Source organism: Serratia sp. BFP-2025 (genome assembly GCF_050880365.1).
Lineage (GTDB): Bacteria > Pseudomonadota > Gammaproteobacteria > Enterobacterales > Enterobacteriaceae > Serratia > Serratia surfactantfaciens.
The window spans coordinates 2,732,146-2,843,236 of record NZ_JBPAFV010000001.1 but is presented as its reverse complement, the minus strand read 5'-3'; the positions used below and the strand labels follow the sequence as shown (position 1 = coordinate 2,843,236).

Annotated in this window: 112 protein-coding genes and 1 riboswitch (1 of these 113 cut by a window edge); of the genes, 60 read left to right on the top strand and 52 right to left on the bottom strand. The window is 61.1% G+C overall.

Annotated features, from left to right (window positions below):
• Positions 1–72: 72 nt before the first annotated feature.
• The 3 genes from aroG to ACRAWE_RS13605 all read left to right on the top strand — a co-directional run bounded on the left by aroG (position 73) and on the right by ACRAWE_RS13605 (position 3,629).
• Positions 73–1,125 (top strand): 3-deoxy-7-phosphoheptulonate synthase AroG, encoded by a 1,053-nt coding sequence (aroG, locus tag ACRAWE_RS13615; protein ID WP_019454023.1) that lies wholly within the window; start codon positions 73–75, stop codon positions 1,123–1,125.
• 265 nt (positions 1,126–1,390) lie between these two features.
• Positions 1,391–2,581, top strand: a complete 1,191-nt coding sequence (locus ACRAWE_RS13610; protein ID WP_432525482.1) for a YjgN family protein — start codon at positions 1,391–1,393, stop codon at positions 2,579–2,581.
• 7 nt (positions 2,582–2,588) lie between these two features.
• Positions 2,589–3,629: a M48 family metallopeptidase gene (locus ACRAWE_RS13605; RefSeq protein WP_432525481.1), complete on the top strand. Its 1,041-nt coding sequence runs from the start codon at positions 2,589–2,591 to the stop codon at positions 3,627–3,629.
• A gap of 52 nt (positions 3,630–3,681) precedes the next feature.
• Here ACRAWE_RS13605 and gpmA read toward each other — a convergent pair whose 3' ends face one another.
• The 9 genes from gpmA to modE form a co-directional block, all read right to left on the bottom strand.
• Positions 3,682–4,434: a 2,3-diphosphoglycerate-dependent phosphoglycerate mutase gene (gpmA, locus tag ACRAWE_RS13600; RefSeq protein WP_019454020.1), complete on the bottom strand. Its 753-nt coding sequence runs from the start codon at positions 4,432–4,434 to the stop codon at positions 3,682–3,684.
• Positions 4,435–4,649: 215 nt separating this feature from the next.
• On the bottom strand, positions 4,650–4,997 hold the full coding sequence (locus ACRAWE_RS13595) for a PsiF family protein (protein ID WP_025160028.1): 348 nt from the start codon (positions 4,995–4,997) through the stop codon (positions 4,650–4,652).
• A gap of 197 nt (positions 4,998–5,194) precedes the next feature.
• Positions 5,195–6,238 carry a galactose-1-epimerase gene (gene galM / locus ACRAWE_RS13590; protein WP_432525480.1) on the bottom strand — a complete coding sequence of 348 codons (1,044 nt, stop codon included), beginning with the start codon at positions 6,236–6,238 and terminating at the stop codon, positions 5,195–5,197.
• Positions 6,232–7,383, bottom strand: a complete 1,152-nt coding sequence (gene galK / locus ACRAWE_RS13585; protein ID WP_432525479.1) for a galactokinase — start codon at positions 7,381–7,383, stop codon at positions 6,232–6,234. Before galK ends, galM begins: the two co-directional genes overlap by 7 nt.
• The gene (gene galT / locus ACRAWE_RS13580) at positions 7,380–8,432 is read right to left on the bottom strand and encodes a galactose-1-phosphate uridylyltransferase (protein WP_432525478.1); all 1,053 of its coding nucleotides are present in this window, start codon (positions 8,430–8,432) and stop codon (positions 7,380–7,382) included. Before galT ends, galK begins: the two co-directional genes overlap by 4 nt.
• Before the next feature lie 285 nt (positions 8,433–8,717).
• Positions 8,718–9,539 (bottom strand): CPBP family intramembrane glutamic endopeptidase, encoded by an 822-nt coding sequence (locus tag ACRAWE_RS13575; RefSeq protein WP_063918920.1) that lies wholly within the window; start codon positions 9,537–9,539, stop codon positions 8,718–8,720.
• 167 nt (positions 9,540–9,706) lie between these two features.
• Entirely contained in the window at positions 9,707–10,279 is a 573-nt protein-coding gene (locus ACRAWE_RS13570) for a cysteine hydrolase family protein (protein WP_019454014.1), read from the bottom strand.
• Between the two features lie 95 nt (positions 10,280–10,374).
• Complete coding sequence (gene modF, locus ACRAWE_RS13565) at positions 10,375–11,862, bottom strand: molybdate ABC transporter ATP-binding protein ModF (protein WP_432525477.1); 1,488 nt, start codon at positions 11,860–11,862, stop codon at positions 10,375–10,377.
• A gap of 90 nt (positions 11,863–11,952) precedes the next feature.
• The gene (modE, locus tag ACRAWE_RS13560) at positions 11,953–12,744 is read right to left on the bottom strand and encodes a molybdenum-dependent transcriptional regulator (protein ID WP_198636094.1); all 792 of its coding nucleotides are present in this window, start codon (positions 12,742–12,744) and stop codon (positions 11,953–11,955) included.
• Between the two features lie 188 nt (positions 12,745–12,932).
• Between modE and ACRAWE_RS13555 the strand changes: the two genes are divergently transcribed.
• The 9 genes from ACRAWE_RS13555 to modC all read left to right on the top strand — a co-directional run bounded on the left by ACRAWE_RS13555 (position 12,933) and on the right by modC (position 21,632).
• Positions 12,933–15,095 carry a TonB-dependent receptor gene (locus ACRAWE_RS13555; protein WP_432525476.1) on the top strand — a complete coding sequence of 721 codons (2,163 nt, stop codon included), beginning with the start codon at positions 12,933–12,935 and terminating at the stop codon, positions 15,093–15,095.
• 4 nt (positions 15,096–15,099) lie between these two features.
• The gene (locus ACRAWE_RS13550; RefSeq protein ID WP_432525475.1) at positions 15,100–16,095 is read left to right on the top strand and encodes an ABC transporter substrate-binding protein; all 996 of its coding nucleotides are present in this window, start codon (positions 15,100–15,102) and stop codon (positions 16,093–16,095) included.
• 1 nt (position 16,096) lies between these two features.
• Positions 16,097–16,852 (top strand): class I SAM-dependent methyltransferase, encoded by a 756-nt coding sequence (locus ACRAWE_RS13545; protein ID WP_432525474.1) that lies wholly within the window; start codon positions 16,097–16,099, stop codon positions 16,850–16,852.
• A 1-nt stretch (position 16,853) separates the two neighbouring features.
• The gene (locus ACRAWE_RS13540) at positions 16,854–17,867 is read left to right on the top strand and encodes a FecCD family ABC transporter permease (RefSeq protein WP_211129925.1); all 1,014 of its coding nucleotides are present in this window, start codon (positions 16,854–16,856) and stop codon (positions 17,865–17,867) included.
• Positions 17,864–18,652 (top strand): ABC transporter ATP-binding protein, encoded by a 789-nt coding sequence (locus tag ACRAWE_RS13535; protein WP_063918923.1) that lies wholly within the window; start codon positions 17,864–17,866, stop codon positions 18,650–18,652. The genes ACRAWE_RS13540 and ACRAWE_RS13535 overlap by 4 nt, the downstream gene beginning before the upstream one ends.
• Positions 18,653–18,796: 144 nt before the next feature.
• Positions 18,797–18,946 carry an AcrZ family multidrug efflux pump-associated protein gene (locus tag ACRAWE_RS13530; protein WP_004939813.1) on the top strand — a complete coding sequence of 50 codons (150 nt, stop codon included), beginning with the start codon at positions 18,797–18,799 and terminating at the stop codon, positions 18,944–18,946.
• Between the two features lie 158 nt (positions 18,947–19,104).
• Complete coding sequence (modA, locus tag ACRAWE_RS13525) at positions 19,105–19,878, top strand: molybdate ABC transporter substrate-binding protein (protein WP_063918924.1); 774 nt, start codon at positions 19,105–19,107, stop codon at positions 19,876–19,878.
• Positions 19,875–20,564, top strand: a complete 690-nt coding sequence (gene modB / locus ACRAWE_RS13520) for a molybdate ABC transporter permease subunit (RefSeq protein ID WP_019454005.1) — start codon at positions 19,875–19,877, stop codon at positions 20,562–20,564. The genes modA and modB overlap by 4 nt, the downstream gene beginning before the upstream one ends.
• Complete coding sequence (gene modC, locus ACRAWE_RS13515) at positions 20,565–21,632, top strand: molybdenum ABC transporter ATP-binding protein ModC (protein ID WP_063918925.1); 1,068 nt, start codon at positions 20,565–20,567, stop codon at positions 21,630–21,632.
• 31 nt (positions 21,633–21,663) lie between these two features.
• Here the strand turns inward: modC and ACRAWE_RS13510 are convergent, their stop codons facing one another.
• Positions 21,664–22,482 carry a pyridoxal phosphatase gene (locus ACRAWE_RS13510; RefSeq protein ID WP_025160025.1) on the bottom strand — a complete coding sequence of 273 codons (819 nt, stop codon included), beginning with the start codon at positions 22,480–22,482 and terminating at the stop codon, positions 21,664–21,666.
• 178 nt (positions 22,483–22,660) lie between these two features.
• Here ACRAWE_RS13510 and pgl point away from each other — a divergent pair, with 178 nt between their 5' ends.
• A complete protein-coding gene (gene pgl, locus ACRAWE_RS13505; protein ID WP_154746701.1) occupies positions 22,661–23,656 on the top strand; it encodes a 6-phosphogluconolactonase in 996 nt (331 codons plus the stop codon).
• A gap of 63 nt (positions 23,657–23,719) precedes the next feature.
• Here the strand turns inward: pgl and ACRAWE_RS13500 are convergent, their stop codons facing one another.
• The gene (locus ACRAWE_RS13500) at positions 23,720–24,202 is read right to left on the bottom strand and encodes a kinase inhibitor (RefSeq protein ID WP_019454001.1); all 483 of its coding nucleotides are present in this window, start codon (positions 24,200–24,202) and stop codon (positions 23,720–23,722) included.
• Between the two features lie 32 nt (positions 24,203–24,234).
• Positions 24,235–25,206 carry a CDF family Co(II)/Ni(II) efflux transporter DmeF gene (dmeF, locus tag ACRAWE_RS13495; RefSeq protein WP_197667284.1) on the bottom strand — a complete coding sequence of 324 codons (972 nt, stop codon included), beginning with the start codon at positions 25,204–25,206 and terminating at the stop codon, positions 24,235–24,237.
• A gap of 78 nt (positions 25,207–25,284) precedes the next feature.
• Between dmeF and ACRAWE_RS13490 the strand changes: the two genes are divergently transcribed.
• The gene (locus tag ACRAWE_RS13490) at positions 25,285–25,560 is read left to right on the top strand and encodes a metal/formaldehyde-sensitive transcriptional repressor (RefSeq protein WP_019453999.1); all 276 of its coding nucleotides are present in this window, start codon (positions 25,285–25,287) and stop codon (positions 25,558–25,560) included.
• A 2-nt stretch (positions 25,561–25,562) separates the two neighbouring features.
• Positions 25,563–25,964 carry a YkvA family protein gene (locus ACRAWE_RS13485; protein WP_019453998.1) on the top strand — a complete coding sequence of 134 codons (402 nt, stop codon included), beginning with the start codon at positions 25,563–25,565 and terminating at the stop codon, positions 25,962–25,964.
• A 3-nt stretch (positions 25,965–25,967) separates the two neighbouring features.
• Here the strand turns inward: ACRAWE_RS13485 and bioA are convergent, their stop codons facing one another.
• Positions 25,968–27,242, bottom strand: coding sequence for an adenosylmethionine--8-amino-7-oxononanoate transaminase (gene bioA, locus ACRAWE_RS13480; protein ID WP_019453997.1), 1,275 nt, complete (start codon positions 27,240–27,242; stop codon positions 25,968–25,970).
• Between the two features lie 88 nt (positions 27,243–27,330).
• Here bioA and bioB point away from each other — a divergent pair, with 88 nt between their 5' ends.
• Genes bioB through bioD form a run of 4 tightly spaced genes read left to right on the top strand, consistent with a single transcriptional unit; the run spans position 27,331 to position 30,937 of the window.
• Positions 27,331–28,368: a biotin synthase BioB gene (gene bioB, locus ACRAWE_RS13475; protein ID WP_025160023.1), complete on the top strand. Its 1,038-nt coding sequence runs from the start codon at positions 27,331–27,333 to the stop codon at positions 28,366–28,368.
• On the top strand, positions 28,368–29,519 hold the full coding sequence (gene bioF / locus ACRAWE_RS13470; RefSeq protein ID WP_019453995.1) for an 8-amino-7-oxononanoate synthase: 1,152 nt from the start codon (positions 28,368–28,370) through the stop codon (positions 29,517–29,519). The genes bioB and bioF overlap by 1 nt, the downstream gene beginning before the upstream one ends.
• Positions 29,503–30,270, top strand: coding sequence for a malonyl-ACP O-methyltransferase BioC (gene bioC, locus ACRAWE_RS13465; protein ID WP_063918930.1), 768 nt, complete (start codon positions 29,503–29,505; stop codon positions 30,268–30,270). Before bioF ends, bioC begins: the two co-directional genes overlap by 17 nt.
• Positions 30,263–30,937 (top strand): dethiobiotin synthase, encoded by a 675-nt coding sequence (gene bioD / locus ACRAWE_RS13460; RefSeq protein ID WP_019453993.1) that lies wholly within the window; start codon positions 30,263–30,265, stop codon positions 30,935–30,937. The genes bioC and bioD overlap by 8 nt, the downstream gene beginning before the upstream one ends.
• Before the next feature lie 31 nt (positions 30,938–30,968).
• On the opposite strand, the gene ACRAWE_RS13455 is transcribed toward bioD, so the two are convergent.
• Entirely contained in the window at positions 30,969–31,691 is a 723-nt protein-coding gene (locus tag ACRAWE_RS13455; RefSeq protein WP_019453992.1) for an ATP-binding cassette domain-containing protein, read from the bottom strand.
• Between the two features lie 1,103 nt (positions 31,692–32,794).
• Here ACRAWE_RS13455 and uvrB point away from each other — a divergent pair.
• Both uvrB and ACRAWE_RS13445 read left to right on the top strand, forming a co-directional pair.
• The gene (gene uvrB / locus ACRAWE_RS13450) at positions 32,795–34,807 is read left to right on the top strand and encodes an excinuclease ABC subunit UvrB (RefSeq protein ID WP_432525473.1); all 2,013 of its coding nucleotides are present in this window, start codon (positions 32,795–32,797) and stop codon (positions 34,805–34,807) included.
• Positions 34,808–34,906: 99 nt separating this feature from the next.
• A complete protein-coding gene (locus ACRAWE_RS13445) occupies positions 34,907–35,173 on the top strand; it encodes a VF530 family DNA-binding protein (RefSeq protein ID WP_019453990.1) in 267 nt (88 codons plus the stop codon).
• A 6-nt stretch (positions 35,174–35,179) separates the two neighbouring features.
• Here the strand turns inward: ACRAWE_RS13445 and yvcK are convergent, their stop codons facing one another.
• Positions 35,180–36,097: a uridine diphosphate-N-acetylglucosamine-binding protein YvcK gene (gene yvcK / locus ACRAWE_RS13440; protein ID WP_019453989.1), complete on the bottom strand. Its 918-nt coding sequence runs from the start codon at positions 36,095–36,097 to the stop codon at positions 35,180–35,182.
• A 259-nt stretch (positions 36,098–36,356) separates the two neighbouring features.
• Positions 36,357–36,501: riboswitch (molybdenum cofactor riboswitch) on the top strand.
• Between yvcK and moaA the strand changes: the two genes are divergently transcribed.
• The 6 genes from moaA (at position 36,488) to ACRAWE_RS13410 (ending at position 40,050) form a co-directional block, all read left to right on the top strand.
• Entirely contained in the window at positions 36,488–37,474 is a 987-nt protein-coding gene (gene moaA, locus ACRAWE_RS13435) for a GTP 3',8-cyclase MoaA (protein ID WP_063918937.1), read from the top strand. Its footprint overlaps the riboswitch before it by 14 nt.
• A 24-nt stretch (positions 37,475–37,498) precedes the next feature.
• The gene (gene moaB, locus ACRAWE_RS13430) at positions 37,499–38,014 is read left to right on the top strand and encodes a molybdenum cofactor biosynthesis protein B (protein ID WP_432525472.1); all 516 of its coding nucleotides are present in this window, start codon (positions 37,499–37,501) and stop codon (positions 38,012–38,014) included.
• 3 nt (positions 38,015–38,017) lie between these two features.
• The gene (moaC, locus tag ACRAWE_RS13425) at positions 38,018–38,497 is read left to right on the top strand and encodes a cyclic pyranopterin monophosphate synthase MoaC (protein WP_432525471.1); all 480 of its coding nucleotides are present in this window, start codon (positions 38,018–38,020) and stop codon (positions 38,495–38,497) included.
• Positions 38,494–38,739 (top strand): molybdopterin synthase sulfur carrier subunit, encoded by a 246-nt coding sequence (gene moaD, locus ACRAWE_RS13420; protein WP_019453985.1) that lies wholly within the window; start codon positions 38,494–38,496, stop codon positions 38,737–38,739. Before moaC ends, moaD begins: the two co-directional genes overlap by 4 nt.
• A gap of 2 nt (positions 38,740–38,741) precedes the next feature.
• On the top strand, positions 38,742–39,209 hold the full coding sequence (gene moaE, locus ACRAWE_RS13415; protein WP_019453984.1) for a molybdopterin synthase catalytic subunit MoaE: 468 nt from the start codon (positions 38,742–38,744) through the stop codon (positions 39,207–39,209).
• A gap of 130 nt (positions 39,210–39,339) precedes the next feature.
• A complete protein-coding gene (locus ACRAWE_RS13410; protein WP_198636080.1) occupies positions 39,340–40,050 on the top strand; it encodes a Bax inhibitor-1/YccA family protein in 711 nt (236 codons plus the stop codon).
• Between the two features lie 70 nt (positions 40,051–40,120).
• On the opposite strand, the gene ACRAWE_RS13405 is transcribed toward ACRAWE_RS13410, so the two are convergent.
• Genes ACRAWE_RS13405 through cecR form a run of 5 tightly spaced genes read right to left on the bottom strand, consistent with a single transcriptional unit; the run spans position 40,121 to position 45,839 of the window.
• A complete protein-coding gene (locus tag ACRAWE_RS13405; RefSeq protein ID WP_154746708.1) occupies positions 40,121–41,227 on the bottom strand; it encodes an ABC transporter permease in 1,107 nt (368 codons plus the stop codon).
• Between the two features lie 12 nt (positions 41,228–41,239).
• A complete protein-coding gene (locus tag ACRAWE_RS13400) occupies positions 41,240–42,394 on the bottom strand; it encodes an ABC transporter permease (RefSeq protein WP_432525470.1) in 1,155 nt (384 codons plus the stop codon).
• Complete coding sequence (locus ACRAWE_RS13395) at positions 42,391–44,127, bottom strand: ATP-binding cassette domain-containing protein (RefSeq protein WP_432525469.1); 1,737 nt, start codon at positions 44,125–44,127, stop codon at positions 42,391–42,393. The genes ACRAWE_RS13400 and ACRAWE_RS13395 overlap by 4 nt, the downstream gene beginning before the upstream one ends.
• Before the next feature lie 8 nt (positions 44,128–44,135).
• Positions 44,136–45,122, bottom strand: a complete 987-nt coding sequence (gene hlyD, locus ACRAWE_RS13390) for a secretion protein HlyD (RefSeq protein WP_432525468.1) — start codon at positions 45,120–45,122, stop codon at positions 44,136–44,138.
• An 18-nt stretch (positions 45,123–45,140) separates the two neighbouring features.
• Positions 45,141–45,839, bottom strand: coding sequence for a transcriptional regulator CecR (gene cecR, locus ACRAWE_RS13385; protein WP_432525467.1), 699 nt, complete (start codon positions 45,837–45,839; stop codon positions 45,141–45,143).
• A 297-nt stretch (positions 45,840–46,136) separates the two neighbouring features.
• Here cecR and rhlE point away from each other — a divergent pair, with 297 nt between their 5' ends.
• The 3 genes from rhlE (at position 46,137) to dusC (ending at position 49,606) form a co-directional block, all read left to right on the top strand.
• A complete protein-coding gene (gene rhlE / locus ACRAWE_RS13380; RefSeq protein WP_154746712.1) occupies positions 46,137–47,516 on the top strand; it encodes an ATP-dependent RNA helicase RhlE in 1,380 nt (459 codons plus the stop codon).
• 113 nt (positions 47,517–47,629) lie between these two features.
• Positions 47,630–48,589, top strand: coding sequence for a D-2-hydroxyacid dehydrogenase family protein (locus ACRAWE_RS13375; protein ID WP_154746713.1), 960 nt, complete (start codon positions 47,630–47,632; stop codon positions 48,587–48,589).
• An 84-nt stretch (positions 48,590–48,673) separates the two neighbouring features.
• Entirely contained in the window at positions 48,674–49,606 is a 933-nt protein-coding gene (gene dusC, locus ACRAWE_RS13370) for a tRNA dihydrouridine(16) synthase DusC (RefSeq protein ID WP_025160021.1), read from the top strand.
• Between the two features lie 42 nt (positions 49,607–49,648).
• On the opposite strand, the gene ACRAWE_RS13365 is transcribed toward dusC, so the two are convergent.
• The 7 genes from ACRAWE_RS13365 to ACRAWE_RS13335 form a co-directional block, all read right to left on the bottom strand.
• Positions 49,649–49,915: a hypothetical protein gene (locus ACRAWE_RS13365; RefSeq protein WP_049201133.1), complete on the bottom strand. Its 267-nt coding sequence runs from the start codon at positions 49,913–49,915 to the stop codon at positions 49,649–49,651.
• A gap of 246 nt (positions 49,916–50,161) precedes the next feature.
• Entirely contained in the window at positions 50,162–51,208 is a 1,047-nt protein-coding gene (fbpC, locus tag ACRAWE_RS13360) for a ferric ABC transporter ATP-binding protein (RefSeq protein ID WP_432525466.1), read from the bottom strand.
• A gap of 11 nt (positions 51,209–51,219) precedes the next feature.
• Complete coding sequence (locus ACRAWE_RS13355; protein ID WP_197667302.1) at positions 51,220–53,298, bottom strand: ABC transporter permease; 2,079 nt, start codon at positions 53,296–53,298, stop codon at positions 51,220–51,222.
• Between the two features lie 67 nt (positions 53,299–53,365).
• Positions 53,366–54,397, bottom strand: a complete 1,032-nt coding sequence (locus tag ACRAWE_RS13350) for an ABC transporter substrate-binding protein (protein ID WP_016928667.1) — start codon at positions 54,395–54,397, stop codon at positions 53,366–53,368.
• The gene (gene uhpC / locus ACRAWE_RS13345) at positions 54,394–55,722 is read right to left on the bottom strand and encodes an MFS transporter family glucose-6-phosphate receptor UhpC (protein ID WP_345790192.1); all 1,329 of its coding nucleotides are present in this window, start codon (positions 55,720–55,722) and stop codon (positions 54,394–54,396) included. The genes ACRAWE_RS13350 and uhpC overlap by 4 nt, the downstream gene beginning before the upstream one ends.
• 60 nt (positions 55,723–55,782) lie before the next feature.
• Positions 55,783–57,324, bottom strand: coding sequence for an MASE1 domain-containing sensor histidine kinase (locus tag ACRAWE_RS13340; protein WP_211129936.1), 1,542 nt, complete (start codon positions 57,322–57,324; stop codon positions 55,783–55,785).
• The gene (locus ACRAWE_RS13335) at positions 57,324–57,953 is read right to left on the bottom strand and encodes a response regulator transcription factor (protein ID WP_063918945.1); all 630 of its coding nucleotides are present in this window, start codon (positions 57,951–57,953) and stop codon (positions 57,324–57,326) included. Before ACRAWE_RS13335 ends, ACRAWE_RS13340 begins: the two co-directional genes overlap by 1 nt.
• A gap of 426 nt (positions 57,954–58,379) precedes the next feature.
• Between ACRAWE_RS13335 and ACRAWE_RS13330 the strand changes: the two genes are divergently transcribed.
• Positions 58,380–59,186 (top strand): toll/interleukin-1 receptor domain-containing protein, encoded by an 807-nt coding sequence (locus tag ACRAWE_RS13330; RefSeq protein ID WP_432525465.1) that lies wholly within the window; start codon positions 58,380–58,382, stop codon positions 59,184–59,186.
• Positions 59,187–59,309: 123 nt separating this feature from the next.
• Here the strand turns inward: ACRAWE_RS13330 and ACRAWE_RS13325 are convergent, their stop codons facing one another.
• The gene (locus ACRAWE_RS13325) at positions 59,310–60,074 is read right to left on the bottom strand and encodes an arylamine N-acetyltransferase family protein (protein WP_432525464.1); all 765 of its coding nucleotides are present in this window, start codon (positions 60,072–60,074) and stop codon (positions 59,310–59,312) included.
• A 151-nt stretch (positions 60,075–60,225) separates the two neighbouring features.
• On the opposite strand from ACRAWE_RS13325, the gene ACRAWE_RS13320 reads away from it, so the two are divergent.
• Positions 60,226–60,978 carry an SDR family NAD(P)-dependent oxidoreductase gene (locus tag ACRAWE_RS13320; protein WP_432525463.1) on the top strand — a complete coding sequence of 251 codons (753 nt, stop codon included), beginning with the start codon at positions 60,226–60,228 and terminating at the stop codon, positions 60,976–60,978.
• Here ACRAWE_RS13320 and ACRAWE_RS13315 read toward each other — a convergent pair.
• Entirely contained in the window at positions 60,963–61,859 is an 897-nt protein-coding gene (locus tag ACRAWE_RS13315; protein ID WP_432525462.1) for a LysR substrate-binding domain-containing protein, read from the bottom strand. The genes ACRAWE_RS13320 and ACRAWE_RS13315 overlap by 16 nt on opposite strands.
• 116 nt (positions 61,860–61,975) lie before the next feature.
• Between ACRAWE_RS13315 and ACRAWE_RS13310 the strand changes: the two genes are divergently transcribed.
• Positions 61,976–62,755: a HalD/BesD family halogenase gene (locus ACRAWE_RS13310; protein WP_432525461.1), complete on the top strand. Its 780-nt coding sequence runs from the start codon at positions 61,976–61,978 to the stop codon at positions 62,753–62,755.
• Between the two features lie 37 nt (positions 62,756–62,792).
• On the opposite strand, the gene ansP is transcribed toward ACRAWE_RS13310, so the two are convergent.
• The gene (ansP, locus tag ACRAWE_RS13305) at positions 62,793–64,259 is read right to left on the bottom strand and encodes an L-asparagine permease (RefSeq protein ID WP_432525460.1); all 1,467 of its coding nucleotides are present in this window, start codon (positions 64,257–64,259) and stop codon (positions 62,793–62,795) included.
• Between the two features lie 435 nt (positions 64,260–64,694).
• The gene (locus tag ACRAWE_RS13300) at positions 64,695–65,132 is read right to left on the bottom strand and encodes a PACE efflux transporter (protein ID WP_019453963.1); all 438 of its coding nucleotides are present in this window, start codon (positions 65,130–65,132) and stop codon (positions 64,695–64,697) included.
• 112 nt (positions 65,133–65,244) lie between these two features.
• Here ACRAWE_RS13300 and ACRAWE_RS13295 point away from each other — a divergent pair, with 112 nt between their 5' ends.
• Positions 65,245–66,138, top strand: coding sequence for a LysR family transcriptional regulator (locus tag ACRAWE_RS13295; protein WP_019453962.1), 894 nt, complete (start codon positions 65,245–65,247; stop codon positions 66,136–66,138).
• A gap of 16 nt (positions 66,139–66,154) precedes the next feature.
• Here ACRAWE_RS13295 and ACRAWE_RS13290 read toward each other — a convergent pair whose 3' ends face one another.
• Positions 66,155–66,718: a DedA family protein gene (locus ACRAWE_RS13290; RefSeq protein WP_063918947.1), complete on the bottom strand. Its 564-nt coding sequence runs from the start codon at positions 66,716–66,718 to the stop codon at positions 66,155–66,157.
• 50 nt (positions 66,719–66,768) lie between these two features.
• A complete protein-coding gene (locus ACRAWE_RS13285) occupies positions 66,769–67,446 on the bottom strand; it encodes a DJ-1/PfpI family protein (protein WP_019453960.1) in 678 nt (225 codons plus the stop codon).
• 91 nt (positions 67,447–67,537) lie between these two features.
• On the opposite strand from ACRAWE_RS13285, the gene ACRAWE_RS13280 reads away from it, so the two are divergent.
• The 3 genes from ACRAWE_RS13280 to pbpG all read left to right on the top strand — a co-directional run bounded on the left by ACRAWE_RS13280 (position 67,538) and on the right by pbpG (position 70,712).
• The gene (locus ACRAWE_RS13280; protein ID WP_432525459.1) at positions 67,538–68,482 is read left to right on the top strand and encodes a GlxA family transcriptional regulator; all 945 of its coding nucleotides are present in this window, start codon (positions 67,538–67,540) and stop codon (positions 68,480–68,482) included.
• A 45-nt stretch (positions 68,483–68,527) separates the two neighbouring features.
• Positions 68,528–69,631 carry an adenosylhomocysteinase gene (locus ACRAWE_RS13275; RefSeq protein WP_154746725.1) on the top strand — a complete coding sequence of 368 codons (1,104 nt, stop codon included), beginning with the start codon at positions 68,528–68,530 and terminating at the stop codon, positions 69,629–69,631.
• Between the two features lie 151 nt (positions 69,632–69,782).
• Positions 69,783–70,712, top strand: coding sequence for a D-alanyl-D-alanine endopeptidase (gene pbpG, locus ACRAWE_RS13270; RefSeq protein ID WP_025160019.1), 930 nt, complete (start codon positions 69,783–69,785; stop codon positions 70,710–70,712).
• Between the two features lie 34 nt (positions 70,713–70,746).
• Here pbpG and ACRAWE_RS13265 read toward each other — a convergent pair whose 3' ends face one another.
• Positions 70,747–71,202 carry a GNAT family N-acetyltransferase gene (locus tag ACRAWE_RS13265; protein WP_019453956.1) on the bottom strand — a complete coding sequence of 152 codons (456 nt, stop codon included), beginning with the start codon at positions 71,200–71,202 and terminating at the stop codon, positions 70,747–70,749.
• Positions 71,203–71,278: 76 nt separating this feature from the next.
• On the opposite strand from ACRAWE_RS13265, the gene ACRAWE_RS13260 reads away from it, so the two are divergent.
• The 5 genes from ACRAWE_RS13260 (at position 71,279) to ACRAWE_RS13240 (ending at position 75,859) form a co-directional block, all read left to right on the top strand.
• Positions 71,279–71,683, top strand: coding sequence for a VOC family protein (locus tag ACRAWE_RS13260; RefSeq protein ID WP_019453955.1), 405 nt, complete (start codon positions 71,279–71,281; stop codon positions 71,681–71,683).
• Between the two features lie 116 nt (positions 71,684–71,799).
• Complete coding sequence (locus tag ACRAWE_RS13255; RefSeq protein ID WP_432525458.1) at positions 71,800–72,720, top strand: alpha/beta fold hydrolase; 921 nt, start codon at positions 71,800–71,802, stop codon at positions 72,718–72,720.
• Between the two features lie 388 nt (positions 72,721–73,108).
• Positions 73,109–73,894, top strand: coding sequence for a TauD/TfdA family dioxygenase (locus tag ACRAWE_RS13250; protein ID WP_235049932.1), 786 nt, complete (start codon positions 73,109–73,111; stop codon positions 73,892–73,894).
• Positions 73,895–73,905: 11 nt separating this feature from the next.
• The gene (locus ACRAWE_RS13245) at positions 73,906–74,823 is read left to right on the top strand and encodes an AEC family transporter (protein ID WP_198635659.1); all 918 of its coding nucleotides are present in this window, start codon (positions 73,906–73,908) and stop codon (positions 74,821–74,823) included.
• A 115-nt stretch (positions 74,824–74,938) separates the two neighbouring features.
• Positions 74,939–75,859, top strand: coding sequence for a DUF808 domain-containing protein (locus tag ACRAWE_RS13240; RefSeq protein ID WP_025160017.1), 921 nt, complete (start codon positions 74,939–74,941; stop codon positions 75,857–75,859).
• A 220-nt stretch (positions 75,860–76,079) separates the two neighbouring features.
• On the opposite strand, the gene ACRAWE_RS13235 is transcribed toward ACRAWE_RS13240, so the two are convergent.
• The 6 genes from ACRAWE_RS13235 to ACRAWE_RS13210 all read right to left on the bottom strand — a co-directional run bounded on the left by ACRAWE_RS13235 (position 76,080) and on the right by ACRAWE_RS13210 (position 80,436).
• Entirely contained in the window at positions 76,080–76,619 is a 540-nt protein-coding gene (locus ACRAWE_RS13235) for a GNAT family N-acetyltransferase (protein WP_025160016.1), read from the bottom strand.
• Between the two features lie 314 nt (positions 76,620–76,933).
• On the bottom strand, positions 76,934–77,383 hold the full coding sequence (locus ACRAWE_RS13230; protein ID WP_019453949.1) for a type II toxin-antitoxin system PemK/MazF family toxin: 450 nt from the start codon (positions 77,381–77,383) through the stop codon (positions 76,934–76,936).
• Positions 77,384–77,535: 152 nt separating this feature from the next.
• Positions 77,536–78,348, bottom strand: a complete 813-nt coding sequence (locus ACRAWE_RS13225; RefSeq protein ID WP_019453948.1) for a MetQ/NlpA family lipoprotein — start codon at positions 78,346–78,348, stop codon at positions 77,536–77,538.
• 131 nt (positions 78,349–78,479) lie between these two features.
• Entirely contained in the window at positions 78,480–79,322 is an 843-nt protein-coding gene (locus ACRAWE_RS13220; protein ID WP_063918953.1) for a DUF1460 domain-containing protein, read from the bottom strand.
• Positions 79,323–79,426: 104 nt separating this feature from the next.
• Positions 79,427–79,969, bottom strand: a complete 543-nt coding sequence (locus ACRAWE_RS13215; protein WP_019453946.1) for a GNAT family N-acetyltransferase — start codon at positions 79,967–79,969, stop codon at positions 79,427–79,429.
• A complete protein-coding gene (locus tag ACRAWE_RS13210) occupies positions 79,966–80,436 on the bottom strand; it encodes an acyltransferase (protein ID WP_019453945.1) in 471 nt (156 codons plus the stop codon). Before ACRAWE_RS13210 ends, ACRAWE_RS13215 begins: the two co-directional genes overlap by 4 nt.
• A gap of 205 nt (positions 80,437–80,641) precedes the next feature.
• Here ACRAWE_RS13210 and ACRAWE_RS13205 point away from each other — a divergent pair, with 205 nt between their 5' ends.
• Positions 80,642–81,232, top strand: coding sequence for a Yip1 family protein (locus ACRAWE_RS13205; RefSeq protein ID WP_019453944.1), 591 nt, complete (start codon positions 80,642–80,644; stop codon positions 81,230–81,232).
• 57 nt (positions 81,233–81,289) lie between these two features.
• Here ACRAWE_RS13205 and ACRAWE_RS13200 read toward each other — a convergent pair whose 3' ends face one another.
• Positions 81,290–82,141 carry a DMT family transporter gene (locus ACRAWE_RS13200; RefSeq protein WP_019453943.1) on the bottom strand — a complete coding sequence of 284 codons (852 nt, stop codon included), beginning with the start codon at positions 82,139–82,141 and terminating at the stop codon, positions 81,290–81,292.
• Between the two features lie 615 nt (positions 82,142–82,756).
• On the opposite strand from ACRAWE_RS13200, the gene ACRAWE_RS13195 reads away from it, so the two are divergent.
• From ACRAWE_RS13195 to ACRAWE_RS13185, 3 genes are read left to right on the top strand one after another with little or no spacing between them, the layout of a single operon-like run.
• Positions 82,757–83,473, top strand: coding sequence for an ABC transporter ATP-binding protein (locus tag ACRAWE_RS13195; protein WP_432525590.1), 717 nt, complete (start codon positions 82,757–82,759; stop codon positions 83,471–83,473).
• Between the two features lie 16 nt (positions 83,474–83,489).
• The gene (locus tag ACRAWE_RS13190; RefSeq protein ID WP_197667314.1) at positions 83,490–84,446 is read left to right on the top strand and encodes an ABC transporter substrate-binding protein; all 957 of its coding nucleotides are present in this window, start codon (positions 83,490–83,492) and stop codon (positions 84,444–84,446) included.
• Positions 84,443–85,450, top strand: coding sequence for a FecCD family ABC transporter permease (locus tag ACRAWE_RS13185; protein ID WP_309531000.1), 1,008 nt, complete (start codon positions 84,443–84,445; stop codon positions 85,448–85,450). The genes ACRAWE_RS13190 and ACRAWE_RS13185 overlap by 4 nt, the downstream gene beginning before the upstream one ends.
• Before the next feature lie 3 nt (positions 85,451–85,453).
• Here ACRAWE_RS13185 and ACRAWE_RS13180 read toward each other — a convergent pair whose 3' ends face one another.
• The 5 genes from ACRAWE_RS13180 to ACRAWE_RS13160 all read right to left on the bottom strand — a co-directional run bounded on the left by ACRAWE_RS13180 (position 85,454) and on the right by ACRAWE_RS13160 (position 90,459).
• Entirely contained in the window at positions 85,454–86,977 is a 1,524-nt protein-coding gene (locus ACRAWE_RS13180) for a flavodoxin domain-containing protein (protein WP_432525457.1), read from the bottom strand.
• A gap of 5 nt (positions 86,978–86,982) precedes the next feature.
• Positions 86,983–87,408 carry a PAS domain-containing protein gene (locus tag ACRAWE_RS13175; RefSeq protein ID WP_019453938.1) on the bottom strand — a complete coding sequence of 142 codons (426 nt, stop codon included), beginning with the start codon at positions 87,406–87,408 and terminating at the stop codon, positions 86,983–86,985.
• A 224-nt stretch (positions 87,409–87,632) separates the two neighbouring features.
• A complete protein-coding gene (dld, locus tag ACRAWE_RS13170) occupies positions 87,633–89,339 on the bottom strand; it encodes a D-lactate dehydrogenase (RefSeq protein WP_211130083.1) in 1,707 nt (568 codons plus the stop codon).
• Positions 89,340–89,464: 125 nt separating this feature from the next.
• A complete protein-coding gene (map, locus tag ACRAWE_RS13165; RefSeq protein WP_019453936.1) occupies positions 89,465–90,259 on the bottom strand; it encodes a type I methionyl aminopeptidase in 795 nt (264 codons plus the stop codon).
• Positions 90,256–90,459, bottom strand: a complete 204-nt coding sequence (locus ACRAWE_RS13160) for a ParD-like family protein (protein WP_006324220.1) — start codon at positions 90,457–90,459, stop codon at positions 90,256–90,258. The genes map and ACRAWE_RS13160 overlap by 4 nt, the downstream gene beginning before the upstream one ends.
• 168 nt (positions 90,460–90,627) lie before the next feature.
• Here ACRAWE_RS13160 and ddlA point away from each other — a divergent pair, with 168 nt between their 5' ends.
• Positions 90,628–91,731 carry a D-alanine--D-alanine ligase gene (gene ddlA, locus ACRAWE_RS13155; RefSeq protein ID WP_432525455.1) on the top strand — a complete coding sequence of 368 codons (1,104 nt, stop codon included), beginning with the start codon at positions 90,628–90,630 and terminating at the stop codon, positions 91,729–91,731.
• 34 nt (positions 91,732–91,765) lie between these two features.
• On the opposite strand, the gene ACRAWE_RS13150 is transcribed toward ddlA, so the two are convergent.
• Together ACRAWE_RS13150 and ACRAWE_RS13145 are read right to left on the bottom strand one after the other, a co-directional pair.
• Positions 91,766–92,545, bottom strand: coding sequence for an ABC transporter substrate-binding protein (locus ACRAWE_RS13150; RefSeq protein ID WP_019453935.1), 780 nt, complete (start codon positions 92,543–92,545; stop codon positions 91,766–91,768).
• 34 nt (positions 92,546–92,579) lie between these two features.
• Positions 92,580–93,734, bottom strand: a complete 1,155-nt coding sequence (locus ACRAWE_RS13145) for a pyridoxal phosphate-dependent aminotransferase (RefSeq protein ID WP_019453934.1) — start codon at positions 93,732–93,734, stop codon at positions 92,580–92,582.
• A gap of 118 nt (positions 93,735–93,852) precedes the next feature.
• On the opposite strand from ACRAWE_RS13145, the gene ACRAWE_RS13140 reads away from it, so the two are divergent.
• The 3 genes from ACRAWE_RS13140 (at position 93,853) to ACRAWE_RS13130 (ending at position 98,179) form a co-directional block, all read left to right on the top strand.
• A complete protein-coding gene (locus ACRAWE_RS13140; protein WP_074054796.1) occupies positions 93,853–94,773 on the top strand; it encodes a LysR substrate-binding domain-containing protein in 921 nt (306 codons plus the stop codon).
• A 112-nt stretch (positions 94,774–94,885) separates the two neighbouring features.
• Positions 94,886–97,183 (top strand): beta-glucosidase BglX, encoded by a 2,298-nt coding sequence (gene bglX / locus ACRAWE_RS13135; RefSeq protein ID WP_154746737.1) that lies wholly within the window; start codon positions 94,886–94,888, stop codon positions 97,181–97,183.
• Positions 97,184–97,255: 72 nt separating this feature from the next.
• A complete protein-coding gene (locus tag ACRAWE_RS13130) occupies positions 97,256–98,179 on the top strand; it encodes a PEP phosphonomutase (RefSeq protein WP_019453931.1) in 924 nt (307 codons plus the stop codon).
• Here the strand turns inward: ACRAWE_RS13130 and ACRAWE_RS13125 are convergent.
• The gene (locus ACRAWE_RS13125; protein WP_019453930.1) at positions 98,176–99,204 is read right to left on the bottom strand and encodes a methyltransferase; all 1,029 of its coding nucleotides are present in this window, start codon (positions 99,202–99,204) and stop codon (positions 98,176–98,178) included. The genes ACRAWE_RS13130 and ACRAWE_RS13125 overlap by 4 nt on opposite strands.
• Before the next feature lie 345 nt (positions 99,205–99,549).
• Between ACRAWE_RS13125 and ACRAWE_RS13120 the strand changes: the two genes are divergently transcribed.
• The 5 genes from ACRAWE_RS13120 (at position 99,550) to ACRAWE_RS13100 (ending at position 103,664) form a co-directional block, all read left to right on the top strand.
• Positions 99,550–99,942, top strand: a complete 393-nt coding sequence (locus tag ACRAWE_RS13120; protein WP_019453929.1) for a hypothetical protein — start codon at positions 99,550–99,552, stop codon at positions 99,940–99,942.
• A gap of 184 nt (positions 99,943–100,126) precedes the next feature.
• Positions 100,127–101,176: an ABC transporter substrate-binding protein gene (locus ACRAWE_RS13115; RefSeq protein WP_432525454.1), complete on the top strand. Its 1,050-nt coding sequence runs from the start codon at positions 100,127–100,129 to the stop codon at positions 101,174–101,176.
• The gene (locus tag ACRAWE_RS13110) at positions 101,173–102,174 is read left to right on the top strand and encodes a FecCD family ABC transporter permease (protein WP_019453927.1); all 1,002 of its coding nucleotides are present in this window, start codon (positions 101,173–101,175) and stop codon (positions 102,172–102,174) included. Before ACRAWE_RS13115 ends, ACRAWE_RS13110 begins: the two co-directional genes overlap by 4 nt.
• Positions 102,167–102,946 carry an ABC transporter ATP-binding protein gene (locus ACRAWE_RS13105; protein WP_432525453.1) on the top strand — a complete coding sequence of 260 codons (780 nt, stop codon included), beginning with the start codon at positions 102,167–102,169 and terminating at the stop codon, positions 102,944–102,946. The genes ACRAWE_RS13110 and ACRAWE_RS13105 overlap by 8 nt, the downstream gene beginning before the upstream one ends.
• Positions 102,939–103,664, top strand: coding sequence for a substrate-binding domain-containing protein (locus tag ACRAWE_RS13100; protein ID WP_080356215.1), 726 nt, complete (start codon positions 102,939–102,941; stop codon positions 103,662–103,664). Before ACRAWE_RS13105 ends, ACRAWE_RS13100 begins: the two co-directional genes overlap by 8 nt.
• Before the next feature lie 28 nt (positions 103,665–103,692).
• Here ACRAWE_RS13100 and ACRAWE_RS13095 read toward each other — a convergent pair whose 3' ends face one another.
• A complete protein-coding gene (locus ACRAWE_RS13095) occupies positions 103,693–104,493 on the bottom strand; it encodes an alpha/beta fold hydrolase (RefSeq protein WP_432525589.1) in 801 nt (266 codons plus the stop codon).
• Between the two features lie 236 nt (positions 104,494–104,729).
• On the opposite strand from ACRAWE_RS13095, the gene ACRAWE_RS13090 reads away from it, so the two are divergent.
• From ACRAWE_RS13090 to ACRAWE_RS13070, 5 genes are all read left to right on the top strand, one after another.
• Positions 104,730–105,485: a CDP-diacylglycerol diphosphatase gene (locus ACRAWE_RS13090; protein ID WP_025160012.1), complete on the top strand. Its 756-nt coding sequence runs from the start codon at positions 104,730–104,732 to the stop codon at positions 105,483–105,485.
• 167 nt (positions 105,486–105,652) lie between these two features.
• Positions 105,653–106,177 carry a MarR family winged helix-turn-helix transcriptional regulator gene (locus ACRAWE_RS13085; RefSeq protein WP_025160011.1) on the top strand — a complete coding sequence of 175 codons (525 nt, stop codon included), beginning with the start codon at positions 105,653–105,655 and terminating at the stop codon, positions 106,175–106,177.
• Entirely contained in the window at positions 106,174–107,505 is a 1,332-nt protein-coding gene (locus ACRAWE_RS13080; RefSeq protein WP_432525451.1) for a c-type cytochrome, read from the top strand. The genes ACRAWE_RS13085 and ACRAWE_RS13080 overlap by 4 nt, the downstream gene beginning before the upstream one ends.
• 16 nt (positions 107,506–107,521) lie before the next feature.
• Positions 107,522–107,974 carry a (2Fe-2S)-binding protein gene (locus tag ACRAWE_RS13075; protein WP_309531005.1) on the top strand — a complete coding sequence of 151 codons (453 nt, stop codon included), beginning with the start codon at positions 107,522–107,524 and terminating at the stop codon, positions 107,972–107,974.
• Between the two features lie 2 nt (positions 107,975–107,976).
• On the top strand, positions 107,977–110,220 hold the full coding sequence (locus ACRAWE_RS13070; RefSeq protein WP_432525450.1) for a molybdopterin cofactor-binding domain-containing protein: 2,244 nt from the start codon (positions 107,977–107,979) through the stop codon (positions 110,218–110,220).
• A gap of 38 nt (positions 110,221–110,258) precedes the next feature.
• On the opposite strand, the gene ACRAWE_RS13065 is transcribed toward ACRAWE_RS13070, so the two are convergent.
• Both ACRAWE_RS13065 and ACRAWE_RS13060 read right to left on the bottom strand, forming a co-directional pair.
• A complete protein-coding gene (locus ACRAWE_RS13065) occupies positions 110,259–110,561 on the bottom strand; it encodes a hypothetical protein (protein ID WP_042783920.1) in 303 nt (100 codons plus the stop codon).
• Positions 110,558–111,091: the 3' portion of an AAA family ATPase gene (locus tag ACRAWE_RS13060; RefSeq protein ID WP_019453916.1), read on the bottom strand. It continues 102 nt past the right edge of the window; only the last 534 of its 636 coding nucleotides appear in the window; its start codon lies beyond the right edge, outside the window — the gene reads right to left on this strand; its stop codon occupies positions 110,558–110,560. The genes ACRAWE_RS13065 and ACRAWE_RS13060 overlap by 4 nt, the downstream gene beginning before the upstream one ends.

Genomic DNA, 111,091 nt, shown 5'->3' with positions numbered 1-111,091 from the left:
TCACAGGCTAGATTGTTGGGATCTACACCGTTACGCACTGCGAAAGACCTCACGATACCGAATGGAAAAGCTATGAATTACCAAAACGACGATTTACGCATTAATGATATTAAGGAACTCCTGCCGCCGGTGGCTTTGCTGGAGAAATTCCCGGCCACTGAACGCGCGGCAAAGACGGTGTCCCAGGCCCGCAGCGCAATTCACAACATCCTACGTGGCAGCGACGATCGCCTGCTGGTGGTGATTGGCCCTTGCTCTATCCATGATACCCAAGCCGCCAAAGAGTACGCGGGGCGTCTGCTGGCGCTGCGTGAAGAGCTGAAGGGCGAGCTGGAAGTGGTGATGCGCGTGTACTTCGAAAAACCGCGCACCACCGTGGGTTGGAAAGGCTTGATCAACGATCCGCAGATGGACAACAGCTTCAACATCAACGACGGCCTGCGCCTGGCGCGCAAACTGCTGGTGGAAATCAATGACAGCGGCCTGCCGGCCGCCGGCGAATTCCTCGACATGATCACGCCGCAGTATCTGGCGGATCTGATGAGCTGGGGCGCCATCGGCGCGCGCACCACGGAGTCGCAGGTGCACCGCGAACTGGCCTCCGGCCTCTCTTGCCCGGTCGGCTTCAAGAACGGTACCGACGGCACCATCAAGGTGGCGATCGACGCCATCAACGCCGCCGGCGCGCCGCACTGCTTCCTGTCAGTAACCAAGTGGGGCCACTCGGCGATCGTTAACACCAGCGGCAACGGCGACTGCCACATTATCCTGCGCGGCGGCAAAGAGCCGAACTACAGCGCGGCGCATGTGAAAGACGTCAAAGCCGGCCTGAGCAAGGCCGGGCTGCCGGCGCAGGTGATGATCGACTTCAGCCACGCCAACAGCAGCAAACAGTTCAAAAAGCAAATGGACGTGAGCGCGGACGTTTGCGGGCAGATTGGCGGCGGTGAAAAAGCGATTATCGGCGTGATGATCGAAAGCCACCTGGTGGAAGGCAACCAGAACCTCGAAAGCGGCGAACCGCTGGTTTACGGCAAGAGTGTGACCGACGGCTGCATCGGCTGGCAGGACACCGAAACCGTGCTGCGCGATCTGGCGGCGGCGGTGAAAACGCGCCGCGGTTAATCGTCAATATGAGAAGGGCCCGGCCGCGGGCCCTTGTTTTTTCCAGCCACTGTGTTTCTCCCTGCCGCCGGCTAATTTAAGGCTTACAGTTAACAGGCCAATTAAATCATTAAGCAGCCGCCTTCGCATTATTCCTATTTAATAAAAGAGTCATTGTCACTGCTCGCGGCATTGTGCTTATATAAGACGCTTTTTTATTCCGCAAACCCCACATGACTAATAAGTGGGGAGCGGCATGACCTATTCCTTTCAGGACGAAAGAATTATGACAAGCAATACCTCGCAGCCGCTGGGGCTGCACAGAATTAAATTCCATGGGAAAGGTGGCGAGTACTTCGCTATTTGGTTGGTCAACGCATTATTGACCATCGTGACCCTGGGCATCTATTCCGCCTGGGCGACGGTGCGTCGCCGTCGTTATTTCTACGGCAACACGGAATTGGACGGCGATCGTTTCGATTACCATGCGCAACCGCTGCAAATTCTGAAAGGGCGGCTGTTGGTGATCGGCGGCATCATCGTGTTTTATATCCTGCTGGCGGTGACGCCACTGCTGGGGCTGCTGGCTTTGCTGGTGTTGCTTGCCCTGCTGCCGTGGATCGTTATCCGCAGCTGGCGCTACAATGCGATTATGTCGAGCTATCGCGGCGTGCGTTTTAATTATGTCTGTCGCACCGGGCGCGCTTATTGGGCGTTGCTGTTCTGCCCGCTATTGCTGATTATCGGGCTTTATGTCGGCTTAATCATTTTACTCAGCATTGGCAGCGGTTTTGACAGCATCAACGCCATCAGTCTGATGCTGGTGTTGACGCTGCTGTTGGCCGTGCCGGCATTCGCCGCCGTCAACGGTATTATTAGCGCGCTGCAGCACGATCTGTACGTCAATAATCTATTCTTCGGCCGCACGCCGTTTATTGCCGAGCTGAAAAAGTCGGCCTTTATCAAATTTGCCTTGATCGGCCTGCTCATTTTCCTGCCATTCATGTTGGCAGCGCTGGTGTGCATGGGGTCGTTCATGCTGTCCCTGTACCAAATGGTATTGATGGGTATATTGACGAATGAAACTGCCGATTTGCTGGTGCTGGAGAATATTGGCAGCCTGCTGCTGATGATGGTGGTGCTGCTGATTGGTGCCTTGATCGCCGGCAGCTATCAGGTTGTCGCCCAACGCAACTATCTGTTTAACCAGACGGCGCTGAACGGCAACATCAAACTGCGTTCTTCCATGCAAACGCTGCCGTATATGGGGCTGCTGATCACCAATACCCTGATCACCCTGTTCTCGCTCGGTTTCGCGGTGCCGGTGGCGGAAGTGCGCCACGCCCGTTATCTGGCGGAATGCACGGCGGTTGAAGGCGATCTGGCGTTGCTGGACATCACGGCGCATCAGGAAACCGCCAACAGCGCGGTGGCCGAAGAGGCGGTGCAGGCGCTGGATCTGGGCGGCAGTTTCTGAGGCGCCGATGATCCTCGAGGGCGCCTACCAGTTGCCGGGGCGGGCCGCGCGCGAAGCGGCCCGCCTGCTGGTGAACGAAAGCGGCGAGGGCGTAACGCTGCAGCGGCAGGATGAGCAGCGCTACATTCCCTTGGCGGATATCGCCGTTTCTGACGCGCTGGGCACGATTCCCTTGACGCTGACCTTCAAGGGCGGCGGGCGGTTTGTGCCGGACGACGACGCGGCCTTCCGCCGCTGGTTTTATCAGCGCCGTTCGCCGGGTTGGGTGCATCGCCTGGAGCGCCACAAACGCGGCGTCGCGCTGGCGCTGCTGATGACGCTGCTGGCGGTCGTGGCTTACGTTTACGTGGTGCTGCCGTGGGCGAGCAGTGAGATCGCCATGCGTATCCCCACCTCGGTGGAACAGACGCTGGGCGAACACACGCAGACGTTTTTGAGCCAGAGCGGCTTCAAGCCCTCTGCACTTCCGGCCGAGCGGCAACGGGCGTTGCAGCAACTGTTCCGGCAGGTGATGCCGGCCGAAATGCGCCAGGAGCGCACGCCGCTGTCGCTGAAACTGATGGCGGCGCCCGGTGCGCCAAACGCCTTTATGTTGCCGGACGGCACGCTGGTGATCAGCGATGGGCTGGTTGCGTTGTCGAAAAACGACGATGGGCTGGCGGCGGTGATGCTGCACGAAATGGGGCATCATGCCCATCGCCACTCGATGCGCATGCTGGTGCGCTCGTCACTGGTGGCGTTGACGCTGATGTGGATGACCGGCGACGTCAGTGGCATTGGCGACACGCTGCTGCAGTCCGCGTCCTTCGTGAATGAGATGCAGTTTTCCCGCGGGATGGAGCGCGAGGCGGATAGCTTCGCCATCGCGCAAATGCAGCGGCAGGGGCGCTCGCTGGCGGAAATGGCGGCAATCTACCGCGCATTGGCGCAGGCGCCTGAACGAGAAACGAACGATGGCTGGGCGCTGCCGGCCTGGCTCAGCACCCATCCGGCGATGCAGGAGCGGCTGGAGGCGGTGAACGAGGCGATGGCGCAACAGCAGAAATAAAAAAGCCCCCGGTGAAAACCAGGGGCTTTTTCGTTACCGGGAACGGGCGAAATTACTTCGCTTTGCCCTGGTTCGCCACGGCCGCCGCTTTTGCAGCGATCTCGTCGGCGTTGCCCAGGTAGTAACGTTTGATGGGTTTGAAGTTCTCGTCGAACTCATACACCAACGGCACGCCGGTTGGGATGTTCAGCTCGAGGATTTCGTCTTCGCTCAGGTTATCCAGGTATTTCACCAGCGCGCGCAGCGAGTTGCCGTGCGCCGCAACGATCACGCGCTCGCCGCTCTTGATGCGTGGCAGGATCTCTTCGTCCCAGTAAGGAATAACGCGATCGATGGTCAGCGCCAGGCTTTCGGTCAGCGGCAGCTCTTGCTCGGTCAGCGAAGCGTAGCGCGGATCGTGGCCAGGGTAACGTTCGTCTTCTTTGGTCAGCTCCGGCGGGGTCACCGCGAAGCCGCGACGCCATTGTTTCACTTGCTCGTCGCCGTATTTCTCAGCGGTTTCCGCTTTGTTCAGACCCTGCAGCGCACCGTAGTGACGTTCGTTCAGCTTCCAGGATTTTTCGGTCGGCAACCAGGCCTGATCCAGCTCGTCGAGGATGTTCCACAGAGTGTGGATCGCGCGCTTCAGTACGGAGGTGTAAGCGAAGTCAAAAGTGAAGCCTTCATCTTTCAACAGCTTGCCTGCTGCTTTCGCTTCGGTACGGCCCTTGTCGGACAGATCAACATCATACCAACCGGTGAAGCGGTTTTCTTGGTTCCACTGGCTTTCGCCGTGACGCACCAGAACCAGCTTAGTTACAGCCATAGCTTAACTCCTTAATAATCTGACATTTCAATGATAACGAAAATCATTATATTGCCGCGGGCCGGGGCTCGGCAATCGATAGTGTCTAACCATAGCCAATTTCTTGCCGCAAAGTAAGGGCTGGCGAAAGGAAAAAGCTGAATCGTTCAGGCTGGCGCTGCGAGGGAGAAACGGCGCGCCGAAATCGCTTCGTGCGCGCCGTGGCGTGGGGTAAATCAGGCCGATTTTTTCAGGCAGTTGCTCATGAAGGTTTTACGCGCGTCGCCCTTCAGATTCTTGGTCTTGGCGTCGGCGTTGCAGGTTTTCATTTTCTGCTGCTGCGGCGTCAGGGTTTTGCCCGTCGCGGCGGTGCCTTCAGATTTCAGGCAGGTGCTCATAAAGGTAGAGCGATCCGCGCCTTTCAGCGACTTGGTGGATGCTTGCTGGTTGCAATCGGTCATGCGTTTCTGCTGGGCCGCCTGCGCCGGCGAAGGCGTTTTCGTCGCCGTCGTCGCGTCGGCCGCCATCAGATTGGTGCTCAACATTAAGCCCGCCAGCAATGGAAGTGCAGTAATCAGACGCATAGGTGTTCCTTCAGCTATTGATTGGCCGCCATCGGCCGAAAATTGTGACGTTGCACAAGGCGTTGTGCTTATCACGGTAGCCTGAGTGTAGTGCGCACTTTGGAATAAGGAAAGGTGGGTGCCGGCGGGGGATGAGCGCTAAAAGGTAAGCATTTATAACAAATCGCCCCCGGCCGCACGGCGAGGGGCGTAGCGGGTCAGATAGGATAAAACTGATAATGCGTGGCGCTGCGGTAGCGGTTCCCCGGTTGCAGCCAGCAGTCCGGCTGCGGCCATTCAGGATGGTGCGGGCTGTCCGGCAAAAATTCGCTTTCCAGCGCCACGCCGGCGTGGTTGGCGTAGCTGCCGCCGTCGCGCGCCGGCGTGCCCGCCAGATAATTGCCGCTGTAGAGTTGCAGCGCGGGCGCGTCGGTAAACACGCTCATCTGCACTTGCCCGTCGGCGGACCATAAATGGGCCGCCGGGCACTCCAGCGCGCCGCAGGTACGGTGCAGCAGAAAAGCATGATCGTAACCTTTGACCCGCTGCTGGTCGCGATCGCGCAGAAAATCCTGCAGCAGCGTTTTCGGCTGGCGAAAGTCCATGCCGCTGCCGTCCACCGCCGTCAGCCCGGCGCAGGGAATGCCCTCGGCGTCGACGGGCAGATAGCGATCGGCGAACAGCTGCAGCCGCTGGGCGCGGGCGTCGGCGTCGGCGCCGTCCAGGTTGAAATAGGCGTGGTTGGTCAGGTTGACTGGGCAGGGGCGATCGACCTGCGCCAGATAGCTGATTTCTACGCGATTGTCGTGAGTCAGGCGGTAGCAAACCTGCACGTCGAGGTTGCCGGGGAAGCCCTGATCGCCATCCGCTGAATGCAGCGCATAGCAGACCTGCTGCGCATCATGCTGCACCCGGCGCCAACGGCGGGCATGAAAACCGTCGGGGCCGCCGTGCAGCTGGTGGGCGCCCTGATTGGCGGCCAGCGCATGGGGTTTCCCGCCGATGGACAGACTGGCGTTGGCGATGCGGTTGGCGTAACGGCCGACGGTGGCGCCCAGATAGGCGCCCTGTCGTTGGTAGTCCGCCGGGCTGCGGCAACCCAGCAACAGCTCGCGCTTTTCACCGGATTTGAGCGGCAAGACGGCGGACAACCAGGTGGCGCCCCAGTCCATCAGCGTCACCGTCATGCCGCCGGCGTTTTGCAACCGCGTCAGTTGGTAAGGCTGCCCATCGGGGGCGGCTGCCGCCGTTGCCGTCAGCATGGGCCAGCGCCTTGCGAAGCCTGGCAAACATAGAACGTTTCCCGCAGCCCGCTGGTTTGCCGCGGATACTCGTGCGCCACGGCGGCACGCACCGTCTCCACGAGATCCTGCGGCATCAGCGCGACGATGCAACCGCCAAAGCCGCCGCCGGTCATGCGTACGCCGCCGCGCGGGCCGATCGTCGCTTTGACGATCTCGACCAGCTTATCGATAGGTGGCACGGTGATTTCAAAGTCGTCGCGCATTGAGGCGTGAGACTCCGCCATCAGCCGCCCCATGCGTTGCAGATCGCCGGCCGCCAGCGCGTCGGCCGCCGCCAGCGTGCGGGCATTCTCGCTGATGACATGGCGCGCGCGTTTGGCCACCAGCGGATCCAGCTGATGTTGACGCGCTTCGAACTGTTCGGGGCTGACGTCGCGCAGCGCCTTGACGCCAAAGAAACGCGCTGCTTCTTCACACTGTTTGCGGCGGGTATTGTACTCGCTGTCCACCAGCCCGCGTTGCACATTGGAGTTGATGATCACCACCGCGACGTTGTCCGGCATCGGCACCGCACGGGTTTCCAGCGAGCGGCAGTCGATCAGCAGGGCGCTGCCGCGCCGGCCGAGCGCGGAGATCAGCTGGTCCATGATGCCGCAGTTGCAGCCGACGAACTGGTTCTCCGCTTCCTGACCGTTCAACGCCAACGCTACGCCGTCCAACGGCAGCTGATAAAGCGCCTGCAGCGCCTGACCCACCGCGACTTCCAGCGCGGCGGAGGAGCTGAGCCCCGCGCCCTGCGGCACATTGCCGGCGATCACCAGATCCGCGCCGCCGAAGTCGGCGCTGCGGCGCTGAAGATGCTTCACCACGCCGCGCACATAGTCAGACCAGCGCTGATCGGGATGGCTGACGATCGGATCGTCGAGCGAGAATTGATCCTGCTGATTCTGGTAATCGGCGGCCAGCACCCGGATCTGGCGGTCGTCGCGCTTGGCGCAGGCGATGACGGTTTGGTAATCGATGGCGCAAGGCAGCACGAAGCCGTCGTTGTAATCGGTATGCTCGCCGATCAGGTTCACCCGCCCCGGCGCCTGGATGGTCAACGCCGGCGCGTAGCCGAAGTGTTCGGTAAACAGGGAATGGGTAAGCGGTTTCAGGCTCATGCTTGGGCTCCGGCTTCACGGTAATGAATATCGCTGACGGCGCGCAGACGCGCTGCGGCCTGTTCGGCGGTCAGGTCGCGCTGGGTTTCCGCCAGCATCTCGTAACCGACCATAAATTTGCGCACGCTGGCTGAACGCAGCAGCGGCGGGTAGAAATGGGCGTGCAGCTGCCAGTACCGGTTGTCGGCGCCGTTGAACGGCGCACCGTGCCATCCCATCGAATAGGGGAAGGAGCACTGGAACAGGTTGTCGTAACGGCTGGTCAGCTTCTTGAGCGCTAGCGCCAGATCTTGGCTTTGCGCCGCGCTGAGATCGGTGATGCGCTGCACCGCCGCCTTCGGCAGCAGCAGCGTTTCAAACGGCCAGGCGGCCCAGTAGGGCACTACCGCCAACCAGTGTTCGGTGTTCACCACGATGCGTTCGCCTGCGGCCAGCTCGCGCTGCGCATAGTCCAACAGCAGTGGGGACGCGTATTGTTGGAAATAGTCGTGCTGCAGGCGATCTTCGCGCTCGGCCTCGTTCGGCAGGAAACTGTTGGCCCAGACCTGCCCGTGCGGGTGCGGGTTGGAGCAGCCCATCGCCGCGCCTTTGTTTTCAAACAGCTGCACCCAGGGATACTGTTTGCCCAGCTCAGCGGTTTGCGCCTGCCAGGCGGCGACCACCTGCTCCAGCGCCGGCAGCGTCAATTCGGGCAGAGTCTTGCTGTGATCGGGAGAGAAGCAGATCACCCGGCTGACGCCGCGCGCGCTCTGGCTGCGCATCAGCGGATCCTGGCTGTCGGGCGCTGGCGGCGTATCGCTCATCAGCGCGGCGAAATCGTTGGTGAAGACGTAGGTGCCGCGGTAATTTGGATTGCGATCGCCGGTGACGCGTGCGTTGCCCGGGCACAGGAAGCAGTCTGGATCGTGCGCCGGCAGCGTTTCCGTGGGGACTGCCTCCTGCTGGCCCTGCCAGGGGCGTTTGGCGCGGTGCGGTGAGACCAGCACCCACTGGCCGCTCAGCGGGTTGTAGCGGCGGTGTGGATGATCGATAGGGTTGAATTCCGTCATACGGTTCCTTTCTTGGCGTCGACGAGGGTGTAATCGCTTCCAACTGCCGTCTTGACACGCCCGTTGCTGAACAGGGAGAGGACAATGCGCAAAAAGATAGCATGGCTACTGCGATAAAAAGGTGATCTAACGCGAAAAATGGAATCGTTTACACTTCAATGGAAAGCACCCGACTTGCGGACAGAGGCTGATTGTTGAGTGGCTCGAGACGTTGTGGTGCGATATTGATGATAGCGTTTTCACCCGCTTGGCCGGCAGAGAGGAGATCTCTGCCGGCGTCGGGCGTTAAGGGTGCTGATACAGCGGGTAGGTGAAGAACAGCAGGTGAGTCAGGTTAAGCCCGAAGTGGAACAGAATCGGCACCCACAGGCGGCCGCTCCACATCCACGCCAGGCCGTAGATCAACCCGGCCAGGGTGGCGAAGATCACCATCAGCATGCCGCCGGCCAGATGCGCGGCGCCGAACACCAGGGCGGCGACGATCAGCGCTGGCCAGGCGCCCAGCCATTGGCTGAGACGTTGCTGCAGGTAGCCGCGAAACAGCGCTTCTTCGGCCATGCAGACGAAGAACAGGTTCGCCATCACGAACGGCAGGATCCAGGCGGGCGCATGCAGTTCGATTTTTAAACCGCCCAGCGCTACGGCCAACAGCAACAGCGCCGGTACGCTGACGATCAATGCAATCCAGGAACCCGAGGCGGCGTTTTTTTCCGCTTTATCGGTTCTGAACAGCGTTGGCAAGCAGGCGAACAGCAGGAAAGGCACCATTGCCTTATCGAAGTTGTAATACATGGTGAACGGCGCGCTGAGCGGGCCGGCTTTTTCGCCGTCGATCATCAGCTGGTTGTGGATGCCCGGTACCAGATGCAAGAACAGCGCCACGCAGCCGGCGACCACCAACCCTTCCAGCGCGATTGCCAGATTGCGTTGCGCGCGAAAATGGTGACGCAACCCCGCCAGCGCCACGATCGCCAGCAGATAACTCAGGCTGAGCGGCGTCAGCACCCCATGATAAAGCCCCATGCCCGCCGAGGCGGCCAGGATCACCCAGGCTATCAGCCGGTTATACGGCAAGAAAAATAACGAAGCAGCCAGAACGCCCCACATAATATGTCCCTTTAAAATATGTACACGGCGCTCAGCGCCTTTGCGGCGTGCGATGATGGCGAAATTGAGCGCTAAAGCGGATAGTAGCACACCAGAATGACGCTAAAGGTCGGGGCAGTGATGGATTTGTGCATGTTGCCGGCCCACACGACCGGCGACAACGCGGGTTAGCCTTTCATCCAGGCCTGCGAACGGGTGATTTCGGCCAGGTTTTGCAAGGTATCGAGGCTTTGCTGGTGGATCTCCTGCGTGGGGGCCGCGCACAGGTCTTGCAGCACGGTCACCTGGAAACCGGCGTCGTGCGCCTGACGCGCAGTGCTCTCGATGGCGAGCGGCGTGCTGACGCCCGCCAGCAGCAGATGATGGCACCGATGCTGGCGCAGCCAGGCTAACAAATTGTTACCGGAGAAAGCGCTCACCGCCGTTTTTTCAAACTGCAGATCGCTCTCTTCCTGATGCAGTTCGGGCGACCAGCGGCAGCCCGGGCTGTTTAACCGCAGCGCGCCGATCTGTTTGAGATGGTTGAACAGCGGCGAGTGGGGCGGAATGTCGTGATAATCGTCGGCGAATCCCACCCGCACCCAAATCACCGGGATTTTTCGCACCCGGGCATAGGCCGCGGCGGCATTGACGTTGGCGAGCAGGTGGGTCGCCGCCACCTGTTCGCGGCAGTGGTTGGCGCGCCCTTTGGGCCCGATCAGATCCTCGATCAGGTCGATGATAATCAACGCAGCGGACATGGCGTCTCCAGAAAATGGCCTTCTTTCTTTCTATGATAAAAGGCCAAATGTGATGTGCTGCGGTGAAGTGTTGCCGGATATGTTTCCGCCACGTCCTAGATGGAGGCTGCCGCCAGCCGCTGATGTTGGTAGCCGTAGCCGCCCTCGCCATCGGGCACGAAGCTGAGGCGATGAGTGATGCACTGCGGCGCGTCTTCGGCATGGTGCGAGACGAACAGCAGCTGGGTGGCGCCCTGGCCGATCAGCACATCGATGAAGCGGCGCACCAGTTGGCGATTGAGCGGATCCAAGCCTTGCAGCGGCTCGTCGAGGATCAGCAGCGCCGGATGCTTCACCAGCGCGCGGGCGATCAGCGCCAACCGCTGTTGGCCCCAGGAAAGGCTGTGGAACGGGGCGTCACCGTGGGCGCCGTCGAGCCCGAGCAGCGCCAGCCATTGTTCGGTCAGTTGCCGCTGACGATCCGAAACCGCCTGATAAATGCCGATCGAATCGAAGAACCCTGACAGCACCACGTTGCGCACGCTGGTGTTGACGCGATAATCCAGGTGCAGGCTGCTGCTGACGTAGCCGATATGGCGTTTGATTTCCCAGATGGTTTCCCCGCTGCCGCGCCGGCGGCCGAACAGCGTCAGATCGTTGCTGTAACCCTGCGGATGATCGCCGGTGATCAAACTGAGCAGGGTGGATTTGCCGGCACCGTTCGGGCCGACGATCTGCCAGTGTTCGCCGGGATTAACCTGCCAATTGAGGTGGTTGAGGATCGGCCGATCGTCATAACTGACCACGCCGTCGCGCAGGACGATCAGCGGACGATCCGTCGGCAGGGCGATCTTCTGTGTCGGATCCTCGGTCTCCGGCAGGGCCAGCCCGCTGAGATTTTCGCTGTGCGCCAGCTGCGCCACCAGCGCATCCGCCATCACCTGCCGGCGTGGCCCGCGGCTGGTCAGGGTGCAGTCAGCCAGCACGCCTACCTGCTTGACAAAGTCCGGTATCTCGTCAAAACGGTTGAGCACCAGCACCAGGGTTTGGCCCTGGGCGGAAAGCTCGCTCAGCAGCGCGGCGAGCTGCGTGCGTGAGTGCACGTCCAGTCCGTCGAAGGGTTCGTCGAGGATCAGCAGGTCGGGCTCGGGCATCAGCGCCCGGCACAGCAGGGTCTTGCGCGTTTCGCCGGTAGACAGGTATTTGAAGCGGCGCGTCAGCAGGCCGGTGATGCCGAACTGCGCGGCCAGCCGCTCACAGCGAGCGGCGTCTTTCACCTCTTCCTGAATGATCTCCGCCGCTGTGCGGCCGGTGTCGTCTTCGTCCGCGCTGAGCAGGTCGGTGTTGTTACGTTGCCATTCGTCGCTGACCATTTTCTGCAGCTGCTCGAAGGAAAGGCGCACCGCATGTTGAAAATCGCTGCGGCGCTCGCCGCTCAGCAGAACCAGTTCGTCAGCCAGCGCGCGCGCCAGGGCGGATTTGCCGCTGCCGTTGGCGCCGACGAAGGCCCAGCTGTCGCCGGCCTGGATCGCCAGCGCGTCCAGCGTCAGGATGCGGGTATCGCTTAAGCGGAATGAACCTTGCGAAATGTGCAACGACGACATCACCTGTTCCTTTTTTTGCAATTATTTGCCTTAGAAATAGGCGCATTGCAGGGGGATGTCAATCAACAAAAACGCAACGTCACGTTGCGCTTAACACAACGTGGCGACAATCACGCGATCGGCGTTGAACAGGGCGTGTACGGCGTCGCCGACGCTCAGCCGCAGACGCTGCAGCTCCGTCGTCGTCAACGTGGCGCACAGGGTTTCGCCGCCCGCCAGCGTCACCAGCACCTCGCTGTGTTCGGCGCCCGGCTGAATGGCGGCTACCACGCCCGCCAGCGCGTTATCCGCGTCGGCGTTATCGCCCGCATCGACGCTTAATCGCACCCAGGGCGCCTTGATCAGCGCCAGCACCTCTTTGCCGGGCGCCAGCTGCAGCCGGTCGGCGCTTTGCTGGGTAATGGCCGCCGTCAGACGGGTGCTGCCGTCGTTCAACAAAATCGCCAGATGCTGCTGCACCTGCTGATGATCGCGTTCGATCACGGTGCCGAAAAACTGATTGCGCGCGCTGGTTTGCAGCGAAAAGCGCGAGATGGCCGCCAGCAGGCTGTCGAGCGGCAGATCGTCCTGCTGCAACACGTCGAAGGCTTTTTGCTGCACCTGGCCCAGCAGGTCATACAGTTGGATCAGCCGCTGGCCATAGTGCGTCAGCTGCGCGCCGCCACCGCCTTTCCCGCCGGTGGCGCGCTCCACCACCGTTTGTTCCGCCAGCTGATTCATCTCATTGATGGCGTCCCAGGCGCTTTTGTAGCTGATGCCCGCCAGCTTGGCGCCCTGGCTGATGGAGCCGGTGTGCTGCACCTGTTTCAGCAGCGCGATGCGGCGCGGATCGGCGAACAGCTTTTGCTGGAGTTTGAGAGTCAGAAGAATTTCGGCCTGCATAGCGCATCCTGTCGGCGGCAAAAATCTTATTGTCGCCGATTTGGCGGCAAAGCGCCAAATGCAGTGCGCTGGAGAGCGAGGTAATAAAGACTGGTATTGTTTTGTTGTTATAATATAACATAACAAAAAAACGATAAGGCTTTACGCCGGCTGCGGCCGGTTTTTATTTCACCACAGGGATGCTCCACATGAGTACGACACGCCGGCGTCTTAGCGCGCCCAGAAAATCTTTATGCCTTGCCGCCGCATGGGTCGGCAGCGCCTTGGCGGCGCCGTCGGCTTTCGCCGCCGACTGTGATAAAGCCCGCAATGCCACGGGATGCGAAGAACATCTCACCGTGGAGGCGGCGTCCCCCGCCGGGCGCTACGATGCGTTGAACGCCGTGAGCCGCAGCGCGTCGCAGCTCGGGCTGACCGCTCAGGAGACGCCGCGCAGCGTCGACATCATCAGCGCGCGGGCGATCCAACAGCGGGGCGACCGCTCGTTGGCCGCCGCCGTCGAGCACGCCACTGGCCTGTCCGGCGTGGCCTCGCCGACGTTATCCAATAACTTTTCCGCCCGTGGTTTCCGGCCGATCGCCTGGCTGTATAACGGCGTAGAAATGCCCGGCAGCACGCTGCAGCTGGGCGATCCGGCGCATTACGACAGCATTGAGGTGCTGCGCGGGCCGGGATCGGCGCTGAACGGCCTGAGCGCAGCGGGCGGCAGCGTCAACCTGATCTCGCGGCGGCCAACCTTCAGCCGCCAGCCGTTCGAGCTCGATTATGGCCTCGGCAGCTACCGCAGCCAGCGCTTGCATCTGGGAGCCGGCGGTGCGCTGGTGGACGATGCGGTGGCGTACCGGCTGGACGTCAGCGGCAACGACAGCGGCAGCAACGTGCAGGACGAACGCGATCGGCAGAAACGGGTTTCCGGCTCGTTGCTGTTTAAGCTGACGGACGATGCGCTGTTGACGCTGAGCCTGGACCGCATGCTCAATCGTACCAACAACCCTTATTACGGCACGCCGCTGCTGGACGGGCGCATCGCCGGCGAGCTGCGCGACATCAATTACAATAACCTGACCGACAGCCGCATCCAGAGCAACGCCACCGCATTTCAGGCCGGTCTGGACTGGTTTATGACGCCCGAAGTGGAATGGCATAACCAATTCTATTACTACAGCGGCTTCCGCGAATGGCGCAACGTCGAGCGTTTTCGCGTCGCGGCGGCGGCCCGGCCCGGCGACGTCAACCGCGACTCCTTCGGCGCCCTGGCGCATGACGACGATCTGATCGGCAACCGCAGTTCGCTGGTGTTCGACCGCGCCATCGTCGGTTTCGATAACCGGTTGCTGGTCGGCTTCGACCTGAGCAAGCGGCATTTCCAGTACTACTCCAACGGCTTCCCCGGCTCGGAAGATGTGCCGCTCCGCGCGCCGCCCAGAGAGCCGTTCGCTCAGGGTACTGACCGCCAACGCGCGCCGGTGCGCCACGTCACCCAGAACCAGTACGCCGCCTTTCTCGAGGATCGCTTCAGCCTGACCGAGCGTTTAGCGTTGCTGGGCCAGCTGCGCTACAACCATATGAACATGGACTGGCGCTTCCAGGGACCGCAGGAAGAGAGCCGCGCGCATACCTACGTGTTCAGCACCTGGAGCCTGGGCCCCAGCTATGCATTGACCGATAACCTCACGCTCTACGCCAACTACACCACCGGCCAGGAGCCGGGCAACGATCTGTTCTTCCTCAGCCCAACGCAGACCGACCTGCCGTTGACGCGGGCGCGCCAGTGGGAGGCCGGCGCCAAAGGGCAGTTCTGGGGTAACAAGGGCGAGGCGACGCTGGCGCTGTACGAACTGCGCAAGGACAACCTGTTTGTGCCTGACGCGCAGCGGCCGGATGCGTTGAACGCGGTAGGCAGGCAGACGTCGCGCGGCCTAGAGCTTGGCGTGGTGCTGCGCCCCGACGATCGCTGGGAGTTGGCCGGCAACGCCGCCTACACGCACGCCCGCTACGACGACTATCGCGGCGGCAGCCCGCTGCGCAGCTACAACGGCAATCGCCCGGCCTATATCCCGGACTGGACCGCCAATCTCAGCGTGCATTATCAGGCGACGGCGCGCCTGGGGTTGGCTTCTTCGCTGCGCTACGTCGGCAGCAGTTACAACGACGACGCCAATCAGCGCAAGATGCGCGCGTACACCACGCTCGATCTGGCGGCGGACTATCAGCTTACGCCGATCGTCGATGTCGGTTTTCGCATTCGCAATGCCACCAACCAGCTGTACGCCTATCAGCGCACCTACCCGGATCAGGCGCTGATCGCGCCGCCGCGCAGCTATGAAACCTTCGTGTCGGTCAGGTTCTGACGGCGTGAAACATTCGTTTTACTCGCTGCTGTATGCCCTGGGCTTGATGTGGGGCGTTTCGCTGCCCGCCAATGCCGTCAGCCTGCACAATTGCGGAGCCATGCGCGATTACCCACAGCCGCCGCAGCGGGTGCTGGTCTACGCCAATCCGGCGCTGGAAAACCTGCTGGCGTTGGGGCTGGTTGACCGGGCGATTGGCGTGGTCGGGTATGACCGCGCGCGCGATCCCGCGCCGACGGTGTCGGCCGATGCGTTGCGGGCGCCCATCAGCCCGGCGCCGCCCACGGCGGAAGCGTTGCTGCTGATGCGGCCGGATTTTGTCTATTCGGCCAGCTATTACTGGCTGCACAGCCCGGAAACGCCCGATCGGACGCGGCTGGCGGAATGGGGCATCGGCACCTACCTCTCTCCCGGCGCCTGCAGCGGCCAGCAAAGCGCGATCGCCGCCGCGTTGACGTTCGAAGACATTTTCACCGAGCTGCGGGAGCTGGCGCGCATTTTCAACGTCAGCCGCGCCGGTGAAGCGCTGATCGCGCGGCTGCGCGGGCAGTTGAGGGCGCTTGAGATGCAGCGCGCACAGCTGCCGCATTTGCGGCTGCTGTGGTGGTATGCCGGCGCGCAGACGCCCTATGTGGCCGGCTGCTGCGGTGCGCCAGGCTTGCTGAGCCGCGGCGTCGGCAGCGAGAACCTGTTCGGCGATCTGCCCGAGCTGTGGCCGACGGTGTCCTGGGAGGTCATCGCCGCGCTCGATCCGGATGCGATCGTGCTTGGCGATCTGCCGCGCGGCGGTCTCGGCGACAGCGCGGCCGACAAGATCGCCTTTCTGGAACATCACCCGCTGACCGCAAGGCTGCGCGCCGTGCGTCAGCGGCGCTACGTGATCCTTCCCGGTTACGACATGGACCCTTCCGCCCGCACCGTGGCGGCGCTGGGCCGTTTGATTCAGGGCCTGGCGGCGTTGCCGCCGCAGGTGCCGACTTTTTCCAACAAGGAACCTTGATATGACTGCTGTTTCATTCTCTTCGCTGCTGGACTCCTGGGATCGCCAGCAGGCGGCCTACATCGCTGAACGCGAAGCGCGTTTTAACGCCCAGCTGGAGGTGCTGGCGCTGGCCGCCGGCCAGGATTTTCACGTGGTGGATCTGGCCTGCGGCCCGGGGTCGCTAAGCCTGCGCATTTTGCAGCGCTTTCCGCAGGCCAGGGTCACCGCCATCGATCTCGATCCGCTGCTGTTGGCGGTGGCGCGCGGCGCGTTGGCGGCGTACGGCGATCGGATCCGCATTCTGCAGGCCGATCTGGCGGATCCTGCCTGTTTTTCCGCGTTGTCCGGCCCCGCGCCGCAGGCGGCGGTGTCCAGCACAGCGCTGCACTGGCTGATGCCGGAACAGCAGCTGGCGCTGTTCCGCAACGTCGCCGGGCTGCTGGCCGACGGCGGTGTGTTCCTCAATGCCGATCATCAGCGCTATGACCATCGCCATCCGCAGCTGAAAGCGTTGGCGGAGCGGCATGATGAGCAGACCCAACAGCGCGCCTGGGACAACGGCGTCGAGGATTGGGATCGTTGGTTCGCCGGTGCGCTGCAATCGCCGGCCTTGGCCGCTTATCAGGCCGAGCGCGAAGCGCTGTTCGCCGGTCGTCCGGTGCCGCCGCCGACGCCGGTGGGCTTCCAGCTTGCGGCCCTCAGACAGGCCGGTTTCAGCGAGGTGGGGACGGTATGGCAGCTGTTGGACGACTATGTGATTGCAGGCTGGAAATAGCATGAGCCTGCGGTTACTGCCCGGTCGTGAGGCGGCGTGGCTGTTGCTGCTGGCGGCGGCGTTGCCGCTGGCCCTGCTGGGGGCCACCTTGTCGGGGCCTGCGCCGATCGCGTGGCGCGACGTATTCGGCATCAGCGGCGGCGCGGCGACCGATGCCGAAGTGTATCAGCGCATCATCTGGTCGCTGCGCATACCGCGCGCGCTGCTGGCGGCGCTGGCCGGCGCCGGGCTGGCGTTGGCGGGCACCGTGCTGCAGTCGCTGACCCGCAACCCGCTGGCCGATCCCTGGGTGCTGGGGATCTCCTCCGGCGCCGGTGTGGGGGCGGTAACGGTGTTGGTATTGGGGCTGGGGGGCGGCCTGCTGTCGGTGTCCGGCGGCGCGTTTATCGGCGCGCTGGGAGCGTTTGCGTTGGTGATGCTGCTGGCCGGGCGTTCGCTGCAGGGGGAGTCCACGCTGTTTATTCTGGCCGGGGTGGCGGTGACGCAGCTGCTCTCCGCGCTGACTTCGCTGATCACCCTCTGGCAGGCGGACGCCAACGCCACGCGCGGCGTGATGTTCTGGCTGCTGGGATCGTTCAGCGACGCGCGCTGGCCGCAGGTCGGGCTGTGCGGGCTGGCGCTGGCGGCGGTGCTGCTGCTTTGTTGGCTGCGGGCCGGTGAGCTGGACGCGCTGGCTTTCGGCGGCGTGACCGCCGCTTCGCTGGGTGTGGCGGTAGCTCCGTTGAAGCTGCTGCTGTATGTGGCGACCACCGCGCTGACGGCGGCGATCGTCGCGTTCAGCGGCGCGGTGGGATTTATCGGGCTGACGGTGCCGCACGTCGCCCGGCGGCTGGTCGGTTCGCGGCATCGGCTGTTGTTGCCAGCCAGTGCGCTGTGCGGCGCGCTGTTCGCCGTGGCGGCGGACACGCTGGCCAGAACGTTGTTTGCTCCGCGCGAGCTGCCGGTCGGGGTGCTGACCGCACTGCTGGGGGTGCCGGTATTCCTGCTGTTGCTGTATCGGAAGGTCAATGCATGACGATTGAAAAAACGTGCTCTGGCCTGTGCGCCGAGGCGGTGAGCTGGCGAACGGGCGCCCGCACGGTGCTGGAAAATCTCAGTTTCTGCGCCTTGCCCGGTGAGGTCACCGGCGTGCTCGGCGTCAACGGCAGCGGTAAATCCACGCTGCTCAAGCTGCTGGCCGGGCTGCAGCCCGCCGCCGGGGGCCGCGTTTGGCTGGAAGGGCGCGAAATTACCGCGTTTTCCGGGCGGGAGCGCGCCAGGCGCATCGCCTTTCTCGAGCAATCCGCCCCCGGCGGCTTCGCGCTGCCGGTGAAGGAGGCGGTGCTGCTGGGGCGCCTGGCCCATACCGGCCGCTGGCGCGGTTTCGGCGCCGAGGATCGCCGCCTCGCCGAACAGGCGATGGAGCAAGTGGGCATCAGCCACCTGGCCGATCGCGATTGGCAGCGGCTGTCCGGCGGCGAACGGCAGCGGGTGCATCTGGCGCGCGCACTGGCGCAGCAAACGCCGTGGCTGCTGCTGGACGAGCCCGCCAATCATCTGGATATCGCCCATCAGCAGCAGTTTATGGCCTTGCTGCGGCGGCTGAAACTCAGCGTGGTGGTGACGCTGCACGATCTTAATCTGGCGGCCTGTTATTGCGATCGGGTCGCGCTGCTGCAGCGGGGCGGGGTCTGTGCGGCGGGCGCGCCGCGGCAGGCGCTGACGCCGGAGAACATTCGCGCGGTATACGGTGTGGAGGCCAGGCTGGCGGCGCCCGCCGGCTATGCGCCGCCGTTGATCTATTACCCCGCGCCGGGATGAGGGAGGCTGAAAGGGCACGTTTGGCCGATCACAATTTCACCCCGTTGGCTAAAATAACTCCGGTTTTATCGATTTTTTGGGTTAGAATAACCCTTATGCGGTGAAAGGCATTTGCCGCTCAATGGGCAGTTAAGCGAGGCTATCATGTTGGAATTATTGAAAAGTCTGTTGTTTGCCGTGGTGATGGTGCCGGTGGTGATGGCGCTGATTCTCGGCCTGATCTACGGTTTTGGCGAAGTGTTCAACGTCTTCTCCAAAGTGGGGCGTTCGAAAGAAAACCGCACCCAGCACTAACCGTTCCCCATCCCGATACCCGCCGGCATCCCCTGGCGGGCATTCCTCAAGTTATCTCACGCTTTGCCGATAAACCGCATGACAAGCTTTCGCGCAACGTTATATTATTTTTTATATAACGAAGAGTGATAATGCACGTTAACTTGCGGAGAAAAACAATGAAACAGCAATGGACTAAATGGGTTGGCGGGATCGTTCTGGCATCGGGTCTGGTGGCTCAAGCTTCGGCGGCGGAAAAGATCACCGTGTTCGCCGCCGCGTCGCTGACCAATGCGCTGCAAGACATCGCCACCCAGTATCAAAAAGGCAAGGACGTGCAGGTGGTTTCCTCCTTCGCTTCGTCCTCGACGCTGGCGCGCCAAATTGAGCAGGGCGCCCCGGCCGATTTGTTCATCTCCGCCGACCAACAGTGGATGGATTACGCCATCGACAAGCAGCAGATGGTGAAAGACACGCGTTACACGCTGCTGGGCAACGAACTGGTGCTGATCGCCGCCAAGAGCGATAAGCAAGATAAGATCGCCATCGACAAGCAGACCGACTGGGCCAAGTTGCTCAACGGCGGCCGCCTGGCGGTGGGCGATCCGGATCATGTGCCGGCCGGCATCTACGCTAAGGAAGCGCTGGAACACCTGGGCGCCTGGAGCGCATTGGAGCCGAAACTGGCGCGCGCCAACAACGTGCGCAGCGCCATGGCGCTGGTGGAGCGCGGTGAAGCGCCGCTCGGCATCGTCTACGGCTCCGACGCGGTCGCCAGCGACAAGGTGAAAGTGGTGGGCGTCTTCCCGGAAGACAGCCACAAACCGGTTGAATATCCGATGGCGATTGTGAAAGATCGTCAAAATCCGACGGTCAGCGCTTTCTATACCTATCTGAAGAGCCCGGAAGCGGCCGCTATTTTCGAACATTATGGATTCACCCCGCGTAAATGATTTTGAGTGAGTACGAGTGGCAGGCGGTTGAGCTGAGCCTGAAAGTATCCGGTTTGGCGGTGGTCTGCAGCCTGCCGTTCGGCATTCTGATGGCCTGGGTGCTGGTGCGTTGCCGCTTCCCCGGCAAGGCGCTGCTGGACGGCGTCATTCACCTGCCGCTGGTGCTGCCGCCGGTGGTGGTCGGCTATTTGCTGTTGATCGCCATGGGGCGGCGCGGCGTTATCGGCGAGTGGCTGTACGACTGGTTCGGTTTCAGCTTCAGTTTCAGCTGGCGCGGCGCCGCGCTGGCGTCGGCGGTGGTGGCGTTTCCGCTGATGGTGCGCGCCATCCGGCTGGCGCTGGAGGCGGTGGATACCCGGCTGGAGCAGGCGGCGCGCACGCTGGGCGCCAACCCGTGGCGGGTGTTTTTCACCATCACGCTGCCGCTGTCGCTGCCCGGCGTCATTGTCGGCGTGGTGCTGGCCTTCGCCCGCTCGCTGGGGGAGTTCGGCGCCACCATCACTTTCGTCTCCAACATTCCCGGGGAAACCCGCACCATTCCGCTGGCGATGTATACGCTGATCGAAACGCCGGGGGCGGAGGCCGCCGCCGCGCGCCTGTGTGCGATCGCCATCGTGCTGTCGCTGGCTTCGCTGATGGTGTCCGAATGGCTGGCCCGCTGGGGCCGCAAACGGATGGGGGTGTAAATGCTGGAGCTGGATTTCTCGCAGCAGCTGGGCGATCTTAATCTCAACGTCCGCGCCGATTTACCGGCGCAGGGCATCACCGCGATTTTCGGCCTGTCCGGCGCGGGCAAAACTTCCCTGATCAACGCCATCGGCGGCCTGACTCGCCTGCAGCAGGGGCGCATCGTGCTCAACGGCCGCACGTTGGCGGATACCGCCACCGGCCAGTGCCTGCCGCCGGAAAAGCGCCGTATCGGCTACGTGTTTCAGGATGCGCGGCTGTTTCCGCATTATCGGGTGCGCGGCAACCTGCAGTACGGCATGGCGGCCGGCATGCGCGCGCAGTTCAACACCATTGTCGAGCTGCTGGGCATCGGGCCGTTGTTGAACCGGCTGCCGCTGACGCTCTCCGGCGGTGAAAAGCAGCGGGTGGCGATCGGCCGAGCGCTGCTGACCGCGCCGGAACTGCTGCTGATGGACGAACCGCTGGCCTCGCTCGATCTGCCGCGCAAGCGCGAGCTATTGCCGTATCTGGAGCGGTTGGCGCAGGACGTCAACATCCCCATCCTTTACGTCAGCCACAGCCTGGACGAGATCCTGCGCCTGGCCGAGCAGGTGATGGTGCTGGATCGCGGCGAAGTGCGCGCATTCGGCGGGCTGGAAGAAGTCTGGGCCAGCAGTGCGCTGCGGCCGTGGCTGCAGCGTGAAGATCAGAGCAGCGTGCTGCGCGTCAGCGTGATCGAGCATCATCAACGTTATGCCATGACGGCGTTGGCGCTTGGCGATCAGCGGCTGTGGGTCAGCGGCATCGACGCCGAATTGGGCACCCAACTGCGCATCCGCATCAACGCCGCCGACGTTTCGCTGGTGCTGCAACCGCCGGTCAACAGCAGCATTCGCAATGTGTTGCCGGCCAAGGTGAGCGAGTGTCTGGACGTGGACGGGCAGGTGGAAGTGAAACTGGCGGTCGGCGAACACGTGCTGTGGGCGCGAATTACGCCGTGGGCGCGCGATGAACTGGCGATCCGCCCTGGGCAGTGGTTGTATGCGCAGGTGAAGAGCGTGTCCATCAGCCGCGAGAGCCGCTAAGGCAGGCCCTCCCGACGGGAGGGCGAAAAGATTACAGCACGCGGGTGCGGATCACCTCGGCAATGCCCGGCTGCAGGTTATCGGCGATCACCAGATCGGCGCGTTCCTTGATGGCGTCATCGGCGTTGCCCATCGCCACCCCCAACCCAACCGCTTCCAGCATGCTGATGTCGTTGTAGTTGTCGCCGAACGCCACCACCTGATCCATGCTCAATCCCTGTGACTCTACCCATTGGCGCAGGCGCTTGCCTTTGCTGTTGCCGCCTTTGGCGATATCCACCTGATCGTGCCAGGACCATTCGCACGCCAACCCCAGCTCTTTCTCCACCGTGTCGGCAAACTCGCGCAGCGCGGGGATATCGGCATGCGAGGTGGCGAATTTCCAGATCGCCTGCGCGTCGTCGGCCGCCTGCGCCAGACTGCCGACCTGCAACAGCGTCGGGCGCTGTGCCGCCGGCAGTGTCTCGGCCCAGGCCAGCGATCGGGTCACGTGGCCGCTCGGTTCCTGATACAGCATGGCGTCGTCGACGTACATCAGCCCGTGAATGTCGGTCTGCTTGAGCATCTGCAGCACCTGCTTGGCCTGATCTTTCGCCAGCGGATCGGCAGCCAGCACCTTTTTCTGCTGAAAATCATACAGGTAGGTGCCGTTGCAGCAGATGGCCGGGGTATCTATCTGCAGCGCCTGGTAAAACGGATGGATGGCGACGTGGTGGCGGCCGGTGACTACCACCACCTGGACGCCGGCGGCGCGCGCCTGCGCCAGCGCTTCCAGCGACTGCGGTAAGATGCGTTTTTGGTTGTCCAACAGGGTGCCGTCAAGATCGAGGGCGATGACGCGGTAGCTCATAGGGTTCTCGTTATCGTTAGCCATAAAATTAATCCGATGGTACACCGGATAGCCAACGGAGAAAACCGCGTGAGCTTCCGGTGCTAAGCAGGGTTGCCATGCGACGGATGTGCGGTAAGCTAGGGGCAATCGAACGGCCTGAAACCGGTTCCTCTTTTACCCTTTGCAAGGAGAACACATGAAGCAAATCGTTTATGTCGCCAGCCCGGAGAGCCAGCAGATCCACGTCTGGCAGTTGGACGACGCCGGCGCGCTGACGCTGCTGCAAACCGTTGACGTGCCGGGCCAGGTGCAGCCGATGACCCTTCATCCGGACAAGACCCACCTGTACGTCGGCGTGCGTCCGGCGTTCGGCATCGTCAGCTACCGCATCGAGGCGGACGGCACGCTGCAGCAGGCTGGCATGGCGCCGCTGCCGGGCAGCCCGACCCATATCTCCACCGATTTGCAGGGGCGTTACCTGTTCTCCGCCTCCTACAGCGGCAACTGCGCCAGCATCAGCCCGATCGGCCACGACGGCGTGGTAACGGCGCCGATCCAGCAGATCGACGGCCTGAACGCGCCGCACTCGGCGAACATCGATCCGACCAACCAGCTGGTGCTGGTGCCGTGCCTGAAAGAAGACCGCATCCGCCTGTTCAATCTGAGCCTGGCCGGGCAGCTGACGCCGCATGCGCAGGACGCGGTGGATATCGCCGCCGGCGCCGGTCCGCGCCATATGGCGTTCCACCACAACGACAAGTTCGCCTACTGCGTCAATGAGCTGAATGGCACGGTAGACGTGCTGGCCATTTCGGAAAACGGCGGCAAGTACAGCGTGACGCAGACGCTGGACATCATGCCGAGCGATTTCGACGGCACCCGCTGGGCGGCGGACATTCATATCACGCCGAACGGCCGCTTCCTGTACACCAGCGATCGCACCGCCAGCATTCTGACCATCTTCAGCGTTTCCGAAGACGGCGGCACGCTGAGCCTGGTCGGCTATCATCCGACTGAAACGCAGCCGCGTGGTTTCAATATCGATCACAGTGGTCGCTTCGTGATTTCGTCCGGCCAGAAATCCGATCACATCGCGGTGCATGAGATTGACCAGAGCAGCGGCGAGCTGACCACGCTGGCGCGTTATCCGGTGGGCAAAGGCCCGATGTGGGTGAGCGTGCTGGCGAAGTAATTTGTCGGCCAGACTCGAGTGGAAAGCGCGGTGCGGTTGACCGCGCTTTTTTATTGGGGGGGATCAGTTGAACATCACCGTCAGCGTGGCGCTGCCGAGACTGTGGAAATGGACGTTGAAGCCCACCAGCGCGCCGCTGGAACCCTCATCCACGTCAATGTGCTCCACGTCCAACGCATGCACGGTGAACTGGTAGCGGTGGCTCTCGCCCGCTGGCGGCGCCGCGCCGCCGTAACCGGCCGAACCGAAGTCGGTGCGGGTCTGCAACGCGCCGGCGGGCAGCGGCGCTTTGCCTGAGCCCGCGCCCTGTGGCAGCTCGCGCACGTCGGCGGGAATGTTGGCCACCACCCAGTGCCACCAGCCGGAGCCGGTCGGGGCATCGGGATCGTAAACGGCGATCACGAAGCTCTTGGTGCCGGCCGGCACGCCGTCCCAGGCCAGGTGGGGCGACAGGTTATCGCCGTGGTAGCCCATGCCGTTGAAAACCTGCTGCTGCGGCAGCTTGCCGCCGTCCTGCAGATCGTTGCTGTACAAACGAAAAGCCATAGTGACTCCCAGTTGCGATAAAAGCAGAGCCCTTAAGCTAGATCTTTTTGATGGAACAATACAACCCCTTGCGCCAGCGGCGGGCGGTTGATCTCGACGGTGACATGCACCAGTTCGGGATGAACGGCCAACAGTCGACGTATCCTGTCGGCGGTGAGGGCGCGATCGGCGCTGCTCAGGGCGATGACGCAATGATATTTTCCTTTGCCGATACGGCCTAAATGCAAATCGGTCAGCGTGAGCGAGTGGCCGGAGGTGGCCAGCGTTTGACGAATCTCTTGTGCAACGGGAGCGTCCATTTCGGCATCCAGCAAAATCTTCCCGCTATCGCGCATCAGGCTATAGGCCCAGGCGGCAACCATCATCGCGCCGACGATGCCCATCAGAGGATCGAGCCAAACGGCGCCCCAAAGCTTGCCGCCGAACAGTGCGACGATCGCCAGTACCGAAGTGGCCGCGTCGGCGATGACGTGGATATAAGCGGAACGCAGGTTGAGGTCATGATGATGGTCATCGTGATCATCCCCGTGATGATGATGGTGGTGGCCGCCGCCGCGCAACAGCCAAGCGCAAAGCAGATTGACGGCCAGCCCGATCGTACCGATGGCGATGGCTTCGTTGTAATGAATCGGGCTGGGATTCATCAGCCTCTGCGCAGACTGGAACAGCATCAGCGCTGCCACCAGCACCAACAACACCGCGCTGGTGTAGCCGGCCAGCACTTCTATCTTCCAGGTGCCGAGGCTGAAGCGGCGATCTTTAGCCAGCCGTCGTGCGGCGCCGTAAGCCAGCACCGACAGGCCCAGAGCCAGCGCGTGCGAGCTCATGTGCCAACCGTCGGCCAGCAATGCCATCGAGTTAAACAGCCAGCCCGCGGCTATCTCGATGACCATCATACTGGCGGTGAGTATCACCGCCCATCTGGTGTTTCTTTCAGCCAATGGGTTACCATCGTCAAAAACGTGGCTGTGCTCGCGGCGCAAAGCGGGCGCGTGAGAAGTCATGGTGAAGTTCCTCAGCAAAAGGTAGTGTGCTGAAATATACTATACCCCAGTATAGTAAATAACAATCAGGCGGAAATGATGAGTCATACCATCAGAGATCAAAAGAAGCTGTTGGCGCGGGTGCGCCGCATTAAAGGGCAGGCCGAAGCGCTGGAGCGCGCGCTGGAAAGCGGCGGTGAGTGTTCTGCTATTCTGCAGCAGATTGCGGCGGTGCGCGGCGCGGTCAACGGTTTGATGGCGCAGGTGCTGGAAGGGCACGTGCGCGAACACTTGGCTGCTGCGGACGCCACGCCGCAGCAGCGTGAGCAAGACATCGAGCAATTGATGACCGTCTTACGTTCCTATATGAAATAACCATGATTTCACTGAAAAAACGCACGCCGTGGTTTGGCTGGCTGCGCCGTTGGGCCAAAAGCATCAAGCGCGATATCTATGCGCTGTGGCTGGCGGCCCGCGATCGCCGCACCCCGTGGTACGCCAAGCTGATCGCGCTGCTGGTGGCCGGCTATGCGATCTCGCCGATCGATCTGATCCCGGACTTCATTCCGGTATTGGGCTATCTGGATGATGTGATCATCGTGCCGTTGGGCATCATGCTGGCGGTGCGCCTGATCCCCAAGCCGCTGATGGCCGAGCTGCGCGAGAAGGCGCAACAGCGCGTCGATAATCCCACCGGCCGCATGGCGGCGGCGATGATCATTTTACTGTGGCTGCTGTGCCTGGGGCTGCTGGCCCGCTATCTGGACCAGCATTGGTAGGGTTCAGCGCGCGGCGGCGGCCACGGCGGCGGTCAGGCGGCTGAGCTGTTCCGCTTCGATGATGTAAGGCGGCATCAGGTAAATCAGTTTGCCGAACGGCCGGATCCACACCCCGCGCTCGACGAAACCGCGCTGAAGTTCGGCGACATCCACCGGTTCGCGCATCTCCACCACCCCAATCGCCCCCAGCACCCGCACGTCCGCCACCTTCGGCAGCGCCGCTAACGGCAGCAGTTCCTGCTTCAGCTGGGCTTCGATGGCGCTCACCTGTGCCTGCCAGCGATTTTCCGCCAGCAGCGCCATGCTGGCGTCCGCCACCGCGCAGGCCAGCGGGTTGCCCATAAAGGTCGGCCCGTGCATGAAGCAACCGGCTGCGCCGTTGCTGATGGTCTCCGCCACGTGGCGGGTGGTCAGAGTGGCGGAGAGGGTCATGTAACCGCCGGTCAGCGCCTTGCCCAGGCAGAGAATGTCCGGCACCACCTGCGCGTGTTCGCAGGCGAATAGCTTGCCGGTGCGGCCGAAGCCGGTAGCGATCTCGTCGGCGATCAGCAGCACCTGATGGCGATCGCACAGCTCGCGTACCCTCTTGAGGTAGGTTGGGTGGTAGATGCGCATGCCGCCGGCGCCTTGCACCACCGGCTCCAGGATCACCGCCGCCACCTCACCGGCGTGCTGCTCCAGCAGCGCGGCGAACGGGGCGATGTCCTCTTCACGCCATTCTTCGTCGAAGCGGCACTGCGGCGCGGTGGCGAACAGATGCGGTGCCAGATAGCCCTGATAGAGGCTATGCATCGAGTTGTCCGGATCGCAGACCGACATTGCGCCGAAGGTATCGCCGTGATAGCCGTGGCGCAGCGTCAGGATGCGCTGCCGCCGCTCACCGCGCGCCTGCCAGTACTGCAGCGCCATCTTCAGCGACACTTCCACCGCCACCGAACCGGAATCCGCCAGGAACACGCACTGCAACGCTTCCGGCGTCATATCCACTAACCGGCGGCACAGCGAGATGGCGGCCGGATGGGTAATACCGCCGAACATCACGTGCGACATCTTTTCCAGCTGCTGGCTGGCGGCCTGATTCAGGTGCGGATGGTTGTAACCGTGGATCGCCGCCCACCAGGAGGACATGCCGTCCACCAGACGCCGGCCGTCGGCCAGCTGCAGCTCGACGCCGCTGGCCGACTCGATCGGATAACAGGGCAGCGGGCGGCTCATGGAGGTGTAGGGGTGCCAGATATGACGTTGGTCGAACGCCAGGTCGGAAGCGGTCACGGACATACTTGTAAACCAAATTGAATTAAGATTGGTTGACAGTATATCCACAATATTTAAACTGGCGACACTTTTTCGTTTTGGAGACGCCATGATGGCCGACCGCATTCACTGGACAGTAGGGCAAGCCCAGGCCCTGTTTGATAAACCTCTGCTTGAACTGCTGTTCGAAGCGCAAACCGTACACCGCCAGCACTTCGACCCGCGTCAGGTGCAGGTCAGCACGCTGTTGTCGATCAAGACCGGCGCCTGCCCGGAAGACTGCAAATACTGCCCGCAGAGCTCGCGCTACAAAACCGGCCTGGAGTCGGAGCGGTTGATGCAGGTTGAGCAGGTGCTGGAATCGGCGCGCAAGGCCAAGGCGAACGGCTCGACCCGTTTTTGCATGGGCGCGGCGTGGAAGAACCCGCACGAGCGCGACATGCCTTATCTGCAGCAGATGGTGCAGGGCGTGAAAGCGATGGGCATGGAAACCTGCATGACGCTGGGTACGCTGGATGGCACCCAGGCCGAGCGGTTGGCGGAGGCCGGGCTGGATTACTACAACCATAACCTCGACACCTCGCCGGAGTTCTACGGCAGCATCATCACCACCCGCAGCTACCAGGAACGTTTGGATACGCTCGACAAGGTGCGCGACGCCGGCATCAAAGTCTGTTCCGGCGGCATCGTCGGGCTGGGAGAAACGGTGCGCGATCGCGCCGGGCTGCTGGTGCAGCTGGCCAACCTGCCGAAGCCGCCGGAGAGCGTGCCGATCAACATGCTGGTGAAGGTGAAAGGTACGCCGCTGGCGGATAACGACGATGTCGATCCATTCGATTTCATCCGTACCATCGCAGTCGCGCGCATCATGATGCCGGCCTCTTATGTCCGTCTCTCCGCCGGTCGTGAACAGATGAATGAACAGACGCAGGCGATGTGCTTCATGGCCGGCGCCAACTCGATCTTCTACGGCTGCAAGCTGCTGACCACGCCGAACCCGGAAGAAGACAAAGACCTGCAGCTGTTCCGCAAGCTGGGGTTGAACCCGCAGCAGACCGCCACCGAACACGGCGACAACCAGCAACAGCAGGTGCTGGCTAAGCAGCTGCTGAATGCCGATACCGCCGAGTTTTACAACGCGGCGCCGTGATGAGCTGGTCACAACGTATCGAGCAGGCGCTGGCGGAGCGGCGTTTGAACGCTGCCTACCGTCGCCGACAGGCCACCGAGGGCGGCAATGGTCGCCAGATCCGGCTTGGCGATCGTCTCTACCTGAATTTCTCCGGCAATGACTATCTGGGGCTGAGCCAGGATGCGCGGGTGATCGCCGCCTGGCAGCAGGGCGCGCAGCGTTACGGCGTCGGCAGCGGCGGTTCGGGCCACGTTACCGGCTTTTGCGCGGCGCATCAGGCGCTGGAAGAGCAGCTAGCGGAGTGGCTCGGTTATCCGCGCGCGCTGCTGTTCATTTCCGGCTATGCCGCCAATCAGGCGGTGTTGGCGGCGCTGATGCAGAAAGGCGATCGCATTTTGGCCGATCGTCTCAGCCACGCCTCGCTGCTGGAGGCGGCGGCGCAGTCGCCGGCCGAGCTGCGCCGATTCCAGCACAATCAGCCGCAGGCATTGGCGGATCTGTTGGCCAAACCCTGCGACGGGCAGCGGCTGGCGGTGACCGAAGGGGTGTTCAGCATGGACGGCGACGGGGCACCGTTGGCGGAACTGCATCGTTTAACCCGTGCGGCGGGCGTCTGGCTGATGGTGGACGATGCCCACGGCGTCGGCGTGCGCGGCGAGCAAGGCCGCGGCAGCTGCTGGCAGCAGGGCGTGCGCCCTGAACTGCTGGTGGCGACCTTTGGCAAGGCGTTCGGTGTCAGCGGCGCGGCGGTGCTGTGCGATGAGGCGACCGCCGAGTACCTGCTGCAGTTCGCCCGCCATCTGATTTACAGCACCGCGATGCCGCCGGCGCAGGCCTGCGCGCTGCAGGCGGCGCTGGCCTGCATTCGAGAGGGCGATGAACTGCGCGCCCGACTGCAGGACAACATTCGGCGCTTCCGCCAGGGGGCGGCGCCGCTGGCGCTGACCCTGACGGACTCCGACACCGCCATCCAGCCGCTGCTGATAGGGGACAATCAGCGCACGCTCGATTTGGCGACAAGGCTGCGCGAGCGCGGATTGTGGGTGAGCGCCATTCGTCCGCCGACGGTGCCGCCGGGCGGCGCGCGGCTGCGCATTACCCTGACGGCGGCGCATCAGCCGCAGGATATCGATCGTCTGCTGGAGGTATTGCATGACGTCAGCCAATGACAGGGTGAACAAACAGGCGGTCGCCTCGGCTTTCAGCCGCGCGGCAGGCAGCTACGACGCCGCCGCCGCGCTGCAGCGTGACGTTGGCGAGCGCTTACTGAGGATGGGGAACGCTCATCCGGGCGAACGCCTGTTGGACGCCGGCTGCGGCACCGGCTATTTCAGCCGCCGGTGGCGCGAGCGCGGCAAGCAGGTGACGGCGCTTGATCTGGCGCCGGGGATGTTGGCATTCGCCCGCCAGCAACAGGCGGCGCACCATTATCTGCTGGGCGATATCGAGCAGGTGCCGTTGCCCGACGCGGCGATGGACATCTGTTTCAGCAGCCTGGTGGTGCAGTGGTGCAGCGATCTGCCCGCAGCGTTGGCGGAGCTGTATCGCGTCACCCGGCCCGGCGGCGTGATCCTGTTCTCCACGCTGGCGGCGGGATCGCTGCAGGAGTTGGGGGACGCCTGGCAACAGGTGGATGGCGAGCGCCACGTGAACGCCTTCCTGCCGCTGGCGCAGATCCGTGCCGCCTGTGCCGACTATCGACACGAGCTGGTGACGGAGCTGCGCACCCTGAATTATCCGGACGTGATGACGCTGATGCGTTCGCTTAAGGGCATCGGGGCGACGCATCTGCACCAGGGACGCGAGGGCGGCCTGATGTCGCGCGGCCGTCTCGCCGCTTTGCAGGCGGCTTACCCGTGCCGGCAGGGGCAGTTCCCGCTCAGCTATCATCTGGCTTATGGAGTGATTTATCGTGATTAAACGTTGGTTCGTGACCGGCACCGACACCGAGGTTGGGAAAACTGTCGCCAGCAGCGCCTTGCTGCAGGCCGCCAATCTGGCGGGCTACCGCAGCGCCGGCTATAAGCCGGTGGCCTCGGGCAGCGAGATGACCACCGAGGGGCTGCGCAACGGCGACGCGCTGGCGCTGCAGGCCAACAGCGGCGTGGCGCTGGAGTACGACGAAGTGAACCCTTACGTTTTTGCCGAACCGACTTCGCCGCATATCGTTAGCGCCGATGAAGGCCGGCCGATCGACGCGGCGCGGCTGTCCGACGGCCTGCGCCGGCTGGAACAGCGCGCCGACTGGGTATTGGTCGAGGGCGCCGGCGGGTGGTTTACTCCGTTGTCGGCGCAGTACACCTTCGCCGACTGGGTGCAGCAGGAGCAGCTGCCGGTGATCCTGGTGGTGGGTATCAAACTGGGCTGCATCAACCATGCGGTGTTGACGGCGCAGGCGGTGCAACAGGCGGGGCTGACGCTGGCCGGTTGGATCGCCAACGACGTGGCACCGCCGGGGCGACGGCATCAGGAATACCTGGCCACGCTGCGCCGCATGCTGCCGGCGCCGCTGCTGGGCGAAATCCCGCACCTGCCGCAGGCCGAACGGGCGCCGCTGGGGCAATATCTGGATATTAGCCTGTTATAAACTCTCATCTCAATGAGGGAGCCTCGCTCCCTCATCCTCCGTCCTGTCCCGCCAGACCGACGCCGATCAGCGCCTCATCCAGCTGCGCCAGCGCGCCGTGCGCCACTGTGCGCCCGCTATCCAGCAGGCAAAAGCGATCCGCCACCCGGCGCACGAACGGCAGCTGATGTTCTACCAACAAAATGGTCATGCCCAACTCATAGTTGAGCCTGCGGATCACGTTGCCGATGTCGGCGGCGATCGAAGGCGGCACGCCCGCCGTCGGTTCGTCGAGGATCAGCAGCGCCGGTTCCTGGGCCAACGCACGGCCGATGGCCAGCTGGCGTTGGGCGCCTGCGCACAGATCGCCGGCGCGGCGGGCGCGCATCTGGCGCAAGTTGGGGAACAGGCTGTAGATCAGCGGCGGAATGCGGCGAGGAGCGCCGCGCACGGCCATCTGCGCCACCTGCAGATTCTCTTCCACGCTCAGCTGCGAGAAGAGTTGCCGCCCCTGGGGCACGTGGCTGATGCCCAGCGCGGCCCGGCGCTCCATCGGCTGCAACAGCAGGTTTTGCGGCGGCTCATCCGCCGGCTGCCAGGTCATGCTGCCGCTCACCACCGGCAAGTGCCCCACGATACAGTTGACCAGCGTGGTTTTGCCCACGCCGTTGCGCCCGAGCAGCACGGTGCACTGGCCGCGCGGCAGCTCCAGATTGATGTCCCACAGGATGTGGTTCTGCCCGTAAAATTGATTGACCGATCTCAGGCTCAGCATTTGGCATTCTCCTCATCGACGCCCATTCCACCCGTTGGCGGGTTGCTGCAAAGGCCGCTTTGGCGGCTGATTTCCCGAGTGTGGCAATGCCTGGAACAAAATGCCGTCCGTCCGATGCCCGAACACGGTTAGCGGTGGACGGAATGACAGTCAATATGTCGTGAAAAGCGACGCTTATGACGACTTGGTGTCGTTCTCGCGCTTTTACGAAGGATAGTGCGACGCCGGGATGGGGCACTGGGCAGCGCATTATGCTGCCGCGCCCGGTATGCACGCAGAAAGATAAAGCAACTCCCAGGCCAGTTTTGTCGTCGGATGAAAATGGCAGGTTGTTATCGTCTTGTTAACCGCCGGTCGGGCCTGACGGGCGGCGCCGCGGCGGCTCGAAAATACGCGGGGAAGTTAACCCGAACGTTTTTTGCACTCTTGTGGTGCTCCCCGAGGTGGGCGTGGTGCAAGGCGTTGCGCCGCCGTCAAGAACGATCGGGGCGAAAGGGGACAATGCGATTTTGGCAATGGGGATTTTTAGTATTAATCGGCATAAACAAAGCGATATTTTTATGAAAAAATAACTAAAAAAGGCATTTTGGCGAGTGTAAAGGGCGAAAAGCTTTCTTTCTGTAACTCCCGCCACGGGCGGGGCGGTGAGAGTTATCCACTATTCCTGTGGATAACCTTGTGTATTAGATTTAGAAAAACGCTGTAAAGCGAGAGCGGACGCGGGTTCTGTTCGCTTTGTCCGCATTCTCGTCTTTTTATTAAATTAATTAAATATCAATAGGTTAATTAAAATCAAGACGCAAGGGTATTGTTCGCGCTTCTATGTATGATTTTTCGCCGCGGTGCTATCAATAAGTTAATTTGCGGCAAGTTCTGGGGATAAATCTGTTATTGACAATAAAAATGTCACCCGACTGTAACGCCACGGTGCAATGACGCGCTCGCCACGCCGGGCGCAGCGACGAATCCGCTTGAAGCTGGTTTTATATCCAGTATCATGGGCACTGGCGCAAATCGCCGACACTTTCCATAATTAGGGGCCATGCCCGGCGCAGAGCCGGCTGGCCGCCTGAGCGCGCGCATCTCCACAGGGTAGCCGAGCCATGAGTAAACTGTTCAAACTGCATTCTGAATTCAAACCGGCCGGCGATCAGCCGGAAGCCATCCGCAAGCTGGAAGAGGGGCTGGAAGACGGCCTGGCGCACCAGACGCTGCTGGGGGTCACCGGTTCGGGCAAGACCTTCACCATCGCCAACGTGATAGCCGATTTAAATCGGCCGACCATGGTGCTGGCGCCGAACAAGACGTTGGCGGCGCAGCTGTACGGCGAGATGAAAGAGTTTTTCCCGGAGAATGCGGTGGAGTACTTCGTCTCCTACTACGACTACTACCAGCCGGAAGCCTACGTGCCGAGCTCCGACACCTTCATTGAAAAAGACGCGTCGGTGAACGAGCACATCGAGCAGATGCGTCTTTCCGCCACCAAGGCGCTGCTCGAACGGCGCGACGTGGTGGTGGTGGCGTCGGTGTCGGCGATCTACGGCCTGGGGGATCCGGATCTTTACCTGAAGATGATGCTGCATCTGACCCAGGGCATGATCATCGATCAACGCTCCATTTTGCGCCGGCTGGCGGAGCTGCAGTATTCCCGCAACGATCAGGCCTTCCAGCGCGCCACCTTCCGCGTGCGCGGCGAGGTGATCGACATTTACCCGGCGGAATCGGACGAGCTGGCGCTGCGCGTCGAGCTGTTCGACGAAGAAGTGGAACGGCTGTCGCTGTTCGATCCGCTGACCGGGCAGATCGAGCAGGTGGTGCCGCGTTTTACCATTTACCCTAAGTCGCACTACGTCACGCCGCGCGAGCGGATCATACAGGCGATGGAAGAGATCAAGGTCGATCTGGCGGAGCGCCGCAAGGTGTTGCTGGCCAACAACAAGCTGCTGGAAGAGCAGCGCCTGACGCAGCGCACCCAGTTCGATCTGGAGATGATGAACGAACTGGGTTACTGCTCGGGCATCGAAAACTATTCGCGCTACCTGTCCGGCCGCGCCGAGGGTGAACCGCCGCCGACGCTGTTCGATTACCTGCCGGCGGACGGCCTGCTGGTGGTCGACGAATCCCACGTCACCATTCCGCAGATCGGCGCGATGTTCAAGGGCGACCGCGCGCGTAAGGAAACGCTGGTGGAATACGGTTTCCGCCTGCCGTCGGCGCTGGATAACCGCCCGCTGCGCTTCGAGGAGTTCGAGGCGCTGGCACCGCAGACCATCTATGTCTCCGCGACGCCGGGCAAATATGAGCTGGAGAAATCCGGCGGCGATCTGATCGATCAGGTGGTGCGTCCGACCGGGTTGCTGGATCCGATCGTCGAGGTGCGGCCGGTCGCCACCCAGGTGGACGATCTGCTCTCCGAGATCCGCAAGCGCGCGGCGATCAACGAGCGCGTGCTGGTGACCACCCTGACCAAACGCATGGCGGAAGATCTGACCGAATACCTGGAAGAGCATGGCGAGCGCGTGCGCTATCTGCACTCGGACATCGATACCGTGGAACGGGTCGAAATCATCCGCGATCTGCGTCTGGGCGAGTTTGACGTGCTGGTGGGCATCAACCTGTTGCGTGAGGGGCTCGACATGCCTGAGGTGTCGCTGGTGGCGATTCTGGACGCCGACAAGGAAGGCTTCCTGCGCTCCGAGCGTTCGCTGATCCAGACCATCGGCCGCGCGGCGCGTAACCTGAACGGCAAGGCGATCCTGTATGGCGATCGCATCACCGATTCAATGGCCAAGGCGATCGGCGAAACCGAGCGGCGCCGCGCCAAGCAGCAGGCGTACAACGAAGCCAACGGCATCGTGCCGCAAGGGCTGAACAAGAAGATCGGCGATATCCTGCAGATCGGCCAACCGGTCAACCGCGCCAAGGGCAAAGGCAAGGGCAAGGCAGCGGAAAGCGGCACTCAGCTTCAGAACCTTACGCCGAAAGCGTTGGATCAGAAGATCCGCGATCTGGAGGCGCAGATGTACACTCACGCGCAGAACCTGGAGTTCGAACAGGCGGCGGCGCTGCGCGACGAAATCCATCAGCTGCGCGAGCAGTTCATCGCGATTTCCTGATCGTTTGGCGGCGCCTGCGCTGCGGGCGTCAAAATTCCTTGTCGGCCGCGTCAAAGCTGTTATGGTGTGCGGCCCGATCTGACCGCGAGAGTACCGAACATGAACCAACACCAGTCTAAAGACCCGCTGCACGGCGTAACGCTGGAGCAACTGCTGAATAAACTGGTGGATCACTACGGTTGGTCCGAGCTGGGCGAGCGCATTCGCATCAACTGTTTCCGCAGCGATCCGAGCATCAAGTCCAGCCTGAAGTTTTTGCGCCGAACGCCCTGGGCGCGCAAAGAGGTGGAAGATTTGTATATCGATATGGTCAGCCATCCCGCCCCGGCCAGCGATAACCCCTGGCTGCGCGGGCGCGACGGCTAAATTCGGTCAGCGGCGGGCGGCCAGCTCCACCAGCGCCTGATCCAGCGCCTGACGCAGCAGCTGGCGATCGTGGCGGTAGGGGATGTCGCTCGCTTCCAGCGGCTGTTGAATCACCACCCGATCCTGCACTTCACTGGCGTCCACCGCCGGGCCGACGATCAGCGCGTCGATCATAGGGCGGCCGATCTTATCTTCCATCAGCGTCAGCTTATCCTTTAACGACAGCGCCGCGGCGGCCACGCTCAGCTCGCGGCCGAGGTTGCCGATATAGATCATGCTGGCGCTGCTGCGGCGCAGCGCCTGGGTGAGATCGTCCAGCAGCAGCAGCGGCATCAGGCTGGTGAGGAAACTGCCTGGCCCGATCAGGATCACGTCGGCCTGCGCGATGGCGTCCAGCGCTTCGCGCGTGGCGTTGACCGGCGGCGACAGCATCAGCTCCTGCGGCATATGGGTCAGCTGATCGACATTCACTTCACCGTAAACATGGTTGCCTTCGTGATCGTGCGCCATCAAATCCACCGGCTGTTCCGACATCGGGATCAGCGCGGCGTCCACCTTCAGCAGGCTGCGCACCAGGTTGATCGCTTCCAGCGGGCGCACGCTCAGGTGATCCAGCGCTTTCAACATCAGGTTGCCGAGGTTGTGGCCGGCCAGTTCGCCGTTGCCGCTGAAGCGGTATTCGAACATCGCCGAGGCGACGCTCGGTTCGGTGATCAGCTGGTTGAGACAGTTACGGGTATCGCCCCAGGCAATGCCGCCTTCCGAACGACGGATACGGCCGGTGGAGCCGCCGTTGTCGGTGGTGGTGACGATGCCGGTCAGGCGTGAGCCTAAGGACGACAGGGCCGACATGACACGGCCCAGGCCGTGTCCGCCGCCTAACGCCACCACGCGGTCGAGATCGGCCAGGGTACGATTACGCATAAATTTCCTTACAAAGGGGCTGAACTGCCCGCATAAGGTAGCGGATCCGGCGTAAAAACGCGATAAGAGTGTCATTTGCGTGATTCCGGTCAATTCGTCCGCGCAAGCGATGTTTATCATGGTTTACCAGAATACGCGGCGTCCAAAAACGCTGTATAGACAATTATATAGCGAATTTACGCGTTGGCTATCGTTACCGATTAGCGCTAGAATTCTGTTGAAAACCACGGTTTCGTTCCGGCTACTTAAGGTAGCGGAAAGAGAAATCAAACTCCTAGCCCCTGCGCCTACGTTGTTCATCATGAACGATATGGCGCCTGGGCCGTGGCGAAGTCAGCCACCAGGGTGCAGAGGGGAAACGCTCGCATCTCCCGACTTTGGAAAGGTGTTATGGTACCGCAACTCATTGATGCTTATGAGCGCAAGTTCTATTACCTGCGCTTATCGATCACCGACGTGTGCAATTTTCGTTGCACCTATTGTCTGCCCGATGGCTACAAGCCGAGCGGCAGCCCGAAAAGCTTCCTGTCGCTGGATGAAATCCGCCGCGTCAGCCGCGCGTTCGCCGAGCTGGGCACCGAAAAGGTGCGCCTGACCGGCGGCGAGCCTTCGCTGCGCCGCGATTTTACCGAGATCATCGCCGCCGTGCGGGAAAACCCGGCCATTCGCACGCTGGCGGTCACCACCAACGGCTACCGGCTGGCGCGCGACGTCGCCGCCTGGCGTGACGCCGGTCTGACGGCGATCAACGTCAGCGTCGACAGCCTGGATCCGCGCCAGTTTCACGCCATTACCGGTCAGGATAAGTTCCGCCAGGTGATGGACGGTATCGACGCCGCCTTTAGCGCCGGTTTCAGCAAGGTCAAGGTCAACGCGGTGCTGATGCGCGACGTTAACCACCAGCAGCTCGGCGCCTTTCTCGCCTGGATCAAGGATCGGCCGATCCAGCTGCGCTTTATCGAACTGATGGAAACCGGCGAGGGCGGCGAGCTGTTTCGCAAACACCACGTCTCCGGCGAAGTGATTCGCCAGCAGCTGGAGCAGCAGGGCTGGCAGCGCCAGGCGCGCGGCCGCAGCGATGGCCCGGCGCAGGTGTTCAGCCACCCGGACTATCAGGGCGAGGTGGGGCTTATCATGCCGTACGAAAAAGACTTCTGCGCCAGCTGCAACCGACTGCGCGTTTCTTCCATCGGCAATCTGCACCTGTGCCTGTTCGGCGAGCAGGGCGTGCCCCTGCGCGATCTGCTGGCGGACGACGGCCAGCTCGACGCGCTGAAGGCGCGCATCCAGAGCGGGCTGCTGAGCAAGAAGCAGACCCATTTCCTGCATCAGGGCAACAGCGGGATTACCCAGAACCTGTCGTTTATCGGCGGCTGACAGCCAATAGGAGCTTATTGAACCATGAGCCATGCGAGCAGCGAATTTATTGCGGCGTACATCGCCATACTGACCGTGTCCGACAGTCGCGGCGCTGCGGAGGATACCTCCGGCCAATACCTGCAGGAAGCGGCGCAGGAAGCCGGCCATCAGGTGGTGGATCGCGCCATCGTCAAAGATGACATTTACCAGATCCGCGCGCGGGTTTCCGCCTGGATCGCCGATGACAACGTGCAGGCGGTGCTGATCACCGGCGGCACCGGTTTTACCGCCCGCGACAACACGCCGGAAGCGCTGTTGCCGCTGTTCGACAGAGAGGTGGAGGGGTTCGGCGAGCTGTTCCGCATGGTGTCGTACGAAGAGATCGGCACCGCGACGATCCAGTCGCGCGCGCTGGCCGGCCTGGCCAACCGCACGGTGATTTTCGCCATGCCGGGATCCACCCGTGCCTGCCGCACCGCCTGGGAGCGGATTATCGAAGAGCAGTTGGACGCGCGCCATCGCCCGTGCAACTTCCAGCCCCATTTGAAGAAGCCCTGAGTCATGACACAGCTAACCCACATTAACGCCGCTGGCGAAGCCCATATGGTCGACGTTTCCGCCAAGGCGGAAACGGTGCGCGAGGCGCGCGCCGAAGCCTTCGTCGAGATGCTGCCCGCCACGCTGGCGATGATCGTCGACGGTAGCCATCACAAGGGCGACGTGTTCGCCACGGCGCGCATCGCCGGTATTCAGGCGGCCAAGCGCACCTGGGAGCTGATCCCCCTGTGCCATCCACTGATGCTGAGCAAGGTCGAAGTGCAGCTGGAGGCGCAGACGCAGTACAATCGGGTGCGCATCGAAACCTGCTGCCGGCTGACCGGCAAAACCGGCGTCGAGATGGAGGCGCTGACCGCCGCCTCGGTAGCGGCATTGACCATCTATGACATGTGCAAAGCGGTGCAGAAAGACATGGTGATCGGCCCGGTGCGCCTGCTGGCGAAAAGTGGCGGCAAATCCGGCGATTTTAAGGTGAACGCATGATCGATATTCTTTTCTTCGCGCAGGTGCGCGAACTGGTGGGCACCGGCGGTCTGTCGATGCCGGCGGATTACCCCACCGTTGAGGCGTTGCGTCAGGCGCTGTGTGCGCGCGGCGATCGCTGGGCGTTGGCGCTGGAGTCCGGCAAGCTGCTGGCGGCGGTCAATCAGTCGCTGGTGGCGGCGGACCATCCGCTGCGCGCCGGCGATGAAGTGGCTTTCTTCCCGCCGGTCACGGGGGGGTAAACATGGAAAACACCCGCATTCGCGTGGGCGAAGCGCCGTTCAACGTCGGCGACGAGTATCAGTGGCTGGCGCAGTGCGACGCCGACGGCGCGGTGGTGACCTTCACCGGCAAGGTGCGCAACCATAATCTGGGCGACGACGTCAGCGCGCTGACGCTGGAACACTACCCCGGCATGACTGAGAAGGCGCTGGCGGAGATCGTGGCCGAGGCGCGCAGCCGTTGGCCGCTGCAGCGCGTGACGGTGATCCACCGCGTCGGCGCGCTGTATCCCGGCGACGAGATCGTGTTTGTCGGCGTGACCGGCGCGCACCGCAGCATGGCGTTCGCCGCCAGCGAGTTCATCATGGACTACCTGAAGACCCGCGCGCCGTTCTGGAAGCGCGAAGCCACCGGCCAGGGCGATCGTTGGGTGGACGCCCGCGACAGCGATCGTCAGGCGGCGCAGCGCTGGCAAAAAGCGGCTAAATAGCGCGTCAACAGCGGAAACAAATCAATACCTTTGCCGCTTTCGCACGGCATATTCTGTGGTACGCTTATAGCAGGCGAAGCCCCGCTCGCGGGGCTTCGGAATCTTGTTTACAACGCAAAAGGTAACCGTCATGGACCGATATCCACGCTCTAATGGTTCAATCGTCGAACGTGCCAACAGCGGCATTCAGGCCTACATGGCGCAGGTTTACGGCTGGATGACCTGCGGTCTGCTGCTGACGGCGTTCGTTTCCTGGTATGCGGCCAACACGCCCGCGATCCTCAACTTCATCTTCTCCAGCCAGATCACCTTCTTCGGTCTGATCATTGCTCAATTAGCGCTGGTGTTTGTGATTTCCGGCATGGTCAATCGCCTGAGCGGCACGGTGGCTACTTCTCTGTTCATGCTGTACTCGGCGCTGACCGGGCTGACGCTGTCGAGCATCTTCATCGCTTACACCTACAGCTCGATCGCCAGCACCTTCGTGGTTACCGCCGGCATGTTCGGCGCCATGAGCCTGTACGGCTACACCACCAAACGCGATCTGAGCGGCTTCGGCAGCATGCTGTTCATGGCGCTGATCGGCATCGTGCTGGCCTCGCTGGTGAACATCTGGCTGAAGAGCACCGCGCTGATGTGGGCGATTACCTACATCGGGGTGGTGGTGTTTGTCGGCCTGACCGCCTACGACACGCAAAAACTCAAGGCGATGGGCGAGCAGCTGAATGCCGATGATAAAGACGGCTTCCGCAAGTACGCCATCGTTGGCGCGTTGACGCTGTATCTCGACTTCATCAACCTGTTCCTGATGTTGCTGCGTATCTTCGGCAACCGTCGCTAAATCCTTTGTTTTTCAAACTATAGGGTATCTGGCGATCAAAAAGCTCTGTATGTGACATACAGAGCTTTTTTTATGCGATTTTGCGGCGGAACAGCGCATAGGCGGCACTGCCGGTGGTGGCGGTGATCACCAGCAGCGGCCACAGGCTGTGCCAGATGATGTCGAAGCTGGCGTCCTTCAGGTAGATCTGCTTGGTGATGTCGGTGAAGTGGCGTATCGGGTTCACCCAGGTCAGATCCTGCAGCCATACCGGCATGTTCTCCACCGGCGAGACGTAACCCGAGAGCAGGATCGCCGGCATCATGAACACGAACACCCCGATGAATGCCTGCTGCTGAGTGGCGCACAGTGACGAAATCAGCAGGCCGAACCCCACCAGCGACAGCCCGTAGATCAACATGGTGGCGTAGAACAACAGCAGCGATCCGGCGAATGGGATCCGGTACAGGAAAATGCCGATCAGCAGCACGATTGAAGCCTGGAACATCGCGACGATCTGCGCCGGCACCGCCTTGCCGATAAAGATTTGCCAGGTGGTAAGCGGTGAGACCAGCAGCTGTTCCAGCGTGCCCTGTTCACGTTCGCGCGCCACCGATAGCGAGGTGACGATCAGCACGCCGATGGTAGTGATCATGGCGATCAGCGACGGCACCACGAACCATTTGTAGTCCAGATTCGGGTTATACCAGTTGCGCACCACCAGCTCGCTGTTGTTGGGTTTGGCGCGGCTGCCGAGCAGCTCGTTCTGATATTCCTGCACGATCTGCTGTACGTAGTTGGCGGCGATTTGCGCGCTGTTGGAGTTGCGCCCGTCGAGCAGCAGCTGCAGCGGCGCGGTGTTGCCGGCGGCGATATCGCGCGAGAACTGCGCCGGGAAGCGGATCAGCAGCAGCGCCCGTTGGTTATCAATGGTAGCTTTTATCTCCTGCGGGCTGCGCAGCAACAGCACGTGTTGAAAGGCCTTGGCCTTGGCGAAGCGTTGGGTCAACTCCACCGAGGACTGGCCGCTGTCCTCGCTGTAGACCGCGATGGTGGCGTTGGTGACTTCCAGCGTCGCGGCGAACGGGAACAGCAGCACCTGCAGGATCACCGGCATGATTAAAATGGCGCGGGTTTGCGGATCGCGCAGCAGCGCCTGCATTTCCTTGATGATGAGCGTCAACAGACGATGAAACATCGCTCTTTCTCCTCAATCCAGCCGGCGCTGGGTTTTCCAGGCCGTCAGGCCGATGAACACCACGGCGGAAGCGATCAGGAACAGCAGATTGATCGCCAGCACGGTGCCGACGTTACCCGCCAAAAACAGCGTTTGCAGCGTGCTGACGAAGTAGCGCGCCGGAATGATGTAGGTCACCGCGCGCACGATGGCCGGCATGCTGTCGATCTGGAAGATAAAGCCCGACAGCATGATCGAAGGCAGGAAGGCGGCGTTCAGCGCCACCATCGCCGCGTTGAACTGATTGCGGGTGAGGGTGGAGATCAGTAGGCCCATGCCGAGGGTGCTGGCGAGGAACAGGCTGCTTATCAGCAGCAGAATGGGCAGCGATCCGCGGTAGGGAACGCCGAGCATCCAGACTGCCACCGCCATGCACAGCGCCATGGCGAACATGCCGAGGAAATAGTAGGGAATAAGCTTCGAGAGCAGCAGTTCGCTGCGGGTCACCTGGGTGGACAGCAAGGCTTCCATGGTGCCGCGCTCCCACTCGCGGGCGATCACCAGCGAAGTGAGGATGGCGCCGATCACCGTCATGATGATGGTGATGGCACCGGGAATGATGTAGTGCCGGCTGATGGCCGCCGGGTTGAACCAGTAACGCATTTGCACGTCGATCAGCGGTTTGTCGCTGTTGCCCCGATCGGTGGCGCGCTGCTGCTGCCAGACTTGCCATACTCCTTGGGCGTAGCCCTGCACGAAGTTGGCGGTGTTCGGTTCGCTGCCGTCGGTGATCACCTGAATCGGTGCGCTGTCGTGCGGGCGCGCCATGCGCTGGTCGAAATCCACCGGGATCACCACCAGACCGCGGATCGTACCGGCCTGCATTCGCTGGATCAGCTGCTGGCGGTTATCGCTGATGGTTGGTTCGATATAGGGCGAGCCGGCGAAGGCATGGGCCAGATCGCGCGCGTCTTCGCTCTGTTGCTCCATCAAGATACCCAGATGCAGTTTGCTGGAGTCGAGATTGATGCCGTAGCCGAAGATAAACAGCAACATCAGCGGGATGACGAAGGCGATCAAACCGCTGCTGGGATCGCGCAGTATTTGCCGCGTCTCCTTCAGGCACAGCGCGCGCAGCCGGCGCCAGGAGAAGCCGCCGTCGTCGATTGGGGATCGGTTGTCGCTCACCGCGTTTCCTCCTTGTCGTAGCCCTGTACCAGCTCGATAAATGCCTGTTCCATTGAAGGATTGGGATTATTGTCGCGCGCCACCTGCTGTTTGAGGTCGTCCGGGGTGCCGGCGGCGATGATCTTGCCGCGGTACACCAGGCCGATGCGGTCGCAGTACTCCGCCTCGTCCATAAAGTGGGTGGTCACCATCACCGTGACGCCTTTGTCGACCATGCCGTTGATGTGCAACCAGAACTCGCGTCGCGTCAGCGGATCGACGCCGGAAGTCGGTTCGTCGAGGAACAGAATGTCCGGTTCGTGCATCAGCGCGCAGGCCAGCGCCAGGCGTTGCTTGAAGCCGAGCGGCAGCGCGTCCGGCGTTTGAGCGAGGATCGGCGCGAAGTTAAAGGCGCGGGACATTTCATCGATTTTATCGCGTTGCGCCTTGCCGCTCAGGCCGTAGACGCCGGAGAAGAATTTCAGGTTCTGCGCCACCGTCAGGTTGCCGTACAGCGAGAATTTTTGCGCCATGTAGCCGAGCCGTTGGCGCGCCTTGCCGGAGCTGGTCTTCAGATCCATCCCCAGCACCAGCGCCTTACCTTCGGACGGCACCAGCAGACCGCACATCATTTTAAAGGTGGTGGACTTACCGGCGCCGTTCGGGCCGAGCAGGCCGAAAATTTCACCGCGCCGCACCTGAAAGTCGACGTGATCGGTGGCGGCGAAGTCGCCGAATTTTTTGGTCAGCTGCACCGCTTCGATCACGGTTTCGCCGCTTTCACCGTTGACGGTCGGCATGATCTCCGCCAGCGCCGAGCGGTGGTTGGGGCCGCCGCCGAGCAGATCGATAAACGCATCTTCGAAGCGTGGATCCGCCTCGTCGAGTTCGGCGTCCGGCAGATCCAGCGCCTGCAGCAGTTGGCGGTGATCCTCGCCCTCCTTCAGGATCAGGCGCAGAGATTTTCCCTGGATCACCCCGTCGGTGACCGACGGCAGGCAGATCGCCCGCTGCAGCAAGGCGCGATGACTGCCGGGCGGCGCGGCGATCAACACCGTGCGCCCGGCCATGCGTTGGGTCAGATCCTGCGGCGCACCGCTGAACAGCAGTTCGCCATCGTTGAGCAGCAGCACCTCGCGGCACTGCTCGGCCTCATCGAGATAGGAGGTGCTCCACAGGATCAACATGCCGTCGTTGGCCAGTTCGTGCACCATGCGCCACAGCTCGCGGCGCGAGATCGGATCGACGCCGACGCCCGGCTCGTCCAGCAACAGCACCTGAGGTTCGCCTACCAGCGTGCAGGCCAGGCCGAGCTTCTGTTTCATGCCGCCGGACAGCTTGCCCGCCAGGCGCTCGGTGAAGCGCGTCAGATCGGTGAATTTCAACAGCCGTTCGAAGGTCTGGCGGCGAAGATCGCCGGTAACGCCGCGCAGATCGGCGTACAGCGTCAGGTTCTCCATCACCGTCAGATCCTCATACAGCCCGAACTTCTGCGGCATGTAGCCGAGGATCGCGTGCAGTTGGCGATCCTGGGCGATCGGATCCAGCCCGGCGACCCGCAATTTGCCGCTGCTGGGCTGCAGCAGCCCGGCCAGCATGCGCAGCAGGGTGGTTTTGCCGGCGCCGTCCGGCCCGACCAGCCCGATGACCGCGCCGCTGCGCAGGGTGGTGGTCAGGCTGGCGACCGCCGGTTTTTCAAGCGACGGGAAGCGTTTTTCCAACCCTTCCAGTTCGATGGTGTGCGCCTGTTCCATGGCCGGCCTCAGGGTTTGGCGAAGCGCAGGGTAACCGGCATGCCCTGGCGCAGCGCATCGTCGGCATCAGTGACGATCACCCGCAGGCGATACACCAGATCGGTGCGCAGATCCGGCGTTTCAACGCTTTTCGGCGTGAATTCCGCGGTCGGCGAGACGAAACCGATCTTGCCGTGGTAAGGCTTGTCGGGCCGGCCGTCGGTGTAAATTTCCAGCTCGGTGCCGGGCACCGCCTGGTTCAGGTTGGTCTCGTTGACGTAGGCGCGCACCCACACCGGCCGGGTCAGCGACAGGGTGAACACCGTACCGCCGGCGCCGAGCATGGTGCCCGGCTCCACCGCGCGGGTCAGCACCGTGCCGGCGGACGGGGAGACCAGCGTGGCGTCTTGCAGGTTCAATTGCGCCTGCGCCAGCGCCGCTTCGCTCTGCGCCACGTCGGCCTTGGCCTGTTCAATCTCTTGCGGGCGATTGCCGCTGCGGTATTGCGACAGCTTGTCCTTCGCCGCCTGCAGGTTGGCCTGCGCCTGATTGCGGGCGGTGCGCGCATCCTCCAGCGCGTCGGCGGACGTGGCGTTTTTCGCCCACAGCCCTTGCTGGCGCTTCAGGAAGCTGTCGGCGTAGGCGAAGGCGGACTGACGTTGCGCCATTTCTGACTGTACCTGGGCTATCTCTTCAGTGCGATAGCCGGCCTGCAGCAGCGACAGTTTGGCGCGCGCGCTGCCGACGTTGGCCTCGGCCTGCTGCAGCGCGTTGCGGTAGGGGGCATCGTCCAGCTTGCCGAGCAGCTGGCCCGGCTGAACGGCATCGCCTTCATCCACCGTCAGCGACGCCAGGCGGCCGTCGACGCGAAAACCGAGGTTGACCGTGCGGATATCGACGTTGCCGTACAGCGTCAGCGGCTTATCCTGCTGCTGTTGGTAATGCCAGACCGCGTAAGCGGCGGCCGCGATCAGAAAAATTAGCAACACGATCAAGGCACTACGTTTTTTGTTCATAACACTCCCTGCCTGAATTTACGCGCCATGGCGTTGGCGCAGCCCAATAACCAAAATCTCGATATGCTCGCTCAGCACCGCCGCGATCTGCGCGGCTTCACTTTCACCAATCTCTTGCCAGCCGGCCTGACGACGGATGGTCTCTCGCGCAACGCGGAACGACAGCACCTCGCCGATCAGCGCGTGGGTATGCAGCACCAGGCGAGTGGCGTGCTCGTCAATGCCGGTCGCGGCAGACAGCAGGCGGCACAGCCGCTCGTGCATCGGTGCGATCACCTGGCTGTGGATCAGCGGGTAGGCCTCGGTCGGGGCGAGCTGTTCGCGCGACATGATTTTGCTCAGGTTCAGCGTGTGCGGTTGAGTCATCAGCGCGCTGAAGGCCAGCAGTCCGCGTTGCAGCAAGCACAGCGCGGCGTCGGGTGTGTGGTGTTCGGGGGCTTCTTGCCCAAAGCGATCGGCCTCTTCGGCCAGCGGGGCGAAGGCCTGCTGGATGAAATCGGCGAGCGACTGCGCAACGGCCAGATACAGCCCCTCTTTGGAACTGAAGTAATAGGTGATGGCGGCGATGTTCTGGCCGGCGCGCTGAGCGATATCGCGCGTGGTGGCGCCCTGCAGGCCGTATTCGCCGAACAGTTCGGTCGCCGCGGCGAGCAGCTGCCGGCGCGTTTGCTCGCCGCGCGCCCGGCCGGCGGCCTGATGAGGTACGGAAGCTGGCATGGGTCACGCTCAAAGTTAATCAATCATATGATTAACTTTATGCCAGATTGTCTAAAACGCAACCGCTAACCACAATGAGTTATGTGATCGGTCTCAGACAATGCTGAATTTACGGCAGATTGTGCTTTCTACGCGTAAAAGTGCTTTTTATTGCGCGACTTCTGTTACAATCGCCGCCTGGTGCACTGCAGTTTGTGCCAATCCCTCGTGGTCATGCTTAATGCCCCGTCTGATCATCCTCCCAGGAAACTGCACCGAACACCGTTAGGTTAGGGGGGATCTGGAGTTTTTCTCTTTATGTCATTTGAAACCCTCGGCTTAAGTGCTGAAATTGTGCGCGCTGTTGAAGAACAGGGCTATCGCGAACCGACGCCAATTCAGCGTCAGGCTATCCCTGTCGTGCTGGAAGGTCGTGACCTGATGGCCAGCGCCCAGACCGGCACCGGTAAAACCGCCGGTTTTACCCTGCCGTTGTTGCAGCTGCTGAGCAAGCATGACCATCCGGTCAAAGGCCGCCGCCCGGTGCGCGCGCTGATCCTGACGCCAACCCGTGAGCTGGCGGCGCAGATCGGCGAAAACGTCGATGCCTACAGCAAACACCTGCGCCTGCGTTCGCTGGTGGTGTTTGGCGGCGTGAGCATCAACCCGCAGATGATGAAGCTGCGCGGCGGCGTCGACATCCTGGTGGCGACGCCGGGCCGTCTGCTGGATCTGGAGCATCAGAACGCGGTTGACCTGTCCAAAATTGAAATTCTGGTGCTGGACGAAGCGGATCGCATGTTGGACATGGGCTTTATCCACGACATTCGCCGCGTGCTGGCCAAGCTGCCGGCCAAGCGCCAGAACCTGCTGTTCTCCGCGACCTTCTCCGACGACATCAAGGCGCTGGCCAACAAGCTGCTGCACAACCCGGCTTCGGTGGAAGTGGCGCGCCGCAACACCGCGTCCGAGCAGATCGAGCAGAGCGTGCATTTCGTCGACAAGAAGCGTAAGCGGGAACTGCTGTCGCAGATGATCGGCGAAGGCGATTGGAAACAGGTGCTGGTGTTCACCCGCACCAAGCACGGCGCCAACCACCTGGCGGAACAGCTGAACAAAGACGGCATCACCGCCGCGGCGATCCACGGCAACAAGAGCCAGGGTGCCCGTACCCGCGCGCTCGCCGACTTCAAAGACGGCCGCATTCGCGTGCTGGTAGCGACCGACATCGCGGCGCGCGGTCTGGATATCGACCAGCTGCCGCATGTGGTGAACTACGAGCTGCCTAACGTGCCGGAAGACTACGTACACCGCATTGGCCGCACCGGCCGCGCGGAGCGTACCGGTGAAGCTATCTCGCTGGTGTGCGTGGATGAACACAAACTGCTGCGCGACATCGAACGTCTGCTGAAGCGTGAAATTCCACGTATCGCGCTGCCGGGTTACGATCCGGATCCGACCATCAAGGCCGAGCCGATCATCAACGGCCGTCAGGGTGGCGGGCGCGGTGCACCGCGCGGCAACGGCGGCGGCCAGCGTTCCGGTAACGGCGGCGGTCAGCGCAGTGGCAACGGTAACGGCGGCCAGCGTGAAAACCGTGGCAACGGCAACGGTAACGCCCGCCCGCAGGGTGATGGCCAGCGTCGTTCCGGCGCGCCATCTTCGCGCCGCCCGCGCAGCCGCAAACCGGCCGAATAAGCCTGATTGCTCAAAGAGTAAGCCGCCGATACGGGCGGCTTTTTTTTTGCCTGGCGGAACGGCATTTTCGTACTAGGCTGGACGGTGGCTAAACCTAATTCCAGGAGACGGAGATGAAATTGAAGTGCGCAATTCTCGATGATTACCAACAGGTGGCGCTCAAAATGGCGGACTGGTCGGCGCTGGCCGATCGGGTGGAGGTGTCGGCCATCAGCTCGCACTTTACCGATGAAGCGGAGCTGGCGGTGCATCTGCAGGAGTGCGACATTCTGGTCATCATGCGCGAGCGCACGCCGATGACCGCCTCGCTGTTGGCGCGGCTGCCGAAGCTGAAGCTGCTGATCACTTCCGGCATGCGCAACGCCTCTATCGATCTGGCCGCCGCCGCCGAGCGGGGCGTGGTGGTGTGCGGCACCGCCAGCGGGTCGGCCGCGCCGATGGAGCTGACCTGGGCGCTGCTGCTCGGGCTGGCGAAGCATATCGTGCCGGAAAGCGTCGGGCTGCGGAACAACGGCCCGTGGCAGCTGGGCTTAGGCGTCACGCTGCAAGGAAAAACGCTGGGGCTGCTGGGGCTGGGCAAGATCGGCGGCCAGATGGCCAAGGTAGCGCAGGCGTTTGGCATGCGGGTGCTGGCCTGGAGCCAGAACCTGACGGCGGAGCGGGCGGCGCAAGAGGGTGTCCTGCTGGCGCCGTCCAAACGGGCGCTGTTCGAACAGAGCGACTTTGTCTCCATTCACCTGGTGCTGAGCGATCGCAGCCGCGGGTTGGTGGGGCGTGATGAATTGGCGGCGATGAAACCCACCGCCTACCTGATCAACACCTCGCGTGCGGGTATCGTCGATCAGGCGGCACTGGCGGACGCCCTGCAACAGCGGAAGATCGCCGGCGCCGGGCTGGACGTGTTCGAGACGGAGCCGTTGCCGGCCGACGACGTGTTTCGCCAGCTGCCCAACGTGCTGGCGACGCCGCATGTGGGTTACGTGGCGGACGACAACTACCGCGCCTACTTCACCGAGGCGGTCGAGGATATCGCGGCGTTCCTCGCCGGCCAACCGATCCGCCGGCTGGGCTGACGGCATTTTTAATGCCCGCTGAGGCTTGTCTGGCGCGGGCATTCACCCGTATCATTGCGGGTCTTTTTTTAGCTGGGATTGGTCATGCGCGTATTATTGGCTCCGATGGAGGGCGTTCTCGATTCTTTGGTGCGTGAGTTACTCACTGAAGTGAACGACTACGATCTGTGCATCACCGAATTTTTGCGCGTGGTCGATCAGCTGCTGCCGGCCAAGTCATTCTACCGGCTGTGCCCGGAGCTGCGTCACGCCAGCCGCACGCCGTCGGGCACGCAGGTGCGCGTACAGCTGCTGGGGCAGTACCCGCAGTGGCTGGCGGAGAACGCTGCGCGTGCAGTGGAACTGGGCTCTTACGGCGTCGATCTCAACTGCGGCTGCCCGTCCAAGCTGGTGAACGGCAGCGGCGGTGGGGCGACGCTGCTCAAAGATCCGGAACTGATCTACCAGGGTGCCAAAGCGATGCGCGCGGCGGTGCCGGCCCATCTGCCGGTCACGGTGAAGGTGCGTCTGGGCTGGGACTCTTCCAACCGCAGTTTTGAAATCGCCGATGCGGTGCAGCAGGCGGGCGCCAGCGAGCTGACGGTGCACGGCCGCACCAAAGAGGATGGTTACAAGGCGGATCGCATCAACTGGGCGGCGATCGGCGAGATCCGTCAGCGGCTCAGCATCCCGGTTGTCGCCAACGGCGAGATCTGGGATTACCAGAGCGCGCAGGATTGCCTGCAGGCGACCGGCTGCGACGCCATCATGCTGGGGCGCGGCGCGCTCAACGTGCCGAACCTGAGCCGGGTGGTGAAGTATAACGAACCGCGCATGCCCTGGCCGCAGGTGGTGGAACTGCTGCAAAAATACGTCCATCTGGAAAAGCAGGGTGACACCGGTCTCTACCACGTGGCGCGCATTAAACAGTGGTTGGGGTATTTGCGTAAAGAATATGACGAAGCCACCGAACTGTTCAGCGAAATACGTGCGCTGACGACGTCAGGGGATATTGCGCGAGTCATCTGTCGCAGCTAAAAATAAACCCGCACGCGGCGGGTTTATTTAAAATCGGCATTATCAGGCGGCTTTATCGAGGCGGTTTAATTCTATCTCGATATCCTGAATGGTTTTTTCCAGCCCTTCCAGGCAGGCACCCTGTTTATTCAACAGGTCGTTGATGGCTTCGGCGAATGCCTTATTTTTGCATTCCCCCTGATCGAAGGCCAGCCAATGTGCGGAGAGCGTCTCGGTATTCGACTGCGCATAGTGGCGCATTTCCTTCAGCTGGGAAGCGACGTTACGTAAATTATCCAGCTGCGCCTGTGCGTTTGCATTGTTGCTCATGAATTTCTCCTTGAGTTGGCCGTTAAATAATTTCGACTGCGGGATTAAGCTTACCCCATCTAAATAAAAATATCACCCTTGGTGGCCCTGGTGGTTATTTTTTAATGGATTAGGATGTATTTATTTCTTGGCTGAACAAGAACTTGGATGGAATTGTAAAAATAGATAAGTACGGTCTTTTTGGCGGTTATTTAAGGCCATTCCATGCGGAATGACCGTTATTCTAACGCTTAAGAGTGATGCTTATTATGCCGCGTCCGCCAGCATAAACATGCCGTAGGGGTGTATTTCCAGATAATAGTGCTCGCCGACGTTGGGCTGCAGGCGAGTGGCGTTAACCTGCAGCAAAATCTGCTGCCCATGCCACGCCACCGTTACTTCATACTGCGGCCCCATGTAGGCGACATGCTGGATCACGCAGCGCTGGCTTTCCTCGCCGTGCTCGCTCAGCGTGATCGCTTCCGGCCGCACACCCACCGTGCCGGCGCCCTCGGCGGCAAAGTGCGCGGGGCGCGGCAGGCGATAGCCGCTGATATCGACATGATCGGCGCCGAAGCTGGCCGGGAACAGGTTGGCGTCCCCCATGAAGCTCGCCATAAAGCGCGACGCGGGCTGCCGATAGAGATCCTGCGGCGAACCGATCTGCATGATATGCCCCTTGTTCATCACCAGCACGGTGTCTGAGACCGCAAAGGCCTCGCTCTGATCGTGGGTGACGTACAGCGACGTGATATCAAACTGCTTTTGCAACTCGCGGATCTTTTCGCGCATGCTGCGGCGCAGGTTGGCGTCGAGGTTGCTTAATGGCTCATCGAACAGCAGCACTTTCGGCTTGAGGATCAGCGCACGCGCCAGCGCCACACGCTGTTGTTGGCCGCCGGAGATCTGATCGACGTAGCGATCGTCGAATCCCGCCAGATCCACCATCGCCAGCGCTTCCTGCACGCGCGCTTTCACTTCGGCGCGCGGAATGCCGAGCATCTTCAGCCCATAGCCGACGTTTTCCCCCAGCGACATATGCGGGAACAGGGCGTAAGACTGGAACACCATGCAGATATCGCGCTGCTGGATGGAACGATGGGTGACGTCTTCGCCATCGATGAAGATCTGCCCGTCGCTCGGTTTCTCCAGCCCGGCGACCAGGCGCAAAATGGTGGTCTTGCCGCAGCCGGAAGGGCCGAGCAGCGTCACCATTTGCCCCCGCGGGATGCTGAGCGTGATGTTATCGATAACCGTGTTGCTGCCGAACCGTTTGGAGACGTTGCGCAGTTCAACAAAATTTTTCTGACTCATAGTGCGCTCCATTACGCCTGGTTTTTGGCTTTTGAACGGGAGATGCGAGCCTCGCCGATCAGCCAGTCAAAGAGGAAAATAATCGCCAGCATCACCACGATCAGAATTGAACCGTAGGCGATCGCTACCCCGTATTCGCCGTCTTCCACGCGGTTGAGGATGTAGGCGGTGGCCACGCGGGTATCGGGCGTCACCAGGAAGACGATGGCGCTGACGGTGGTGATGGCGCGCACGAAGCTGTAGATCAGCGCCGACAGGATAGCCGGGCGCAGCAGCGGCAGCAGGATGTGCGTGATGGTGCGCAGCGAGCCGGCGCGCAGGCTGAGCGAGGCTTCGTCCAGCGATTTGTCTATCTGGCCCAGTCCGGCGATCCCGGCGCGAATCCCCACCGGCACGTTGCGCATCACCATCGAGATAATCACGATGGCGGCCGTTCCGGTGAGGTACACCGGCGCGCTGTTGAAGGCGAGAATGTAAGAGACGCCCGCCACGGTGCCCGGCACCGCAAAGCACAGCATGGTGGTGAACTCGATGGTCTTTTTGCCCCTGAACTGCTGGCGCACCACGATCCAGGCGATCAGCAGGCCGAACGCGGCGGTGATCGGCGCGGCGATCCCGGCGTACAGCAGCGTATCGAGCAGCGAAGGCCACGCGCCGTCGCTCATGCCCTGGCCGAACAGCTTGATGAAGTTATCCAGCGTCAGCGTGTAATCCACGCCCCAGTTGACGGTGAAACTGCCGTAGAAAATGCTGCCGTAGAGCAGGGCGTTAAAGGCTACCCACACTGCCAGCAACGCCATCACGCTCCAGACCAGCGTGACCGGCAGCGGCTGCACGTCGCCGCGATAGGATTTGCCGGACACGGTGACGTAGGAACGCTTGCCGATCCACAGGTACTGAATGCAGAACACCAGCAGCGAGAACAGCAGCAGGAAGGCGCCGAGGGTGCTGGCGGCCTGATAGTCGAGCTGCGAGCCGGTGATGTAGAAATAGATTTGCGTCGCCAGCACGTCGAAGTTGCCGCCGAGCACCAGCGGGTTGCTGAAGTCGGCCAGCGATTGCACCACCACGATCAGAAACGCGTTGGCCAGCGCCGGTTTCAGCAGCGGCACGAACACGCCGTTAAAAGTTTGCCAACGGCTGGCGCGCAGGGTGTAGGAGGCCTCTTCCAGCGAAGGATGAATGGTCTTGATCGCGCCGTCGAGGATCATGAACGCCATCGGCGTGAACGCCAGCACCTGCGCCAGCCAGATGCCGGTAAAGCCGTACAGCCAGTTGGTGTTGGTCAGGCCGAACCAGGCCACCATCCACTCGGTGACGTAGCCGGAGCGTCCCATCATCAACGTCACGCCCAGGCCGACGACGAACGGTGGCGTGACGATGGGCAAGATGGAGAAGATGCGGCCGATAATGGCGCTGCGCCTGGCGATGCGGGTGGTGTAAATCGCCAGCACCAGGCCGAAGAAGGTACAGCCGGCGCCGACCGCGATCGACAGGGCGATGGAGTTGAGGATCACCTGAACGATATGCGCCTGCGACAGCACGTTCATAAACGCCAGCGGCGCGAAGGCGCCCGTCTGGTCGGTGAACATCGGAATGAAAATCGCGATGCTCGGCCAAACGATGAAGACGCCGATCAGCGCCACGATGGTGACCAGCGCGCCGATAACGAAACGGTCGCCGCCCAGCCATTCGAGGCGGGTCAGCGCCAGCGTCATGATGGCGCCCAGCGCGATAAACTGCACCAGGGTGGCGTAGCCTAAACCGCGTCCCGCCAGCGTGGCGCTGACGACGATAAAGGCCATGCACAGCAGCGCCCAGCCGGCGTCGAACGCGTGGCGCCGCCGCCGTTCACCGCCCGCCGCGGCGTGGGGACGCAGCAGCAACAGGCTTGGCAACAGGCACCAAAGCCAGCTGATATTGCGATTTGACCAGCCGTAGGCCGTGAGGATCTCTTCGCCGGTGGACTCCAGCAGGCCGTAATCCAGGCTCCAGCTCGGCAGCAGGGCGAACGCCAGCCAGCCAAGCAAGACCCAAAGGGATATCGCATCTCGTTTATTCACGAGATGGAGTGCGTGTGTATGTGACATAAGTTTCCCGGATGTTCAGGCCGGGTAAGGTATGAGGCTTACCCGGCAACAGGCGCAGAATGTGGGCTTATTTACCCATCTTGACTTCGCTGACCCACTTGTTGATCAGCGCCTTGCGGACCTCGGTCGAGCCGTACTTGTCCATGTCGTAGTTGATCAGCTTCAGATCGTCGAGCTTCAGCGAGTTCGGCGAGGTATCGGCGGTAGTGTTGGTCAGGATCTGATAGGACTTGCCTTTCTTCCACGCCAGCTCCTGCGCCTCTTTCGACAGCACCCAATCCACGAACAGCTTGGCGTTGTCGAGGTTGCGCGCGCCTTTGAGGATGCTGACGCCGCCGATTTCGTAGCCGGTGCCTTCACAAGGCGAGATCAGCTCCAGCGGCGCGCCCTGTTCTTTTTCGAGCGAATAGTCATGCAGGAAACCGATGCCGATCGCCGTTTCGCCGCGGGCGGCGTTGCGCGCCGGGGCAATGCCGGACTTGGTGTACTGCGAGACGTTGGCGTTCAGCTGCTTCAGGTAATCGAAGGCCTGATCGTCTCCCCACAGCTGGGCAAAGGTCGCCAGCGCGGTGTAGGCGGTGCCGGAGCTTTGCGGATCGGCGATTTGAATCTCGCCTTTGTATTCCGGTTTGGTCAGGTCTTTCCAGCACTTGGGCACCGGCAGGTTTTTCTCTTTCAGGCGCTGGGTATTGACGCCGAAGCCGAGGATGCCGACGTAGACCGCCGAAGAGTAGTTGCCTTTCAGCTTCGCCGGGTCGCGGAATTGCGTCATCACCTGTTCGAGGTTCGGCGATTTGTACGGCTGCAGCAGCCCCATTTCACCGGCCTGGGATTGCGGATCGAGCGTGCCGCCATACCAGACGTCCGCCTGCGGGTTTTTCTTCTCGGCGTCCACTTTCGCCAGCGTGCTGCCGGAGCCGTTGCGGATGAACGAGGTTTTCACGTCATATTTCTCGCCGAAGGCTTTGGTTTCCGCTTCGCACATTTCATTGGTGGCGCTGCAGTAGACCACCAGGCGGCCCTTGGCGTGCGCGGCGCCGCTCAACGTCGCCAGCGCGATGCCGGAAGCTATCAGGGTAGTGACCCACGTTTTTTTCATTGTTTTATCCTTCTCTCGGTAGAGGTGGTAACGCTCGCCATCAACAGCGGCATCAGCAATAAACCCATAAGAACGGCGGCGATCGACAGCAAACTGAACATGCCTGACCAGCCGTAGCCTTCGATGACCTGCGACAGCGGCCAGCCCGCCAGCGCGGCCCCCAGATAGGCAAACAGGCCGAGAAAACCGGTGATGGAGCCGGCCGCGCCTTTGTGCCCGCATTCCACGGCGGCGAGGCCAATTAGCATCTGTGGGCCGAAGACAAAAAAGCCCACCGTAAAGAAACAGCCCGCCAGCAGCGCGTAGTGGTGCACCGGCGCCAGCCACAGCGCGGCGACGGAAACCATCAGCCCGAGCGTGAACAGCAAAATCATCGGCGCGCGCTGCCCGCCGAACAGCAAATCCGAGCCCCAGCCGGCGAACAGCGCGCCGAGCAGACCGCCTGCCTCGAACAGCATCACCGTCGCGTTGGCGCTGAGCAGGTTGACGCCGTGGCTTTCCGTCAGCCAGAGATTGCCCCAGTCGTTCAAGGCGATGCGGATCAGGTAGACCAGCACGTAAGAGACGCCCAGCAGCCAGATCATCGGGTTCTTCAGCATCGTGGTGCGTAACATCCGCCACAGTCCCATCGGCGGGCTTTGCTGTTCCTGACGCAGCTCCAGCGGATCGTGACGCCATTGGCCGACCGACGGCAGGCCTTCTTCTTGCGGCGTGCCTTTCAGCCGCCGCGTGAGCCAGATGCCCAACACCATGCTGACGGCCCCCGGGATCAGCATCGCCGCCTGCCAGCCCCAGCGCTGGGCGGCGAAGGCGCTGATCAGCGGCACGATCGCGCCGCCGAGGTTGATCGACATATTCCAGCAGCCCCACCAGAAGCCGCGCTCGTTGCGCGAATACCAGTGGGTCAGCAGCCGCGCGCAGGGCGGCCAGCCCCAGCCCTGAAAGAAGCCGTTCAGCGCCCAGACCACCAGCAACAGCGTAAGCGATTCGCCAAAGGCGAACACCAGGTTCAGCAGGCCGGTGGCGAACAGGCCGATCCCCATAAACCTGCGCTGTCCGTGGCCGTCGTGCCACAGTCCGGCGGCGAATTTCGACAGGCCGTAGCTCAGGTAAAACAGCGAGCCGAGCAGGCCGATGTCCCCTTTATCCAGCCCCAAATCCGTTTGCAGCGCCGGCAGCACGTAATTCACGCTTTTGCGCGTCAGGTAAAAGGCGGCGTACCCGATGACCATGTACAGCAGCAGTCGCGGGCGCAGCGCGCGGTAACGGTGATCGATTTCAGATGCCGAGCGTGCCTGCATAGCCGCCTCCCTGGTGCTGACTATAAGAAGGTGAAAGGGAAAGGGGATGAGAGAAAGTCCGGAGTGGCTAAGACTTTTTCCTAGTTAGCCGGCGCTTTGTGGCAAATTTGTGGGCAGGTTAACAATTACCCGCGTGCCGCGCTGCGTTTCCAGCGTCAGTTCGCCGCCGAGTGCGCTGACCCGTTCGCGCATCCCTTGAATGCCGAAGCCGGGCAGCTTGTCCGCGCGGATGCCGATGCCGTTGTCCCGCACCTCGAGGTGCAAAAGCGCACCCTGTTGATACAAGACGATGGCGACTTCGCTGGCTTCGGCGTGTTTGCACACGTTGTTGAGCAGCTCTTGCAGCAGCCGGTAGAGGGTGAAACGCACCGTCTCGCCGGCGGGCATGTCGGTCAGCCGGTAGTCGAAACGGCAGCGGATGCCCCGTTCGCTAAAGGCGAATTCGTTCAGCAGGTGGTGCAGCGCGTCTTTGAACGCCAGCTCGTCCAGCGCGGGCGGGCGCAGCTGGCGCAGCAGTTGGCGCGTGGAGTGATGAATGCGCCGGGCGAGCTCGCTTATCTGGTGCGCGGCGGCCTGGGTTTGCGCCGGATCGCGCGCCCGTTTGACCAGCTGCGACTGGATTTGAATCGCGGTGATGTTCTGGCCGATTTCATCGTGCAGCTCGCGCGCCAGGTTTTTCCGCGTGTCTTCTTCGGCGTGGATCAGTTTTTCGGTCAGCGCCTGCCGCGCCGCCAGCTCCTCTTCCAGGCGTCGCCGATAGTGGTGCAGGTTTTGCGCCAGGTGCTGCTGGCGGCTGATGGCGATGCCCAGGCCGATGCCGAGCAGCGCCTGCGTCGCCAGAAAGATCTCCAGCTCGACCAGATTGCCGAACCCTCCGCCGACCTGCCGGGCGAGGGTGATCATCATGCTGCCGAGCAGGCCGGACAATACGCCGCCCTGCCAGCCGAACTTCCACGCCATCACCACATTCGGCAGAAACACCACGATCAGCAGCAGGCGTTCGATTTCCGGCGACAGCACCATCTGCGTGCCGATGCCGATAACGAAAAACAGGCTGCACCAGATGATTAAGGACGCGCGCAGCGGCGGGTTGGTGGTGTCCAGCCCCAGCAGATGGTAACGGTGCTGCTGGTGCAGAAATTCAAAGATCAGGTAGACGAACGGGGTCAGCAAGACGCCGCCGGTAAACGACGCCAGGCCGAGCAGCATCGCCGGGTTTGGCACTAATGGCGTAAGCAGGGCGGTATTGAGCAGCGAGGCGGCGGTCACCGCAGCCAGCAGCAGCGTCAGCCGCTGCCAGTAGAGCGGAAAACGGCACCAGACTCGTTGCGCGAGCGCCGCCGGGATCAGGGTGATAAACGGTGCGGCCAGCAGGCCGTAGCCGCTCAGCAGGCGCTCGCTGTGCAGCCAGAGCAGCAGCAGCACCGGAGGTACCAACAAGGCGGGCCAATAGCGGCGCGCCAGCAGGATCAGCAGTGCGAGATAGACGCCGTGCGGCAGAAACAGCGCCGCCTGATTGCCGTTGTGGGTCAGATGGAAACCTAGCGTCCACAGCGCTAGCCAGCCGCTGCCCCAGGCCAACAGGATAAACAGCGAGATAACCCAGGGGCGGAAGCGGGGCGACATCAATGCCCCGCCAGCAGCTGATGGTCGAGGGCGAAATGCACCAGCTCGATGGTGCTGTTGCACTGCAGCTTACCCAGGACGTTGGCGCGATGCACGTGCACCGTTTTGTGGCTGAGATCGAGCTTGAAAGCGATCTCTTTGACGCTGTCACCCCTGACCAACAGATCGAAGACCTCGCGCTCACGCGGGGTCAAGGCTTCCAGCGCCGTGTTCGGTTGCTCGCCGCCGCGCAGCGCCCGCAGCGCGTCGGCGCACAGGTAATGGCCGCCCATATTGACGGAGCGTACTGCCTGCACCAGTTCTTCCGGCCCGCAGCGTTTGGTCAGATAGCCGCTGGCACCGGCATCCAGCGCGCTCTGCACGAAGGTGGGAGAGTCATAGATGCTGAGGATGATCGCGCGGAACTGCGGCTTGTGCGCCCGCAGGCGCTTCAACAGGTTCAGGCCGTTTTCATCCGGCATGGCGATGTCCATCACCGCGACGCTGACGTCTTCGCGCAGCAATGCCGGCCAGGCCGCCGCCGCGCTGCTGTATTGCCCCACCACGTCGAGATCGTCCTCGAGGCTGAGCAACTGGGCAAAGCCGGAGCGCACCACCACATGGTCATCCACCAGTATCACACGGATCATTTTTCGCACTCTGCTGCCGAATCATGACCCTATGATGCCTGCCGCCGCGGGGCTGGCAATCAGCCAAGCGCGGTTATGCAATCGATGTAACAGAATCGTAATAAAAGGGCGCCGCCGGCGCCGTTAACGATCCACATCGATGGCGAAATGCTGCCACAGCGCGGCGTTCGTTTTGTTGAGTGAGGTCTTTGGTGCAGTTGGGAAAGGATTATCAAACTTATGAAGGGTTTGCTTAGTATGCCAATACGATTAGAGTTTCCTCTATAAGATTAGGCGTGTAATAACGTATAGGTGTGTTATTAGTTAGTATCTCGTCACAGTGATACAATCAAAATGATGAGTAAGTTGTGAGGTTCATTGGCGATTGAAAATTTCTCTGAGAACGCTGATAATCACAAGTATGGATAATTACTTTCGGAAAAAATAATGAATAATAACCCGGTTGGCTACGGTCCGGTTTTTATCACTGGAGGACCATTCAAAGGAAGGGTCGGACTTTATGAAGATGACACTATTTACGATAGTGAAATTAAAGAATTATGCTACTTCAAAGGAAGAAAAAATTCAGGGGTGGCGATAGTATATTTTGGTGATTATTTTATTTCACCGAATTACTTCTATGTGAACCCCAAGGATATGCGCTTTGTAACAACACATGATTTGTTAACAAGGCGCGAGTGTTTATATAAGTTATTATCTAAATACTCAGAGCCTATATATGAAGGCATGGATGAAGACTTATATGAACTAGATAGCCATGAAAGCTTGCAAGAACTACATTTTATAGATTTATTGTTATCGGAAAACTATCTTTCAGTAAGGTTTAAAAAAGATATGATAGGAAAGAATATTTTTATATCTCACTCGTCTAAAGATAAACCTTTTGTTCGGAAGGTTGCTACCGATATAAAGTTGTTTGGTCATACACCATGGCTTGACGAGTGGGATATCAGAGTCGGGGAATTTATCCCTGAAAAACTGTCAATTGGCATTGAAAATGCGGACTTTATTATCGTGGTTCTTTCTGAAGCAGCTATGAAATCAAAGTGGGTGGAACGAGAATGGCAAACAAAGTATTGGGATGAAATAAGTAACAACAAGATACATATTTTACCGATACTTTATAGTGATTGTAATATCCCTACGTTGTTGAAATCTAGAAAATACGCTGACTTTAGAAGTGATTATAACGAGGGTATTGAAGGTGTTTTGGATGCTATAAATAATCTTTAGCTGTTCACTCTCTAACATTAAGGGGGATGTTCTATTGAAAAAGTTTATGTGGGGAGGCTTTGTTAATCCCATGATCCTATAGAAGGCGCATGGGACATTTTAATCTAAATTATGTTAGTTCTTTCAACGCTCCATATCGATGGCGAAGTGCCGCCACAGAGCGGCGCGCCGTTCCTCTTCCGAATGCAGCGTCGTTTCGTGGCGCTGGTGATCTTCGGTCACGATTAGCTTCATGTCGCTGAGGGTGACCCGGCCGTGGTCCGTCGGCCGTGAACATACCAGACGTTGGGTGAAGTGCGACTGCGGCGAGGTGCTGTGGAAGTGGCACATCTCGTCGAACTCATGCAATTCGCGCGGCTGAACGGTAAAGCGATACAGCGTTTTGGCATGCGAACGCTGGTCGCCGTTGCGGCGCTCCAGCAGGTAATACTCGCCTTCCCGCTCCAGGTGGAAGGTGCCGCTGGCCTGCGGTTGCGGCTCGGCGACGACGATCTTCAGCGGCGTCAGGAAGGAATCGCCGAAACCGACGTCCACCAGCCAGGCCTGGTCCGCCAGATCCACCCGCAGCGCCAGATGGTCGTAGCGCGGGCCGAAATGGCCGTCGCGCGCGCGGATCTCGCCGGAGATGAAGCTCACCTTGAAGCCGAGCTCTCGCAGCAGTAGGGCGAACAGCGTGTTCAACTCATAACAGAAACCGCCGCGGTTACGCTCGACCACCTTGCTGAACAGCGCCTCCGGCGCCAGCTGAATGCCCTGATGATAAATAATGCTCAGGTTCTCGAACGGGACGCTCAGCATGTGGCGATGGTGCAGCTGTTGCAGCGTGGGGAGGTCAGGGCGGGCGACGCCGGTAAAGCCGATATGCTGCAGGTAGCGTTGGGTATCCACAGGGTGTCTCGCATGAGAAAAAGTAGGCATAAAATAGCGGGCTTTGCGGCTTTTGTGAGCGCATTACGTGCTGCGCTGTCGCTGCTGCCGCAAACTGTCACTGGTCGGCGCTAGCCTGTTCCCCGGAGTTCAACATTGCAGGAGAACGGCTATGCAAGATTTCAAACATCGGGTGGCGCTGGTGACCGGCGCTTCCACCGGCATCGGCGAAGCGATCGCCGCCGAGCTGTTTCGGCGCGGAGCCACGGTGGTGATGACCGGCCGCCACGCCGCGCCTCTCGCCGCCGCCGCCGCGCGGCTCGATCCCGACGGTCGACGGGTGATGACGTTGCGGATGGACGTGCGCGATGCGCCGTCGGTGCAGCAGGGCATTGAAGAGACGGTGCGGCGCTACGGCGCGCTGCATCTGCTGGTCAACAACGCCGGGATCACCGGCCCGCACGAGGTGGGTATTGATCGGTACGCGGTCAACGATTGGCATGAGGTGATCGCCACCTGCCTGAGCGGCACGTTTTTCGGCATGAAGTACGGCCTGCCGGCGATCGTCGCCGGCGGCGGCGGGGCGGTGGTGAACCTCTCTTCCGCCAACGGGGTGGTGGGCATTGCCGGGATCGCGCCCTATACTGCCGCCAAACATGGCGTGCTGGGCTTGACGCGCTCGGCGGCGCTGGAATTCGCCACGCGCGGCGTACGCGTCAACGCCGTCGGGCCGGGCTATGTGGATACGCCGGCGATGGGGGCACTGCCAGCGTCGGCGCGGGCGCAGATGGCCGCTTCGCACCCGATGGGGAGAATGGCGACGCGGGAAGAGGTGGCGAAAACGGTGGCCTTTCTGCTTTCGGACCACAGCAGTTTCACCACCGGCGCGTTCTACAGTATCGACGGCGGTTATACTGCGTGCTGAGCCAGCGTCTGCAGCCAGGCCAGAAACGCCGCCGCGCCGGGCTTTTCCAGCGTGCGCGCCGGGTAAACCACGTAGTAGGGTTTGCTGAGCGGCAGCGCCGGTTCGGCCAACGTGACCAGCCGGCCCTCCGCCAGTTCGCGGGCGATCAGCCGCCGTTGGCCGAGCAGCACCCCGCGCCCTTGCACGGCGGCGTCGATGGCCAGTGAAGTCAGGTTATAGGTCAGCCCGCGCCGCGGTGGCGGCATGCGATCGGCGGCGGTGAACCACTCGTGCCATCCCGGCAGAAACTGGCTCTCCTTGCCCCAGTCAACGTGGAGAAGCGGCTGCTGCGTCCAGTCGCCGCGATCGCGCAGCGCCGGGCTGCACACCGGCTGTACCCGATCCTGAAACAGCCGCGCTTTTTCCAGCAGCGGGTAATCCTGATCGCCGAAGCACAGGGCGAAGTCCGCCGCCGAATGGGCGAAATCGACCGCCGCATGGGTGGCGTGCAGCCGCAGATCGCCGTCGGGGTATTGCGCCAGCCAGGCGTCCAGCGCCGGGTTCAGCCACTTGGAGGCCAACGCCGGCAGGGCGAACACCGTCAGCGTCTGCTTGCCGCGCTGGCGTTCGACGTGCTGCTGCGCCACACGCAGCGTTTCAAACGCTTCCTGAACATATGCCAGGTAGTCCGCGCCCTGTTCGGTCAGCGTGACGCCGCTTTTGGCGCGGATGAACAGCGTGATGCCCAGATGCTGTTCGAGCTGGCGGATCTGCTGGCTGACGGCGGCGGCGGTCAATGCCAGCGCATCCGCCGCGCGGGCCAGGCTACCGGTGCGGGCGGCGGTTTCGAACGCCAGAATGGCGCTCAGTTTGGGCAGGCGAGCGCGAGACGGTGAGTGCATGGGCAGGGTTATCGCTAAGAATTGGTTAACTTATCCATAACGTATTTTTGTTATGGCGGCAATGCGCCATTCGCTACAGTGAGAGGCATCCGGCTATCGCACTCGAGGGGAACGTCATGCCGCAACTTGCCGATATTATCGATCTGTCCGCCCATCCCATTGGCGACGCCGCGTTTCGCGCCCGCTGCAGGCAAACGCTGGAGAGCGCAGGCGCGCTGGTGCTGCCGGGATTTTTGCGCGACGCCGCGCTGGCGACGGTGCGGCTGGAAGGCGCCGAACAGCACCATGCGGCGTTTTACGCCACCAGCAAGCACAACGTGTATCTGCGGCCGCAGGACGACGCGCTGCCGGCCGATCACGCGCGCAACCGGCTGGTGGTGTCGTCCAAGGGCTGCATTACCGACGAGGATATTCCGCCGCAGTCGCCGCTGCGCGCGCTGTACGACGCCCCGGCGTTTCGCGAGTTCCTTTGTGCGGTGCTGGATGAGGCGCAGCTCTATCCCTACGCCGATCGGCTGTCGTCGATCAACCTGCATTACGCGCGCGCCGGCCAGGAGTTGGGTTGGCACTTCGATAACTCATCGTTCGCCATCACGCTGCTGATCCAGAAACCGGCGGCGGGCGGGCGTTTCGAATATGTGGAGAAGCTGCGCGACGCCGATCGCGGCGAGATGAACTATGCCGGGGTTGCGCAGGTGCTGGACGGGGAACGAGCAGCCAAGCGGCTGGCGATCGAGGAGGGGGATCTGGTGCTGTTTCGCGGGCGCAATGCCCTGCACCGGGTGACGCCGACCGAAGGCGACGCTACGCGCATGCTGGTGGTGCTGGCCTACAATGCGCAGCCGGACGTGATGCTGTCGGAAAGCGCCCGAATGACGTTTTACGGCCGGTTATAACGGATAAAAAAACCGCCCCGGAGGGCGGCTTGTCGATTCAGCGTTGGCTCTGTTCTTCGTGAGCCTGCTGTTCCAGTTTCACTTCCTGCGCCCGTTTGCGCAGGCCGAACCAGCCCAGCGTCAGCAGCACCGCCAACACCGGAATGGTGGCGATGGTCCAGGTGCCGTTCGGGTAGTCGAACGCCATCATCACCACCACGGTCAGCAGGAACGCCAGCGTCAGCCAGGAGGTGAACGGCGCGCCCGGCATTCTGAACGAGACAGGCTGAGCGCGGCCTTCGCGGATGGCTTTGCGCAGGCGCATCTGGCAGACGATGATAAACGCCCAGGAAGCGATAATGCCCAGCGAAGCGATGTTCAGCACGATCTCGAACACCCGCGACGGCACCAGATAGTTGAGCACCACGCCGATCACGTAGATGCCGCAGGTGACCAGAATGCCGGCGTAAGGCACCTGTTGGCTGCTCATCTTGGCCATCAGCTTCGGCGCGGAGCCGCCCATCGCCAGTGAGCGCAGGATGCGGCCGGTGGAGTAGAGGCCGGAGTTGAGGCTGGAGAGCGCGGCGGTCAATACCACGATGTTCATCACGGTGCCGATATAAGGCACGCCCAGCTTGCTGAAGAAGGTGACGAACGGGCTTTGGCCGGCCTGATAGGCATTCCACGGCAGCAGCAGCACCAGCAGTACCACGGAGCCGACGTAGAACAGACCGATGCGCCAGATCACGCTGTTGATCGCTTTGGGCATCATTTGGGCCGGATCCTTACACTCGCCGGCGGCGGTGCCGATCAGCTCAATGCCGGCGAAGGCGAAGATCACCCCTTGCACCAGCACCAGCGCGGGCAGCAGGCCGTGCGGGAACATGCCGCCGTTTTCGGTGATCAGATGCAGACCGGTGGTATTGCCCGCCACCGGAGTGCCGGTACCGAGGAACACCACACCCACAATCAGGAACAGCGCGATGGCGGCCACTTTGATCAGCGCGAACCAGAACTCCATTTCGGCGAACCATTTCACGCCGATCATGTTCATGGTGGCGACGATGCCGAGCGCGCCGAGGGCGAACAGCCATTGCGGCACGTCGGCGAAGGTGCCCCAGTAGTGCATGTACAGCGCCACCGCGGTGATGTCGACAATGCCGGTCATCGCCCAGTTGAGGAAGTACATCCAGCCGGCGACGTAAGAGGCTTTTTCGCCGAGAAACTCGCGGGCGTAAGAAACGAAGCTGCCGCTGGAAGGCCGATGCAGCACCAGTTCGCCCAACGCGCGCAGAATGAAGAAAGAGAAGATCCCGCAGACCAGATAGACCAGCGCCAGGGCCGGCCCGGCCAGCTCGAGACGGCCGCCGGTACCGAGGAACAACCCGGTGCCGATCGAACCGCCGATGGCTATCATTTGGATCTGCCGCTTACCCATGCTTTTGTGGTAACCGGATTCATGGGAGTCCAGCCAGCGTCTTCTGGCGGCGTGTTTGTCATCCGCCGACTTGTTTTGTGAGTGCATTATCCGTCCTGTTTACCTGTCTGTGATTAACTCCGCCCTGAGCTGCAGAGCAATCGATTGCCATCAGCAATCGTAATGAGAATGAGGTCGTGGCATCATTCCGCTGTTTATTGTGTATACAGCCGCCGTTAAATAACGGCGTGGCATGCTACCGTTTCCCGTTAAATGTGGCAAAAAAACCTGTGTGCAAATAGTGATCAAGTGTGTTTGTTTTTTAAACTGAAAACAAAAGCGCATATTATTCAGTAAGATGAGTCTCATTATCAACACGGAAATATCGAACGATAAAAGTGATTGAAATCACAGAATAATAATTACCGCGCAAATTAAAGGGATTTGGCGGTTATTTGGCTCGGAGGAGAAGGGGGGGAAAAATAAAGCTGTGGCGCCTGCGCAGCGATGGGCGTGCGCAGGCGAATAGGACGAGGGTTATTCTCAGGCGGATTCACCGGCCGGCAAAGCCGAAGCCGGCAGGCCGAATAGCTTGTCGAACGCCCAGTTAAACAGGAAGGTGTAGCAAGGAATGATGACGATCAGCGCCATATCCAGCAGCAGCGCTTGCCACAGCGTGATGCCCATCCACCAGGCGATCAGCGGGATCAGATACACCACCAGCGTCAGCTGAAACCCGACCGCGTGCAAAATGCGGCGCTTGAGGGTGCGGGCGCGCGATGCCTGGCGGCTCTCCCACCACTCGAATAAGTAGTTGTAAATGAAGTTCCAGCTGACGGCGATAGTGGTGATCACCACCGCCAGCGGTCCGGTGCTGGTCGGCGCGTGGCCCGACAGCAGCGCCAGCCCCAGCGCCGAGATCGTCATGCCGATGATTTCATAAGCGGTGACATACACCAGTTTGCGTTTGACGCCCTGCATTGTTTTCTCCCGATCTGTTTTTAGTTGCCTCTGCGGCGACGGCGGCTAAGATAACGTCAATCACATTGATAGAAAAAGTCAGGAGCTATCAGTTTTACTGATAGATTGAACGATGAATTTTTCCAGCGACAACATCGAGCTGTTTCTGGCGGTGCTCGATCGCGGTTCGTTTTCCGCCGCCGCCCGCGCGCTGCGGCGCGTGCCTTCCGCCGTCAGCATGGGCATCGCCAACATGGAGGCGGAGCTCGGTTTTGCCTTGTTCGACCGTTCTCACCGCGAACCGACGCCGACCGCGCTGGCCCTGGCCCTGGCGCCGCATGCCCGACTGATCGCCGGGCAGCTCAAGCAGCTGCAGGTGCACGCCATCGAACTGTCCCAGGGGCTGGAGAGCACGCTTTCGATCGGCGTGGCGTCGGATATCAACGGCGCCGGGCTGCTGGCGGCGGTGAAAACGCTGTCGCAGCGTTATCCGCTGCTGAACATCGAAGTGCTCAGCGCGCCGCAGGACGACGTGTTGCACATGTTGCACCAGGGGCGCATCGGCGTTTGCCTGGCGTTCGGCGGGCTGAACGTCAACAGCGCGGAACAGTTCCACTTCGTCGGCGCGGAATCGCTGGTGGCGATGTTGTCGCCGCAGCATCCGGCGCTGGACGGCGCTGCGGGCGAGCTGTTTCTCGAGGATCTGGTCAACGTGCGACAGATCATGGTGGCCAGCCGTGACCTGCCGATCGGCGATCTGCGTCCGCAGGTGGCGGAGGCTTACTGGCGCACCGATAGCCTGCCGATGGCGCTGAATATGGTGGAAGCGGGGCTGGGGTGGGGGAATTTCCCGCTGTCGCTGGCCGAGCCGCTGCTGGCGCAGGGCCGGCTGGTGCGGCTGAAATTCAAAAATACCAAGAACGAGCTGCGCTTGCCGATGCATTTGATCTGGCAGAAGAACCGCCCGCTGGACAAGGCGGCGCGCGAGCTGGTGGCGCTGATGCGCGCGGCGCCGCAGAAAAGCTGACGCCGGGTGCGCTTGCTCACTCCGCGTGACGTTTGCGCCACCAGAAGCGCACCAGCAGAATGGCGGCGATCGCCAGCGCGACAAACAGCAGGCTGGAGAGTTTTTTGTCGAAGCCGGTAACGAAGCTTTCGATCGCCTGGCCGCCAAAATAGCCGAGCATGACGAAGATCGTCGCCCAGAGAATGGCGCCGAGGATGTTAAGCGGCACGAAGCGCGAGGGCGGCAGGCGGCTGGCGCCGATCAGCACCGGGCCGATGATGCGGAAACCGTACATAAAGCGCACCCCGATAACGAACAGCATCGGGTGGCGGGCGATCAGCTTTCTGGCGCGCGCGATGCGCTTTTCCTGCCCTTTAAGGCGTGAGATCACCCGGCCTTCGAACCGGCGGCCGGTGAAGAACAGCAGCTGATCCCCCAGCGTGCCGCCGAGCGCCACCACCGCAATCACCCACGGCCAGTGCAGCAGCCCTTCGTGGGCGGCGATGCCGCCCAGCAGCGTGATGGTCTCCCCCTCAGCCAGGCAGCCGATAAACAACGCCCAGTAGCCGTAGTCCGTAATGTAGTGGGCCAAATCGGTCATTCCTTACTCCTTATGTGACTGACGCATAAGGGCAAGTATACGCCCGATCGCTAGCCTTGGGCGATCTGGGCCACCAATGCTCTGCGCCGCTGCAGGCTTTCCGCCATCTGCGCCTGCACTCTGGCATAAATATGCGGCGGGGCCAGCTCCGGCGTGCCGCCCGCGAACGGTGGCGCCGGGGCGTATTCCAGATAGAGCTGGATCATCTGGGCGGTGTCTTCGCCGTGCAGTTCGGCGATCAGCGCCAGCGCGAAGTCGATACCGGCGGTGACGCCGCCGCCGCTGATCACGTGGCCGTCGCGTTCCACGCGCGCTGCGCTCGGCACGGCACCGAACAGCTTCAAGCTGTCGCGCATCGACCAGTGGCAGGCGGCGCGTTTGCCTTGCAGCAGACCGGCGGCGGCCAGGATCAGCGAACCGGTGCATACCGAGGTCAGGTAGCGGGCATCGGCGCCCAGCCGACGGATCTGCTGCATGAACGCCTGATCCTGCAGCGCCTGCGTGCAGCCGCTGCCGCCCGGCACGCACAGCACGTCGCAGCGCGCGATCTCCGGCAGCGGGCGCAGCTGGGTGAAGTGCAAGCCTTCAGACTCGACATCTGCGCCGTCTACCGAGGCGACGATGATTTCCGCGCCCGGCATGTGGCGCAAAAACTGCAGCGGGCCGGTAAAGTCGAGCTGAGTGACGCCTTGATAGATGGGAAATACAATCACTAATGGTTCAGACATGATATTCGCCTCATTTTTATCGTTGGACCTGGGTCATAATAGCCGCCCTGTTTTTGGCTGATATGACAGATAACCCTCAAAAAGCGCCATCATGAAAACGATCGGTTTTGTGGTTTTTCCCGGTTTTAACCTGCTGGATTTTGCCGGGCCGCTGGCGGCGTTCGATAACGTCAACCAGTTCACTGACCCGCCGGCTTACCGCTGTGTGGCGATCTCGCCGCAGGGCGGCATGGTCGTCAGCTCGGCCGGGGTGGCGATCGCCACGCAGCCGTGCGGCGACGAGCGTTTTGATACGCTGGTGGTGGCCGGCGGCAGCGGCAATGTGATGGCGGCGCAGTCACCGGCGTTGGCGGCGTTTCTGACGGCCCACAGCCGGCGAGCGCGGCGCATCGCCAGCGTGTGCACCGGGGCGTTTATTCTGGCGGCCTGCGGTTTGCTGGACGGCAAACGCGCCACCACCCACTGGTATCACGCGGCGCGCTTGCAGCAGAACTACCCGCGCATTCGCGTCGACAGCAACCGCATTTTCATCCGTGACGGCGATATCTGGACTTCGGCGGGCATCAGCGCCGGCATCGATCTGGCGCTGGCGCTGATCGAGGACGATCTCGGCGCTACGATAGCGGCGGGCGTGGCGCGGCAGCTGGTGGTGTACCACCGTCGCCCCGGCGGGCAGTCGCAATATTCTCTGTTGCTGGCGTTGAATCCGCCGTCGGATCGCATGCGCGCCGCGCTGTCGTACGCGCGCGAGCACTTGCATCTGCCGCTGTCGGTGGCGGATCTGGCCGACGCCGCCTGCCTGAGCGAGCGGCAGTTCGGCCGGTTGTTCCGCGCTGAAACCGGGCAGACGCCGGCCAAGGTGATCGAGCAGCTGCGGGTCGAGGCGGCCAGGGTGCGCATCGAAGAGGGTGCCGAGTCGCTGGAAGCGATCGCCCGTTCGGTGGGGTTCAGCGATCCGGAACGCATGAGGCGGGCGTTTATCCGCGTATTTGGCCTGTCGCCGCAGGCGATCCGCCGGCTCGGCCGCGCGGGATAACTTTTTTGCCACGCCTGGCGGCGGGGCACACCAGAGGAGCAACGGATGTATCAGGATTTTGACAGTGAATTGAACTGGGCGATGCGCCATATGCCGCGCACCCGGGCGGCGGTAGCGGCACTGCCGGACCTGCACGGGGTGCGGCTGGCGTGCAATATGCACCTGGATCTGAAAATGGCGCCGCTGGTGGCCGGCCTGCTGGATAAGGGGGCGGCGATCTTCCTGACTACCTGCAATCCCACCACGGTGCAGAATGACGTGGTGGCCTGGCTGGAACGGCGGGGGGCGCAGGCCTATGCCTGGCGCGACATGAACGCCAGCGAGTGGTCGGAATCTTTCGATCGCGCGCTGGACTGGCAGCCGACCCACCTGTGCGAAATGGGGGCGGATCTGACCACCCGTCTGCACCAATCGCCGAACGGCCCGCAGATCGTCGCCGGGCTGGAAGCCACCGGATCGGGCATCAGCCGGTTAAACGGCGTGGCGCCGCGTTACCCGATCTTCAACTGGGACGATCTGCCGGTGAAAGAGGGGTTGCATAACCGGCACATGGTTGGGCTGACCGCCTGGCACACCTTCTTCCAGACCACCCATTTGACGCTGCACGAAAAGCGCGTGCTGGTGATCGGCTACGGCCTGGTCGGGCAGGGAACGGCGGCGGCGGCCAGGGCTTACGGCGGCCAGGTGATGGTGGCGGAAATCGACCCGGCGCGCGCGCTGCAGGCGCGTTATGACGGCTGGCAGGTGGTGGATCTGGCGAGCGCGGTCGCTCAGGCGGACGTTATCGCCACGGCGACCGGCGCGAAGAACGTGCTCTCGGCGCAGCATCTGCAACAGGCGCAGGACGGCGTGTTTATCCTCAACGTCGGCCACGTGGCGGAAGAGATCGACGTCGGCTTCCTGAAAAGCCTGCCGCACCACGAGCCGATGCCTTATGTAAATGCTTACCAACTCAATGAGAAGACGGTCTATTTGCTGGCCAATGGCTCGATGTTCAACCTGACCGCCGGCTATGGCGATAGCCTCAACGCCTTCGACGTGACGTTGGCGGTCATGGCGGCCGGCATCGGCCATATCGTCGGTGCAGGGGCGCGGCAAACGCCGGGGCTGTACCTGCTGCCGCAATCGGCGTGGCAGCCGGCGCTGTAACTTTTTCTACGCGGGCGCTCATCCCAGAGCGCCCGCGGGCTGTACCGTTTTTCGGCCGACAGAATTTGTCACAAATCCGCCCTACAATCCCAGTGCCAAGCGCAGCACCCTCACATATAATTCGCTGAGTTCAAGCCCCCATTTCAGAGTAATGCCTGTGAAAATACGTGTTTTGGTTCTGACCCTGCTCGCTTTGCAGGCGGGCGCAGGCTTTGCGCCGCGCGCGCTGGCCAGCGACAACGCCGCCGCTCTGCACGCCACCCAGCCGGAGCTGGCTTCCGGCAGCGCGATGGTCGTCGATATGCAAACCCATAAAGTGATGTATGCGCGCAACCCGGATGAAGTGGTGCCGATCGCCTCGATCACCAAGCTGATGACCGCCATGGTCACGCTGGACGCGCACCTGCCGCTCGACGAGATGTTGTCGGTGGATATCCACCAGACGCCGGAGATGAAAGGGGTCTATTCGCGGGTGCGGCTGAACAGCGAAATCAGCCGCAAGGATATGCTGCTGCTGGCGCTGATGTCGTCGGAAAACCGCGCCGCCGCCAGCCTGGCGCACCACTATCCGGGCGGCTACAACGCCTTTATCAAAGCGATGAACGCCAAGGCCAGGGCGCTCGGCATGACCAATACCCATTACGTCGAACCGACCGGGCTCTCTATCCACAACGTGTCGACGGCGCGCGATCTGACCAAGCTGCTGATCGCCACCAAGCAATATCCGTTGATCGGCCAGCTCAGCACCACCACCGAGCGCATGGCCAGCTTCAAGGATCCCAACTACACGCTGCCGTTCCGCAACACCAACCACCTGGTGTACAACCCGAAATGGAATATTCAGCTGACCAAGACCGGTTTCACCAATCAGGCGGGCCACTGCCTGGCGATGCGCACCGTGATCGGCAACCGTTCTGTGTCGCTGGTAGTGCTGGACGCCTTCGGCAAATATACCCACTTCGCCGACGCCAACCGGCTGCGCAGCTGGATTGAGACCGGCAAGGTGACGCCGATCCCGGCCGCCGCCCGCGACTATCGCCGCCAAAAAGACGCCAGCCTGGCGAAAAACGCCACCGAATGACCCGCCTGGCGGCCTGCCCGTTGGCGGCAGGCCGCTATCGGCCCTCGGGCCGCCTGATGACAAATCCCCGCTCGCGATCGCCGTCGAACCCGGCTTTGAGATAAAGCTGGTGCGCGCCGGTGCGTTGCTGCCCCGACAGCAGCATCACCTTGTAACAGCCCTTGCGCCAGGCCAGCTGCAGCGCGTATTCAATCATGGCGAGCGCCACGCCGTGGCCGCGATAGGGCTCCGCCGTCACCACGTGTTCGATGACGCCGAACGGCTGTGCCTGGTGCGCCAGCCCTGGGATCAGCGCCATCATGCAGGTGGCGATCGGTTGTTCTTCCTTTGCCGCCACCACCAGACGGATCGCCGGATCGTCCAGCAGGCGCTGCAGGGCACGGCGCGCATCGTCGGTGCGCAGCGGCGCGTCCTGCGGACGCAGCTCGCGATACAGGGCCAACAGGCCGTTGAGATCGTCCGGCTGCGCCAGACGATGAATGATGCTCATGGTTGCTCCTTTCCGCCGCTTCAGCGGTAATCCGCTATCCTCCATTAATACCACAACGTTTGTCGGAGGGGATGTTATGAGTCAGGTGTCGACTTTTGTCATGTTCCAGGGAGAGGCGCAACAGGCGATCGACCTCTACAGCCAGGTGTTCGAGCGTTTTCGGCTCATGCAGGTGCAGCATTACGACCCGACGCCGGACGGCCGGCGGTTGATCAAGCATGCCACCATCGATTTCGACCGACAGAACCTGGTGTTTATCGACAGCCCGATCAGCCATGACTTCAGCTTCACCCCGGCGGTGTCGCTGTTCATCAACTTGCCTAACGAAGAGGCGCTTGAACAGGCCTTTCACCGCCTGGCGGAAGGCGGCAAGGTGCTGATGCCGCTCGATGATTACGGCTTCAGTGCCCGTTTCGGTTGGCTGAACGATCGTTTCGGCCTCTCCTGGCAGCTCAATGTGCCGGCGGGCGATCTGCCCTGACGCCAGGGGCGTGCAAAAGACATGGTAGTGCCTGCGGTTGTTTCATATGCTTACCCCCGTGGTGGCAGGGAATTCTGCCGTGGGCAATACCGACAACATTCATGGAAAGGTGCGCTTTGATTGATTTTGACCGCTATGTTGAGCAAGCGAAGTCTTACGGCGAGTGGCCGGGTGGGCACGTGGAGATGTCGTCCGGTCGCGTTGAGGGATTGAGCTATCGCCTGTATCGGCAAACTGCCGCGAGTGAAGACGTGATGGTGGTGTATCACGGCGGCGGGGTTAACAGCGCTGCCGGGTATGACGTCCTGGCGCGCCAGTTGGCGGCCGAGCCAACGCTCGCGGTGTGCCTGGTCGATATTCGCGGACATGGCGATTCCGCCGGAGAGCGGGGAACGGTTGAGCGGCCTGAGCGTATTTGGCGCGATGTCGATGTCATCCTGGCGGAAATGCGCCTGCGTTTTCCGTTGGCGCGCAGGCACCTGCTTGGTCATTCCAGCGGCGCCGGGATGTTGCTCAACTACCTGACCCGTTATCCTTGCGAGCAGCAGGCGGATAGCCTGATCATGCTGGCGCCGGAGCTGGGGCCATTTTCCGGGATAGCCCGCGATCTGACGGCGGCGGCCCGTTTTGCTCAGGTGCGCCAATGGCCCTTTGTGGCCAATGCGTTCAGCGGTGGTCGCTGGTTCGGGCAATCTCGGGCGGTCAGCCTGAATTTTCCCCCGGCCGTGCTGGCCACCTCCCCCGATTTTGTCTGCCAATACAGTGTCAATATGGCTAACGCGTTGACGCCGCGCGCCCCGGCAAAGCAATTGGCGGCGTTGCGATTACCGACTTTGCTGCTGGCGGCCGCCCAGGACGAGTTGTTCAATGCGCAATCGATGCAGCGCTTTGTCGAACAGCATGGCAGCGTGCATGTGGCATTTGGTTTGCTTGAGGGCAGTACGCATTTATCCTGCGTATTTGATGCCCATCGCCCGGTCCTTCAACATATTTCGCGTGCGTTCACGATCGCCTCCGATTGCGACGTACCTATTTAACTGCTTGTTTATTACACACTTCTTCTCCGTCATTAACTGGACGGAGGAGTAGTGATTGAGATCACGAAACTGGTTAATAAATCTTTATGATTTTGAATGCAAAATGTTAACATCCCGCCGCTTTCATTAGGCTTGCTAATGATATTCTTATTGTCAAGGAATGCTCAGGATGGATTACCAAAACGTCTTTCAATTGACGGATCAGGAACGAAACGAGTTATTTTCGGCATTAGATAGAATTGCTTACGATCCCGCCGGCGGCGATGCTTATATTCACGCCATACGCTCGACGATGATCACCCATTTGCCCCACAGATTAAGCGCCGCATTAAGCCAGCAAAAGGCGTCAATCAAACCACGGCCTTATCTTATTTTAAAAAATGTGCCGGTGGATAAAGAAGTGTTCTTTTCCCCTTGTCCGAACCAATATACGCCTTCGGCTAAATCCGGTAATATCAGCGAAAACCTGTTGGTCGGTATCTCTTCGCTCATTGGCGAACCCTATTCGATGTATTTCGAAGGGAAAGAACTGATCAATAATCTGATCCCTAAACGCGAAGCTAAAAAAGAATATACCGGTCTGGGATTCGATGTTGAACTGGACTTCCATATTGAAAATGCGGCCCTGAAACACCTGGAGCAGTTCAACGTTTCGCCGATGGGCCTGCTGTTGGCCGGCGTGCGCCGCGATCCGCACAGCCCGATGACGCGCATCTCCGACTCGCGTCTGGCGATCGCTCAACTGAGCCGCGAGGACGTCGAAACGCTGGCCAGCCCGCTGTATAGCATCAAGCTGCCGTACCGCTGGCGCCAATCCACGCAGGCCGGGCGTGAAGAAACCGCGCTGGTGCCGCTGATTTCGCAAAACCACGTGTTGCCGGATGTGAGCGCGGTCTTCTATCCCGGCATGATTGCGGCCAGCACGCCACGGGCGGAAGCCGCGCTGGAACGTTTCTATGGTCTGGTGAAAGAAAACGCCATCGGCATCGATATTTGCCCGGGCGATTTGGTTTACATCGACAATCGCTTTGCATTGCATTCGCGCGATAAGTTTACGCCTTCCTTCGATGAAAAAGATACGCCGTTGCGCTGGGTGCAACGGGTCTTCATTTCGGCAAGCTTGTGGAATCACCGCAACCTCAATCAGGTTGAAGAGCGTATTTTCTCGATTTAAGGTTATTATTCATGCTGAACGTTTTTCTTTCTATATTGCCGATTTTTTTGTTAATTGTGCTGGGCTATTTGTCAAAGCTTTATGTTAAAGATGTCGCCGTTTTTTGGGGCTTTTCTGACAAATTCGTTTATTACCTGTTTTTTCCGGCGCTGTTGATATTGGATATCAGCGAAGCGGACTTTAGCGGCGCGGACAGCTTCTATCCCGTTGTGGCGACCATTATTTCCACATTGGCCATTGCGTTGATTATTTTCGTTGGCAAGCTGTTTTTCAATACATCGGCGGATCTGTTTACCTCCATTTTTCAGGGGGGAGTCAGGTATAACTCTTATGTATTCATCGCGCTGTCGCAATCGCTGTTCGGCAGTGAGGGGGTGGCGCTGTCCGGCTTCTTCGTGGCGTACATGATCATTCTGACCAACATCATGAGCGTGTTGGTGATGAACCACTACGGCACCGGCAGTAAGAAAAGCCTGAGCGGCGCGCTGCTGGCGCTGACGAAGAACCCGCTGATCATCGGCGCGTTGTTCGGGGTGTTGATGAATCTGTGCAACCTGCATATCACCGGTGCGCTAAAACAGCTGTTCGTTTATCTCTCCAACGCCGCCACGCCGCTGAGCCTGATGTCGGTCGGTGCAGGGTTGATCGTCAGCATGCATATCCGCAAATTGGTTTCCATCTCTTATGCGACCGTGCTGAAATTGGTGGCCATGCCGCTGATTACCATCGCGCTGGTGCACTATTTTGGCGCCACCGGCGTGCCCGCCAGCATCGCCATTCTCTATTCCGCTGTGCCTTGCGCCGGCAACGCCTATATTCTGGCGCGGCAAATGGGGGGCGACCATGAAGCGATGGCTTCCATCATCACCTGGACGACGCTGCTGTCGGTCATTACCGTCACCTTCATTCTGGGCAGCATAGCGCTGTAACGCCGGCGCCGGGCGGCAAGCGCCCGCCCGGCGTTTTCCGATATCCTCCCATATCCTTTCATCACGCTTTACCGCTATGCTAAACGGATAGTGAATGTGAAAAGGATGAATCATTTTGGCAGGAAGTAGCTTACTTACCCTTATCGACGACATCGCTTCGTTGCTGGACGATGTCTCTTTAATGACCAAGATGGCGGCCAAAAAAACCGCCGGTGTGCTGGGGGACGATCTGGCGCTCAATGCGCAGCAGGTGACCGGCGTTAAAGCCGATCGCGAGCTGCCGGTGGTGTGGAGCGTTGCCAAAGGGTCGCTGATCAACAAGGCGATCCTGGTGCCGTTGGCACTCTTGATCAGCGCCTTCGCGCCCTGGGCGATTACGCCGTTGCTGATGGTGGGCGGCGCCTACCTGTGCTACGAAGGGTTCGAAAAGGTGTTCCACAGCCTGAGCCCCGGCAAGCCGGCGCAGGAAGATAAATCCGACGGGCCCGGCGCCAATGAGGACGCTGCAGCTTATGAGAAGCGCAAGGTGAAAGGGGCGATACGTACCGACTTTGTGCTCTCCGCCGAGATTATCGCCATCACGCTGGGCACCGTCGCCGGCGCCACCTTCAGCCAGCAGGTGATCGTCTTGTGCGGCATCGCCGTCGTGATGACACTCGGCGTGTACGGCATCGTCGCCGGCATCGTCAGGCTGGACGATCTGGGGTTGTATCTGAGCCGCAAAGGCAGCGCGTTGGCGCGCTCCCTCGGCGGCGGCATCGTGCGCGCCGCGCCTTATTTGATGAAAACGCTGTCGATCGTCGGCACCGTCGCCATGTTTATGGTCGGCGGCGGCATCCTGACCCACGGTTTGCCGCCGGTACATCATCTGTTCGAAGACTGGGCCTCGTACACCACCGTGGTGCCGACGTTTGGCCATATTCTGCAGGGTGTGGTTCCGGCGCTGTTGAACGTGGCGTTCGGTCTGGTGGCCGGCGGCGTAGTGCTGGCGGTGGTGTCGGCGCTGGGCGCAGCGCGCGCGCGTTTCAAGGCATGATGAAAAGTCTCGCCCCGGGAGGGGCGAGGCGTTTTAAAAAATCAGTTTGAGAACGCCGGTAATCGTCAACAAACCCACGATAAAGATGATGGCGACAATCCACAGAATAATTTTCATTTGATTCTCCCTTACCCGTTAAATGTGGCGCGCGGTTGGCGCTAACTCAATGAAATCATTCTTCACTATAGACGCTATCTCCCCATCGCGCGTCGCCACGCATTCAGGGATGCTGTTTATCACCCGCGCCCAGCGCGCGCTGCATGATGTGGGTGTCGCGCCACTCCCCCAGCTTGAACCCCACCGCTTTTAACGTCCCGACGCTGGTGAAGCCGAGCGACTGGTGCAGCGCCAGCGAGCCGCGGTTGGCGGCGGAGTCGCCGACGATCGCCAGCATCTGGCGCCAGGGGCCTTGCTCGCAGCGGGCGATCAGCGCGCTCAGAAGTGTTTTGCCGACGCCTTTACCCTGTTGCCCCTCGGCGATGTATACCGAGTCTTCTACGGTAAAGCGGTAAGCCGGCCGGGGGCGATAAGGCGTGGCATAGCAGTAGCCCACAATACGGCCTTCGCTTTTCGCCACCAGCCAGGGCAGGCCGGCTTCCTGCACCTTGCTCAGCCGCAGCTGCATTTCCGCCAACGTCGGCGGCTGTTCTTCAAACGAAGCCGCGCCTGTCAGCACGTGGTGGGTGTAAATACGCAGCACGGCGACCATATCGTCCGGCGTGGCGTCGAGGAGGCTGAGTGCGGGGGCTAAGAGCGTCATGGCAAGTCTGTTTACCTTGAAAATCAGCGGATAAACGGCATTATGCGCGCCGCCCGCCGTCGGGGTAAATCGGGTTTTGTTATGGTGAGATAAGACAACCCTATGGGAACGTTCGCCGCGCATCGGCCAGGGTAGAAAGGCTGAGGGGGCAAGAGCGGAAAGATAAGAAATCAGTGGGCGCTTGATAGGCAAAAGCCCAGCTTGGTGGCTGGGCTTCGCAGGTCCCTGAAAGGGAGGGTATAGCATAAGGGCCTTTATCGGCTACGGCGACAATTTCACCTGATTTGTCTGTTTTGTCAACAACAGCGTACTGGTCAGAACAGCATATTGCGGGCATTGATCGACTTAATGACGGCGCGTTGGATGTCAGCAACAAGCTCGCGTGACAGACACTGGGTAAGAAAACCTCTCTCTTTACGGGCTCTGCTCAGCCGTTGACGGCTGACTTGCTGCACCAGATCGCCCTTTGCCCAACGCGTTTGCGGATGAAAGAATCTCATATCTTCGATGAGTTCTCGTGTGATCTCTATGTGCAACCCTTGTTGGATCTTATTCGAATCTCTGGTGGTCGACAGCGGTACGATAATGCAGGCATTGCCGTTAATTTTGCCATTTAACACAACAACTAAACGGTTCTTCACCATTTCTGGCGGAATGTGGCCATCATAAAAGCCGGCTTCATGCGGTTGGCAGAGTGATAGTGGGTAGTTGCCATAGTTGCACTCAAGAATTTCCCCGACCTTGGGGGAAAATTTGATCGGCATCGATACACTCCTTTGTTGCGAACAATCCGTGTTATGGAGGAATGAGCATGCGGGCGTTTTGCGTTGAGAGAAAGGTGTGGCGTAAGGAAACGGCAAATGAAAGTGAAAAATTGCGGATTCGTACGCAGAATCCGCCTTGATGGTGGCCGAATTTACCAGCCTTTCACCGCGCCGCCGTTGAAGATTTTCTCGGCGGCCTTGGCCACTTCGTCCGACTCATAGGCCTTGATGAAGTTCTGCACGTTCGGCGCGTCCTTATTGTCTTCGCGGGTGACGATGATGTTGGTGTACGGCGAGTTTTTATCCTCGATGAAAATGCCGTCTTTGGTCGGCGTCAGGCCGGTTTGATTGATGTAGGTGGTGCTGATAACGGCGACGGTGACCTTCGGATCGTCCAGCACGTGCGGCAGCTGCGCGCCTTCCAGCTCCATGATCTGGTAATGATGCGGGTTGGCACTGATGTCCAGGGCGGTGGGCAGCAGCCCCTTGCCTTGTTTCAGGGTAATCAGGCCGGTTTTTTCCAGCAGCAGCAGGGCGCGCCCCAGGTTGGTCGGATCGAGCGGAATAGCGATCACCGCGCCGTCCGGCAGCTCTTTGAGCGATTTTATCTTTTTGGAGTAGCCGGCCATCGGGAAGACGAAGGTGTTGCCGACCGCTACCAGCTTATAGCCGTGATCTTTGTTTTGCTGTTCGAGGAACGGGCGGTGCTGGAACACGTTGGCGTCCAGTTCGCCTTTGTCGGTGGCGTCGTTCGGCAGCAGCGAACCGCTAAAACCCACCAGCTCGACCTCCAGCCCGTATTTTTCTTTCGCCACCTGTCTGGCGACCTCCGCCACGTCCTGTTCCGCGCCGTTGATGACGCCGACTTTGATATGGTTTTGGTCGGTCTTTTGATCGCAGCCCTGAAGCGCCAATACGGCGGCGAAGGCCGCCGCCAGAGGGGTGATACGCCAGCGTAAGGTCATCGAAGTCTCCCTGAAAAGAACAATAAAATCAGTTGTTTTTTGTTCTTACAGCTAAGCCTGAACTGCCGATGAAGTCAAACGCTCGTTCAGCATAAACGGCTATAGCTTATAGCCGTTATGCGGCGGGGGGATTATCGGCTGAGCGAACGCAGCACCACGATGCCCGGCGTAGCCATCACGTAATCCATAAAGGGCGAATCGACCACCTGCATGTTGGCCTTGCGCGAGGAGGCGTTGCGCAGCACCGGGCCGTTGTCGGTCATCACGTAGATGCCGGTGTGGGTGACATCCAGCCCGTCCAGGTTGGTGTAAATGCCGATATAATCGCCGGTGCGCAGTTGGGCCAGCACCTTGTCGTCGACGTTGTCGCTGGGGATATAGGTCACGCTGCGCTGTACGTTGGGTAAACCGGGCAGGTAGCTGCTGCCGTCCGCCTTCTGGTTGAGGTTTTTCACGAGGGTGACGGCGTGCGGGCTGAGCTGCGCGGTGATGTCTTCGGCCACCTTGTGCGGCCGCTGCGCCCAGTCGGTGAAGAAGTGCTTGCGCTGCGGGAAGGCGATTTTGCCGTCGACGTAGCGGATGTCTATCAGCCGCTGTACGAACTCGCCCTCGCTGCGGGCGGTGCTGAGCGCTTCCACATAATCGATGTAGGTGAAGCAATCCAGCCCGCGGAAGTCGATCACCAGCTGCTCGGGCGTGTTCTGCGAGCCGATCAGGCGATTGGCGAGATAGGGGGTGCCGAGAAACTCGCGCGAAATCAAATCGACGGTGCGGCCATGTGGCTGAGCGGCGGGCCAACCGGCGCGCAGCGCGAGGATCTCACGCAGCTTGCTGCGGGTGCTGGCGTCCATCTCCGGCTGCACGCTCGGCGGCGCAACGGTGACGTCGGGCGGCGGCGTTGCCGGGGTGGGGCGCTCGGCGCATCCGCTCATGGCGATAGCTAACATCAGTAAAACAACCTTGTTCTTGTTCATACGGCCCTCCATGGGTGTCGCTGGATTATCATAGTAAGTGATAACAGTTCTCATCCGATGGTAGGGGTTAAAAAGTAAACATAACCTCAATGAGGCCCGATAAATCAGTAACCGATTTCGTTATTGAACGGCAAATACCAGAACAGTGCGATCTCGTGATCGGCGATCTCCGGCTCGGCGCGATACAGTAAACGATCGATGCCGCCGAGGATAAACCCGTAATGCTGGTAGCAGCGGCAGGCCGCCAGATTGTTGTTCTGCGTTTCGAGCATCATACCTGAGGTTTCCTGCAGCCGTGCCCACTGTTTGGCGCAGTCCAGCAGCGCCCCGGCGATGCCCTGACGGCGCGCGTGAGCGCTGACGGCGATCTCATCGATCAGGGTGTAACCGTTCCAGTTTTTGCTCAGCGTGATATGGCCAACGGCTTCGTTCTGGCGATACGCCAGGAAGGTGACGCTGTCGTCGTTGGCGAGCGGCGCCAGCGGATACTGTTTGCGAAACGGCGCGACCGGGCGGGTTGGCCAGCTGTCGACCGGGCTGTCGAACTGCGGCAGGGCGTAGCTGGCGACGGTAAAGCTGAAATCGCCGCAGGCCAAATAATCGGCGGGCAACGCCTCAATGGCCGTGATGCGGATGGCCGGGTTCATGACGGCAGCTCCCGCAGCAGGCGCGCCGGGTTGCCGGCATAGATCCCCTTGCGGGTGATATCGCGGGTCACGACCGCCCCGGCGCCGATCACCGCGCCACTGCAGATCTCCACCGCCAAGACCGTGGCGCCGGAGCCGATGGACACCCGATCGCCGATGCGCGTGCGCCCCCAGCTGGCTGGATCGGCATTGGGCGCACCGTCTTTGAACAGATCGTTGGCGAAGGTGACGCCGTGGCCGACAAAGCACTCTTCGCCGAGCGTGACGTATTCGCAGATAAAGCTGTGCGACTGAATTTTACTACGCGCGCCAATGCTGACGTGGCGCTGGATCTCGACGAACGGGCCGACGAAGACATCGTCGCCGAGCCGGCAGCCGTACAGATTGCAGGGCTCGACAACGGTGACGTTGCGCCCGGCGTCGACGTCGACGATCCCCGCCTGGCGGGTGGTGATAACGGATGGCATAACCTTCCTCACAGTCTGGATTTGATGGGGGGAGTATAAGACAAAGCGCCGCGGCGTTGCGCTTTCCGCACGTTTTTTCGCCGAAAGACTATAATTAGTACAGGGGAGAGAGCCCCGTGGCCGCAATCCTCGCACGGGTAGCTGTCCGTCGGAGGTGTGAAATTCGTTCGCCGATCGCGGCCTACGGCGAGATAGGAGGTGTCTCATGGTCAGTCATGTTTGGGGACTTCTGGCGCATCCCAGCGCCGAGTTCGAACAGATCAAAAGCGAGAATGAAAGCGTCTCGCACCTATACACCCATCACGTGTTGCTCTTGGCAGCAATCCCGGTGGTCTGCGCCTTTATCGGCACCACCCAGTTGGGCTGGCTCTCCGGCGAGGGACATGCCATCAGGCTCGACATGTTTACCGCGTTTTATACCGCCGTGGCGTTCTACCTGCTGATGCTGGCGGGCGTAGCGGCCATGGGGAAAGTCATTCACTGGATGGCGCGGCGTTATGAATCGCGCCCAAGCCTGCACCGCTGCATGGTGTTCGCCGGCTACGTGGCGACCCCGATGTTCCTCAGCGGGGTGGTGGCGCTTTATCCGGTTGTCTGGCTGTGTCTGTTTGTCGGCATTATCGGCCTGTGCTATTCGGGCTATCTGCTGAATCTGGGGATCCCGCACTTCCTGAATATCGACAGTAAGGAAGGGTTCATCTTCTCCAGCTCGACCTTCGCTATCGGCATTCTGCTGCTCGAGCTGCTGCTTGGGGTGACGGTGCTGCTGTGGGGGTACGGTTCCTGGTTGTTCTGAGTTAACGGTAGTTGTTGTCGCCCCCGCGCCGGTGGAACGGCGCGGGGGCTTTTGCTTTTATGCGCAGCGGAAAACCAGCATCACGCCGAGCACGATGCCCGCCATGCCCAGCAGGCTCAGCGCGGCTAACGCGTGGCCGAGCAGCAGGTAATCCAGCAGGGCGGTGACCGCCGGGATCAGATAGAACAGGCTGGTGACCTGCACCAGGTTGCCGCGCTGGATCAGGCGATACAGCAGGAAAGTCGCCAGCACCGAGATCACCACCGCCATCCACAGCAGCGGCAGCACGAACTCAGGCCGCCAGTCGACCCGCAGCGGCTCAAACGGCAGCGCCAACGCACACATCAACAGCCCGATAGCGTACTGCAGCGGCAAGACCGCCAGCGGCGGCTGGGCCATGCCTTTTTGCAGCAGGGTGCCGGCGGTCATGCAGCCCAGAGCGATAAAGGCGAACAGCATGCCGCTCGGCGAGAAGTTGGCCACCATCAGGCTTTGGTACACCACCAGCGTCAGCCCGGCCAACGCCAGCACCAACCCGCAGGCGCGCAGCCCGGCGCAACGCCGTTCGGTGATGAACTGGGTGAGGATCGGCTGTACGCCGAGCAGCGTCGCCAGCACCCCGGGCGTAATGCCCTGTTCCAGCGCCAGCAGATAACAGATCTGATAGCCGCCGATCATCAGCACGCCGATCAGCGCGACGCGTCGACGAGTGCCGGGGGCGGGCAGGCACTGGCGCCGCCACAGGCCGATAGCCAACAGCACCGCCAGTGCGATGGCGCAGCGGAAGAACAGAAAAGCGAAGGCGGAAGCGTGTTCCAACCCCCAACGGGAGAAAATAGCGCCGCTGCTCCAAAGCAGGACGAACAGCGTAGCCAGGCCGGCATTGGCCCAGAGAGAAGGTAATCGCATATCAATTTCACCTGTCGTGAAAATTACAGGCTCCGGCGCGCGCGGCGGTCTACGCCTGAACGCAACAGATCAACATAAGCCGGAGGTAAAAAGTCGGTTTGGCTTAGCGCACGACCACAATGCGTGGCGGGTAAGCGGCAACCGCTGAAACGACAGAGGAAACGGCGGGTGGAGCGGAGGAAGCACACAGCAAAACGACGGCCGGGGCGGTCGCGTTGGTGGGATCTGTGCTGTGCGCAAAGTGAGTCATTTAGGTTCCTGCACATCGGGAATGAAATTAACCGTTTCAAACATAACCAAGTTCGCCGTGGGACGCAATCGTAAATCGCAGGCACGTTAATGATAATGAAAATCATTATCATTAATTAAAGGATATGTTATGTTGCTTTAACGGCGCAATTTTGACGCAAAAGCAAGCCGCAGCGGAGTGGATACCCTGTTCCGGCTTGCGCGCTGAGTGCGTATGGCAAGAGACGTTGCGATTCGCTTTTGCAGAGGGCGGGCAATCGTGATAGAAATAGTGATATGTTATAATATAACAAATGATGCATGATGAACCCAATTCACGACATCCTCCACGTTGATGGGGTGAGCCTGACCGGACACGGCGGGGCATTGATACTCGACAACATCCATTTCGCGCTCCGCGCCGGTGAGAAGCTGGCGGTGATCGGCCCCAACGGCAGCGGCAAGTCCAGCCTGTTGCGCACCCTGATCGGCGAAACGCGGCCGGACAGCGGCGGCATTTACTGGCGAGGGCGCGCCTTGTCAAACTGGCCGGCGGCGGAGCGCGCCAAAAGCATCGCCTTTCTGGCGCAAAACGATCTGCCGGATTTAAGGCTGTCGCTTGAGGATTATGTCGCCTTAGGGCGTTTGCCATTTGGTGAGCAACCGGCGGCGGCGAAGCGCATCGTTGACCAGACCATCGAAGAAACCGGGCTGGGGCCGCTCAGGCGCCACCCGCTGGGGCGGCTCTCGGGCGGCCAGCGTCAGCGCGCTGCGCTGGCCCGGGCGTTGGCGCAGTCTCCCGACCTGTTGCTGCTGGATGAACCGACCAATCACCTCGATCCGCCCGGGCGCTCGGCGCTGCTGTCGTTAGTAAAAAATAAAGATATCGCCGTGATTGCGGTTCTGCACGATCTGCCCGTGGCGGAGGTGTTTGCCGATCGGATCCTGGTGCTCAACGAAAGCCGCCAGGTGGCCTGCGGTTCGCCCGAGGCGGTGTTGCAAACGCCGGTGATTTTGCCGGTGTTCGGCATGCAAAGTTTCAATGTAGCGCATCCCGTCAGCGGGAAAACGCTGCGTATTTTTGACGTTCCCCATTGCGCTTGATAAACCAGAGAGAAACATGAACACACGCGTATTCATCCTGCTTATGCTGCTGGCCGCCAGGTCGGCGGCGGCCGAAAGTTTTCCCGTCACCGTAGACAGCTGCGGTACGCCGGTCACCTTTAACCAGGCACCGCAGCGCGCCGTTATCAACGATATCAACATGGCTGAGATGGCCTTTGCGCTCCACCTGCAGGATCGGATCGTCGGGCTGACCGGCATCACCGGTTGGTACAAACTGACGCCTGGCTTCAAGGCCGCGATGGGCGCGATTCCCGAACTGGCACCGAAATATCCCGCTTTGGAAACGTTGCTGGCGGCACAGCCGGATTTCTTCTTCGCCGGCTGGAATTACGGCATGAAGATCGGCGGCGACGTCACGCCGGAGAAGCTCGCCCCGTTCGGCATCAAAACGCTGGTGCTGAGCGAGAGCTGCGTACAGGCCGGTGGCCGGCCGCAGAAGGTCGATATGAACCTGCTGTATGACGACGAGCTGAAGCTCGGCAAGATTTTCGGCAAGCAGCGAGAGGCCGCCGCGTTGGTTGAGGGCTGGCAGCGCCGGTTAGCTGCGCTTCCCGCCAGGCCGGCGGGGCAGGCGCCGCTCAAGGTGTTCGTCTATGACTCGGGAGAGGAGAAACCTTTCACCAGCGGCAGATACGCCATGCCGACGGCGATCATCGAGGCGGCGGGGGGCCGCAACGTGATGGACGGTTTGCCGGCGAGCTGGACGACGGCGTCCTGGGAGGCGGTGGCGGCGGCAGAGCCCGACTTCATCATTCTGCTGGATTATCAGACCGGGTCAGGCGCCGATGCGCTGCGGCGTTTCCTCGAGTCTCATCCGTTGATGAAATTGACGCCCGCGGTACAGCATCATCGTTATCTGAAACTGCAGTATGCGGAGCTGACCCCGGGGCCGGCCAACATCGGCGCGGTTGAAAAGCTGGCGCGGGCGCTGTACGCGCCGGCTAGCGAATGAACTCGCCGACCGGGCGGTTTATGCTGCTCGCGCCATTGGCGTCGTTGGCATTGTGCGGGTTAATGATCTGGAGCCTGCAGCTGGGCAGCGTCGTACTGTCATGGCGGCAAACAATGGCGGCATTGGGGTTTTCATCTGCGCCCCTCTCCGGCATGTTGGACACCATCGTCGTGCAGTTGCGCGTGCCCAGGGCTCTGTTGGCGGCGCTGACCGGCGCCGGGCTGGCGATGACCGGTGCACTGCTGCAGACCACCACCCGCAACGAACTGGCCGATCCTTTTCTGTTTGGGCTCTCCTCCGGCGCCTCCGCCGGGGCGGTGCTGGTCATCACGCGCTTCGGCGATGCGCTGGGCGCGCTGACGTTGCCGCTGTCCGCTTTCGTCGGCGGCATTCTGTCCGCGATGGCGGTGATAATCCTGTTTCGCGTCAGCCGGGTCAGGCGCGCCGATCAGCTCATCGTCTGCGGCCTGGCGGTCTCGTTTTTGTTCAGCGCGCTCACCAGCTACCTGGTGTTTTCCGGCGATCAGCGAGCGGCCGGCTCGGTGTTGTTCTGGTCGCTCGGCGGATTGGGGCTGGCGCGTTGGGATAACCTGGTCATTCCGCTGGTGAGTTTCGTGCTGCTGGCCGGGTTTACGGCGCTGCGTTGGCGGGCGCTGGACTCGCTGCTGGCGGGCGAGCAAACCGCCCACTCGATGGGGGTCAACGTGGCGCGCCTGCGCACCGAGACCTTTCTGTGCTGCGCGCTGTCTACGGCGTTCCTCGTATCGCTGACGGGGGTGATCGGTTTTGTCGGGCTGATGGTGCCTTATCTGGCCCGGCGCCTGGTGGGCGTGCGCCACCGTTTGTCCGTGCCGATGTGCGGCCTGCTGGGGGCGATGCTGCTGACCGGCGGAGACATGCTCAGCCGCAGCCTGATCCCCAATCAGGAACTGCCCATCGGCATCATTACGGCGGGGCTAGGGGGGGCGTTCATCGTCTCCTTGCTGCTGCGCGCGGAACGATGAACTTCAATAGAGTTCCAGATGCAGGCGCTGCTGCTCAATCAGCGTTTGCCAAAGGTTTTCCGCCCCGCAGGCTTGTTCCAGCGCCGTCGCCACGGCATGTTCCAGATATTGGCGATTGCCGCACAGGTAGACATGTGCTCCCCGTCGCAGCAGGCCGCTGATGACATCGGCATGATCGTCGATCGCATGCTGCACATAATATTTGGCGGCGGCGTCGCGAGAGAAAGCGGTGATGAGACGCGTGAGTACGTCCGCCGCATTCAGTGCAGCCAATTCCTCGTGATACAGAAAATCTTCATCGCGCCGTTTCTCCCCGAAGATCAGTACGGTTTCGCGCCGTTCTCCCTGGGCGGCCATTTCGCGCAGTAAGCCTATCAAGGGCGCGATGCCGGTACCGGTAGCGATAAGCAGCACCGGTACGGTGGTATCGCGCGGCAGGTAAAAGCCGGGGTTGGCGCGGCAGAAGAGGCGGAAAGGGCCAGAGTGGCTGAGCAGCCATCCGGTCGCCGTGCCGCGCCGCGTGCGGCCGCCGTGTTCATAATGAATGTCGCGCACGCACAGATCGAGGCTCTCTTTCCGCGCAGCTGAAGCGATGGAGTAGGCGCGCGGCAGGCAAACGGGCAGTAGCGCCAGCAGGTTCTCCAGTGTGATCGCGTGCGGCGGGCAAAAATCGTGCAGCACGTCCAGCAGATCGGCGCCGTACAGAGAGTTCTCCAGGGCTTTGCGCTGACGGATCTTAAGCAGGCCTTTGAGATCTTCGCTGTCGGCCAACTGTGCCAGTTCGCGCAGCGTCGTTTTGCTGAGCTGGCGCAGCTCCCGGCGACGCAGCGCGTCGACGGCCTCCGGCCTGCCCAGCCAGTCAGCCAGCCGGATCAATAATCCTTCGTCGTTTTCCGGCAACAGATAGACGGTATCTCCCGCCCGGTAAACGATGCCGCTGTCGGCGATATTCAGCCGCAGATGCCAGGCTTGCGGCGTGCGTGCACTGAGCGGCCGCCGTTCGAGGAGGGCGGCGCTGAACGCATGGTCTTCACCGTAGGCGGTTACGCGCAGATGCAAGTCTCGGCCGGCCTGGGCATTGCCGGCCAGCACCTTATCCAGCGTCGTCAGCCAGGTCGTGAAGAACGGTTCGAAGTTAACGTCGGCGTCGACGCGATTGATAATGGCACGGGCGCCGTATTGCGTCAGGCGCGTATCCAGCGCCTGCGTGAAGCCACAGAAATGCGGGTACGCGGTGTCGCCAAGACCGAAGATGGCGTAGCGCAACCGATGGTGATCCGGCCATTGCGTCAGCGTGTCGGAAAAACGTTCGGCGTTGGCGGGCGGCTCGCCGTCGCCAAATGAGCTCGAGACGATCAGCAGGGTATCACGCTCGCCCACATCGGCGGGCTGGATGGCGTTGAGTTCTTTCACGACGGGGTGGTAGGGTTGCAGGCTGCTTTGTTCACCCAGGCGCATCGCCAGCGCCCGGGCGTTGCCCGACTCCGAACCGTAACCAATCAGGATGCGTTCGATGAGGTCGGCCATAGTGGTTACTTGTCGTAGTGGTTGTCGAACTGTTCTTTGGCAAACTCCACCGATTCGAAGTCGGTCATCAGATCGTTGATCACGCGGCGGATGCTGATATAGGCCTCGATATTGCCCTGGGCGTCATACAGCGGCTGCACCGTGGTGTCGACCACGTACAGCACGCCGCCCTTGCCGATGTTCGGAATGATGCCGGTCCAGATGCCGCCCGCCTTGATGGTGTCCCACATCGCTTTGTAAACCGCTTTCGGCACGGAAGGGTGGCGCACGATGCTGTGGGGCTGGCCCACCAGCTCCTCCCGGGAAAAGCCGGTCAGCTGACAAAACAGATCGTTGACGTAGGTGATGGTGCCCTGCAGATCGGTGGTGGAGATCACCATCACTTTATCGAGCGCGGCCAACAGTTTGGCGGAATCGAGGGTCTGACTCATGGTAGGTTCCTTCTCATTAACAACTTCGCGGTGAATGCCACGGCGGATGTCATGTATCCGTCATGACAGCTTTGTAATTGATTCTCATTTGCAATGAATGGTAATCGGGAAATTTATAAGTTGCAATAAAAATGCATCTTTAAAGGCGCAGAGAGATCACGATGAGGCAGGCGGGGGGGAGAGTAGGCCCGCGCCGGGTGCGGCGACGGGCCAATCACGCGGTCTTAGCGGGGATCTTCGGCCCAGCCCTTGCGTTTGCTGGTTTTGCCGATGCCGGGGTTGAAGCTGTTGGTCGGATCGGCGGTGCGGTAGAACGCCTGCAGATCCGGTTTGGCGTGGTAGAGATGGCCGACGTTATGCTCCGCCGGATATTCGGCGCCGCGCCGGTTGAGGATCTCGAGCATCTTTTCTTTCAGCGCGTGGCTGTCGACGCCTTTTTTCACCACATAATCCTGGTGGAACACGTGGCACATAAAGTGGCCGTAATACAGCTTGTGCACCAGTTGGCTGTCGATCTCCGGCGGCAACGTTTCGAACCAGTCGGTGTCGTTACGGCGCAGGGCGATGTCCAGCGCCAGAATATCCTCCACCTTGTCGGCGTGTACCGCATGGTAGCGCACGGCGGCGCCGGCGGCGGCGAAGCGGTGCAGGAAGGCCTTTTTGCCCTCGTCAGGCGTGCAGGCGAAGAAAGCGCCCTCGGCCTGGGTGAAGTACTCGGTCAGGTAGCGCTGCGCTTCGTCTACGCCGGGGCCGGCCATCTTCAGCAGCAGGTGATGCTCGAAACGTTCGCGGTATTCTTTCATACGTTTCGGCAGGTGGCTCGGCGCCAGATGGCTCAGGCCCTGCATCAGCCGGTCGGTCAGGTTGTGCGGCAGCAGCGGCAGCTTGTTGAGGCTGGCGTCCATGCGGCCTTTCAGGGTGAAGAAGCGCGGCATCTGATCGGTGCCGAGCTTGTCGATCATCATAAAGGTGTCTTTGCCGTAGACCTCGGCGATGTCGAAGATATCGCGGTGCATGTATTCACCGGCCACCGGCAGGTTGTCGAACTGGCTCAGCATGTGGCGGCGCAGTTCGGTCAGCACCGCGGTGTCGTTGGTGCCGATATAGAACACCTGCTCTTTGCCTTCCTTCTCGAAGGTGTCGAGCCGCACCGCGAACACCGCCAGCTTGCCGGCGCAGCCGGAGGCTTCGTACAGACGGCGTTTATCGGCGTTGAAGCGGGAAGGGGTGTCGGCGTCGACGTCGCGCACCCGGCTGGCGTACTCGTTATCCGAGGCGCGCAGCTCGCCGAATTCGACGTCCTCCGGGCGGTAATCGCCTTTTTCCAGCCGGGTGAGGATCTCTTCAGGCGTGTCGCCGAGGCGGATGCCCAGATGGTTCACCAGGCGCAGCTGGCCGTCTTCACCCAACTGAGCGTACAGCGCCATTTCGGTATAGGCCGGGCCGCGTTTCACCAGCGAGCCGCCGGAGTTGTTGCACACGCCGCCGATCACCGACGCGCCGATACAGGAGGAGCCGATCACCGAATGCGGCTCGCGGCCGTAAGGCTTGAGCAATTTTTCGAGGTGATGCAGGGTGCTGCCGGGAAAACCAACCACCTGCTTACCGTTATCCAGCACCTGAATATGATCGAGGCGCAGGGTGCTGACGATGACGATATCGCGATCATAGTCGTTGCCGCTGGGGGTTGAACCTTCGGTCAGGCCGGTGTTGGCGGCCTGCATGATGACGATTTTGTCGGCGGCCACGCAGGCCTGCAGAATGCGCCACAGCTGCAGCAGGCTGGTGGGAAACACCACCGCCAGCGCCTGGCCTTCGCCGGAACGGAAGCCCTTGCGATACCGTTCGGTGTTGCGATCGCCGGTCAACAGCTGCGGGCCGCCGACGATGTCTTTAAGCTGGTTGAGAAATGCCTGATTGCCTGACTGCATGCTGCCTGTCTCCCTGTCATTCCCGTCGCTTTAACCGCGGCGCCGGAGTGCCGCATATAAGCTAAGAGGTTATCAATTAAATAACTTATTAAGCTATCAGCTTGCTAGGCTAATGGCCTGCGGGTTTAGTAGCGCTCGGCGTAGCCGGCCCGACGCTCTTCGTCGCGCAGCGTCAGGATCTCCACGCCGTCGGCGGTGACCGCCACGGTGTGCTCCCACTGCGCCGACAATTTTTTGTCGCGCGTCACCACCGTCCAACCGTCTTTCTTCTGCTTGATGCGGCGATCGCCCTGGTTGATCATCGGCTCGATGGTGAACACCATGCCTTCCTGCAGCACCATACCGCTGCCGGGTTGGCCGTAGTGCAACACCGCCGGCTCTTCGTGCATGTCGCGGCCGATGCCGTGGCCGCAATATTCCCGCACGATGCTATAGCCGGCCTGTTCGGCGTGCCGCTGGATGGCGTGGCCGATATCCCCCAGAGTGGCGCCCGGTTTTACCGCGCGAATGCCTTGCCACATCGATTCATAAACGTTGTTCACCAGCCGTTTGGCCAGCGGCGTCACCTGGCCGATGCAGTACATCTTGCTGGAGTCGGCGATGTAGCCGCCGTTTTCCAGCGTGATGTCCACGTTGACGATCATGCCGGAACGCAGGATTTTGCTGGCCGACGGCACCCCGTGGCACACCACGTCGTCGACTGAGGTGTTGAGCACATAGGGGAAATCATACTGCCCCTTGCTGGCCGGGCGCGACTTCAATTCTTCGACGATAAACGCCTCGGCACGGTCGTTGATCTCCATGGTGGAGATGCCTTCGACAATCACCTCATCGAGCATAGCGAACACTTTAGCCAGCAGGGCGCCGGAATGGCGCATTTTGGCAATCTCTTCCGGCGTTTTAATCACAATCTGTTTCACCCGACAATCTCCTTCAGCGTCAGCGCGTTATCTTTCATCATTTTTTTTACCAGTTGCGGGTAGGTCAGCTCCGGATGGAACTCCGCCAGCATACCGATCTTGATCCAGTACTCGGCCTGCGCGTTGATCGAACGCGTCATGGTCAGGCTGGCGAGGCGCAGATCGTCATGCAGCGCGTCTGAAATTTTTACGATGCCCATCGGCGTCTCCCTAAGTGAACAATATATGAAGTGTATACGTTTAGGATGGTGGCGATGTGGCATTCTGTGGCGTAAGAAGATTCTGGCAACAACGATTGCCGCCGCCAGGCAATGCGTTTATTGTGATGAACGACTTTTTTGCCATGATTTTTCAGAAGGATTTAAGGCGTGACTAAACTACGTGTTGGGGTGATTTTTGGCGGTAAATCGGCGGAGCATGAGGTGTCGCTGCAGTCGGCCAAAAACATTGTGGATGCAATCGACAAAGAGAAGTTCGATGTCACGCTGCTGGGGATCGACAAACAGGGGCAGTGGCACATCAACGACGCCTCCAACTACCTGCTTAACGCCGAGAATCCGGTGCTGATCGCGCTGAACCGCTCGAACAAGAACGTGGCGCTGATCCCGGGCCAGGAAAAGCAGCAGCTGATCGAAGCGGGCAGCGCCGGCGCGCTGGGCCAGCTCGACGTCATCTTCCCGATCGTGCACGGCACGCTGGGGGAGGACGGCTCGCTGCAGGGGCTGCTGCGCATGGCCAATATGCCGTTCGTCGGTGCAGGGGTGCTCGGCTCGGCGGTCAGCATGGATAAAGACGTGACCAAACGCCTGCTGCGCGACGCCGGGCTGGCGGTGGCGCCGTTCGTCACCCTGACGCGCGCCAACCGCGCCGGGTTTACGTTTGAGCAACTGAGCGAGCGCCTCGGCCTGCCGCTGTTCGTCAAGCCGGCCAACCAGGGCTCGTCGGTCGGGGTCAGCAAGGTGGAAAATCGCGCCGAGTTCGACGCGGCGGTGGCGTTGGCCTTCAGTTTCGATCACAAGGTGCTGGTGGAGTCGGCGATCGTCGGCCGCGAGATCGAGTGTGCGGTGCTGGGCAACGACGACCCGCAGGCCAGCGTGTGTGGCGAGATCGTGCTGAGCGATGCCTTCTACTCCTATGACACCAAATACATCAATGAGCAGGGTGCTCAGGTGGTGGTGCCGGCGGCAATCGCGCCGGAAGTGAGCGACCACATTCGCGAAGTGGTGCTGAAGGCGTTCCGCGCGCTGGAGTGCTTCGGGTTGGCGCGGGTTGATGTGTTCCTGACGCCGGACAACCAGGTGGTAATCAACGAAATCAACACGCTGCCAGGCTTCACCAACATCAGCATGTATCCCAAGCTGTGGGCCGCCAGCGGCGTCAGCTATCAGGCGCTGATCACGCGTCTGATCGAATTGGCGCTGGAGCGTCATCAGCAGGATCGCGCGCTGAACAGCTCAGTGTTCGATCGCTAAACGCGCTGGGGGGCGGCGGTGCCGCCCCCGTCCATCACTTCACCGTCACGTCGATATCGCCGAAATACTTCTTCGACAGCGCCGCCACCGTGCCTTGCTGTTTCACTTTGGCGATGGCGGCGTCCAGTTTTTTCTTCAGCGCCTCATCCCCTTTGCGCAGGCCGAAGGCGATGCCTTCACCGAGGATCTTGTCGTCGTGCACCGCCGCGCCGACGAAGGCGAAGCCCTTGCCGTCCGGCTGCGACAGGAAGCCGCTTTGCCCCGACGGTGCCATTACCAGCGTGGCATCGAGCCGACCGGCCGCCAGATCGAGATAAACCTGATTCTGATCCTGATACGACACCACGTCCACACCCGCCGGCGCCCAATGGGTTTTGGCGTAGATCTCCTGAATCGATCCTTGCAGCACGCCCACGTGTTTGCCCGCCAGCGTTTTGGCGTCCGGCAGCAGGCCGCTGCCCGCTTTGGCGATCAGGCGGTTCGGCACCTGATAGATGGCGTCGGTAAAGGCGATCGCCTGACGCCGCTGTTCGGTCACGTTCATCGCCGAGTTGATGGCGTCGAATTTGCGTGCCTGCAGCGCCGGGATCAGGCTGTCGAACGAGGTTTCCACCCAGCTGCATTGCAACTGCGCGGCGGCACATACCGCGTCGCCCAGTTCAATGTCGAATCCTTCCAGTTTGCCGCTGGCGGATTTGGATTCGAACGGCGGATACAGTGCTTCCACGCCGAAGCGCAGGCTGTTTTCCGCCGCGGACGAAGCGCCGGCGGCCAGCAGGCATCCGGCGGCGAACAGCGTTTTCAGAGCTTTCATAGGCAGTGCCCCTTTCCCATGGTCGGACAAAAAATTACACCTGGCTCAGGCGGCGCGCGCCTTCCAGCAGGGTCTCGTTATCTTTGGAAAAACTCAGCCGGATTAGGCCGGTATCGGTGCCGTCGCTGTAGAACGCCGACAGCGGGATCGTCGCCACCTTCGCTTCGCGGATCAAACGCACGGCGAAATCATTGTCGCTTTCGTGACTGAAGCCGCTAAAACGGGCCAGCATGAAGAAGCTGCCGCGGCTGGGCAGCAGCTCAAAGCGTGAATCCTGCAGGGCGCTGGCCAGCAGATCGCGTTTTTGTTGGTAAAACGCCGCCAGCCCCAGGTAGCTCTGCGGGTTGGCGAGCGCGGCAGCGAAGGCGTGCTGCATCGGCGTATCGGCGGAGAACACCATGAACTGGTGCACCTTGCGGATCTCGTCCATCAACGCCGCCGGCGCCAGGCAATAGCCGACGCGCCAGCCGGTGACGTGGTAGGTTTTACCGAACGACGACACGATCACGCTGCGTTCCGCCAGCTGCGGGTAACGCGCCATGCTGTGGTGAATATCGCCGTCGAACACCACGTGCTCGTAGACCTCGTCGGACAGGATCACGATGTCGGTGTCGCGGGTCAGGGCGGTCAGGCGTTCGATGTCGTGCTCGTCAAACACCGCGCCGGTCGGGTTGTGCGGCGTGTTGACGATGATCATGCGCGTTTTGCCGTTGATGGCGGCGGCCACTTCGTCCCAGTCGACGCGAAAGTCCTGCAGCGAAAGCTTGATCGCCACCGGCGTGGCGCCCTGCAGGCGCACGATCGGCGCATAGCTGTCGAACGCCGGTTCGAAATAGATCACCTCGTCGCCGGGGTGCACCAGCGCGCTGATCGCCGAGTACAGCCCTTCGCTGGCGCTGGCGATCACCGTGATTTCTTCGTCGACGTCATAGCGCGCGCCGTACAATCGTTCAGCTTTTTCCGCCAGGGCAGCACGTAACGCCGCCACGCCGCTCATCGGCGCGTATTGGTTATGACCTGCGCGCATGGCTTGCGCCGTTGCCTCGACAAGTTGCGGATCACCGGCGAAGTTGGGCGCGCCCTGCGACAGATTGAGGGCCTGATGTTCGGCGCTGAGTTGGCCAATGACGGTGAAAATGGTGGTGCCGACGTCCGGCAGCTTCGAGCGGGAAGAGCAGGCGCTCTGCATGATGGGCTCCAGGCAAACAGGGAAGTGTTGAGCGATTAAGCATCAGCCGGCGTAGGCGGACAAGGGAAAGTTTGTCATACTTGCCATGCATTCAGATCATGGCTAATCGAGGCACGCTATGCCGATATCCCTGCCGTCGCTCGACGTGTTGAAAACCTTTGTGGTGGTGGCGCAACGCCTCAACTTTACCCATGCCGCCCGGCAGCTGCACCTGACGCAGGGGGCGGTCAGCCGGCAAATCCTCGGACTGGAGCAGCGCCTGGGCTATCCGCTGTTCAGCCGCCAGGCGCGCGGTCTGGCGCTGACGCCGCAGGGCGCGCAGTTGCTGGCGCCGGTGCAGCAGGCGCTGGGGCAGTTGGATGAAGCCCTGACGCGGGCCGCCGCCCCGCCAGGGGCGCTGCGCATCAAATGCCCGACCTGCGCCATGCGCTGGGTGTTGCCGCGTATCATTCGCCTGCAGAATGAACGGCCGGACATGCACATCGAGCTGACCGCCTCGGTGTCGCACGGCCTGGATTTCAGTACCGAGCAGTTTGACGCCGCGGTGGTGTTCGGCCGGCCGCCGGGTAAAAAGCTGACCGCGCACCTGCTGTTCGATGAAATTCTCACGCCGGTCTGCACGCCGACGTTTCTGCCGCCGACGCCCCGGCTGGCGGATTTGACGGACCAAACCCTGCTGCACCCGACGCGCGATCGGCGCGACTGGCTGCGCTGGCTGAAGGCGGCGGGCGCCGATGCGCTGCCGTCCGGCAAGGCTCAGCATTTCGATACCCTCGATCTGGCGATGAGCGCCGCGCTGCAGGGGTTCGGCATCGCCATCGGCGATCTGTGCCTGCTGGAGGAGGATATTCAGGCGCAACGCATCGTCACGCCGTTCCCGCTCTGCGTCAGCAGCGGCGCGGCCTATTATTTGGTCTATCCTGAACGCACGGTGGCGCCGCCGGCGTTGACACAGCTTATCGATTTTCTGACGGTTGAGGCCGCCGGCAGCCGCGCCCGGTTACAGAATTACCTGCCGATAACCTGTAATGCTTTGTAAACATTACCGATGCGAATTCCCTTGGCGATGAAACAGAGTGTGGCAAACTGTTTCTTCACTCCGATTAAACTCCGCGGCGTTGGCGGCGGAAACACGCCTGAGATAAAACAAGATGAAATGGCTTTGTGTGGTGAGTATGTTGTCCGGTCTGGCCCTCAGCCCGGCTTTTGCGCAGGAAACGCCGATAGCGCAGGGCATCCACGCCCAGCAGCGCGACGCCTTCGTGTCCCATTTGATGAAGCAGATGACGCTGGAAGAGAAGATCGGCCAGCTGCGGCTGATCAGCGTCGGGCCGGATAACCCGAAAGAAGCGATCCGCGAGGGCATCCGCAACGGGCAGATCGGCGCCATCTTCAATACCGTCACCCGGCCGGATATCCGGGTGATGCAGGATCAGGCGATGCAGCTCAGCCGCCTGAAAATTCCGCTGTTCTTCGCCTATGACGTGGTGCACGGCCAGCGCACGGTGTTCCCGATCAGCCTGGGGCTGGCGGCCAGCTTCGATCTGGAGGCCATTGCGCTCAGTGCCCGGGTGGCGGCGCAGGAGGCCAGCGACGACGGCCTCAACATGACCTTCGCGCCGATGGTCGATATCACCCGCGATCCGCGCTGGGGCAGGGTCTCCGAAGGCTTCGGCGAAGACACCTGGCTGGTATCGAAAATCGCCAAAGTGATGGTCGACGGTTTCCAGAACGGCGATCCGGCCAAGCCCGGTTCGGTGATGGCCAGCGTCAAGCACTTTGCGTTGTACGGCGCCGTCGAAGGCGGCCGCGATTACAACACCGTCGACATGAGCCCGCTGCGCATGCATCAGGACTATCTGCCGCCTTACAAAGCGGCGGTGGATGCCGGCAGCGGCGGGGTGATGGTGTCGCTCAACTCGGTGAACGGCGTGCCGGCCACCGCTAACCCGTGGCTGCTGAAAGATCTGTTGCGCGACCAGTGGGGCTTTAAAGGCATCACCATCAGCGACCATGGCGCAATTAAAGAGCTGATTAAACACGGCGTGGCCGCCGACGCGCGTGACGCGGTGCGCCTGGCGATCACCTCCGGCGTCGATATGAGCATGAGCGACGAGTTTTACGACAAATACCTGCCGGGTCTGGTGAAAGACGGGCTAGTGCCTGAAAGCGACATCGATCGCGCCTGCCGCGACGTGCTGAACACCAAGTACGACATGGGGCTGTTCAAGGATCCGTATGTGCATCTGGGGCCGGTGGGTTCCGATCCGCAGGACACCAACGCCGAAAGCCGCCTGCACCGCGCCGAAGCGCGGGTGGTGGCGCGCAAGACGATGGTGCTGCTGAAGAACGATAAGCAGACGCTGCCGTTGAGCAAGCAGGCGACCATTGCGCTGGTCGGGCCGATGGCCGACAGCCAGCGCGACGTGATGGGCAGCTGGTCGGCTGCCGGGGTGGTCAAGCAGTCGGTCACCCTGCGCGAAGGGCTGGAGCGGGCGGTGGGCGACAAGGCGCGCATTCTTTACGCCAAGGGCGCCAACGTCACGCAGGATAAAGGCATCATCGACTATCTCAACGAGTATGAACCGGCGGTGGCGTTCGACACCCGTTCGCCGCAGCAGATGATCGACGAAGCGGTGCAGGCGGCGAACAAGGCCGACGTGGTGGTGGCGGTGGTGGGCGAATCGCAGGGCATGGCGCATGAGGCCTCCAGCCGCGCCGACATTACGATTCCGCAGAGCCAGCGCGATCTGATCGCCGCGTTGAAAGCCACCGGCAAGCCGCTGGTGCTGGTGCTGATGAACGGCCGGCCGCTGGCGCTGAGTTGGGAGAGCGAGCAGGCGGACGCCATGCTGGAAACCTGGTACAGCGGTACCGAAGGCGGCAACGCGGTGGCTGACGTGCTGTTCGGCGACTACAACCCGTCGGGCAAGCTGCCGATGACCTTCCCGCGCTCGGTCGGCCAGATCCCGATGTACTACAACCACCTGAACACCGGCCGGCCGTTCGGCAAGGAGAACCCCGGCAAGTACACCTCGCGCTACTTCGATTCGCCTAACGGCCCGCTGTATCCGTTCGGTTACGGCCTGAGCTACACCACCTTCAGCCTGTCGGATCTGAAATTGTCCAGCCCGACGATGGCGCGCAACGGCAAACTAACTGCCAGCGTCACGCTGAAGAATACCGGCAAGTACGACGGCGCCACGGTGGTGCAGCTGTACCTGCAGGACGTGACCGCCTCGGTCAGCCGGCCGGTGAAAGAGCTGCGCAACTTCAAGAAAGTGACGCTGAAGGCCGGCCAGTCGCAACAGGTTGAGTTGCCGATTAGCGAAGAGGATCTGAAGTTCTACAACGCCAGCCTGAAGTGGGAGGCGGAGCCGGGTAAATTCAACGTGTTCGTTGGCCTGGATTCCGACAACGTGCAGGCGCAAAGCTTTACGCTGAAGTAAGTCTTCCCCCTCTTTCACTGCGGTGGGAGAGGGGTACCATCCATTCCCGCCAACGTCATCGGAGCCTGTCTCATGAAACGTTATCTGGACTGCAGCGCCAGCGATCTGGCCGATATCGGCAAAGCCGATCTGCTCTATGCCATCCGCGCCAGCGAAGGGCGCATCTTGGTCAGCGAAACCATTGCGGTCACTCAGCCGCTGCTCAATAACGTCACCAACGCCGAACTGGCGGCCAGCCAGGGCGCCGACCTGCTGCTGTTGAACCTGTTCGACGTCGATCAGCCGCACATCGCGGGCCTGCCCGCCGACGTGCCGCCGCAGGAGGCGCTGCGCACGCTGCAGCGGCTGACCGGGCGGGTTATCGGGGTGAATCTGGAGGCCGTCGATCCGGCCTTCGCCACCGAACATAACGATTTCTGGCAGATGACGGCGGGCCGCGCCGCCACCGCCGAGAATGCGCGCAAGCTGTATCAGCTCGGCGCGCGCATGGTGGTGCTGACCGGCAACCCGAACAACGGCGTCAGCAATCAGGCGATCGCCGCCGCGCTGAAAGCGATCCGCGACGAAGTGGGCGACGAGATGGTGCTGGTGACCGGCAAGATGCACGGCGCCGGCATCGTGCGCGAAAGCGGCAGCCAGCTGATCGGCGAGCAGGATATCGCGCTGTTCGTGGAGAACGGCGCGGACATCGTGTTGTTGCCGGCGCCGGGCACCATTCCCGGCATGTCGCAGGAGAAAGTCGCGGCGTTGATCGCTTTTGCCCAGCGGCAGGGCGCGCTGGCGATGACCGCGATCGGCACCTCGCAAGAGGGCGCCGACGTGCAGACCGTGCGGCAGATCGCGCTGATGAGCAAAATGGCCGGGGCGGATCTGCACCATATCGGCGATACCGGCTATCTGGGGCTGGCGCTGCCGGAAAACATCTTCGCCTACAGCGTGGCGATCCGCGGCGTGCGCCACACCTACAGCCGCATGGCGCGCTCGGTGAACCGCTAAGCCTGGGGTTTTTGCGCCGTTACGATGCTGTAGTAGCCGAGCGACGGTATCACCTGCGGCGTAGTGAAGCCGACGTCGCGCAGCAGGTCGCTGATTTCCCTGCCGGAGTATTGGCGGCCCTGCGTCGTCCAACTGAGCATCAGAAGATTGTAACCGGCGAGAGTTGGCGGGCCGCCGTCGTCGTCGAATAGCGCCTCGTGTATCACTATTCTCCCGCCGACGGGCAGCGCGTCGTAGCTTTTCTGCGCCAGAAAACGGTTTTTATCCGGCCTCCAGTCGTGGAAAACATTGGAATACACATGCAGATCGGCGGCGGGATAAGGATCTTGCCACATGTCGCCGCAGCAGCTGGTGATACGCGAGCTTAAACCGTATTGCCGGGCGTAGTCGTCCGCCAATGGGCCTATTTCCTGCAGGTCGAACACGATACCCATCAGCTCGGGCCAATGAGTTACCAGGCCGATGGCGTGTGCGCCGGAAGCGCCGCCGATATCCAACGCCACGCGATGCGCTGCCAAAGGAAGCCGCGTCGGCCAAACGCAAGCGGAACCGATGCTCAGGCTGTGCATGGCGCGCGTGAATTGGCGCGCTTTTTCCGCATCGAACTCGTGCGTGGCGAAGACTTCTGGTTCGCCATAGGCCTGTGAGGTGTTTTTCCGAATGGCGCACTCCATATTTTTTAACGAGAAGGTTTCACTGTTTTCATACAGTAAATCCCAATAGTAACCAAAGTAATGAGGGCTCTTTTTTAGCAGAAAGCTTTCGGTTTCGGGTGCGAGAGTCAATTTTCCGCCGATGGGGATAATTAATTTTAAAGATTGCAACGCCGTCATCAAGGCTTCAGCCGGTCGTCTCTCCAGATGCGCTGTGAAACAAATGTCTGTTAACGTGCGGGGATATTCAGCGATAAACTCAAATATACCCAGGCGATGCGCGATAAGCACCGCCGGATAAAGATATAAATTCATCGTGATATCGAGAATGCTCTGGTTGTCGCATTGCGGCGGCAGGATGGCCTGTTGCATGTGAGCCCTCTCTCACTGTGCCATGGGGCGTTCTAACAGGCTATGCCATGCCAGTGGTTTTCGCAAAGCGCGGCGCGGAGACGAACGCTTTCGTTGAAAATAATCTCTTCATGAAATTATTTATTATTCGTATTTTTAACGATAATGCCTGACGAGAGAGAAATAGCGCAGAGCCGGGGATTATTACCCAATCATGCGTTTTTATTTTATCAGAGGTTAACTTAATCACAGTTATTAACGCGTTAGGGTTGTGTTAATCTAGGCCGTCGTTATACCGTACCGGTATTCACATTCTTTTTGTGAATAATTCAAACTTAAATACTTCATTATTAAAACGAGTTAACAATGAAAAAAACTATTCTGACCGGCGTGATTGCCGCGACCCTGGGCCTGTTCAACACCGCTAACGCCGAAGGGATGGACCCTGCCGCATTGAAAAACGTCTATGACATTACGCGTAATACCAGCGGGCTGATGTCTTACTGCGTCGATAAAGGTTTCCTGAAAGCGGACAGCATCGACAACGCCAAGAAAATGGTGGCCTACGTGGCCGCCATTCCCGGCGGTGTCGACACCCGCGATGGCGACAAGCGTGAAGCGATGGGCCGTGAAGGCAATGTGCTGAACGACGACGGCAAAGTGGTTGCGTTGGAAAAGGAAGCGCCACAGGGTCTGCAGGCGTGGTGCCAACAGGCTGACGAAGGCATTCGTCAGGGGCTGACCTCTATCGGCCAATAAGCGTTTTTCACGCATTCTTTGCGCTCTCAGGCTCCGCCGGCGTTACGGCGGAGCGCTGCTTTAGTCAATGTTCCCCCTCACTTTTCTTCCTGTACACATGGCGTGAGGCTTGATCTCGCTGATTGTTTCGCCATGCTCATCGCTATATCATTAGCTATATAACGATAGTCAACCGGTCACTGCCATGTTTAACTCTCTCCCGCGCCTGCTGTTGGCGCTTGCGTTGTTTTCCACCGCCGCCCTGGCGGATCGCCAGGTCACCGATCAGCTCAACCGCCAGGTCACGCTGCCCGATCACATCACCCGCGCCGTGGTGCTGCAACATCAGACGCTGAACCTGCTGGTGCAGCTTGATGCGATGCCGCAGGTGGTCGGCGTGCTCAGCAGTTGGAAAAAGCAGCTGGGGCCAAACTACCTGCGGCTGGCGCCGACGTTGGCAACCTTGCCGATGCCGGGCGACCTGACTTCGGTGAATATCGAAAGCCTGCTTGGCCTGCATCCGCAGGTGGTGTTCGTGTCCAACTATGCGCCGCCGGAAATGATTGCGCAGATCGAACGGGCGGGGATTCCGGTGGTGGCGATCTCGCTGCGTCGCGAAGCGGCCGATCAGGCGGGCAAAATGAATCCACAGCTGAGCGATGAGGATCGGGCCTATACGTTGGGCCTGCAGGACGGAATTCGCCTGATTGGCGAGGTGATGGAGCGGCAGCCTCAGGCTGAAGCGCTGATCAAGGACGTCATTCAACAGCGCGCGTTGGTCGCCGAACGGCTGCGCGATCTGCCGGAAGACCAGCGGGTGCGGGTGTATATGGCCAACCCCGATCTCACCACCTACGGCGCCGGTAAATATACCGGGCTGATGATGCGGCACGCCGGTGCGCTCAATGTGGCGGCGAAAGATATTCAGGGGTTTAAGCAGGTCTCTATCGAAGATGTATTGCGCTGGGATCCGGCGGTGATCTTCGTGCAGGAGCGTTACCCGGACGTGGTGAAACAGATCCTGACGGCGCCGCAGTGGCAGCCGATCGACGCGGTGAAGAATAAGCGGGTCTACCTGATGCCGGAGTACGCCAAGGCCTGGGGATATCCGATGCCGGAGGCGATGGCGCTGGGTGAATTGTGGATGGCGAAAAAGCTTTACCCGCAGCGTTTTGCCGATATCAATCTGCAGCAACGGGTCGACGCTTATTATCAACGCTATTATCGCGCCACCTGCTGCCAGAGCGGGCAATGAGGCTGGGGTGGCTAGCGCTGCTAACGCTGTGCTGCGCGCTGTTTTCGCTTGGCGTCGGCCGCTTTCAGGTGCCGATGACGCACAGCCTGATGATCCTGCTGGAGCCGTTCACTGGGCAGCATTATGCAGGCATCGACGCCATTCAGCGCCAGGTGATCCTCGGGGTGCGCGTGCCGCGGGTGCTGTTGGCGATGGGCGCCGGCGCGGCGCTGGCCCTGTGCGGCGCGGCTTTGCAGGGCGTCTTTCGCAACCCGCTGGTCGATCCGCATATTATCGGCGTTTCTTCCGGTGCGGCGTTTGGCGGCACGCTGGCTATCCTGCTCAGCCTGCCGTTGGCGGCGCTGCTGTTGTCGGCTTTTGTTTTCGGCATGGCGGCGCTGCTGCTGATTTTCACTCTCACCAGCGCCATTGCGCGGCGCAATATTCTCTCTTTGGTACTGGCGGGGGTGATCCTCAGCGGCTTTTTCTCCGCCTGCGTCAGCCTGATGCAATATCTGGCGGATACCGAAGAAAAGCTGCCGAGCATCGTGTTCTGGCTGCTCGGCAGCTTTGCCACCGCCGATCGGCAAAAGCTGCTGATGCTGTTTGTGCCTTTGCTGTTGGCCGGCGGTTTGCTGCTGGCGCTGCGTTGGCGCATCAATCTGCTGTCGTTGGGCGATGAGGATGCCGGTGCATTGGGCATCAACGTTGAGCGTACCCGCTGGCTGATTTTGACGCTGTGCGCCGCCATTGTGGCCGCCCAAGTGGCGGTCAGCGGCAGCATCGGTTGGGTCGGTCTGGTGATACCGCACGTGGCGAGGCGGCTGGTGGGGCCGGATCACCGGCGTCTGCTGCCGGCTTCGCTTTGCCTGGGTGCCCTGTACATGCTGTTGATCGACGATTTGGCGCGCACGCTGAGCAGCGGTGAAATCCCGCTGGGCATTCTGACCGCGCTGATTGGCGCGCCGCTGTTCGCGCTGCTGCTGCGCCGCGCGCAAGTGAGAGGCTGGCATGACTGACACCTTATTGGCCGCCAGGGAGGTGAGCTTCGCCTGGCCGGGTGAGGCACCGCTGTTCCAACACCTGGACATTCAGCTGCGGCGCGGCGAAGTGCTGGCGGTATTGGGCCCCAATGGGCGCGGCAAGAGCACGCTGCTGCAGCTGTTGTTAGGCAGCCTGACGCCGCAATCCGGCGAGATTGAGCGCTACGGTGAGATTGGCTTTGTCCCGCAGCACTTTTCGCCGCCGTTTGCCTATCGGGTGCTGGATATCGTATTGATGGGGCGGGCGCGCCATGTCGGCCTGTTCCGTTCACCGTCAGCCAAAGATCATCGACTGGCGAGAGAAGCGTTGCAAACGTTGGGTTTACAAGAGCTGGCGGCGCGAGAGTTCGGCAGCCTATCTGGCGGTCAACGTCAATTAGTGATGATCGCCCGCGCGTTGGCGATGCGCTGCGAGGTGTTGATTTTGGATGAACCGACTTCGGCGCTGGATCTGCATTACCAGGATCGGGTGTTGAGCCTGATGGCGCGCCTGGCGCGGGAGCAGCAGTTGGCGGTGGCGTTCTCCACCCATCAGCCCAACCATGCTCATGCGGTGGCCGATCGGGCTTTGCTGCTGGGCAAGGAAGGACGTAGCCAGCTCGGTGCCTGCCGCGAGGTGTTAACGGCGCAATCCCTGTCGCCCTTGTTTGAACTGGCGATCGAACGGGTGCCGTTGACGGTGGCGGGCCGCCGTTACGCGACGCTGGTGCCGTTGTATCGCAGCCAATTGGAGCGACATGATGAGTGATATCCTGCTGTTTGCCGCCGGCAGCCTGCGGCTGGCGTTTGCGCCGCTGCTGTCGGCGTTTCAGCGCGACACCGGGCAAAAGGTCTCGGCGGAATTCGGCCCGGCGGGGCTATTGCGCCAACGGATAGAGAACGGTGAGCGGCCGCAGCTGTTCGCCTCGGCCAACGTGGCGCATCCGCAAAGGTTGGCGGATCTCGGTATCGCGGGCGCGGTGCAGATTTTTGCGCACAATCGGCTATGCGCCACGGTGCGCAACGTGCCGGCATTAACCGAGCGTCCGCTACCTGAGGTGTTGTGCGATCCGCGCTGGCGGCTTGCCACCTCGACGCCGGGAGCCGATCCCTCCGGCGATTATGCGCAGCGGCTTTTCGAACGCTGTGAACAATCCTGGCCGGGGCAAGGGGAAGCGCTGCGCCGGCGGGCGTTGCCGCTGGTTGGCGGGATAGATTCCGCACCGGTACCGGCGGGCCGACTGGCGGCGGAGTATCTGATAGCCAGCGGGCAGGCGGACATTTTTCTCGGCTACGCCAGCTATGCCCCGGCGTTGGCGGCCTACCCGACGTTGGTGGTGCGAACGTTGCCGCCGCCGCTGGACATCGAGGCGGATTACGGCCTATGCCTGCTGGATGAAGAAGCGCAGCGGTTGGCCGCATTTATCTTGAGCGAACAGGGGCAGGAAATATTGAGCCGGCACGGGTTTATGCGGCGCCAGGCATGACTCGCCGGGCCTGACGGCCCGGAGAATCTCACCAAAACAGCGGAGTGGTGTTTTCAGCTAAAAACGCCAGCAGCGTTTCGTTGACCGCCGTCGGGTTTTCTTTGTTGCTGATATGGCCGGCGTTGGGGATCAGCACATGCCGACAGCCGAGAAGATCCGCCATGCGCTGGCCTTCCGTCGGTGGACGCGGTTTATCCTGCGTGCCGGTGATGACGATACTGGCGGCGGTGATGTTTTCCAGCAGCGCCAGCTTGTCGGGGCGACCGAAGATCATCCTGCCCAGCGGCACGATGCTGTCGCGCAGCCGATCGGCGGGCAGGTTCTGCAGGTGGGCCAGCAATGGCTGTGACAGCGCATCGGGCACCTCGTCGGAATAGAACTGCGCGGCGATATATTCCAGCAGAGGCGACGTGATGGCACCGGCCTGTTCCACGGCGGCCAGCATGCCCATATAGCGCTGCCGTGCCTCCGGCGTTTCGTCGCCCAGGTAGCTGTCCAGCAGCGCCAACACTTTCACCCGCTCCGGTGCCAGCGCCGCCAGTTCCGCGCCCCACATGCCGCCGACGGACAGGCCGACGATGCCGAACTCTGCGATATCCAAATGATCCATCAGCGCCAAATGATCGGCGGCGATATCCGACAGGCTGTTTCGCTCAGGCGGCAGCGCCGGGGAGTCGCCGTGGCCCCACAGATCAGGCACGATCAGGCGGTAACGTTTGGCCAGCGCCTCGAACTGCGGTGCCCACATGTTCAGATCGAACAGATAGCTGTGGCCCAGCAGCAACGGAAAGCCTGAGCCCACGTCGAGATAATGCAGGGATTTGCCCATCGTTGGCATCTTGTCGGTTCCTTATATAAAGAGAGTTCGGCTGCTTATATCACACTCATATTCAACCTGCGGTATTAATTTACCTTAAATTACTTAGGTAAACCCTTATTTTTAATTTCTCTTGATAACAAGACGTCAATGAAAGGTGACGCTAAGGATAATATTCTGGTGACGATAAGCGCCTTGGTTTATGCTGGCGCTCCTTTCGGTATGGAATAGATAAACAGGACGTCGCGATGAAAAGACTTTTCAGACTATTAATTATTTTGCTTGCCATTTTGCTGCTGGCGGCGGTGCTGTGGTGGTTTTTCGGGCGCGGCAATCCGAATGCGCTGTGGCAAATCGTCAGCCAACAGTGCGTGCCTAATCAGCAGCAGAACAACGATCCGGCGCCCTGCTTAAAGGTTGATTTAACCGAGGGTTATGTGCTGTTCAAGGATAGCAAAGGCCCTTACCACGATCTGGTGATGCCGACTGAAAAGGTCAGCGGTATCGAGAGCCCGGCATTGCAGACGGAGCACGCACCGCCTTATTTCGCTCAGGCCTGGAATAACCGTGAACATATATCCGGCGAGCTGGGTAAACCGTTAAAAGATGCGTGGATGTCTCTGGCGGTCAATTCGAAATATGGTCGCTCTCAGGATCAGCTGCATATTCACGTTGCCTGTTTGCGCCAGGATGTCTATAACGCGTTGGGTGAGCAGGCGCAGCAATTAGATCAACAGTGGCGGCCGCTGGCGGTGAAATTGGTCGGCCATCAATACCTGGCCAGAAAATTGGCGGGCACCGATTTAACCCAGGAAGATCCTTTCCGTTTGCTGAACAACTATGTGGTCGAACAGGGTGACAGCATCGGTAACTATGGCCTGGCGCTGGCGGTCAGCCCACAGGGCGAGATGCTGCTGTTGGCGAACCGTTTGAAGCTGACCGACCTGAATCTGGGCTCGGCCGGTGAAATTCAGGACTACCACTGCGCGGTGGCGGGGAACTGAGTTTTCTTATCGCTCCCCGTTGTCGGGGAGTGAATCCGTTAAAATACGTTATATCGATCTGTATTAATTACATTTTATTTTATTCTGCGACATCTGCTTGATCCCATCAGAACGTTCGATCTACTATTTGTTTGCACAAGCAAATAAATAATCGAGAGCCATCCGATATGTCTCAACCACGTAAACTTCCTGCTGCACTGGGCATCCATCTGGATGTCACCAACCGTCTATGGCGCACGGCGATGGATCAGTCGGTGAAAATGACCAATCTGACGCGCCCGCATTGGCTGGCGCTGAGTGCGATTGCCGATCTGGGTGATGGCTGCACGTTGAAAGACGTTTCGCAGCATTTGAACGCCGAAGTCTCGACGATGTCGCGCGCGCTGCTGTTTCTGGAAAAAAACCGGCTTATCGCTCGCGATGCCCTGTCCGAAGATAAACGCGCCAAAGGGGTGAGAATGACCGAGGCCGGGCAGGAGATGCTGGCGCAGTTGGATCATTCCAGCCAACAAGCGCGCCAAAAATTGCTTAACGGCATTTCGGCCGGCGATCTGGAGGCTTTTTACCGCGTATTGTTTGGCATCAAGCATAACGCGGTCGCGATGCTCGAACAGGAAAATCTGTTGCCGGACGAGTTTGCGCTGCTTGCGGAGGAACGAGCGGATGCGATGAAACCGGAGGGTGAAGCGTGAACGGCCGCTGGCGGAGAGCACGACAGCTGTGCGTTATCGTGTTGGGGATCTTTTCCTGCCCGGTCTTCGCCAGCCACAATGACCAACAGCTCATCGCACGCGGAAAATATCTGGCTATCGCCGCAGATTGCGCGGCTTGTCACCGCGGCAGCGCCCAACAGGACGCCCCCTATGTCGGCGGTTATGCCATCGCTTCGCCGATGGGCGATATCATCGCCAGCAATATCACGCCCGCCAAGGGGACCGGCATTGGCGACTACAGTGAGCAAGAGTTTCGCCGCGCGTTGACGCAGGGTATCCGGCGGGACGGCCAACCCTTGTATCCCGCCATGCCCTATACCGCTTATCGGGGATTGAGCGATGACGATCTGCACGCGCTGTATCGCTATTTTATGGCCGGGGTTGCCCCGGTCGATCGTGCGGTGCCTGAGACCCAACTGGCGTTCCCTTTTTCCTGGCGTTATGCGATTCACGGCTGGAACTGGCTGTTTCTGGAAAAAACGCCCATCGATGAAGAGCAGAAGAAGGCGCGTGGTCGCTATCTGGTAGATGTTTTGGGGCATTGCTCGGCGTGTCACAGCCCGCGTAACGGGCTGATGGCGGAACGCCGCGATCGCTATCTGGCTGGAGGGGAGGCCGGCGGTTGGATCGCGCCGAATATCACCTCGGATCCCGTCAGCGGCATCGGCGGCTGGAGCCAGAAAGAATTGGTGCAGTATCTGCGCACCGGGCGCAATGACAAAGCCCAGGCGGCCGGCGGCATGGCGGAAGCGGTGGAGCATAGTCTGCGTTTCCTGAGTGACGACGATCTCGACGCCATCGCCGACTGGCTTAAACAGACGCCGCCGATCGTCACCGTGCAAGGAACGAAAGCGGCCTATGACTATCAGGGAGGCGGTGAAGGCCGCGCAGCCGGGCAGGCGTTGTATGCCGCTGCCTGCGCCAGCTGCCATCGCCTGGGCGGCGAAGGCGCCTACGACGGCCATTTTCCTTCTTTGACTCACAACTCCACCGTAGGCAACGAACAGGCCAATAACCTGATCATGGTGATGCTGCATGGCGTGCAGCGTCAGGGGGAGACGCTGAAAACCTGGATGCCGGGATTCGCCGATAGCCTGGATGACCGGCAACTGGCCGAGGTGGGCAATTACGTATTGCAGCAATTCGGCAATCCGGCGGTCAGGATAACGCCGGAGCAAGTGGCTCGGCAGCGGGCGGGCGGTGAAAAACCGTGGTTGATCGCGTCATTGCCTTATTTGTTCTGGGCCGGTGTGTTGCTGGTATTGATCGGCATCGGGACGTGGGTGAAGCGTCGGATGAAGCATTGATTGGGGGGAGGATGGCATGAAGTTCAATCTGAACGGCCAGACGGTCGAATTTAACGGCGAGCCGGATACGCCGCTGCTGTGGGTGATCCGGGAACATTTTAAGTTAACCGGCACCAAGTTCGGCTGTGGTATCGGCGCCTGTGGTGCCTGTACGGTACATGTCGACGGTAAGGCAGTGCGTTCATGTTGCTATCCGCTGCAATTGGTGCGCGATCGGCAGGTGACCACCATCGAAGGGTTGTCCACCGATCGCAGTCATCCGGTGCAGCAGGCCTGGATTGCGGAGGATGTGCCGCAGTGCGGCTACTGCCAATCGGGCATGATCATGGCGGTCAGCGCACTGCTGGCGGAGCACCCGAGGCCGGACGACCGGCTGATAGATACGGGCCTGACCAATCTGTGCCGCTGCGCCACCTACCATCGAATCCGCGCGGCGGTGCATCGCGCCGCCGACAAGGGAGAACCCTAAGCATGGCGATCACCCGCAGAACCTTGATTAAAGGCAGCGCGTTGGCGGTGGCCGCCATGCTGTTGCCGATATCGACGCGCAGCGTGGCGGCCGTGGTTTCGCAGGACGCGGCGCCTCCGGACAACCAGTATGAATTGAACGATTGGATCTGGATCGATCGTGAAGGGCGCATCGTCATCGGCGTGTCGCAATGCGAGGTCGGGCAGGGGATCTATACCGGCCTGGCCGAGGTGGTGGCGGCGGAGATGGATGCCGATTGGGCGCAGGTGACGGTGAAATTCGTCACCGGTCGTGACGCCTACCGTCAGGTTGCCGGGGGCGAGGCTTTTGCACAGTTTGTCGCCGCCTCAACCTCAATGACCAAATTTTATCAGCGCGCCCGGTTGGCCGGCGCGCAGGCGAGAGATTTCTTTCTGCGTGCCGGCGCAAAACATTTTGCGCTCTCACCGCAGCAGTGCCGCACGGAGAAAGGCTGGGTGATTGAAGAGGGCGGGCAACGCAAGGTCGCCTATGGCGATCTGGTGCGCTATGCCGCCGAGCTGCCGTTGGATCCGCAGCCGGGATTGAAGAGCGAGGCGCAAGAGCGGGATGGCTTTATTGGTCAGCCGCTATTGCGGGTCGATACGCCGGAAAAAGTGGACGGCAGCGCGATTTACGGTATTGATATCGACCTGCCTGAGATGCTGATCGGCGTTCCCTGGATGGTGCCCGACCTCAGCGGAAAGCTGGTTGCCGTGCGTAATGAACGACAGGTTCGGGCCATGCCGGGCGTGGTGGATCTGGTGCTGACCCGGCAGTGGTCGATGAACAATATGGTCGGTTTGGATCACGATATGTCGCTCAATACGGTGATCGTGGTGGCGGCGAGCTACTGGCAGGCCAAAAAGGCGGCGGATTTGCTGGAGGTCGACTGGTTGCCGGGGGCAGGACAAGCGCTGACCGACAATGTGATAGCGGCGGAGAATCTGGCGATGCTGGACGGCGATACCTTGGTGTCGGCGATCGATCGCGGTGAGGCGTTGGCGTTGATCCACGACGCTGAGCGGGGGGCGTGCCTGCATGAGGCTCGTTACAGCGCGCCTTATGTGGCGCATGCCACTATGGAGCCTTGCAACGCCACCAGTCATTACGGCGAGGGCCGTATCGAAACCTGGGGCCCTTTCCAGGGACAGGATATGGTGCGCAACGTTCTGGCGAAAATGTTTGGGCTGACGCCCTCGGATGTGGTGGTGAATACGACCTACCTGGGTGGCAGCTTTGGGCGCAAATATCTGCCGGATGCCGTGATGCATGCTACCGCCGCCTCACGGGCGGTAGGAAAACCGGTCAAAGTGATCTATCCGCGCGAGATCGACATGCGGCATGAATACTATCGTCCGGCCTGCATCAGCCATTATCGGGCGCTGTTGGATGAAAACGGCTACCCGCAGGCATTGTGGGCGCGCTATGCCGGGCAGTCGCTCTTCTGGCAAATGCGGCGCGAAACGGTAAACGAGGCCGGTGGATGGGATGAAAGTATGGTGGAGTGCGTTTACAGCACGCCATATCGCATCCCTCACCTGAAGGTAGAGGCCGGCATCGTCGAACAGCCGATCTCCCTGAGCTATCTGCGCGGCGTCGGCAGCGTCGCCAGCCTGTTTTTTTTGGAAAGCTTCATCAGCGAACTCAGCTATAAGGCCAACCGGGATGAGTACCAATATCGGCGGCATCTGTTGCAGGACAACCCGGAAGCGTTGCGTGTACTGGACGCTACCGCGGCGGCGGCAGGTTGGCAGCACGAACCGCCGCCGGGCGTTTATCGCGGTATGTCGTGCAATATTTGGGTCGGCCGCAATAACGCTTTCACCACCTACGTTGGTTTGGTGATTGAAATCGCCATTCAGGAAGGGCGACTGCGGGTGCTCCGTGCGATATGTGCGATTGACTGCGGCAAAGTGATAAACCCGAATCTGGTGCGCGCCAACGTAGAGGGGGGCATCGGTTTCGCGTTGACCACCTGTCTGCACAGCGAACTGCATTTCGAACGGGGCGGCGTGGTGGAAGGGAATTTCGATCGTTATCCGCTGCTTGCGCTCGCTGAAATGCCGAGGGTGGAAGTGGTCGTGCTCGACAGCGCGCGTGCGCCGCAGGGATGCGGGGAAGTGTCGACTGCGGTGGTCGCCCCGGCGATGGCCAGCGCGCTGCATAAGGCTACAGGCAAAACCTATCGTACTATGCCGTTCCCGCGCCGGTTTTCATCCGTTTAACGGCCCGCCGGCGTGGTCAGCCGGCGGCTGCCATGCGGTCAGAGCTTTTTCAGCAATGCCAGCAGTTGCGCTTCGCTTTTTTCTGCCAACCCATCGATCGCCAGCTTGATGATGTCGGAGCGGGTGATGCGCACGATGCCGTTGCGCGCCGCCTGCACGATCACCTCATCGATGGCTTCGATGTGGTTGTCCGTCAGGCTGACGGAAATCGCTTTGTAGGTGCGTTTGCGGCCGGCCGGCTTGGTTTCCGGCGCGGGCGCCGCGACCGGCAACGTGTGCGAGGTGGCGCTGTTGATGAATTCGTCTTCCGACATGCGGTGGGTGGGGGTGCGCTTCTTCACAGGATCACCTCTTTCACCAGGCATTCGATCTCGGCCTGCGCCTTTTCGTTGTTCGCCTCATGCACGGTGATGGCTTCGCCCCAGGCGTCGCGATAAATTTTGCGGTCGCACAGGCGGTTGCCCACCAGGGTGAATTCCGGGTATTCGCTCAGTACCTGCGCCGCTTCGTTGGCTTCATTAATGAAGATATTGGTCGGGCACATGTTCAGCACGATATAACCTTTAACTTTCTCGTTATATTCCTGCGCGGTGGAGAACATCTCCGACAGATAGCCGATGGTGTCGAGATCCATCTGCGAAGGGCGCAGCGGCGAGAGGAACAGGTCGGCGGCCAGCAGGCCGGAGCGCAGTTCGGCGCTGTCGCGGCCGGCGGTGTCGACGATCACGTAGTCGTAATGGCGATCGAGCTCCAGCAGCGTTTCCTTGATTTTGCCCGATGCGGCCACCACCGGAATATGCGGCAATCCCTCGACGTTCTGACGGTCGTTGTACCAGGTCATGATCGATTTCTGGTCGTCGGCATCGACGAT

Coding starts and splice junctions, on each gene's coding strand:
- dmeF (WP_197667284.1), bottom strand. CDS start 25,206: ATGACTTCTCACGCGCCCGCTTTGCGCCGCGAGCACAGCCACGTTTTT.
- galM (WP_432525480.1), bottom strand. CDS start 6,238: ATGCTGACGGCAACGGCGGCAGCCGCCCCCGATGGGCAGCCTTACCAA.
- ACRAWE_RS13300 (WP_019453963.1), bottom strand. CDS start 65,132: ATGCAGGGCGTCAAACGCAAACTGGTGTATGTCACCGCTTATGAAATC.
- ACRAWE_RS13180 (WP_432525457.1), bottom strand. CDS start 86,977: ATGGCCGACCTCATCGAACGCATCCTGATTGGTTACGGTTCGGAGTCG.
- bioC (WP_063918930.1), top strand. CDS start 29,503: ATGACGTCAGCCAATGACAGGGTGAACAAACAGGCGGTCGCCTCGGCT.
- ACRAWE_RS13245 (WP_198635659.1), top strand. CDS start 73,906: ATGCTGAACGTTTTTCTTTCTATATTGCCGATTTTTTTGTTAATTGTG.
- fbpC (WP_432525466.1), bottom strand. CDS start 51,208: ATGAGTCAGAAAAATTTTGTTGAACTGCGCAACGTCTCCAAACGGTTC.
- ACRAWE_RS13085 (WP_025160011.1), top strand. CDS start 105,653: ATGTCTCAACCACGTAAACTTCCTGCTGCACTGGGCATCCATCTGGAT.
- moaA (WP_063918937.1), top strand. CDS start 36,488: ATGGTACCGCAACTCATTGATGCTTATGAGCGCAAGTTCTATTACCTG.
- ACRAWE_RS13260 (WP_019453955.1), top strand. CDS start 71,279: ATGAGTCAGGTGTCGACTTTTGTCATGTTCCAGGGAGAGGCGCAACAG.
- ACRAWE_RS13090 (WP_025160012.1), top strand. CDS start 104,730: ATGAAAAGACTTTTCAGACTATTAATTATTTTGCTTGCCATTTTGCTG.
- hlyD (WP_432525468.1), bottom strand. CDS start 45,122: ATGAACAAAAAACGTAGTGCCTTGATCGTGTTGCTAATTTTTCTGATC.
- ACRAWE_RS13570 (WP_019454014.1), bottom strand. CDS start 10,279: ATGTCCGCTGCGTTGATTATCATCGACCTGATCGAGGATCTGATCGGG.
- ACRAWE_RS13275 (WP_154746725.1), top strand. CDS start 68,528: ATGTATCAGGATTTTGACAGTGAATTGAACTGGGCGATGCGCCATATG.
- ACRAWE_RS13295 (WP_019453962.1), top strand. CDS start 65,245: ATGAATTTTTCCAGCGACAACATCGAGCTGTTTCTGGCGGTGCTCGAT.
- ACRAWE_RS13530 (WP_004939813.1), top strand. CDS start 18,797: ATGTTGGAATTATTGAAAAGTCTGTTGTTTGCCGTGGTGATGGTGCCG.
- ACRAWE_RS13395 (WP_432525469.1), bottom strand. CDS start 44,127: ATGGAACAGGCGCACACCATCGAACTGGAAGGGTTGGAAAAACGCTTC.
- ACRAWE_RS13410 (WP_198636080.1), top strand. CDS start 39,340: ATGGACCGATATCCACGCTCTAATGGTTCAATCGTCGAACGTGCCAAC.
- moaD (WP_019453985.1), top strand. CDS start 38,494: ATGATCGATATTCTTTTCTTCGCGCAGGTGCGCGAACTGGTGGGCACC.
- ACRAWE_RS13120 (WP_019453929.1), top strand. CDS start 99,550: ATGAAAAAAACTATTCTGACCGGCGTGATTGCCGCGACCCTGGGCCTG.
- moaB (WP_432525472.1), top strand. CDS start 37,499: ATGAGCCATGCGAGCAGCGAATTTATTGCGGCGTACATCGCCATACTG.
- ACRAWE_RS13355 (WP_197667302.1), bottom strand. CDS start 53,298: ATGTCACATACACACGCACTCCATCTCGTGAATAAACGAGATGCGATA.
- ACRAWE_RS13285 (WP_019453960.1), bottom strand. CDS start 67,446: ATGTCTGAACCATTAGTGATTGTATTTCCCATCTATCAAGGCGTCACT.
- ACRAWE_RS13105 (WP_432525453.1), top strand. CDS start 102,167: ATGACTGACACCTTATTGGCCGCCAGGGAGGTGAGCTTCGCCTGGCCG.
- ACRAWE_RS13095 (WP_432525589.1), bottom strand. CDS start 104,493: ATGGGCAAATCCCTGCATTATCTCGACGTGGGCTCAGGCTTTCCGTTG.
- dld (WP_211130083.1), bottom strand. CDS start 89,339: ATGCAGTCAGGCAATCAGGCATTTCTCAACCAGCTTAAAGACATCGTC.
- ACRAWE_RS13290 (WP_063918947.1), bottom strand. CDS start 66,718: ATGACCGATTTGGCCCACTACATTACGGACTACGGCTACTGGGCGTTG.
- ACRAWE_RS13265 (WP_019453956.1), bottom strand. CDS start 71,202: ATGAGCATCATTCATCGTCTGGCGCAGCCGGACGATCTCAACGGCCTG.
- ACRAWE_RS13610 (WP_432525482.1), top strand. CDS start 1,391: ATGACAAGCAATACCTCGCAGCCGCTGGGGCTGCACAGAATTAAATTC.
- modC (WP_063918925.1), top strand. CDS start 20,565: ATGCTGGAGCTGGATTTCTCGCAGCAGCTGGGCGATCTTAATCTCAAC.
- ACRAWE_RS13575 (WP_063918920.1), bottom strand. CDS start 9,539: ATGTGGGGCGTTCTGGCTGCTTCGTTATTTTTCTTGCCGTATAACCGG.
- aroG (WP_019454023.1), top strand. CDS start 73: ATGAATTACCAAAACGACGATTTACGCATTAATGATATTAAGGAACTC.
- ansP (WP_432525460.1), bottom strand. CDS start 64,259: ATGCACTCACAAAACAAGTCGGCGGATGACAAACACGCCGCCAGAAGA.
- modF (WP_432525477.1), bottom strand. CDS start 11,862: ATGTCGTCGTTGCACATTTCGCAAGGTTCATTCCGCTTAAGCGATACC.
- modE (WP_198636094.1), bottom strand. CDS start 12,744: ATGCAGGCCGAAATTCTTCTGACTCTCAAACTCCAGCAAAAGCTGTTC.
- ACRAWE_RS13535 (WP_063918923.1), top strand. CDS start 17,864: ATGACGATTGAAAAAACGTGCTCTGGCCTGTGCGCCGAGGCGGTGAGC.
- moaC (WP_432525471.1), top strand. CDS start 38,018: ATGACACAGCTAACCCACATTAACGCCGCTGGCGAAGCCCATATGGTC.
- bioF (WP_019453995.1), top strand. CDS start 28,368: ATGAGCTGGTCACAACGTATCGAGCAGGCGCTGGCGGAGCGGCGTTTG.
- ACRAWE_RS13485 (WP_019453998.1), top strand. CDS start 25,563: ATGATTTCACTGAAAAAACGCACGCCGTGGTTTGGCTGGCTGCGCCGT.
- ACRAWE_RS13500 (WP_019454001.1), bottom strand. CDS start 24,202: ATGGCTTTTCGTTTGTACAGCAACGATCTGCAGGACGGCGGCAAGCTG.
- ACRAWE_RS13455 (WP_019453992.1), bottom strand. CDS start 31,691: ATGCTGAGCCTGAGATCGGTCAATCAATTTTACGGGCAGAACCACATC.
- bioB (WP_025160023.1), top strand. CDS start 27,331: ATGGCCGACCGCATTCACTGGACAGTAGGGCAAGCCCAGGCCCTGTTT.
- ACRAWE_RS13595 (WP_025160028.1), bottom strand. CDS start 4,997: ATGCGTCTGATTACTGCACTTCCATTGCTGGCGGGCTTAATGTTGAGC.
- pgl (WP_154746701.1), top strand. CDS start 22,661: ATGAAGCAAATCGTTTATGTCGCCAGCCCGGAGAGCCAGCAGATCCAC.
- ACRAWE_RS13605 (WP_432525481.1), top strand. CDS start 2,589: ATGATCCTCGAGGGCGCCTACCAGTTGCCGGGGCGGGCCGCGCGCGAA.
- ACRAWE_RS13540 (WP_211129925.1), top strand. CDS start 16,854: ATGAGCCTGCGGTTACTGCCCGGTCGTGAGGCGGCGTGGCTGTTGCTG.
- ACRAWE_RS13230 (WP_019453949.1), bottom strand. CDS start 77,383: ATGCCGATCAAATTTTCCCCCAAGGTCGGGGAAATTCTTGAGTGCAAC.
- ACRAWE_RS13330 (WP_432525465.1), top strand. CDS start 58,380: ATGAATAATAACCCGGTTGGCTACGGTCCGGTTTTTATCACTGGAGGA.
- ACRAWE_RS13210 (WP_019453945.1), bottom strand. CDS start 80,436: ATGCCATCCGTTATCACCACCCGCCAGGCGGGGATCGTCGACGTCGAC.
- galT (WP_432525478.1), bottom strand. CDS start 8,432: ATGACGGAATTCAACCCTATCGATCATCCACACCGCCGCTACAACCCG.
- ACRAWE_RS13315 (WP_432525462.1), bottom strand. CDS start 61,859: ATGCACTCACCGTCTCGCGCTCGCCTGCCCAAACTGAGCGCCATTCTG.
- ACRAWE_RS13555 (WP_432525476.1), top strand. CDS start 12,933: ATGAGTACGACACGCCGGCGTCTTAGCGCGCCCAGAAAATCTTTATGC.
- ACRAWE_RS13150 (WP_019453935.1), bottom strand. CDS start 92,545: ATGAAAGCTCTGAAAACGCTGTTCGCCGCCGGATGCCTGCTGGCCGCC.
- ACRAWE_RS13235 (WP_025160016.1), bottom strand. CDS start 76,619: ATGACGCTCTTAGCCCCCGCACTCAGCCTCCTCGACGCCACGCCGGAC.
- ACRAWE_RS13175 (WP_019453938.1), bottom strand. CDS start 87,408: ATGAGTCAGACCCTCGATTCCGCCAAACTGTTGGCCGCGCTCGATAAA.
- cecR (WP_432525467.1), bottom strand. CDS start 45,839: ATGCCAGCTTCCGTACCTCATCAGGCCGCCGGCCGGGCGCGCGGCGAG.
- ACRAWE_RS13405 (WP_154746708.1), bottom strand. CDS start 41,227: ATGTTTCATCGTCTGTTGACGCTCATCATCAAGGAAATGCAGGCGCTG.
- pbpG (WP_025160019.1), top strand. CDS start 69,783: ATGCCTGTGAAAATACGTGTTTTGGTTCTGACCCTGCTCGCTTTGCAG.
- ACRAWE_RS13140 (WP_074054796.1), top strand. CDS start 93,853: ATGCCGATATCCCTGCCGTCGCTCGACGTGTTGAAAACCTTTGTGGTG.
- ACRAWE_RS13220 (WP_063918953.1), bottom strand. CDS start 79,322: ATGAACAAGAACAAGGTTGTTTTACTGATGTTAGCTATCGCCATGAGC.
- ACRAWE_RS13215 (WP_019453946.1), bottom strand. CDS start 79,969: ATGAACCCGGCCATCCGCATCACGGCCATTGAGGCGTTGCCCGCCGAT.
- ACRAWE_RS13350 (WP_016928667.1), bottom strand. CDS start 54,397: ATGAAAAAAACGTGGGTCACTACCCTGATAGCTTCCGGCATCGCGCTG.
- ACRAWE_RS13375 (WP_154746713.1), top strand. CDS start 47,630: ATGAAATTGAAGTGCGCAATTCTCGATGATTACCAACAGGTGGCGCTC.
- moaE (WP_019453984.1), top strand. CDS start 38,742: ATGGAAAACACCCGCATTCGCGTGGGCGAAGCGCCGTTCAACGTCGGC.
- ACRAWE_RS13070 (WP_432525450.1), top strand. CDS start 107,977: ATGGCGATCACCCGCAGAACCTTGATTAAAGGCAGCGCGTTGGCGGTG.
- modB (WP_019454005.1), top strand. CDS start 19,875: ATGATTTTGAGTGAGTACGAGTGGCAGGCGGTTGAGCTGAGCCTGAAA.
- ACRAWE_RS13200 (WP_019453943.1), bottom strand. CDS start 82,141: ATGCGATTACCTTCTCTCTGGGCCAATGCCGGCCTGGCTACGCTGTTC.
- ACRAWE_RS13335 (WP_063918945.1), bottom strand. CDS start 57,953: ATGATCCGTGTGATACTGGTGGATGACCATGTGGTGGTGCGCTCCGGC.
- ACRAWE_RS13445 (WP_019453990.1), top strand. CDS start 34,907: ATGAACCAACACCAGTCTAAAGACCCGCTGCACGGCGTAACGCTGGAG.
- ACRAWE_RS13130 (WP_019453931.1), top strand. CDS start 97,256: ATGAAACGTTATCTGGACTGCAGCGCCAGCGATCTGGCCGATATCGGC.
- ACRAWE_RS13225 (WP_019453948.1), bottom strand. CDS start 78,348: ATGACCTTACGCTGGCGTATCACCCCTCTGGCGGCGGCCTTCGCCGCC.
- modA (WP_063918924.1), top strand. CDS start 19,105: ATGAAACAGCAATGGACTAAATGGGTTGGCGGGATCGTTCTGGCATCG.
- ACRAWE_RS13310 (WP_432525461.1), top strand. CDS start 61,976: ATGCCGCAACTTGCCGATATTATCGATCTGTCCGCCCATCCCATTGGC.
- ACRAWE_RS13100 (WP_080356215.1), top strand. CDS start 102,939: ATGAGTGATATCCTGCTGTTTGCCGCCGGCAGCCTGCGGCTGGCGTTT.
- ACRAWE_RS13280 (WP_432525459.1), top strand. CDS start 67,538: ATGAAAACGATCGGTTTTGTGGTTTTTCCCGGTTTTAACCTGCTGGAT.
- ACRAWE_RS13545 (WP_432525474.1), top strand. CDS start 16,097: ATGACTGCTGTTTCATTCTCTTCGCTGCTGGACTCCTGGGATCGCCAG.
- rhlE (WP_154746712.1), top strand. CDS start 46,137: ATGTCATTTGAAACCCTCGGCTTAAGTGCTGAAATTGTGCGCGCTGTT.
- dusC (WP_025160021.1), top strand. CDS start 48,674: ATGCGCGTATTATTGGCTCCGATGGAGGGCGTTCTCGATTCTTTGGTG.
- ACRAWE_RS13110 (WP_019453927.1), top strand. CDS start 101,173: ATGAGGCTGGGGTGGCTAGCGCTGCTAACGCTGTGCTGCGCGCTGTTT.
- bglX (WP_154746737.1), top strand. CDS start 94,886: ATGAAATGGCTTTGTGTGGTGAGTATGTTGTCCGGTCTGGCCCTCAGC.
- gpmA (WP_019454020.1), bottom strand. CDS start 4,434: ATGGCTGTAACTAAGCTGGTTCTGGTGCGTCACGGCGAAAGCCAGTGG.
- galK (WP_432525479.1), bottom strand. CDS start 7,383: ATGAGCCTGAAACCGCTTACCCATTCCCTGTTTACCGAACACTTCGGC.
- ACRAWE_RS13125 (WP_019453930.1), bottom strand. CDS start 99,204: ATGCAACAGGCCATCCTGCCGCCGCAATGCGACAACCAGAGCATTCTC.
- ACRAWE_RS13320 (WP_432525463.1), top strand. CDS start 60,226: ATGCAAGATTTCAAACATCGGGTGGCGCTGGTGACCGGCGCTTCCACC.
- ACRAWE_RS13205 (WP_019453944.1), top strand. CDS start 80,642: ATGGTCAGTCATGTTTGGGGACTTCTGGCGCATCCCAGCGCCGAGTTC.
- ACRAWE_RS13185 (WP_309531000.1), top strand. CDS start 84,443: ATGAACTCGCCGACCGGGCGGTTTATGCTGCTCGCGCCATTGGCGTCG.
- uvrB (WP_432525473.1), top strand. CDS start 32,795: ATGAGTAAACTGTTCAAACTGCATTCTGAATTCAAACCGGCCGGCGAT.
- bioA (WP_019453997.1), bottom strand. CDS start 27,242: ATGTCCGTGACCGCTTCCGACCTGGCGTTCGACCAACGTCATATCTGG.
- ACRAWE_RS13115 (WP_432525454.1), top strand. CDS start 100,127: ATGTTTAACTCTCTCCCGCGCCTGCTGTTGGCGCTTGCGTTGTTTTCC.
- ACRAWE_RS13490 (WP_019453999.1), top strand. CDS start 25,285: ATGAGTCATACCATCAGAGATCAAAAGAAGCTGTTGGCGCGGGTGCGC.
- ACRAWE_RS13365 (WP_049201133.1), bottom strand. CDS start 49,915: ATGAGCAACAATGCAAACGCACAGGCGCAGCTGGATAATTTACGTAAC.
- ACRAWE_RS13145 (WP_019453934.1), bottom strand. CDS start 93,734: ATGCAGAGCGCCTGCTCTTCCCGCTCGAAGCTGCCGGACGTCGGCACC.
- yvcK (WP_019453989.1), bottom strand. CDS start 36,097: ATGCGTAATCGTACCCTGGCCGATCTCGACCGCGTGGTGGCGTTAGGC.
- ACRAWE_RS13160 (WP_006324220.1), bottom strand. CDS start 90,459: ATGGGCATCGTAAAAATTTCAGACGCGCTGCATGACGATCTGCGCCTC.
- ACRAWE_RS13075 (WP_309531005.1), top strand. CDS start 107,522: ATGAAGTTCAATCTGAACGGCCAGACGGTCGAATTTAACGGCGAGCCG.
- ACRAWE_RS13190 (WP_197667314.1), top strand. CDS start 83,490: ATGAACACACGCGTATTCATCCTGCTTATGCTGCTGGCCGCCAGGTCG.
- ACRAWE_RS13510 (WP_025160025.1), bottom strand. CDS start 22,482: ATGAGCTACCGCGTCATCGCCCTCGATCTTGACGGCACCCTGTTGGAC.
- ACRAWE_RS13340 (WP_211129936.1), bottom strand. CDS start 57,324: ATGTCGCCCCGCTTCCGCCCCTGGGTTATCTCGCTGTTTATCCTGTTG.